The following is a 107,450-nucleotide window of genomic DNA, read 5'->3' on the forward strand; positions in this document are numbered from 1 at the left end:
CGTCGCCCTTGGCGACGATCTCGCCGACGGTCTCGGCGAAAGCGGCCAGAACGGCGTCGGCGTCCTTGCGGGTCACCTCGGCACGGTCGGCCAGCGCGGCCACCAGCTCACTGCGGTTCATGTTGTTACTCCCGTGTTCTTCTTGCTGTTGAGGCGTGCCACGCGGCGGAGCCGCATATCGGGCACAGTGAAGCCGATGCTGCCAGGGTCCTCGGTCGGCCCCCGGACCCGGGTCCGTAGCCAGACCGTCGCGCCCGAAGACGCATCCTGCCCCCACCTGCGGCGGGAAAGCCAATCCGGCACCCCTGGGAGTCACACGAACACCCTTGGGGGTCACACGAAGAGGCCCTGCGAGGCCTGAGCCTGGCCGCCACCCTAGAGGCGGCCACTGGCCCCGCGTTCCGCGACGCGCCGGGTTCCGGGCGGTCGTGGCGCCCGTCACAGACGGGAAGACGACCGCCGTGACACGGGCGCGGGGCCCTGCTCGACCCGTGCTAGACGGTCGCGTTGGCCGCGTCCGCCGCCCCCGCCGCCTTCGCCGCGTCACGCACCGCTCCGGCGACCGCGCCCGCGACCTTGTCGTTGAAGACGCTGGGGATGATGTAGTTCGGGTTGAGCTCGTCCTCGGTCACCACGCTCGCGAGGGCGGTCGCGGCGGCCAGCATCATCTCCGTGTTGACGGTACGCGACTGCGCGTCCAGGAGGCCGCGGAAGACGCCCGGGAACACCAGCACGTTGTTGATCTGGTTGGGGAAGTCGGAGCGGCCGGTGGCCACAACTGCCGCCGTCAGGCGGGCGATTGCCGGGTCGACCTCGGGGTCGGGGTTCGCGAGCGCGAACACGATGGCGTTCTCCGCCATGGCGGCCACGTCGTCGCCGTCGATCACGTTCGGGGCGGAGACGCCGATGAACACGTCGGCGTCGCGCACCGCTTCCTTCAACGTGCCCGTGAGACCTTCGGGGTTGGTGTTGTCGGCGATCCAGCGCAGCGGCGAGTCCGTGGCGGCGTCGACGAGATCGGCGCGGTCCGCGTGCACGACACCGTGGATGTCGGCGACGACGGCGTTCTTCACCCCCGCGGCGATCAGCAGCTTGAGGATGGCCGTACCGGCGGCGCCCGCACCCGACATGACGACCCTGATGTCGCCGATCGCCTTGCCGGCGACGCGCAGCGCGTTGGTCAGGGCGGCGAGAACGACGATCGCCGTGCCGTGCTGGTCGTCGTGGAAGACCGGGATGTCGAGGGCCTCGCGCAGCCGGGCCTCGATCTCGAAGCAGCGGGGTGCGGAGATGTCCTCCAGGTTGATGCCCGCGAAGCCGGGGGCGATCGCCTTCACGATCTCGACGATCGCGTCGGTGTCCTGGGTGTCCAGGCACAGCGGCCAGGCGTCGATGCCGGCGAAGCGCTTGAACAGGGCCGCCTTGCCCTCCATGACGGGCAGCGCGGCCATCGGGCCGATGTTGCCGAGGCCCAGCACGGCGGAGCCGTCCGTCACGACCGCAACGGAGTTGCGCTTGATCGTGAGGCGGCGGGCGTCCTCGGGGTTCTCGGCGATCGCCATGCACACCCGGGCCACTCCGGGGGTGTAGATCATGGAGAGGTCGTCACGGTTGCGGATCGGGTGCTTGGACTGCATCTCGATCTTGCCGCCGAGGTGCATGAGGAACGTACGGTCGGAGACCTTGCCGAGGGTGACGCCCTCGATGTGCCGCAGCTGCTCGACGATCTCCTCGGCGTGCGCGGTGGACGTCGCCGCGATGGTGACGTCGATCCGGAGCTTCTCGTGGCCGGAGGCCGTCACGTCGAGGCCGGTCACCGAGCCTCCGTGGGACTCCACGGCCGTGGTGAGCTGGGAGACCGCGGTTCCGCTCGCGGGCACCTCCAGCCGGACCGTCATCGAGTAGGAGACGCTGGGCGCCGTTGCCATGGCCGACTTCCTCTGCTTTCACCGTGTCACTGCTTTGTGCCGTCCGATCGTCGCACCTACCCCTGGGTACGTGGTAGTCGCCCCGGATTGCGAACGTTTTGTTCGCCAGGGTGCGCGGTTTCGGAAAACAGTTTCCACTCTACGAGAGTGGGCGGGACAACGAAAGAGGCCCACGTCACGGATGACGTGGGCCTCTTCAGGTCCTTCGGTGAAGGACGACGTTCAATGACACCGACCCGCCATGCTCGCCTCGCGGCAAGTGGTCGCTCGTAGCGACGAAGGTTGGGCCCGGGGGCTTGGATCGGGTCGGTGCCACGTCCAAGGTAACAAAGGATTCCCGTAAGGCAATTCCCGTCCCGAGAGTTCTTTTCGGCCGGGACGGGATGCGGGGGCGACGGGCCGCCCCGGCCCGGGGACCGGACCGGGGCGGCCCGTGGGCCGGACGGGGGAACGGGGAACGGGGACGGCGTCGGTCCGGCACGACCTCCGCCGGTCCCGCCGGAGGTCGTGCCGGTCCCGCCGGAGATCCGTCAGTCCCGCAGGAGGTCGGGGACTCCGTTCGGGTCGGGCTCGTCCCGGTCGCTGGAGACGACGGTGAGCTGCTGTGTGGCCCGGGTCAGGGCGACGTACAGGACACGCAGTCCGGCGGGCGACTCGTCCGCGATCTCCGCGGGCGACACGACCACCGTGGCGTCGTACTCCAGCCCCTTGGCCTCCAGGCTTCCCAGGGCCACCACGCGGTCCCCGAGTCCGGCGAGCCAGCGGGCGGCCTCCTCGCGCCGGTTCATGGCGACGACGACGCCCACGGTGCCGTCGACCCGGTCGAGGAGATGCGCCGCCTCGGCACGCACGGTCTGCGCGAGGGAGTCCCGTACGACCGCGAACCGGGGCTCGACGCCCGTGGACCGTACGGCGGACGGCGACTCCGAACCCGGCATGGCGAGGGCGAGGACCTTGGCGGCCAGCTCGGCGATCTCCGCCGGGTTGCGGTAGTTGACGGTGAGGGTGAAGCGGCGCCGGGGACGGGTGCCGAGCGCCTCGTCACGGGCCTCCGCCGCCTCGTCGGGGTCGGACCAGGAGGACTGGGCCGGGTCGCCCACGACCGTCCAGGTGGCGTGCCGGCCGCGGCGGCCGACCATCCGCCACTGCATGGGCGTGAGGTCCTGCGCCTCGTCGACGATGACGTGCGCGTACTCGGTCCGCTCCTGCGCGAGGCGCTCGGCGCGTTCGCGCTGCGTCTCCTCGCGCTGGGGCATGAGCTCCTCGAGACCCGTGAGGTGGGCCAGCGGGTCCACATCGCGCCGCTTCCTGGGGCGGGCGGGCGCACCGACGATCGCCTCGAGCTCGTCGAGCATCGCCACGTCGTGCACCGAGAACCCGTCCCGCTTGAGCGAGCGCGCCACCCGGCGGACCTCGCCGGGGTTGAGGATCCGGCGGGCCCAGCGCCCGAGCCGTCGCTCGTCGGCCATGGCGGCCAGCACCCCGCGCGGGGTCAGCTCCGGCCACCAGGCGTCCAGGAACGCCAGGAAGCTGTCCTCGGAGGTGACGTCCTCGTCGAACGAGGAGCGCAGCTCGGCGGCCAGCTCCGGGTCCGCGTGCCGGGTCCCGGCGCCCGACCGCGCCCACAGCGCGTCCAGCAGCAGCCTGCGGGCGCGCGGACGCAGCAGGTTGACCGGCGCGGTCCCGCTGAGCGCGTTGTGCTTGATGCGGTCCAGCTCGGCGGACTCCAGCTCGAGACGGCGCCCGAAGGCGACGACCCGCAGCCGGGTGGGGGGACCCGTGGGGGCCTCGTCCGGCTCCCCGAGGGCGAGCTGGCCGGAATTCCCCCTGGAGACGCCGGCCGGCGTCTCCAGGGCCCCGCGCGCCGCCTTCCGCAGCACCCTCAGCATCCGGTAGGAGCCCTTGGCGCGGGCCACCGCCGGGGAGTCGTACAGCGTGGCGCCCACGCCGTCGACGAGCGAACCGATCGCGCGGATCGCGACCTGCCCCTCCTCGCCGAGCGAGGGCAGCACGCCCTCGGTGTAGGCGACGAGCAGCGGGGTCGGGGAGACGATCAGGATGCCGCCCGCGTACCGGCGTCGGTCCTGGTAGAGCAGGTAGGCGGCCCGGTGCAGGGCCACCGCCGTCTTGCCGGTGCCGGGGCCGCCCTCGACATAGGTCACGGACGCGGCGGGCGCGCGGATCACCATGTCCTGCTCGGCCTGGATGGACGCCACGATGTCGCGCATGGTGTGACTGCGGGCCTGCCCGAGCGCGGCCATGAGCGCGCCGTCGCCGATGACGGGGAGCTCGTGGCCGTCGAGGGAGGCCGTCACCTCCGGGCGCATCAGGTCGTCCTCCACGCCCAGGACCCTGCGGCCCTTGGAGCGGATGACCCGGCGGCGTACGACCCGGCCGGGGTCGACCGGGGTGGAGCGGTAGAACGGGGCCGCGGCGGGCGCCCGCCAGTCGATCACCAGCGGCGCGTAGTCGGCGTCCAGGACGCCGATACGGCCGATGTGGAGCGTCTCCGCGATGTCCGCCGTGTTGTCCTCGCGGACCGCGCCGTCGGCGGGTTCGACCGCCGTGTAGGCGCCGTCGGGACCCTTCGTGCCGTCCTTCCCGCGGACCAGGTCGATCCGGCCGAAGAGAAAGTCCTCGAACTCGTTGTTGAGACGGTTGAGGTGGATTCCCGCGCGGAACACCTGGGCGTCCCGCTCGGCGAGCGCCCCCGGTGTCCCGACGTGACCGCGCTGGGCGGCGTCGTGCATCAGGAACTCGGCCTCGTGGATCTTCTCCTCGAGGCGCCGGTAGACCCGGTCCAGATGCTGCTGTTCGACGCCGATCTCACGGTCCCGTACGGAGTCGTCCTTGACGGATTCGTCCGGTACGGAAACGTGGACCGAGCCGAGCGCGGTTTCCTGCTGAGCCTGAGCGGCCACCGGGCCCCCTTCTGACGTGCTGGGCAGCCGTCAACCGTACGCGAAGGGAGGCCGGTGAGGCTACGTGCGCGCCCGGAGTCCGCTCACGCGTTCACCTCGACCAGTCGCTTCCCCTCGAAGGTCATGACCTCGAAGTGATCGATCTGGTTCGGTGTGAAGGCCGCGCCGCCGTGCACGTACAGCGGCTGCTTGGCCTCCGCGTTGTTCGTGTTGGACAGCCCGTAACCACGGTCCGGAACCGCCCAGGAGGTCACCGTCTCACGTTCGCCGTTCTTGCCGACGGCGATCAGGGAGCACTTCAGCGGGCCCTTGACGTTCTTGAGCTGGAGGACGGCGTGGGTGCCCCAGTCCTTCGGCTCGATGGCGACGACGGCGTTGACCTTGGTCTTCGGGTCCGTGGCCTCCGACTTGTCCGTCATGACGTCGAAGGCGGCCTTGGCCGGGCTGGTGGCCATCGCCTGCGGCGTGTTCGTGCCGGTGTCGCTGCCGCCGTTGACCGCCATGACGGTCAGCGGACCGCCGATGATCAGCGCGGCCGCGGCCGCCACCAGGTACATGCCGCGCCGACGCTTCTGGGCGCGCCGCGACGAGACCTCGTCGACCAGGCGCTCCGCGAGCCGTGGGCTCGGGCGGGCCGAGAGGGACTCCGCGATGGCCGGGCTGCCCTGCGAGGCGGGCAGGTCGGCGAGGGCGGCGAGCATCGGCTCCATCCCGGCGAGCTCGTCGAGCTGCTGCCCGCACCACTCGCAGGAGGCGAGATGCTCCTCGAAGGCGGTCGCCTCCGCGTCGTCGAGAATGCCGAGGGCGTAGGCGCCGACAGTCTCGTGGATGTCCCCGGACCCTTGCTGTCCTCTTGGACCTTGCATGGCTCCCGGACCACCTGTTCCGTAACCCCCGTACGTGTTCATGCCGTCACCCCCCGCTCCTCCAGCGCAAGCTTCATCGACCGCAGGGCGTAGAAAACCCGTGAGCGCACAGTGCCGCTGGGAATGCCGAGCGTTTCGGCCGCCTCATTGACGGTACGCCCTTTGAAGTATGTTTCGACCAGTACTTCCCTGTGAGCAGGGGTCAGGTCGTCCAGCGCGTCCGACAGTGTCATCAGCCACAACGCCTTGTCGATCTCGTCCTCCGCGGGGATGACCTCCAGCGGCGACGGGTCGACCTCCTGCGGCCGGGCCTGCCGACTGCGGTGGCCGTCGATGACGATGCGTCGGGCGACCGTCACCAGCCAGGGGCGTACCGAACCGGTCGCTCGATTGAGCTGGCCGGCGTTCTTCCAGGCACGGATGAGTGTTTCCTGCACAACGTCCTCGGCGCGCTGCCGGTCTCCGGCGACCAGGCGCAGCACGTAGGCCAGCAAGGGCCCCGCGTGTTCCCTGTACAGCGCACGCATCAGCTCCTCGTCGGGTTCGGTCGACGAAGACTGCTGAGACATGCGATGTCGGGCCCTTGGCCTGTGTTCATCAGCCACGGCTGAATCCTTGCGCACGCCTACCTCCGGTGTCCGGGGGTTCCCCCAGTCGGTCGCTCATCACCGGGTACGTGTGCAGGTACGCGGGTGTTCAAAGTGTTCAGGGTTTTTTCTGTTGAAGATGTGTAGACAGCGAAAAGAATGCGTATCGATCACCTCGAGTCACTGGAACATCACGTACAGGTGTGATCAGGCGCGTGCCAGAGCCGCTCGCCGCCGATGCCGGGCAACTCGCTCCCGATTGCCGCACACCTCGCTGGAACACCAGCGCCGGCGCCGCCCCCGCGAGGTGTCGAGGTAGACGATCGGGCAGTTGTCACCCTCACACTGTCTCAGACTCGCCCGCGCCCGTGGGTCGGTGAGCAGATCGAGGGCGTCCCGGGCCACCACGGAGAGCAGTTCGGCACAGTTCGGCGGGGTGCGCAGCCCGCGGCACAGCGAGCCGTCGCCGACGCGGACGGCCCAAGGGGCGGGCGGCGCGGCGAGGGCGGCGGTGTTGACGCGGGCGAGCGCGCTGTCCGCGGGCCGCCCGTCCAGTTCACCGCGCACCAACTGGGCGATATGTCCGCGCAGTTCCCGGAAGCCGGGCAGCCAGGCGTCCTCCACGACGGCCGGCGGGGTGCTCGCGGGCACCAGCCCGGAGGCGATGACCCAGGCGCGCAACCGGGTGGCCGAGTCGAGGCGTTCCTCGGGATGGGTGGTCGCCGTCAGGTCCAGGCAGATCCGCCCGGAGTCGAACCGCAGCTCGTACGAGGCTGTGGCCATGCCCGATGCCATGCGCCTGTCACCGCCTTGGGGTCACCTGCCGTCGTACCCCCTACAGTGCATGCCCCGGCGCTCCGCCGGAAGAGTCAGCACCGGCCCCGTACCGGACGCGTACCGGATGTACGCCGGACATGCGCCGGGCGGGAGTTCGGAACGGCCCCGCCGGCAGCGCGGCGGCGGCCCGTCCCGCCCGTGTCCGGTACCGGTACCGGTACCGAAGCCGGAGCCGGTACCGGAGCCGGTTCCGGTACCGACGGCCTCAGACGTCGGCGTACTTGGAGTCCGCGGCCGGGTCGAGCGCGAGCCGGTAGCCCCGCTTGACGACCGTCTGGATCAGCTTGGGCGAGCCAAGTGCCGTACGGAGCCTGGCCATCGCGGTCTCGACGGCGTGCTCGTCACGGCCGGAACCGGGCAGCGCGCGCAGCAGTTCGGCCCGCGCCACCACCCAGCCCGGCCGTCGCGCGAGGGCCCGCAGCAGCGACATACCGGCCGGCGGCACGGGCCGCAGCGCCCCGTCCACCAGCACCGCGTGGCCGCGGATCTCCACCCGGTACCCGGCGACGGGCAACGCCCGTGCGCGGCCCGGCAGTTCCTGGCAGAGAAGCTGTACGAGGGGGCCGAGCCGGAAGCGTTCGGGCTGGACGGTGTCGATGCCGTGGGCCTGCAACGGCAGCGCGGTGACCGGGCCGACGCAGGCGGGCAGGACGTCATGGTGCAGTGCGGCCAGGAGTTCGGGGCGCAGGCCCCGGGCCTCGGCCCTGGACAGCAGGGAGGCGGCGGCGGGTGCGCTGGTGAAGGTGAGCGCGTCCAGGCCGCGGGTGAGGGCCGCGTCGAGCAGCCGGTCGACCGGCCCGATGTCCTCCGGCGGCATCCACCGGTACACGGGCACGGGGACGACCTCGGCCCCGGCGGCGCGCAGCGACTCCACGAACCCGGGCAGCGGTTCACCGTGCAGTTGTACGGCGATACGGCGGCCGTCGACGCCCTCTTCGAGCAGCCGGTCGAGCACTTCGGCCATCGACTCGGAGGACGGCGACCACTCCTCGGTCAGCCCCTGGGCCCGGACGGCGCCCTTGACCTTCGGCCCGCGGGCGAGCAGTTCCACGCCCCGCAGCCGCGCGAGCAGTGCCTCGCCGAGGCCCCAGCCGTCGGCGGCCTCGACCCACCCGCGGAAACCGATGGCGGTGGTGGCCACCACCACGTCCGGCGCGGCGTCGATCAACTCCTTGGTCGCGGCGAGCAGTTCACCGTCGTCGGCGAGAGGCACGATCCGCAGGGCCGGCGCGTGCACGACGGTGGCCCCGCGCCGCTGGAGCAGCGCGCCGAGCTCGTCGGCCCTGCGCGCGGCGGTCACCCCCACGGTGAACCCGGAGAGAGGGCCGTGGTCGGGTCGCTGCTGTTCGTCGTACATGGCTCTCGTCTCGCGCTCGTCGAGTCGTCGTACGGGTCAGTGCTGTCGTACGTCCGCGGCGGATCCGAGCCTGTCAACGGACCGTGACAGGCTCGGATCAAGGTGATGTCGGACGTGTTACGTCACACCTCGGCGTAACTGAGCCGGGAGTTCGCCCCGGCGGTGACACTCGCGTGGGTCTCGGCGGCGGCCGGGCGGCGAAGGTATACGGCCCAGGTGACCCCGAAGGCGACCGCGTAGAAGGCGAGGAAGACGACGAAGGCGCCGGTGCCGGAGCCGGAGTCGAGGAACGACTGCCGGAAGGCGAGGTTGATGCCGACACCGCCGAGCGCGCCCACCGCGCCGATGAGCCCCATGGCGGCACCGGAGAGCCGGCGTCCGTGCCGGGCGGCCTCGTCCCCTTCGAGCCCGGCGTCCAGGGCCTTCTTCTGGAAGATGCCGGGGATCATCTTGTACGTCGACCCGTTGCCGAGCCCGCTGAGCACGAAGAGGACCACGAAGGCGGCGACGAACAGGGGCAGCGACTTCTCGCTGCTCGCGACGACGAGGATTCCGGTCGCGACGGCCATGGCCACGAAGTTCCACAGGGTGATCCTGGCGCCGCCGTAGCGGTCGGCGAGCCATCCTCCGACGGGCCGGATCAGCGAGCCGAGCAGCGGGCCGATGAAGGTGAGATAGGCGGCCTGGAGCGGCGTACGCCCGAACTCGACCTGCAGCACCTGCCCGAAGGCGAAGGCGTAGCCGATGAACGACCCGAAGGTGCCGATGTACAGGAACGCCATGATCCAGGTGTGCGCGTCCTTCGCGGCGTCCAGGGCGGCGCCGGTGTCGTTCTTCACGGAGGCGATGTTGTCCATGAACAGGGCGGCGAGGACGGCGGCCACGACGATGAGCGGGATGTAGATCCCGAGGAGCACCCTCGGCCCGCCGCTCGCCCCGATGATGGCGAGCGCCACCAACTGGATGACGGGGACGCCGATGTTGCCGCCGCCCGCGTTGAGGCCGAGTGCCCAGCCCTTCTTCCGCAGCGGGAAGAAGGCATTGATGTTGGTCATGCTGGAGGCGAAGTTGCCGCCGCCGATACCGGCCAGCAGACCCACCACGAGGAAGGTGGTGAACGAGGTGCCCGGCTTCATCACCACGAACGCGGCGACGGTCGGCACGAGCAGCAGACTCGCGGACAGGACGGTCCAGTTCCGGCCACCGAAGAGCGCGACGGCGAAGGTGTAGGGCACCCGCGCGACCGCGCCGACCAGCGTCACCATCGAGGTGAGCAGGAACTTGTCGGCCGGGGTGAGCCCGTACTCCGGTCCCATGAACAGGACCATCACCGACCAGAGGGTCCAGACGGAGAACCCGATGTGCTCGGACAGCACGGAGAAGAGCAGGTTCCGGCGGGCGACCTTCTCCCCCTTCTCCGCCCAGAAGGCCTCGTCCTCCGGATCCCACTCCTCGATCCAGCGACCGCCCCGCGCAGGGGCCGTACTCGTGGCTGGGGCAGTCATCTCGCGCCTCCGTTGGGTTCTGCGGGCTTAATGGGCTGCCGTTCCGGCTGCTGTTTCCCGAAGGTAGGGAGGACGCGTTTCCGCGCTGTGGCTGTGGGTGACCGGAAGGGAACGTTGCTCTCACCCGGTCCCGGACCCGGCGGTGAGGACGGGGTGGGACCGGGTGAGAGGCGTCCGGGCCGGGAGGGCGCCGGATGAGCGGCGGCCGGGCCGGGGCCGGGCGGGGCGCCCGTCAGACGGCGGTGCTCAGACGGCGGCGTTGTGGTACGAGGTGATGGCCCAGGTCCCGGCGGCGGGATCGCGGACGAGTACCCAGGTCGCACGGTGGTGCCGGTCCGCGGGCACTTCACTGTCACCGGCCAGCAGAATCCCGGCCTCGCTGACGACGACGGCGGTGTCGGGACGCGGGAAGCGGATCCTCCGGGGCTCGTCGAGCGGCCGGGAACCCTTCAGCGGTCCCTCGAACCCGGCCGCGATGTAGGCACGGATCTCCTCCCGCCCGTCGTTGAAGACGCCCGGCATCACGACCGTCGCGTCCTCGGTGTAGAGCTCGGCGAACGCGTCGGCGTCGTAGTCCGCCCAGGCGGAGTACAGACGGTCGAGGACGGCGCGGATGTCCTGGGTGTCGTCGGTGGCGTTCATGGTGATCCTTCTCCTCGGACTGGTCCGGATTGCTTCGGTGCCGGTACGTACCTCCGCGGACGCCGGAACTCATCGGAGCCGGGCCGATGAGTTCCGGCCGGCCCGGAGGTATGTACCGGTGAACGAGGCGGCCCGAAGTCCGGTCCATGGGGCCGAGCCTCCGAGGTGCGCAGGTACGCAGGTACGCAGGTGCGGGGGGTGTAGGAGTGCGGGTGCCGGGTGCGGGTGCGGGTGCCGGAGTGAGGGTGCGGGGGTCCAGAGGTGCAGGGTTCAGAGGTGCAGGGTCCAGAGGTGCAGGGTCCAGAGGTACCGACCAGCAGAGGAGCCGAGGGGCAGACCATGGAGACGCCTGATGACGACGGGGACCGTGGCGACGGGGACCGAGACGACCGGGGTCACGACGACGGGGGCGGCGGCCGGGACGGCCATGACGAACCGGGCCACGACGGCAGGGGCGGTGACGACCGGGGCCGTGACGACGGCCGCGAAGGCTTCGAGGAACGGACGGCCCCCTACCGCCGCGAGCTGCTGACCCACTGCTACCGGATGCTCGGCTCGGTGCACGAGGCCGAGGACCTGGTGCAGGAGACGATGCTGCGGGCCTGGCTCGCGTACGACCGTTACGACGCCGCCCGCGCGTCCCTGCGCACCTGGCTGTACCGCATCGCCACCAACACGTGTCTGACCGCCCTGCGCGGCCGCGCCCGCCGACCCCTGCCGTCGGGTCTGGTCGGCGCGCTGGAGGATCCGGGGGCGCCGATGACGCTCGGGGCGGAGGTGCCGTGGCTGGAACCGTTCCCGGACGGGGGCGCGACCGGGCTCTCCTTCGGCGCCGGGGCCGCGGCCGGGGATCCCGCGGGTGTGGTCGTCGCCCGGGGCAGCCTGCGCCTCGCGCTGATCGCCGCGATGCAGTTGCTGCCCCCGCGCCAGCGGGCGGTCCTCATCCTGCGTGACGTACTGGCCTGGCCGGCGATCGAGGTCGCCGAGGCCCTCGGCACGTCGACCGCCTCCGTGAACAGCGCGCTCCAACGGGCCCGCGCGCGGCTCGGTGAGGCCGGCCTGACGGAGGACGAGGTGACGGAACCGCCGGACCACGAGCAGCGCGCGGTGATCGACCGCTATCTGCGCGCCTTCGAGGACGCCGACCTCGACACCCTGCGCACCCTGCTCACCCAGGACGTCGTCCTGGAGATGCCCCCGGTCCTCAACTGGTACGTCGGCCCCGACGCCTATGTCGCCTTCATCGCCCGTGTCTTCGCGATGCGCGGTACGGACTGGCGCCTGCGTCCCACCTCGGCGAACGGACAGCCCGCGCTGGCGGCCTACGTCCGCGCCCCGGGCGACGACCGGCACCGCCTCCACACCCTGCAGGTCTTCACGGCGGAGCGCGGAGCGGTGAGCCACACGGTGGTCTTCCAACTCCCCACGGTGTTCACGGCGTTCGGACTGCCGGAGGTGTGGAAGGAGTAGACACGCGTTACTGCTGCGGGGGTTGGGGTTGGGGGTGACTCGGCTTCGGGTTGGGCTCGGGGGGTTGCGGTACGGGACCGGGCTGGGCGGCATACGGATTGCCGGGGCCGCCCGGGACGGCAGCCGCCGGGGGCCGCCGACTGTAGGGGCCGGGAACCGGGGAGCCGTAGGAACCCGGAGCCGGGGGGTGGGACGACGACTGAACGGGAGTCCACCCCGGGGCATGAGGCTGGGGCTGGTGGGGCTGGGCGTGAGCCTGGACCGGTGCTTGAACAGGGCCGACGTACGGTGGCTGAGCCTGAACCGGGGCCTGCGGAGCTTGGCCGAAGGACGGGGCCGGGGCCGGGGCCGGGGGGGCATAGGCCGGCTGGCCGGAGTACGAGGGCGGAGCCTGACCGAAGGACGGGGCCGGGGCCTGGGGGGCCTGCGGAGCCTGACCGGAGTAGGGGGCTGAGGCCTGGGGGGAGTACGCCACCTGACCCGCGTACGGGGTGTAGGGGCCGTACGGGCCGGTCGGCAGGCCGCCGTAACCCGCACCCGGCGGCAGATACCGCACCCGTCCGCCCTCCTCCGTCACGGGCGCGAACCCCGCGGCCCGCAGCAACGCAGCGAACTTGGCGTTGCGCTTGCGCGTGACGACGAGACCGACACCGAGGACGACCATCAGCACGGCCCACAGGACACCGGCCACCGTGAAGGCGCCGGAACTCCCGCCCGCCCGTACTCCGAGGACCACGCACCCGACGCTGAGACCGACCGCCGCGTACACCATCCGCTTCTCGGCGTTCTTGCCGGTGAGGTCGAAGTTGATACGGGCCTTGAGGAGTTCCATCGCGTCAGGGACGACGGGCGGCAACGACACCCCGTCGCCGGCCTGCGGATACTGCGCCCGGTTCTGCGCGGCACGCGCCTGAGCCTGCGGGCCGGGGTCGGGCACGATGAGCATCGTGAGGGCGTTGTTGCGGCCGCTGCCCTTCCGTACGTCCGCGTACTCGTAGCCGAACTGCTGGGCGATGAAGGCGAGTCGGGCCAGTTTCTTCACCGAAGCCATGGGACTCGTGAGCTGCACCGCTTGCCCCGCGGCCATCAGCCGGAACATCTTCCGGATCTGCCGTTTACCCACGCCGCCCCCAACTCCCCACGGAACACGCCCGTTCACACCAGCAACCACTCCACCCTTTCACGCACCCGTCCCCCGCAGAACACCCGAGCCATCCGATTTACCGGCACTTGACCCGACTTTGCCAGGGGCGGCGAAACGCGGGTGTGCCGCCGTCGTCGGCGTCGTCCAGGCGGTCGATCCGGGCGGGACTCAGCGGTTGATGGACTGGATCTCTTGCACGACGACGTCCTGGTCCGCGCCGAAGGCGCCGTCCGGCAGGTCCCGCGGTACTGCCACACCGGTGCCCGTCCAGTGGATCTTCCAGGTGATCGTCGCCCGCAACTTGTACGAGCCGTCACCCGAGGAACGCAGATACTTCACCCCACACGGAGGCGTCTCCTCGGCCTTGCCCTTCGCGAACGCCTCACCGATACGATCACCGGCCAACTCACAGACACCCGACGCCGGATACGTCTCCGCATCCGCCGTCCCAGGCTCGATCCTCAACGAGAACGGCTCCGCCGTCGTCGTCGCCGTCACCCCCAGCAAAGGCACCGACGCCGTCACCGACACCGGCCTGAACTGCGCCGCGTCCAGCCACGCCCACGTCGGCAGATTCACCTTCGTCGTCCCCGCCGGCGCCAGATTCACCTTCGTCGAAGGCACCCGTATCTCCGCATACGCAAGCTGCGCCAACACCTGCGGAGTGACCGCCTGCGGGATATTCGCCGGCGGAGCCGCACCCGTATCGACCCAGAAGACGTCCTTGGTGCAGTCCAGCGCACCCGGGTCGCCTTCGCGACCTTCAGCGACGTACGAATCCCACCAGTACCCGTTGCCGGCCTTGTCCTTGTTGAAATCCTTGTACGGATGTCCGTTCACATACTTGTCGCGCTGCTCCGCGTCCCACTGAGGACCCGTCGAGTCGACTCCCCAGATCGACTCCTTGTACGTCTGCAGCGCGGCGGGCGTGTACTTCGGGGCGTAATAGCAGGCAGGCGGAGTCCAATCACCCGAAGCAGGGGCCACCGAACCGACAGAGTCACCCGACCCGTTCTTCGAACGATCGAAGACCACAGCACCCGCAGTCGCGGAGACCTTCTGGTCCTTGTGGCCGCCGTCCACCTGCGTCTCGGAACCTGTGCCCTTACCGCCCGGGACAAGGTCCGCCCAAGCGTCCGAGGCGTTTCCGAGCACCAGAACGCTCGCCAACAGAGCGGTACGAACCGCATTCCTCGCTACGGCTGACACTGAGCCGCCCCCCTTGTGGAGATGATCTGCGATGTCTGCCACACACCTTCGGAGCTCTTGTCCAAGCGGGTGTTGTAAAGGACATAGCTGTTCTTGGTGACGGGCGTCTTGTTGATCTTTCCTGTCTTCTTGTCCTTGCTGTAGCCCTTGCTCTCGTCCGCGCAGAACGTGAGCAAAGCCGATGTTTTGTTCTTGAGGGTCACGGTCCGGTCGTAGTACCGCGCCTCACCGGTGAGCGTGGAGCCCGCGTCCTTGAACTGTTGGACCCAGGTCACCGCGGCTTCGAGAGCCTTGCCCGTGTTGTAGTACCCGAGCGCCTCACCCTTGGGATCAGTCCCGGTGATCGCTGCGTCAACAGCTCGCATGTTCTCGGCGCTGTCGGCGAGAACGGCGTCCTTGACGGAGTCGCCGGTCTTCGATCCCTCGAAAGTCAGAGTCAGGTCCGACGGCAACTCGATCTTCGGTCGCCCCGCGGATTGCGTAGCGCTCGGGCCAGGCGCGGCCGACGTCGGGCTCCCCGTGTCCGCGCCCGCGATCTTGTCGTTGGCCTTCGGCTTGTCGCCAGCCCCGCCGCACGCGGTCAAAAGCAGCGCGGCTGTCGCTCCGGCAGCGGCTGTGGCAAGCAGGCGGGGACGGCGGTTCACGGCGGACTCCTGTGCAGCGTGGGGGGCGAAAGGGCAGCAACACGCTATCGGGGGCCCGTGTAACGACACCAGCGCGAATGGTGCCAAGCGAGTAACAGACGATGGGCATAGAGGCCCTTAGTGTGACCAACTGACCGCCGATAGACATCGATCGAGTGAGGGTGAACGGCAAGACGGTTCACCGAGTTGGCGTCAGCAAAGATGTCAGCCGCGTCGCCGCCCCACCGGACCGACCGTCACTTCCTCGGCACTCAGGCCCTGTTGGCCTGCCCGCTTCAACCATCACGGCGCCTCGGAACGAGCCGGGACCAACGGATTGTCGAAGGTGACCAGAGCCGCGATGTGGCGGAGGATCGCACGGTACTGCTCACGGCGTCCGACAGCCGTCGTGCTCAGCGTCAACACGGCCAGCCGCTTGCAGTCCGGATGCGGCAGGTGGGCGCGGAACTGGACCAGCGGCGTCTGCGGAAGACAGTCGGCGGCTCTGGGGGTATGGACGGTTTCGCTGAACGTGGCAGGCCCACAGGGAAGTTCGACGTATTCGATGCGCGCCTGCGCGTCGAGACCGCTGACCGCCCGTGCGGCCGTCACGGCCCGCGGTGACACCGCCGTCGCCCGCCAGGAGACGGTGAAGAACGACAACAGCGGCCGGCCGATACTGCTCGCGGCCGCCTCATCGACGTCATCGCGGTGCAATCCGATCGAGCAATGAACCGTTCCGGCTTCTCTCAGCGCACCGAGCAGTTGCTGCCCCTGCGTGAACTGGGCGATGAACTGCTGTCGGGCCACCTCATCGGGAGCCGCCTGGAGAAGGGGCGCGAGGGCGGTGCGGAGATCATCCGCACCTGAAGAATCAGGTGCGGGGAGCAGGGCGTCGAGGGGTACAGCGGTGAAGCCCGCGGGTTCCGCGAACCAGACATCGGCGTCGGGGTCTTCGGCCGATTCCGCAACGGCGAAGTGGGGGGCGGCGGTCATCGTGTCCTGCCGGAGCGATTCAGTGGGCACGCGGGTGCGGGTGCACCGCGTCGGGAACATGAGCGCCGGAACGGCGGGCCCGTTCGAGGGCCGCAGGGCTCGCGTTCCAGTCGGTCGGTTCGATACCCCGGCGGCCCGTGGCCGTGCGCTGATAGAGCAGATGCAGCCTCTTGGGCGCCTCGCCCTTACGGCTGGCGGCCGCGATGACCGCGATGAAACGGGGATCACCGGCGAACCAGAGCGGTTCGATCTGCGCCTTCAGCTCCGGTTTCGTACGAGCGGTCCCGAAGCGCCGCATCCACCAGAAGGTCCGCATGCCGGAAAGAAAGAGCAGAGGGATCTGCTCCTCCGGCGCCTCAGGATTGGGCAACTCCAGCCACATCTCGTCCTCTTGCACCTGCGGATGCTTGTTCCGGCCTCGGGGAACACCGGTGAGAAGTTGCCAGGGGTACTGCCAGAGGACGCGCTGGATGTAGATGGAGGGGCGAATGTAGGCGAGCTGGAGGACGGCTCGGAAGGCTGAATAGAGAAGCACAGGAATGAATAGGTAGGCGTATCCCGGGCTCAGAAACGAGACAAGTACTCCTAGCGAGCCGATCCAGACCGTGGTCCAACCCATCAGTCGCGCAACAATCATGACCATGTGTTGCATCCAAGCCCGTCGGGTCGGTGGATGATCCCAAGCAGTCGGGTACTCGGTCGGGTGCATGCGGTGAGAGTCTCCTACTCGGGGCTAGAAGATGTGACGGACAACATCGACAAGGGCGCCGCCGTCAAGACCCAGTCGTAGTCCATCAATGCCCGCCAAAGAGCCGTCTTTAATTCCGTCATCGTCGGCATCCACGGCGGTCATGACCAAACCGAAGCCCGCCGTGGTCACACCGACCGAAGCTGACGTGACCTCGACGGCTTTGGTGATCTGGGCTGCTCGAGCACCTCGAATCGTGAAGCCGAGCAATGAGTTGTCCAGGTCGGAGATAGCTGCCGCGTGTTCCATCGTCCTGCCGCCGAACTCGGCCACGCGTTGGCCGATTGGGAGAGCCTCGCCCGCTTCGCCGGTAGCCCTCAGTGCGGCTGCCACGCCCTTGCCAGCGGCACCAAGGCCAGGCAGCGCACCCAGGACATCGCCCCCGACGGTGACGAAGTTGCTCCAGAAATCCGTGTCGAGCTCACCTTTGGTGAAGCCGTCTTTGAGCGATGCCCACACGGTTGGATCCTGGGTGATCCGGACCGACAACGACGTCGCGCTCAAGGCCGCAGCGGCAAGCAGCAGTGCCGCGGCAACCGTCCCGCCTGACACGACAAACAACGCCACCAGGCCGATCACCGCTGCCACCGTGCTCAAGATGTCCGGCAGATTCTCGGTGAGCCAATCGAGTGCTGAGTCGAACCAGCCCGGCTGGTGGGGAGCCAGTTTCCTCGTGGCGTCGCGGATCTTGCCCGCTCGATGCCGGGCCCGGTGCTCGTGTTCGTCCGCGAGTTCGCGCGCCTTGGCGCGGATCCTGCGGAGCGCGTCCTCGGCATCCTCCACCGCCGTGTTCGCCTTGGTCAGTGCCTTGCGCGCCGCGTCGTGCCCGGCGCCCTTCCCGTCCAGGTCAGGGCTGTCACCCGCCTTCGTGGCGTGGCCCTTCGCCCGGTCCACTGCGGCCTGTGCTTCCTTCGCGTCCTGTTCGAGTCGCCTCGCCCGCAGCTGGAAGTCGTCGAGTTCGCCCTCCCAGCGGCCGAGTTGTCCGGCCGCCTTACGAATGGAGTGGGCCGCGTTCTTCAGGTTCAGGGGAAGCGGGCCACCGTCCAGTTGCTCGCGGAAGGCGACGGCCGCGTCGCCCTTCCAATAGCTGCCGTCCATCAGCTTGGTGACAAGCTCATGCGTCTCTTCGAGGACCTTCGCGCATCCCGTGAGCTTCTTGCGCAGGCCTCTCACGGTCTCCGTACTGCCCGGCACCGGATTGAACCCGAGATGTGGGTGGTCGGGGTTGGGGGTGTGCGGGGCCGACTTGAGACCCTGCGGCTTGTCGCGGTCGGCGAGGGACCGTGGATCGAGCGCCGCTCCTGTGTCCTGGGGCCGGTACGTCACCTCGTACCGCCGCCCCTGCCGTTCCCGGCCTTCTTCAGGGCTTGTTCCAGGGCCTGGTCCACCTCGCGGTAGGAGTCCCTGCTCTTCCTGATGATCTTGGCCAGGTTCTCGGTCTGCTCACCGATCTGGTCGGCTCCGTACTTCCAGTGGTCCTGGAAGTCCTCGCAGGCACCGTCGAGATCGTCCGTGCCCAGACCGCTGACGCCGGCATCCTCCAACGCCCTGCGCAGGCCTTTCAACGACTCGGTCGACGCCTTGAGCATCCTCATGAAGTGCGACAGCTCATCGCCGTCGACGGCCAACCGCTCCGCCACGCCCTGTGCCTCTTCCGGATCTCGGTGAGTCCGGAAGGCCGGACTCAGCGGTTGATGGACTGGATCTCTTGCACGACGACGTCCTGGTCGGCCCCGAAGGTGCCGTCCGGCAGATCCCGCGGTACGGCCACACCGGTGCCCGTCCAGTGGATCTTCCAGGTGATCGTCGCCCGCAACTTGTACGAGCCGTCGCCCGAGGAACGCAGATACTTCACCCCGCACGGAGGCGTCTGCTTCGCCTTGCCCTTCGCGAACGCCTCACCGATGTGATGACCGGATATCTCGCACACACCCGACGCCGGATACGTCTCCGCATCCGCCGTACCCGGCTCGATCCTCAGCGACCGCGGCTCCGCCGTCGTGGTCGCCGTCACACCGAGCAACGGCACCGACGCCGTCACCGACACCGGCTTGAACTTCGCCGTGTCCAGCCACGCCCACGTCGGCAGATTCACCTTCGTCGTCCCAGCAGGAGCCAAGTCCACCTTCGTCGACGGCACACGAATCTCCGCATACGCAAGCTGCGCCAACACCTGCGGAGTGACCGCCTGCGGAATATTCGCCGGCGGGGCCGCACCCGTATCGACCCAGAAGATCGGCTCGTTGCAGTCCAACGCACCCGGGTCACCCTCACGGCCCTTGGTGACGTACGCGTCCCACCAATAGCCCTTGCCGGCCTTGGCCTTGTTGAAATCCTTGGCCACACCGCCGTTCACGTACCTGTTCCGCTGCTCCAGGTCCCACTGAGGACCCGTCGATTCCGCACTCCAGATCGGCTCCAGATAGGCCTGCAGCTTATCCGGCGTGTACTTCGGTGCGTAATAACACGCTGGCGGAGTCCAATTACCCGACGCAGCCGTCACCGCCCCGGCAGACCCACCCGACCCGTTCTTCGAAAGATCAAAAACAACAGCACCCGCCGTCGCAGACAGGTTGCCCTTGCCGTCCGAGTCACCAGACGCTTTGCCCCTGGGCTGAGTCGTCTGAGCTCCGCCGCCGATCTTGTTGTCGGCCATGGCTGGCGCGGCACCCAGGCAGATCGCACCGATCAGCGCGGAGGAGACCAGTACTCGTGAACCGGTGCTCAGGGCTGGCACTTTGCGTTCCCCCTCTGGGAAAGAAGCTTCTCAATGACCCAGACACCCTTTTCATTCTTGTGCAACTGGGTGTTGTAGAGCACGTAACTGTTCTTCGTGACGGCTGTTTTGTCGACCCTCTTCGGCTTCAGGTACATGTCGTAAGCCTTGCCCTGGTCCTCGCAGTACACGAGCGACGCACTGCCCGAGTCCTTCACGTCCACTGCCGCGTCGTAGTAGCGATAGGCACCAGTCGTACGAGCCTTAGCCTTGACGTATGCCGCGATGAACTTCTGGGTTTCCGCGGCGGCTTCGCCCTCGTAGTAGAAGAGATATGCCTTGTCGAGGGCGTCCTGGTTGACGATAGCCATATCAACAGCCTTGATGGACTGCTCGCTGTCGTTCAGCACCGCATCCTTGTCCTTGTCGCCCGTCTTGGGCCACTCAAAGGTGTACGTGAGATCCGACGGCAACTCGATCTTCGGTCGCACCGCGGATTGCGTAGCGCTCGGGCCCGGCGCAGCCGACGTCGGGCTCCCCGTGTCCGCGCCCGCGATCTTGTCGTTGGCCTTCGGCTTGTCGCCGCCTCCGCCGCACGCGGTCAAAATCAGCGCGGCTGTCGCTCCGGCAGCGGCTGTGGCAAGCAGGCGGGGACGGCGGTTCACGGCGGACTCCTGTGCGGCGTGGGGGGCGAAAGGGCAGCAACACGCTATCGGGGGCCCGTGCGACGACACCAGAAAGAATGGCGCCAAGCGGGTAACAGGAGCTGGATATAGAGGTCCATACCGTGACCAACTGGCCGCCGAGAACCTTCGATTGAGTGACGTCGAGGGACGGGCGCGCCGCCGAGTAGGCCGCGCCGCAGAACCCCGGACCCGCGAAATGCCTTCAGCCCGGAAGCGCACCGGACCGAAGAGTGCCCTCAACACGGAAGCCGCGCCGGACCGAAGAGTGCCTCAACACGGAGGCCGCCCCCGGTCCCGGGAGCGGCCTCCGTGTTCAGTGTTCGGTCAGGCCTTTCCCCGACGCCCTCGGGCCGCGCGGCCGTTGGACTTCTTGCCGGCGGCGCCGTTCGGCCAGAGGCGGGGGCTTCGCTTGGCGGCGATGTCCTCGATCCAGCCGAAGGCCAGGATGACCAGGCCGATCAGCGGCCACACCAGGACGAACATCCAGAGCATGTACGTGGTGTCGAGGGCCGACACGGCGCGGTCGCTCTGCATGAAGGGGAGGTTGTAGGCCTGGTCGAGGATCGGGACCGTGGCCATGATGAGCATGTTGTGCCAGAGGTAGATCGTGACCGCGCGGTTGTTGGACAGCGTGATCAGCTTGTCCCACTTGGCGAGGCGGCCCGGCAGTTGCTGCCAGGACGGGCTGTACTGCAGCAGGATCACCACGAAACCGAAGGACCACATCGCGTCGGCGAGCGGGATGTCGTTCAAGTCCCAGCCGTCGGGGCCCAGATGGCCCGAGGCCCACCACAGGGCGAAGGCCATCATCAGGCTCGAGCAGGAGATGGCGATGTAGCGCGGGACCTTCGCGAGCATGCCCTCGTGGTGGGCGAAACCCAGGACCCAACAGCCGCCGTAGACGGCGAAGTCGGTGATGGCGTTGCCCGTTTCGCCGGGGATGGTGACCAGCCCGGTGCCGACCACCGCCGTCAGGGCGAGGGGAGCCAGCAGGGTCGCCCACGGAACGCGGCGGAACGCCCACAGCAGGAGCGGGGACGCGACCACGAACCACAGGTAGGCGCGCAGGTACCAGAGCACGCCCGCGCCCTGCACCGCCCAGTCGCTCTCCAGCAGGCCCGACTGGGAGCCGAGGTGCCAGGGGAACGGCGGGGCGCCGATCGGGACGATGTAGTCGAGCAGTTCGATCGGGCCCCACGTGCTGCCGAGGTCCGGGTCCTTCGCGGGGTTCCAGCCGCCCACGAACATCATGGTCAGCGCCACGGCGCTGAAGGCCCAGAGCGGGGGCAGCAGACGCCTCAGGCGTCCCCGGATCACGCTCAGCGGCGGCCGGCTCAGCGAGCGCGCCATCAGGGAGCCCGCCAGCGCGAACATCACGCCCATGGAGGGGAAGAGGACCGTCAGCCACGCCCAGCCGAACAGGTGGTACACGACCACACGGACCAGGGCTATGGAGCGGAGCAGGTCCAGGTAGCGGTCACGGCCGCCGGAGCGGCGCGGAGCGGCCTGCCGCCCCGGCTCCGACGCGGGTGTCGTGTCCGGCGCCGGGGCCGGATCCTGGCGCGGCGCCGCGTCGGGACCGTTCTCCGGCTGGGGGCGCAGCCAGTCGTCCGCGGGTGCTCCCGGGTACGGACGCGGATGCGGGACCTCCGCCTTCGGGGTGCCCAGCGGCGGAGTCGCCCCCACCGGGTACTCGTGCGTGGTCATCCGACCGGCCTCCGTTCGTTCCCGCTGTCTGACATCCGCGGCTGCGGGACCGAACCCGGCGCCCCCACGACGCCCGTGCGGCGCAGCTTCTGCCAGCGCAGCCGGCCGCCGGTGAGCGCGGTGATCCAGGACTGCAGCAGGACGACGTACATCAACTGCCGGTAGAGGATCTGCTGGAGGGGGAGCGAGATCAGATGGGTCATGCGTTCCTTGTCCAGGCGGAACGCGTACGCGGCGCACACCGCCTGGATGGCGAGGACGCCGAGCCAGGCGATGACCGTCTTCTGGGTGGGGCCGAAGACGACGCCGTACAGGAGGAAGACGTCGATCAGGGGCGCGAGGAGCGGGGCCAGGACCATGAAAAGGGACACGAGAGGCAGGCCGACCCGGCCGAAGCGGCCCGACGGACCCCGTTCGAGCAGGGCCCCGCGGTGCTTCCAGATCGCCTGCATGGTGCCGTACGACCAGCGGTAGCGCTGCGACCAGAGCTGCTGGACGGACTCCGGGGCCTCTGTCCAGGCCCGCGCCCGCTCGGCGTAGACGACGCGCCAGCCGTCGCGGTGGAGGGCCATCGTGATGTCGGTGTCCTCGGCGAGCGTGTCGTCGCTCATGCCGCCGACGCGCTCCAGGGCCGAGCGGCGGAAGGCTCCCACCGCGCCCGGGATCGTCGGCATGCAGCCCAGGATGTCGTACATGCGACGGTCCAGGTTGAAGCCCATCACGTACTCGATGTGCTGCCAGGAGCCGATGAGGGAGTCGCGGTTGCCGACCTTGGCGTTGCCCGCGACCGCTCCGACGCGGCGGTCGGCGAAGGGCTGGACGAGTTCGCGGACGGTCGCGGGTTCGAAGACCGTGTCGCCGTCCATCATCACGATGATGTCGTGACTGGCGTTCGCCAGGCCCCTGTTGAGGGCGGCGGGCTTGCCGGCGTTGAGCTGGCGCACGACGCGGACGTTCGGCAGGTGCAGGTCCTCGACGATGCGCGCGGTGCCGTCGCTCGATCCGTCGTCGATGACGACGATCTCGATGGGGTGCTCGCTCGCCATGAGGGAGTTCACGGTGTTCTCGATGCACTTGGCCTCGTTGTACGCCGGGACCAGCACCGACACCGTCTCGGTGACCGGTACCGGGCCCCAGCGGAAGCCCTCGCGGCGAACCCGGCGGGCGTGCAGGACGGAGAGGAGGAGCATCATGCCGAAGCGGGTGAACACCAGCACGCCGATGACCGCGATGCAGACGATCAGGACATTGGTGATCTGCTCCGCGGCCTGGACCAGGAAGATCCAGGCCTTGCCCTTCCACAGGTCGAGGCCCTTCACCGGGGTGTGCGCGCTGGGCGCGTTGAGCGCCTCGGTGAGGTTCTCGAAGTCGTAGCCCTGCTTCTGCAGTTCGGGCACGAACTTGTCCAGCGCCTGCACGGTCTGGTGGCGGTCGCCGCCCGAGTCGTGCATGAGGACGATGGCGCCCTTGCCGCCCTTGGGCGTGGCCCGGCGGATGATCTCGTCGACGCCCGGCTTCTGCCAGTCCTCACTGTCGGTGTTGTTGACGACGGTGATGTAGCCGCGGGTGCCGACGTACTGCGTCACCGGCCAGGACTTGTTGTCCATGGCGTCGGCGAACGAGGAATACGGGGGGCGGAAGAGCGAGGTGCGGATGCCCGCGGCGCCCTCCAGTGCGAGCTGGCTCTGGGACAGCTCCCAGTCGATACGGCTCTTGGACTGGTACGACAGGTCGGGGTGGTTGAAGGTGTGCAGGCCGACCTCGTGGCCCTCCCGCACCATGCGCGCGACGAGGTCCGGGTAGCGCGAGGCCATCGTGCCGGTGACGAAGAAGACCGCGTGGGCGTGGTGCGCCTTGAGGACGTCCAGGACCTTGGGGGTCCACTCGGGGTCCGGGCCGTCGTCGAACGTGAGGACGAGACGGTGGTCCGGGACGCTCAGACTGGTCGTACGGCCGCTGCGGGTGTCGATGACCGGGCCGCCGTCGAGGATCTTCTCCGGCACCTTGTCGGTGGCCGCCTCGGGCTGGATGCGGTGGTCGGCGAGGATCTCGCTGTGCACGTAACCGCGCAGCATCAGCATCGCCATCAGGGCGAGCAGGATGGTCGTGGGCAGCAGGAAGCGCATGGGCAGGCGGCGGCGCCGGGCGTTGCGGTCCTGCCGCTGGGCGGTACTCGGGTCGCGCCCCGGCGCGCTGGGCGCAGGACCGTGACGGCTGGTGCGGGACATCAGAGGTGGTTCTCCGGGGGCGAGTGGGAGAGGGAGTACGGGGAACCGACGAGGCTCGGCTGCCTGGACTCCCCGGGGTTCTGCCCGGCGGATGTCCGCCGGAGAAGGCCGCTCATTGGGTGCCGGCCCCTACTCCGGTGGCGCCTCCGGGGCCCGTGGACTCCGTGGGAGTGGGCGCGCTCGAGGTGGTCGCCGTGGGGGAGGCCGGGGGCTGACTGACCGTCGAGGACGACGGCTTGGGGTCGGGGTCCGGGTTCTTGGTGACGACGCCGGGGTTCGGCTTCTTGGTCGCCGATGCGCTGGGCTTGGGGTCGCTGGACGCGCCCGGGGCGCTGGCCGTGGCCGAGGCTCCCGGCCTGAAGGTCGAGCCGGATGACGGCGTCGTGCCGTCGGCGGCCGTCGCCACGGCGCCGGGTGCGATGGCACCGCCCGTGCCCGACGGGTTCACCGACTGCGTGGGCAGCGGGGAGGTGTCGACCCGGCCGGCGGGCTGGTCCTCCTCCTGGCCCGGCACCGGGAGCCAGGGTGCGTTCGAGTTGCCCGACAGGAGCGTGGCGACGATCACGACGGCGTAGACCGCGCAGGCCACGGCGACGAGCATGCCGAGGCGGCGGTAGCGCCGGCTGCGGCGGCCCGACGCGTCGACGAAGACGGGGCCGTCGGAGGTCTCCGGGTTCGCCGGGGCGTCCTTGGCCTGCTGGACCAGCCAGTCCTCCAGGCGGGGGCCCGCACTGTCGAGTTGGATGGTGACCTCGTGCGGGTCGTGGCCCTTCGCCGGTCCGTCGGTGTGCTCCCACGAAGGGGGCACCGAAGGCGCGAGGTCCGGCGTGGACCCGGGGAGCAGCTCGGTCTCCGGCGCGTCGTTGAAGTAGGGCCGCGTCTCCGTCGTACGGGCGGCGGGCGCAGCCGCCTTCACCGAGCGCTCGGCACCGAACCACGCGCCGGACTCGCGCTCGGACGGCGAACTCGCCTCGGGCCAACGGCCGGAGAACGTGTCGGACCGGCGGCCGGGGAAGGCGTCGGATCCACGGGCGGGGAACGCGTCGGTCTCCGTCGCGCGACCGACGAGCAGTTCGGTCTCCGGCTCCGGGGTTCGCTCGGGACGTCCGCCGGCTGCTCGCTCGGCGCGTTCCCCACGCTCAGGACTGATGCCAACTCCCATATTCGGCCACGAAACGGTTCTGCCGGACCCTGGTCCGTCCACCGGATCCTCGGCTCCTCGCCCGGGCGACGGATCGACTCGACGCCCGTCCCGCTGATCGATATCCCGCCCAGCGGGTTGGGCGTCTTTCCGCCAGTTCTCAACGCGCACGTGCATCCCCCCACGGGACTGTTCACGGGTGCGGGACGACTCCGGGCAAGTACTGACTATGTCGTCCGGACCGAGCCCCACCCGGTCTGAGCGCCCCCCAATATCACACCGCGCCCGGACGAAGAATGTAGCGCATGGGTGGGACTCGTGTGATTACGTCTCATGTACGGTTCATGAAAATGGGGGCATCAGTGGCTGGAATCCACCCTTCCCGGGGGGTCAGGAGCCACTTTTCTTCGCTCGCGAGTTCGGCAGCGGCTCGCTTGAGCGCATCGATCCCCGGATGAACAAGTCCCTTGCGCCACACGAGTGACACCGGTGACAGGGGAACGGGGTCGACCAGGGGCCTCGACACCGTCCCGGGCATGGCCGGAAACTCCACCACGGCGAGGACGGGATTCCGCCGCTTCGCCATGATCCGCTGGAATTCCTCGGCTCCGATCGCCACCGGTGTGGGTGACGCGAGTTGGATCCCCCGTCCCTCGAAGAGGTGACGCGCCAGGTCGGTCCACTCCAGCGTCCGGGGGTTTCCTGCTCCCGCGTACACGGTCTCCCCCGCGAGCGCGGCCAGCGGCACGACGTCCAGCGCGGCGAGGTGATGGTCGTCGGGCAGGACGACGGCCATCGGCTCGTAGCGCACGATCCGCTGCTCCAACCGGGCCCGCACGGCGGGGTCGAGTCCCGCGAAGCGGCCGAACGACACGTCCAGACGACCGGCCAGCAGGTCCGCCGCCGCTCCGGTGAGCCCGCTCTCGTAGCGGGCCATCAGTTCGCTGTCGGGGGCCAGGTCGCGGGCCCGGTCGAGGATGCGGCTGGAGACCAGGCCGGGGGAGTTGACATCGACGAGCAGCGGTCGCTCCTCGCCGCCGTGCCGTACGAAGGCGTCCCGCAGCGCGTCGTGCGCCTCCAACACCCGGCGCGCGTACGGCAGCAGCCGCTCGGCGTCCGGCGTCGGTGTCACCTGCCGGGTCGTCCGTACGAACAGGTCCGTCCCGAGCTCCCGCTCCAGCCGGCGGATGTCCCGGCTCAGGGACTGCTGGGCGACATACATCCGGGCGGCGGCACGGGTGAAGTGCAACTCCTCGGCGACGGCGAGGAACGCGCGCAGCAGTCGGAGATCCAGATGACCGGGAAGGGGGCGTTGACCAGGCATCACGCGAACCTACAACCCAGGTGCGTCAATCGCGACGGAGCAGGTGTTGGACCGCATCCGGGGTGCCGGGCGACGGTTCACCCATGTCACCGCTCACCCCGTACCGCCGCCTCTTCGCGCTGCCCGGCACCCGCGCCTTCACCCTCGGCAACCTCGTCGCACGGCTGCCCATGGGCATGTTCAGCGTCAGCGCGGTCATCATGATCGCGGGTTCGCGGGGCTCGTACGCGCTCGCCGGCGCCGTCACGGCCACGGGTCTCGCGGCGACGGCGGTGGTCGCCCCCTGGACCGCGCGGCTCGTCGACCGGCACGGGCAGGCCCGGGTGGCCGTGCCCGCCACGGCCTTCGCGCTGCTCGGCGGGATCGGGCTGGTGGTGTGCGTGCGCTTCGGCGCCCCCGACTGGACCCTCTTCGCCGCGTACGCCGCCACCGCCACGACCCCCAACACGGGCGGGATGTCCCGCGCGCGGTGGGCGCACCTGCTCAAGGGTGACGCGGCGTCGCTGCACACCGCGAACTCCTTCGAGCAGGCCGTGGACGAGCTGTGCTTCATGCTGGGCCCGGTGCTCGCGGCCCTTCTGTGCGGGACGGTCTCCCCGGAGGCGGGCACGCTCGTGGGGTGCGCGCTGCTGATGACGGGCGTACTGCTCTTCACCGCACAGCGTTCGACGCAGCCGCCGCCCCGGCCGGCGGTGACGTCGGCGTCGCCCGTGCTGGCGCCCGGGATGCCTCCGGTGCTCCTCTCCTTCCTCGCCACCGGAGCGGTGTTCGGCGCGATGGAGGTGGTGACGATCGCGTTCGCGGACCAGCAGGGACACCGGTCCGCCGCGGGCGCGGTACTCGCCCTGCAGGCGGCGGGATCGTGCGTGACGGGGCTGCTCTACGGAGCCGTCACGGGGAGCACCCCCTCCTCCGGCTCCGCGCTTCCCGTGCGGCGGTATGTGCTGTGCGTCGGAGCCATGGCGGTGCTGCTGACGCTGCCCCTCCTCGCCGTCCGGCTCACCGGTTCGCTCCCGGTTCTGGCGGGTGCGCTGCTCGTGGCCGGCATGGCGACGGCTCCGACCATGGTCACCGGTATGACGCTGGTCCAGCGGCGCACGCCCGAGGGCCGGCTGAACGAGGGCATGACTCTCGCGGTGACCGGACTGCTGGGCGGGATCGCCGGCGGCTCGGCGGCCGGCGGATGGGTGGTGGAGCACGTCTCCCCGGCCGCGGGGTACACGGTGCCGGTCGCGGCGGCGACGGTCGCGTTCGGCATAGCCGCGCTGGGCGCGAGAACGAGGACGAGGACGGTCCGGCGCCGGGGGCGACACCTTGGGATCCACCCGGCGAACACCCCGTAGTCCGACCGGGCGGACACCCCACCGGGGACCCGCCGAGCCCCCGCCGTCCGACCCGTCGAACCCCTGCCCCAATTCCGGCGCACCCCATTGACGGGTCCACGGCCCCCACATACCTTCCCCCGTCGAAGCGCTTCGACAGCAGGCGTCGAATCGGTTCGACGAAGGATGCGTGACGGCCCGATACCCATCCAACTCCTCTGGAGGCAGTGGATGTTGACGACACGAACGCGCGGGGCGGCGGCGGTGGCGGTCGCCTTGGCGGGCGCCCTGCTGGCGACGTCCTGCGGTGGCTCGGACAGCGGTTCCTCCGACGGCAAGACACTGAAGCTGTGGCACTACGAAGGGCCGGACAGCGCGATGGGGGTGGCCTGGAAGGAGGCCATCAAGGAGTTCGAAGCGCAACACCCGGGCGTCAAGGTGAAGTTCGAGGAGAAGGGCTTCGAGCAGATCCAGAAGACGGCGCCCATGGTCCTCAACTCGAACGATGCCCCCGACATCATGGAGTACAACAAGGGCAACGCGACCGCCGGACTCCTGTCCAAGCAGGGGCTCCTCACCGACCTCACCGCCGAGGCGGCCAAGCACGGCTGGGGCAAGAAGATCAGCGGCGGGGTGCGGACCATCAGCCAGTACGACACCAACGGGGTCATGGGCTCCGGCAAGTGGTACGGCGTACCCGACTACGCCGAGTACACGATGGTGTTCTACAACAAGGACCTCTTCAAGAAGTACGGCATCGCCCAGCCCACCACCCTGGCCGAACTCACCTCCGCGATGGACAAGTTCGTCGCGAAGGGCATCACCCCGCTGGCCAACGCGGGCGCCGAGTACATGGCCCAGCAGTACCTCTACCAACTCGCCCTGTCCAAGGCCGACCGCTCCTGGGTCGACACGTACGAGCTCTACAAGGGCAAGGCCGACTTCCACGACGCCGCCTGGACGTACGCCGCGACCACGTTCGCCGACTGGGTGAAGAAGGGCTACATCGGCAAGAAGTCCAGCGGTCTCAAGGCCGAGGACGCGGGTGTCTCCTTCATCCAGGGCAAGAGCCCGATCCTGTTCTCCGGCAGCTGGTGGTACGGCCGCTTCAAGACGGAGAACAAATTCGACTGGGGCACCTTCCTGTGGCCCGAGAGCAATCTGACCCTCGGCTCGGGCGGCAACATCTGGGTCGTCCCCAAGGGCGCGAAGAACAAGGAGCTCGCCTACGACTTCATCGACATCACCCTGTCGAAGAAGATCCAGAACCTGCTGGGCAACAAGGGCGGCGTCCCGGTGGCCGCCGACCCCGCGGCCATCACCGATCCCCAGGCCAAGTCACTGATCGGCGACTTCAACACCCTCTCCGGGAAGGACGGGCTCGCCTTCTATCCCGACTGGCCCGTCGCCGGCTTCTACGACGTCCTCGTCTCGGAGACCCAGAAGCTGATCACCGGCAGCGAGAACACGGACGCCTACCTGTCCGCGCTGCAGAAGGCGTACGACCAGGGCGTACCGAAGACATGACGGTCGCCGTCGAGCGGGGCGGCCGGGTCGCCCGCGGCCACCACGGCGCCACGCGGCGCCCGCGCCGTCCCCGCACCTCCTACGCCCTGTTCCTGCTGCCCGGGTTCGCCGCCTTCCTCGTGGTCGTCGTCGTCCCGTTCCTGATGAACACCGGTGTGAGCTTCACCGACTGGCAGGGGGTCGGCAGTCCCACCTGGTCGGGGCTCGCCAACTACCGCGCGCTGATGGACGATTCCGAGTTCTGGGCGTCCTTCCGGCACAGCCTGTTCATGGTCGTCGCGATGGCCGTCGTACCGACCGCTCTCGGACTCGTCCTCGCCGCCGCCCTGTTCGACTTCGTCGCCAAGCACTTCGGGACGCGGACCGCGGCCGTGCTCCGCGCCTGCTTCTACCTCCCTCAGGTCCTGCCGATCGCCGTCGCCGGCATCGTGTGGAGCTGGATCCTCGCGCCCGACAACGGCTCGCTCAACGAACTGCTGAAGGCCGTCGGTCTCGGTTCCTGGCAGCAGGACTGGCTGGGTGACCCCGACCTCGCGCTCTACAGCGTCATGGGCGTGATGGTGTGGGTGCAGATCGGCTTCCCGCTGGTCGTCTTCATGGCGGGGCTGCAACGGGTGGACCCGCAGCTGTACGAAGCCGCCGAGCTGGACGGAGCGGGCTGGTGGCGGCGCTTCTGGCACATCACGCTGCCGCAGATCCGCCCGGAGATCTCGGTCGTCCTCCTGTGGTGCACGATCGCCGCGCTGAAGGTGTTCGGGGCGGTCTACGTCCTGACGAAGGGCGGTCCGGGCGGCGCGACCGACGTGCCGTCGTACTTCTCCTTCACGACCTTCTTCGAGAAGACCCAGGTCGGCTACGGCGCCGCGATCTCCACCGTCCTGACCGTGATCATCCTGGCGTTGGCGGTGATCGGGCTGAGGTTCCAGACACGGGCCGAGGACGCCGAGGAAGGGGGCCTCGGATGACAGCCCTGCGTCGCTACCCGGTTCTCGTGGCCCTCGTCATCGGCGCGCTGTTCATGGTGCTGCCCTTCGCCGTCGTCGCCGTCAACGCGGTCAAGTCGCCCGCCGAGTACTCCGCGCACGGGCCGCTCAGCCTTCCGCACGGCCTCTACCTCGACGGCATCGAGGACTTCTGGCAGCGCGTCGACTTCGGGCAAAAGCTCCTCAACTCGGTGCTGATCTCCGGCTCGGTCGCCGTCGGGGCCGCCGTCCTGTCGGTCCTGAACGCCTACGCGATCGGCATCGGCCGGATCAGGGGCCGCACCTGGGTGCTCGCCTTCTTCGTCCTCGCGAACACACTGCCGCAGGAGGCGCTGGTCTACCCGGTCTACTACCTGAGCAAGCAGGCCGGCCTCTACGACACCAGGCTCAGCGTGATCATCGTGTTCACGGTGATCCAGGCGGCGTTCGGCACCTATCTCCTCTCCGCCGTCCTCGGGCGGTTCCCGCGCGAGATCATCGACGCGGCACGGATCGACGGCGCGAACCAGTGGCAGGTGCTGTGGCGGATCGTCGTCCCGGTGAGCCGCCCCACGATCGGCGTGCTCCTCGTCTTCTTCTTCATCTGGACGTGGAACGAGTTCCTGCTGCCGCTGGTCATGCTGATCTCCAACGACAACCAGACGGTGTCGGTGGCCCTCGGCGTCCTCCAGGGCCAGCGTCTGATGGACGCCACGATGACGAACGCGGCCGCCCTGCTGGGTGTACTGCCCGCCATCGTCTTCTTCCTCGTCTTCCAGCGGACCCTGACCCGCGGCATCGCCGTGGGCGCAGTCAAGTAGGGGGTACGGCAGTGAAGTTCACGGACGGCTACTGGCTGCTGCGCGAGGGTGTCACCGCGGCCCATCCGGTCGAGGTCCTCGATGTGACCTCGGGTCCCGACGGCCTGGAGATCCACGCGCCGACACAGCCCATCCGGCACCGCGGCGACCTGCTGAAGGGACCGGTCGTGACGATCAGCGCCCACGCGCCGATGCCCGACGTCATCGGTGTCACGTTCACCCACTTCCAGGGCGAGGAGCCGCGGGGGCCCCGGTTCGAGCTGCGCGGAACCGGGTTCACACCGCTCGCGGAGTACGACGACAGCCACGCGACCCTCACCTCGGGCGCCCTGTCGGTCCGGGTCTCCCGCACCGCCCCCTGGCACATCGACTTCCTCGCGCACGGCCGCGTCCTCACCAGCAGCGGCCCCAAGGGCATGGGCATCATGCGCGACGCGGACGGCGCCCACTATCTGCGCGAGCAACTGAACCTCGGCGTCGGCACGCAGGTCTTCGGTCTCGGCGAGCGGTTCGGGCCGCTCGTCAAGAACGGCCAGGTCGTGGACATGTGGAACGCGGACGGCGGGACGGCCACCGAACAGGCCTACAAGAACGTGCCGTTCTATCTGACGGACGCGGGCTACGGCGTCTTCGTCGACCACCCGGGCCGGGTCTCCTTCGAGGTCGGTTCGGAGGCGGTCTCCCGGGTCCAGTTCAGTGCCGAGACGCAGCAGTTGACGTACTACGTCATCCACGGCCCGAGCCCGAAGGACATCCTGCGCACGTACACGGCACTGACCGGGCGTCCGGCCCTGCCGCCCGCGTGGTCCTTCGGCCTGTGGCTGTCGACGTCCTTCACCACCTCCTACGACGAGGACACCGTCACCTCCTTCATCGACGGCATGCGGGAGCGCGAACTCCCGCTGTCCGTCTTCCACTTCGACTGCTTCTGGATGCGCGAGTTCAACTGGTGCGACTTCCGGTGGGATCCACGGGTCTTCCCCGATCCGGAGGGCATGCTGGCGCGGCTGAAGGACAAGGGGCTGCGGATCTGCGTCTGGATCAACCCGTACATCGCGCAGCGCTCACCGCTGTTCGACGAGGGGCGGGCCCTCGGACATCTGCTCAGACGGCCCGACGGAAGTGTCTGGCAGTGGGACCTGTGGCAGCCGGGCATGGCGCTGGTCGACTTCACCAGCCCGGCCGCCCGGGACTGGTACGCGGCGAAGCTGGAAGCGCTGCTCGAACAGGGCGTCGACTGCTTCAAGACCGACTTCGGCGAGCGGGTCCCGGTGGACGTGGCGTACGCGGACGGCGCCGACCCGGAGCGGATGCACAACTACTACACGTACCTCTACAACCAGACCGTGTTCGATGTGCTCCGCAAACACCGAGGGGAGCACGAGGCCGTGGTGTTCGCCCGCTCGGCGACCACGGGCAGCCAGCAGTTCCCGGTGCACTGGGGCGGCGACTGCGAGGCGACGTACGCGTCGATGGCCGAGTCGCTGCGCGGCGGGCTCAGCCTCGGCATGTCGGGGTTCGGGTTCTGGAGCCATGACATCGGCGGCTTCGAGGGGACACCGACGCCGGCGCTGTTCAAGCGGTGGATCGCCTTCGGGCTGCTGTCCTCGCACAGCAGGCTGCACGGCTCGTCCTCGTACCGCGTGCCCTGGCTGTTCGACGAGGAGGCCGTGGACGTCCTGCGGCTGTTCACCCGGCTGAAGCTCGGCCTCATGCCGTATCTGTACGAGGCCGCCCGCACCGCCCACGCGGAGGGGGTGCCGATGATGCGGGCGATGGTCCTGGAGTTCCCGGACGATCCGGGGTGCGCGCATCTGGAGCGGCAGTACATGCTCGGCCCGGATCTGCTGGTCGCGCCCGTGTTCAGCGACGAGGGGGACGTCTCGTACTACGTGCCCGAGGGCACGTGGACCCCCTACCTCGGCGGGCCGCCGGTGACGGGACCGCGCTGGGTGCGCGAGCGGCACGGCTTCGGAAGCGTGCCACTGCTCGTGCGGCCGGGCGCGGTGATCCCGGTGGGGGCGGTGGACGACCGCCCCGACTACGACCACGCCGACGGGGTCACCCTGCGCGTGTACGGCCTGAAGCGGGGCGCCCGGGTGACGGTGCCGGTCGGCGGCGTGACCTTCACCGTCGTACGCGAGGGGGACACCGTGCGCGCGTCCTGCGGCGATCCGTCCGCGCCCTGGGGGCTGGCCGCGGACGGTCGCGAGGTACGGGCCCGTACCGGGACCGGCTTCCTCTCCCTTGAGCTGGAGTCCGATGAGCTGAGGTCCGATGAGCTGAGGTCCGATGAGCTGAGGTCCGATGAGCTGAGGTCCGATGAGCTGGAGTCCGAGTGATGGTCAAGATCACCGATGTGGCACGGCACGCCGGGGTCTCCCCCAGCACCGTCTCGTACGCGCTGAGCGGCAAGCGGCCGATCTCCGAGGCGACCCGGCAGCGGGTCGCGGAGAGCATCCGCCGGCTCGGCTACCGCCCGCACGCCGGGGCCAGGGCGCTCGCGAGCAGCCGGTCGAACGTCCTCGCGCTGGTCGTCCCGCTGCGGGCGGGCATCCATGTGCCGGTGGTGATGCAGTTCGCGGTGTCGGTGGTGACGGCGGCACGGCGGCACGACCATGACGTCCTGCTGCTCACCCAGGAGGAGGGCGAGGACGGGCTGCGCCGGGTCGCGGACACCGCGCTGGTGGACGCGCTGATCGTGATGGACGTCCAGCTCCACGATCCCCGGCTGCCGTTGCTGCGCGCGCTGGACCGGCCGTCGGTGCTCATCGGCTTCCCGGCCGCCGCCGACGGGCTCACCTGCATCGACCTGGACTTCAAAGCGGCCGGTGAGCTGTGCGTGGAGCGGCTCGCGGGGCTCGGGCACCGGGTCGTCGCGCTGGTCGGTTCGCCGCCGGAGGTGTATGTCCGGGGCACGGCGTTCGCGCAGCGGGTGGTGCAGGGGTTCACGGCCGCCGCCGACCGGAACCGGCTCGCCTCGTCCGTCCACCCCTGCGAGGCCTCGCCCGCCGCCGCCCGCCGGATCGCCGAGCAACTGCTGCGCGAACAGCCCGCGTTGACCGGGGTCGTGGTCCACAACGAACCCGTCCTGGAGCCGCTGATCGACGCCTTCGAACAGCTCGGCCTGCGGGTCCCGGCGGACCTGTCCGTCACCGCCATCTGCCCGGACGAACTCGCCGAGAACCTGCGCGTCCCGGTCACCTCCATCGCCATCCCGTCGGCGGAAGTGGGGGCGCGGGCGGTGGAGTTGCTGATGAACAAACTGAACGGCACACCCGCCACCGAGGCGACCCTGCTCACGCCCCGGATGACGGAGCGCGCGAGTACGGCGCCGCGCACGCTGAACGCTTGAGGAGCCATGGCCCTCCGGGCATGACACAGGCCCCGCCGCTCGAAAGCGACGGGGCCTGTGCCCACATGGGATGAGTGGAGATGGCGGGAATCGAACCCGCGTCCAACGGTGCAAAATCAGGGCTTCTCCGTGTGCAGTTCGCTGTGATTTTCTCAGCCCCGGCAATCACGCGAACAAGTCGCCGACGGGCTCAGTCACTGTTTGATTTCCCAGCGAACCCCGTGACCGGGCTCGATGGTTTAGTCCCCTAGATTATGCCAGGATCCGGGTCGGGAACACTCCCGGGCTGACACCCATTAAGGGTCCTTCACTCACTGCTTATTAGGCAGCGAGGGCGAAGGACTGGGAATCGCTCTTGGAATTGGCGATTATTTTTTGCGACATATGGTTAACGAGATCATTGCCGCTTCCTCGACACGCTTCCCCTGCTTCAACAGCCGCTGTCGAAACCGATCATCCCCATGTTGATTTTTCAAAGCTCGGCCCCTCCGGGGAGGAACCCCGCACCCGCTGTGAGGTGCAGTGCCATCGTACGTGACCAACGCACGACGGTGCCAGCCTATTCCAGTGAGCCCGCTCCGCCCGCCACGCCGCCCGGCCGGGCGGCCGACCGCTCGGCGCGCTGCGCGCCACGTTACTCGCCGCGCTGCTTCCGCTTGGCCGTCGCGATCGCGCGGTCCGACTCGCGCCGGTCCTGCTTCTCGCGCAGGGTCTGCCGCTTGTCGTACTCCTTCTTGCCGCGGGCGAGCGCGATCTCCGCCTTCGCCCGGCCGTCCTTGAAGTACAGGGCGAGCGGCACGATCGTGTGACCCGTCTCCTGGGTCTTCGCCTCCAGCTTGTCGATCTCCTCGCGGTGCAGGAGGAGCTTGCGCTTGCGGCGCACCGTGTGGTTGGTCCAGGTGCCCTGGCTGTACTCCGGGATGTGGGCGTTGTGCAGCCACGCCTCGTTCCCGTCGATCTGGACGAAGCCGTCGGTCAGCGAGGCGCGCCCCTGGCGGAGCGACTTCACCTCGGTGCCGGTCAGGACGAGCCCGGCCTCGTAGGTGTCGACGATCGCGTAGTCGTGCCGCGCCTTCTTGTTCTGCGCGACGATCTTGCGCTTGCCGTCCTTGGCCTTGCCGGAGCCCTGGCCGCCCTGCTTGGGCTGGGACTCCTTCGGTACGTACATTCCCTTGCTCATAGTGCTGGCCATTTTCGCACTACAGGGGGGCTCGGGGGAAAGCCGATTACCGTGCCCGCGGTCCAGGGGTCACGACGGAGGTCACGAAGGGTCTCCCAAGCCGCTCAGCACGGTCTCGGCCCGCGCCAGCGACTCCTTGTCCGCCTCCAGGTCGGGGGTGATGCCCCGGCCGTCGACGGAGCGCCCCGAGGGGGTGCGGTAGTGCCCGACGGTCAGCTCGGCGACGGAGCCGTCGGGCAGCCGGCTCGGCATCTGGACCGATCCCTTGCCGAAGGTCCTGGACCCCACGACGACCGCGCGCCCGCGGTCCTGGAGGGCACCGGTGAGCAGCTCGGCCGCGCTCATCGTGCCGCCGTCGACGAGCGCGACCAGGGGTCTGGTGGTGTCGCCGCCCGAGTCCGCGTGCAGGGCGCGCTGCGCGCCGTTCACGTCGTACGTGGCGACGAGACCGCCGTCGAGGAAGACGGAGGCGGTGGTGACGGCCTCGGTGACCAGACCGCCCGAGTTGCCGCGCAGGTCGAGGACGATCCCGGCCCGGCTCGGGGCCCGGCCGACCGCTGCCCGTACGGCGTCGCCCACGCCCTTGGTGAAGGCGTCGACCTTGATCAGGGTGACACCGCCGGGAAGCCCGCTGACGGTCACGGAGTCCGTGGAGAGCCTGGCGCGGCGCAGGGTCCGGCTCCACGACTGCGTGCCGCGCTCCAGGCCGAGGGAGACCTTCGTGCCGGCGGTCGCGTCGTCCGCGTCGCCGCGCAGTAACGAGACCACCTCGGTGACCGGCCGGCCGTCCACCTTCGCGCCGTCGACGGTGCGCAACCGGTCGCCCTTGCGGATGCCCGCGGCGGCGGCGGGCGAGCCGGCGCTGACGCGGGTGACCTCGATGCGTCCGTCGCGCTCGCGGCGGGCCCACAGGCCGACGCCGGTGTACTGGCCGTCCAGGGCTTCCTCGAACTCCTGGTACTCGCCCTGGGAGTAGACGGCGCCCCAGCGGTCTCCGCTGCGGCTGACGGCGCGTTCGGCGGCCTCCATGGGGGACTTGCCGTCGGCCATCGCCTCGGCCGCTGCCTCGGCGACCGCGTCGTGGTGGCGTGCCGCCGCCGAACCGGGCGTGCGGGACGGCGTCTTCCGGGCGGGGTCGGAGAACGATCCGGTCGCCGCACCGGCGACGAGGACACTCGCGAACACCAATGTCAGGGCCGCCCCGCGGCGGATGCGGCGGGGCTCGCAGAACAGGTCACGGCCTGACATGCCGGTGAGTCTAGGACAACACGAAGGGCCGCACCGCCGGTTGACGGTACGGCCCTCTTGGGATGCGTCACACCTTCAGGTACTTGCGCAACGCGAAGAACGCGGCCACTGCGGGCATCAGAAGGCTCGTCGCGAGGATGAGCGGGAGCTTGGTCAACACGGCGTCCCAGCCGATGAAGTTGATCAGGTTGAGCTTGTGGGACAGGTCCAGACCGTGGTCGATGATGAAGTACCGGGCGATCAGCAGGAAGCCGCAGGCGACACCGCCGCCGATGAGTCCGGCGACCGAGGCCTCCGCGATGAACGGCGCCTGGATGTAGAACCCGGAGGCGCCGACGAGCCGCATGATGCCCGTCTCGCGCCGCCGGCTGAACGCCGAGACGCGGACGGTGTTGACGATCAGCATCAGCGCGACGACGAGCATCATCGCCATCACCGCGCGCGCGGCCCAGTTCATGCCGTTGAGGAGCCCGAACAGGTTGTCCAGGATGCCCTTCTGGTCCTGCACGGACTGCACACCGTCACGGCCGTCGAAGGCGGTCGCGATGACCTGGTACTTCTCCGGGTCCTTCAGCTTGATCCGGTACGACTCCTGCATCTGGTCCGGCGTGAGGGAGCTGGCCAGCGGGGAGTCGCCGAACTGCTCCTTGTAGTGCTTGTACGCCTGGTCCGAGGACTCGTAGGTGACCTTCTGGACGACCGTGGACATCTTGTCCAGGTCGGCGACGATCTGCTTCTTCTGGTCACTGGTCACCGCGCCCTTGGCGCAGTGCGGGTCGGACTCGGCGTCGCTCTTGTTGCAGAGGAAGATCGAGACGTTGACCTTGTCGTACCAGTAGCCCTTCATGGTGTTCACCTGGTCGCTCATCAGGAGCGAGCCGCCGAACAGGGCGAGCGAGAGGGCGACCGAGACGACGACCGCGAAGGTCATGGTCAGGTTGCGGCGGAGACCGACACCGATCTCCGACAGAACGAACTGCGCGCGCATGGCGTCTTCCTCAGACCTTTCCGTGGACGATGATCAGTGCTGGTAGCCGTAGACGCCGCGTGCCTGGTCGCGGACGAGACGGCCCTGCTCCAGCTCGATGACGCGCTTGCGCATCTGGTCCACGATGTTCTGGTCGTGCGTCGCCATCAGGACCGTGGTGCCCGTCCGGTTGATCCGGTCGAGCAGTTTCATGATGCCCACGGAGGTCTGTGGGTCGAGGTTTCCGGTCGGCTCGTCGGCGATGAGGAGCTTGGGCCGGTTCACGAAGGCTCTCGCGATGGCCACACGCTGCTGCTCACCACCGGACAGCTCGCCGGGCATCCGGTCCTCCTTGCCGCCCAGACCGACGAGGTCGAGCACCTGGGGCACGGACTTGCGGATCTCGCCGCGGGACTTGCCGATGACCTCCTGGGCGAAGGCCACGTTCTCGGCGACCGTCTTGTTGGGCAGCAGACGGAAGTCCTGGAACACGGTCCCCAGCTGGCGGCGCATCTGCGGCACCTTCCAGTTGGAGAGCCGCGCGAGGTCCTTGCCCAGGACGTGCACCTGGCCTTGGCTGGTCCGCTCCTCGCGGAGGATCAGCCGCAGGAAGGTGGACTTCCCGGAGCCGGAGGACCCCACGAGGAACACGAATTCTCCGCGCTCGACCTCCAGGGAGACATCCCTGAGAGCGGGGCGGGTCTGCTTGGGGTAGACCTTGGAGACATTGTCGAATCGGATCACGGGTGCACCACGGGTCGCCGGGGGTAGGTGTGCGTGACCATACGCGAACCGGGTGTACGAGCGCAGTCGGCGTACGGGGTTGCGCGCGGCTTGCACGATTTGTCACGGATCTGAGGCGCGATTCACACCGGATCCGAGCGGCTGACGGCTCTCCGCGCGGGGCAGGATAAGGCGAGCCGCGCCGAAATCCGCGGAACCTGGCACAGTGGTAGGGGAACGGTTGCGTTCGCCGAAGCGTTAAGAGAGCGATGTGTACGCGAGAACGGCGAGAACGCCGCGTACGCGGAGACGTCGCAAGGAGGGCCGGCGCATGACGTACGACCGACTGGTATGCGCTAACTGCGCGGCACCCGTCAGCGAGGGCCGCTGCCCCGTCTGCCGCGCGAACCGGGAGCGACTCCAGCAGGAGAGCCCCTTCGCGGGACTCAACCCCATGGCACTGATCGCCCTGCTCGCGGTACTGATCGCGGCGCTGGCCCTGGTGGCCCACCAGACGGTGTGAGAGCCGCGCGGACGGCCCGCACGGCCGGCCGGCACCCAGAAGACCACGACAAGGGCCCGGAGCGCGCTGCTCCGGGCCCTTCGTCACGTGTGCGCCTGTCAGGCGGCGGCACCGCCGCGGCCGCCGGCGAGGCGCGGCAGCAGCCGGAAGCCGATACCACCGGCGATCATCGTGGCGGCCCCGATGAGCAGGAACGCGGTCTGGCCGGCCCCCGTCTCGGCCAGCGCGCCGTCCTTGCCCTGGGCCTTGGTGTCCGAGCCCGTGTCGGTGAGGGCCGAGGAGCCCTCCTCCTGGGTGGTGGAACCACCGTTGGGGTCGGTGTTGTTGCCGCCGGAACCGGAGTTGCCGCCCGCGGGCGCGGAGGACGAGCCGGAGGTCGGCTCCTCCGTCGGCTCGGTCGGGTTCCCGGTGGGCGTGGTGGCCGTCGGGGCCGGCGAGGTCGGGGGCACCTCGGTGGGAGCCTGCGACGTCGGGGGCACCTCGGTGGGAGGCTCCGACGTCGGGGGCTCCGACGTCGGAGGCGCCGGCGACTCAGGGATACCCGTGACGGTCGGGGTCGGGGTCGGGTCGCCGGTGCCGGTCGCCGAGGCGACTCCCGCCACTGTCAGTGAAGCACCGGCGGCGATCACCGCGCCGGCCGCTATTCGTGCCGCGAGAATCCGCGTCTTCTTGGTCATCTGCCTGCTACCCCCAGTAGCTGATCGTCAATGGAGCAGCGTCCGGAGCCACGGCGTCACAGGAGGTTTTCGGTCCGCCCCCCGGTTCACATGCGCCCCGGTGATACGCATGCCACACGTCACCCTTCCCAGTTTCCAGAGCATCGTCAAGGTCGTTGCGTACGCGATGTCCGGAACACCATCGTTTGCCTGGCGTGCGGACATCTGACTGTGACGTAAAACCCAGACAGCCCCCGACGAAAAAGGCAACTGCCGTCCGGTGGACGGCAGTTGCCTTGTCGATAAAGAGGTTTCACCGAGGGCGGGAAGACGCCCGCCCGGACCGCGCTTCGCGCGCGCCTACTTCTCCTGCTGCTTGCGCCAGCGAATTCCGGCCTCCAGGAAGCCGTCGATCTCGCCGCCGAACACGGCCTCGGGGTTGCCGACTTCGAACTCGGTGCGCAGGTCCTTGACCATCTGGTACGGGTGCAGGACGTACGAACGCATCTGGTTTCCCCAGGAGTTGCCGCCGTCGCCCTTGAGGGCGTCCATCGCGGCCTGCTCCTCCTGCCGGCGCCGCTCCAGGAGCTTGGCCTGCAGAACGTTCATGGCCGAGGCCTTGTTCTGGATCTGCGACCGCTCGTTCTGGCACGAGACGACGATGCCGGTGGCCAGGTGGGTCAGGCGCACGGCGGAGTCGGTGGTGTTGACGCCCTGGCCGCCGGGGCCGGACGAGCGGTACACGTCGATCCGCAGCTCGGACTCGTCGATCTCGATGTGGTCGGTCTGCTCGACGACCGGCAGGATCTCGACACCGGCGAAGGACGTCTGGCGGCGGCCCTGGTTGTCGAACGGCGAGATGCGCACCAGCCGGTGCGTGCCCTGCTCCACGGAGAGCGTGCCGTACGCGTACGGCACTTTGACGGCGAAGGTGGTGGACTTGATGCCCGCCTCTTCCGCGTACGAGGTCTCGTAGAGCTCCGTCTTGTAGCCGTGGCGCTCGGCCCAGCGCAGGTACATGCGCTGGAGCTTCTCGGCGAAGTCGGAGGCGTCGACGCCGCCGGCCTCGGCACGGATGGTGACGACGGCCTCACGGGAGTCGTACTCGCCGGACAGGAGCGTGCGGACCTCCATCTCGTCCAGCGCCTTCTTGACGGCGACGAGCTCGGTATCGGCCTCGGCACGGGTGTCCGGGTCGTCCTCCTCCTCGGCCATCTCGAAGAGCACGCTCAGATCGTCGATACGCCCGCGGAGCGCCTCGGCCTTCCTGACCTCCGCCTGGAGGTGGCTCAGCTTGCTGGTGATCTTCTGCGCCTCGTCCGGGTCGTCCCACAGGGACGGCGCGGCCGCCTGCTCCTCGAGCACGGCGACATCTGCCCTCAGCTTGTCGAGGTCCAGGACGGCCTCGATCGACTCCATGGTCGAGGAGAGGGACTTGAGCTCTTCGGATACATCGACGACTGCCACGCCTCCAGCGTAACGGTTACGACAACCGGGCCTCGCCCTTCGCCCCCGGGGGCCCGCCTCGCCCCCGCCCGGGAGGTCAGCCCGGGAGGTCAGCCCGGGAGGTCAGCCCTGGAGGTCAGGGTGAGGCCGGGGCCGAGTTCTTCGTGTCCTGGGGGGTCCCGTCGGCGCCGTCGCCCGAGGCGGCGAGCCAGGTGCCGACGCCCACCGCGGCGACCAGGACGACCGCCGCCGCCCCCAGGGTGATGCGCCGCCGGCGGGCGGAGGCGCGGTGCCGGGCGGACCCGGGCCGGGGCGCGCCCGCGGCGCGGGGCGCCCGAGCCGTTCCCCGGGCCCCGCCGGCCAGCTCGTCGGGTGCCGGCACCCGCATCGAGGTGTGCGTGTCCCGGCTCGAGTCGGGCGCGGCCCCCGGCACGAGGGGGACGGCCCCGCGCCGCTCGCGGGCCGCCGCGGGCACGGACGGCTCCGCGGTCTCCTCGTACTCCTCGTCCGCGTCCTCGGACTCCGCGTCCGGCGAGTCCACGTCGAGCGGCGGCATCCCGGCCAGCAGCGGCAGCTGCTCCCGCAGCCGTGCCCCCAGCTCGGAGGCCCGCAGCCGGGACGCGGGCGCCTTGGCCAGGCACTGCACGATGAGCTGCCACAGCTCGTCGGGGATGCCCGGGAGCGGGACCACGGTCTCCGTGACATGGCGGCGCAGGACCGCGCCGGGGTGTCCGCCCCCGAAGGGCGTGAACCCGGCGAGCAGCTCGTAGAGCACGGTCGCGAGCGCGTAGATGTCGACGGCGGCGCGCGGCGGCAGGCCCTCGATGATCTCGGGCGCCAGGTAGTCCGGCGTACCGATGATCTTCGTGACCCGGGTCCGGCGCGGCGAGTCGATGAGTTTGGCCACACCGAAGTCGGTCAGGAGGGCCGGGTGGGAGCCGCCGGGGCCGAGCGGGCCCTGCATGTCGAGCAGGACGTTCTCGGGCTTCACGTCGCGGTGGACGACCCCGGCGGCGTGCGCGGCGGCGAGTCCGTCCGCGACGTCGGCGACGATCGCGACCGCGGCCTCGGGGGCGAGCCGCCGCTCCCGGTCGAGCCGGGTGCGCAGGTCGGTGCCCCGTACGAGGTCCATGACGAGGGCGAGGTCGTTGCCGTCCACCACCAGGTCGCGCACCGCCACCACGTGGGGGTGGTCGAGACCGAGCAGTGCGGTGCGCTCCTGCACGAAGCGTCCGACCAGTTCCTGGTCGGACGCGAGGTCCTCGCGCAGCAGCTTGATGGCGACGGGTCCCTCGGGTCCCTCGCCCAGCCACACCGTGCCGGCGCTCCCCCGCCCCAGGATCTGGTGCGCGGTGTACCTGCTGCCGATCTTGCGTGCCAAGACTGCTCCTACAGACGCGTGTTGCCGCTTAAAGTACGCGCCCGCGGAGCCAACCTTCACTCCCGAGACCGAAATCACCCGTCAGATATCGACAAATCCCCAGAGTCAGTTGCCCGAGGAGGAGTTCGAGCCGAGATCGCCCATCCAACTGCTGACCTGGTCGTACCTGTGGGTGAGCTCGCCCCAGAAACTCCTGGTGGAGTGGATCCAGTGCTGGAGGGGACTGAACTCCCAGACCAGCCAGCCGGCGACGAACAGGATGATGATCGTGAACAGGCACCCCTTGAGGCAGCCGAGCCCCGGGATCTTCATGGGGTTGGCGCCGCGCTGCCGGGGCTCGCGCGACTGGCGCGGCGCGGGCTGCTGGGGCCGCTGCGGCTCGGGCGCGTACCGCTGCGGCTGGGGCTGCCGCTGCGGCTCGGGGGCGTAGCGCTGCGGCTGCTGCTGGTGCTGCGGCGCGTACTGCTGCTGTTGCTGCTGCCCCTGCGGGTATCCGTAGCCGGGCGGCGGCTGCTGGCCGCGCTGCGGACGCTGCTGCTGGGGCTGCTGCTGGGGGCGGGCGACCTGCCGCTGGGGGCGGCGGCGCAGCGGGTCCTCGTTCGGGTCGAGGTACTGGACCTGCGTCTGTTCGTTGCGGTCGCGGGCCGCGCGGAGCTGGTTCTGCCAGGGGTGCGGGTCCTCGCCCTGGCCGGGCTGTCCGCCCGGCTGGTGCTGCGGCACGGGCGGCAGCACGGCGGTCGGGTCGGCCGCGCCGGAGGTGTGCGGCAGCACGCTGGTCGCGCCGTACGGGTCGTACGAGCCCGCGCCCTGCGGCAGCACCTGTGTGGGGTCGGCGGCGCCGGCCATGTCCGGGACCTGCGCCGGGGTCGGGTCCGGGGCGAGCAGGGCGGCCACGCCGTCGGCGGCGGCGATCTGCGCCGGGGTCGCGTGCACCCCGACACCCGCGGCGACGGCACGCAGTCCGCGCGCGAGGTTCTCGGCGCTGGGCCGTTCGTCCGGGTTCTTGCGCAGGCAGCGCTCTATGACCGTCCACAGCGGGTCCGGGACGGTCGAGGGGCGGCGCGGTTCGGCGCTCAGGTGCTGGTGGAGCACTTCGAGGGCGGACCCGCCGCCGAACGGCGGGCGCCCGGTGACCAGCTCGTACATCAGGATGCCGGCGCCGTAGATGTCGACGGCGGAGGTCTGCGGGCGTCCCTCGGCGGACTCCGGCGCGACATACGCGGGCGTGCCGACGAATTCGTGGGTGCGCGTGAGGCCGGGGGAATCGGCGAGCCGCGCGATGCCGAAGTCGGTCAGCATCGGGTGCATCCCGCCGCCGTCCTGCTTGAGCAGGACGTTCGCGGGCTTCAGGTCGCGGTGCACGACGCCGTCGGCGTGGCTGGCGGCGAGGGCGTCGGCGACCTGGGCGGTCAGCAGGGCGGCGGCGACGGGCGAGAACGGCCCGTTCTCGCGCAGGTAGCGGTGCAGGTCGGGGCCGTCGACCAGGTCCATGACGAGGGCGAGGAGATCGCCCTCGACGACGAGGTCGCGTACGCGCACGATGTTCGGGTGGGTCAGGCGCAGCAGCACCGACCGCTCCCGGAGGAACCGCATCACGATGTCCGCGTCGCTCGCGAGCTCTTCCTTCAGGACCTTGATCGCCACGGTCTCGCCGGGCTGGCCGGCGACGGCCGCCTCGGCGCCCGCGGTCTCCCGCTGGCGGGCTCGCCAGACCGTGCCTGTGGCGCCGCGCCCCAGCGGCTCCTCAAGGAGGTACTTGCTCCCTACCGGCCGCACGTCATGCGCTCCCTGTTGCTTGCTCTGCCTGGTCCGTCCACCGTGATCACCGTGGTACAGGAGTTTCCGACCCACTGTAGTGCCGCCCCGCCCGGCACAGCGCTGTCCTCCCCGTGTGCTTTCCCATAGGTCCCCTGCGCACCTGTGGTCCGCATAAGCGCTTACGTACGCGCTCCCGTCCTTGTTCGACGGTCCGCTTCGATGGTCGACATTCGATGGCCTACGGAAAGCCGCTCGACCGTGTTCGACGGAAAGACGCTCACTCCGGTCGGTTGGTTGCCGCGGCCGGGCGTGACCGATCTCAAGCGGACATCTGGCGCGCACTGGGCAGGAACTTTTACGGGCAGAGCCGACCAATCAAGATCACTTACGGGTGGGGGGCGGGCGTGTTGTCAGTGGCAGGTGCGAGGATGCCTCCAGTACTGGCCGACGTGCCCGTGTGCGGTGGGGGAATCTGCGGTGGGGGGGACCGCGGCGCAGCCTCGTCCTCGTCGCGGACACCTGCGCGGAAGGGACCCCTGACGGCGATGCAGATCCGGCTGACCGTCGTAGACCCGCTGGGCCCGCCCTCGGAGCCGCGGGGGCGAGCCACGGCCTGCGATGTGCTGGTCACCGCGCCCGCCGGGACGGCGCTGGCCGCGGTCGCGTCGGGGCTGGCCGCGGCGGTCGGGGGAAGTGGTGGGGGTGCCTCCCAGAGCGAGCGCGGCCGTGAGTCGGGCGGGGGCCAGATCGTGCTCTACGCGGGCGCGGAGCGGCTCGACGCCCAGCGCTGCACACTCGGCGAGCCGCCGCTGACGGACGGCGCCGTGCTCTGTCTGGGCACGCCCGCCGAGCCCGGTCCCGACCTGGACGACGTCTCGGCTCAGCTCCATGTGGTCGCGGGACCCGACGCCGGCGGCGTGCACCTGCTGCACGGCGGCCAGATCCGCATCGGCCGCTCCGCGGACGCCGACGTGCCCCTGGACGACCCGGACGTGTCCCGCCTGCACTGCGCGATCACCGTCACCCCCGAGGGCCGCGTCTCGGTCGCCGACATCGGCTCCACGAACGGCACGACGCTCGACGGCTCCCGCGTCGGCGGCCGGGCGGTCCCCCTCACCCAGGGCGCGCTGCTGCGCGTCGGCGAGTCCGCCCTGCGGCTCGCCCCGCCGGGAGGTCCGGGCGTCCTGGAGACGGCGCCGGACGGCGAAGGCCATGTGCGGGTGCGGGCCGGATCGGCCCGGGACGGTCTCTCAGGGGCCGACGGATTCGACGAGCAGGGCGGGCACGGCGGCCGGGCGGGCGCCGGGACCGCAGCCCGGCTGGACACGGCCTCCGCGGCTCCGGGCGGCTCCCCCGTGGAGGTCTCACGGGGCGGCTCCGCCACCGGGCCGGACACACCCTCCTCAACGCCGCCCGCTTCCCCGCAGACCGCGCAGCCCCCGCGCGGCGCCGTGCCCCACGCGCGCGGGGAGAGCGCCTCCCTCGCACAGGGCGGGGCGCTGCCGCCCATGGGCGAGACGCATCACGCTTATGGGACCGCGGAGTGGGGGGCCTCCGGTGGCGGCGTCCCCGGAGCGCTGGAGCACGGACGGGCGGTGCCCCCCGCCGTCCCGGAGCAGGGCGGAGCACCCCGGATCGAGAGCAGGCCGCGGGGCGCGACGGCGGAGGGCCGCGGTTTTGGCCCCGGTGCGTCCACGCGCGGGACGGGTCGCGCCGACGGGCCCGCGAAGACTTCCGGTGCGGAGGCTTCCGGTGGACGGGACGGGACGGAGGCCGCGAACGCTGGGAACTCCGGGCCCCTGACCGCCGACGCGTCCGGCACGTTCGGAGCGGGCATCCCGGGTGCGCGCAAAGGCACGCCGACGCGGGGCACGGACATCCCGCCGGGGGTGCGCAGGCGCGGCGGCATCGGCGCCTGGGCCCGGCGGCTGGCCGGCGGCCGCGGCGGACCGGCCGGGACCGAACGCGAGACGTACGACGACGGAGCCGTGGCGGTGGACGACCTCCTTCCGGCCGTACGGCGCTCCCCCGAGAGCTGGCCGGACCCGGCGACCCTGCTGCTCACCGCGCTCGGCCCCGGTCCCCGGCTGTGGGAGCGGGGTCCCGGACACCCCGAGGCACTGACGGTGCGTCTGGGCACCGCCGACCGGGCGGCGCCGGACGGCTCGGGCCTGCTCCCCGCGGTGCCGGTGACCGCCGGGCTGCGGGAGGCCGGCTCACTGGGCCTGGCCGGACCCCGGGCGCGTCTCGCGGGGCTGGCCCGCGCGGTCGTCGCGCAGCTCGCCGCGCTGCACTCCCCCGACACCCTGGAAATCGTCCTGATCAGCACCGACCGGGCCCGCACGGTGGAGGAGCGCAGCGCCGAGTGGTCCTGGCTCGGCTGGCTCCCCCATCTGCGCCCCGCCCACGGCCAGGACTGCCGTCTCCTTCTGGCGTACGACCGCGAGCAGGCGGCGGCGCGCACCGACGAACTCCTGCGCCGCCTGGAGGACCACCTCGCGGAGGCGGAGGGTGCGCCGGGCGGCCCCGGTCCGCTGCCCACCGGCGCGGGCGCGACCGTTCCGGCCGCCCGGTCCGGGACGCACGACGACGGCGGGCGCGTCGCCCCGGTCGGCGGCGACGGCCCGCGGGGCGCGGTACGGCGGCCCTCCTGGGCACGCGCCGACGACACGGACGACGGCTATGACGGCCCGTTCACGGTGGTCGTCGTGGACGGGGACCCCGGAAGCGCCGACGTCCGGGAGGCCGTGATACGTCTCGCGCACGAGGGCGCGCGGGCCGGAATCCATCTGGTGTGCCTGGCCGAGACATCACCGGCGTCCCCCGCGTCGCCGGTGAGGGACACGTACGAGGCGGCCTGCGCTGCCTCGCCGGCCTTCCGCGAGTGCGGGGCGGTGGCGCTGCTCAGCGGGGACGTGGCGACGGCGCTGCGGCTGATGCGGGTGGCACCGGGCGGTACCGGCGGGCGCTCCCCGGAGGACGCGCCGCACGCCGGACCCCTGCGCGCGGGACCCCTCCACACCGGCTCCCGGCACGGCGGACCCGACAGTGCGGGACCCGACCGGACCGGACGGGGCCCCGCCGGGTCCGCGCACACCGGATCGCCGCGCTCCGGCCCCGCGCACAGCGCGCCGTCGTACTCCGGGCCCCGGCACGACGGATCCACCCACACGGGCATCCCGCACCCGGCAGCCGCGGGGCGAACGGGTCCCGGAGGCGGTGCGGGACCCGCCGACACCGGCGGTCCGCGCACAGGCCGTACGTCCTCCGGAGCGGGCGGAAAGCTGCCGCGCGGCCCCGTGGGCCATGGCACCGTCGCCGCCGTGGACGCCGTGTCCCTGGCCTGGGCCGAGCGGTTCGCCCGGTCCCTGGCCCCGCTGCGGACGGACGGTGCGCTCGGGGACCGGCACGCGCGCGTGTCCGCGCCCTTGCCCCAGACGGCCCGCCTGCTCGACGAGTTGGGGCTGGCGCGGGCCACCCCCGCCTCCCTGATGGCGCGTTGGGCGGACGCCGCGGACGACACCGAGGCGTTCGGCGGACGGGCGCGGGCCGTGCTCGGCGCCGGACCGCGCGGACCCGTCGCCGTCGACCTGCCCGTCGAGGGCCCGCACCTGCTGATCGAGGGCCCGCCGGGCAGCGGCCGTACGGAACTGCTGCGCTCGGTCACCGCGTCCCTCGCCGCCGCCGAACGCCCCGACCGGCTCGGGATCGTCCTGATGGACGGACGGGACGGCACCGGTGGTCATGGCGTGGCGACCGGCGGAGAAGGACTTCAGGTCTGCACGGATCTGCCGCATGTCACCACGCATCTGACGGCCAACGACCCTGTGCGGATGCGGGAGTTCGCCCAGTCGCTGAGCGCCGAGCTGAAGCGGCGGTCCGAGCTGCTGGGCCGGCTCGGTTTCGCGGAGTGGCACGCACGTCGGACGGTGCCCGGCCCGATCGTGGCGCAGCGCTCGGGCGGGTCCTCGTCGGGCGGGACCTCGTCCCTGGGCGCCTCGGACCTCGACTCACCGCCCAGCTCGACGCTGCGGCTGCGGCCCGCCGCCGCGCGCCGGCAGGCCGAGCCGGGGCCTCCGCTGGCCCGCCTGGTCGTGGTCGTCGACGACCTGGACGCCCTGCTGTCACCGGCGCTCGGTTCCCCGGGGCGGCCTGCGGCCGGTTCGGTCGTACGGGCGCTGGAGGCCGTCGCCCGGGAAGGGGACCGGCTCGGGGTGCACCTCGTGGCGGCGTCGGGAGTCGGCGGCCGTACGGCGGCGTCGGAGCTGGCGCGGTCCGCCGCGCTGCGCGTCACCCTCGAAGCACCGTTGCCCGGACCCGAGGAACCCGCCCCCGGGCGGGGCCGGCTGCTGCGTCCGGACGGCCGGGAGACGCCCTTCCAGGGCGGCCGGGTGACGGGGCGCATTCCCCGTACGGCCACGCTCCGCCCCACGGTCGTCCCCCTGGAGTGGCACCGCATGGGCGATCCGCCGGCCCGCCGGCCGGTCCGCGAGCTGGGCAACGGGCCCACGGACCTGGCCCTGCTCGCCAGCGCCCTGGAGAGGGCCGCGCGCTCCGTCTCCGCCGTCGAGGTGCCCTCGCTGCTGTAACCCGCACGCCGCACGCCAGGGACCGCCCGCGCTCCAGCCGCAGGTCACGGGACCGTCCGCGCCTCCAACCACAGGTCACGGCACCGGCACCGCTCCAACCCGGCGCTGCTGCGGCACGCATGCCACCGGGGGTGCGCGTCCCTGCGGCCCGCATCCCACCGGGGGTGCGCGTCGCTGCGGCCCGCGTGCCACGGGGGCACGCGCCGCTCCAGCCCTGCGCGTCACCCGTCACAGGTCACGCGGTGCCGCGGCGCACACGTCCCGCCGGGCAGGCAGCGCCGAGCACCCGCGTGCCACGGCGCTTCTTCGGGCCCCGCGCGTCACCCCGCGGGGCCCCGCGCCGGTGAACGCACCGGGGTCACCGGGCGGACCGGCATCCCTCTTTCGCGCGCTTGCGCATCCGTGACCCCACGTCACGACCCAATCACGATCGCCCACTTGACAGTACCGGCGGTCTTGCCGCCCCCGAGCGACCTGGCGTAGACCGGAGCGCACGGGGCAGCCGCTTTGACGTTCGACGAAGAACGAAGAACGGGGCAGTGATGCGCAGCATTCCTCAGATACGCAGGTCGCCCGATCACTCCACGCGCCGCTCGCGCAGAGCCGCGCAGGCCGCCGCGGCCGCCTTCGTCGCCGGCGCTCTCACGCTCACGGCGTGCGGTGGCGGCAGCGGCGACAAGGCCAAGGGAAACGACAAGGGCACGGGTACGGAGAGCGGCGGCACCGGCGCGGACTCCGTCACCCTCCCCAAGCTCGACGGCGCCACCCTGGAAGTCGCCGCCGTGTGGACCGGGGCGGAACAGGCCAACTTCAAGAAGGTGCTGGCGGAGTTCGAGAAGCGCACGGGCGCGAAGGTCACCTTCGTACCGGCGCAGGACCCGATCATCAACTTCCTCGGTTCGAAGATCGCGGGCGGAGCGCCCCCGGACGTGGCGCTGCTTCCCCAGGTCGGCGCGGTCAAGCAGGCCGTCGACAACAAGTGGGCCAAGCCCGTCGGCCCGGACGCGCAGGCGCAGTTGACGAAGAACTACTCGCAGGGCTGGCAGGACCTCGGCAAGGTCGGCGGCAAGCAGTACGCCGTGTACTTCAAGGCCGCCAACAAGTCGCTGGTCTGGTACAACACCAAGGTCTTCGAGAACGCGGGGGCCAAGGAGCCCAAGACCTGGAAGGAGTTCCTGACCGCCGCGCGGACGATCTACGACTCCGGGGTCACCCCCGTCTCGGTCGGCGGTGCCGACGGCTGGACGCTCACCGACTGGTTCGAGAACATCTATCTCTCCCAGGCGGGCCCCGAGAAGTACGACCAGCTCGCCCAGCACAAGATCAAGTGGACGGATCCGTCCGTGAAGGACGCGCTGACCACGCTCGCCGAACTGTGGGGGAACAAGAACTTCATCGCGGGCGGCCCGGACGGCGCGCTCCAGACGGAGTTCCCGGCCTCGGTGACCCAGACGTTCACCGGCGGCGACCAGCCGAAGGCGGGCATGGTCTTCGAGGGCGACTTCGTGGGCGTCAACATCGCGGAGACCAAGGCGAAGATCGGGACGGACGCGAAGGTGTTCCCGTTCCCGGCCGTGGGGGACAAGGCGCCCGTGGTGAGCGGCGGTGACGCGGCCGTGCTGCTGAAGGAGTCCAAGGCGGGCCAGGCGCTGCTGACGTTCCTCGCCTCGCCCGACGCGGCGACGATCTGGGCGAAGCTCGGCGGCTATCTCTCCCCCGACAAGAACGTGGCCGAGTCCGCCTATCCGAACGCCGTCCAGCAGTCCATGGCCAAGGCGCTGATCGCGGCCGGCGACAACTTCCGCTTCGACATGTCCGACCAGGCCCCGCAGGCCTTCGGCGGAACACCCGGCAAGGGCGAGTGGAAGGACCTGCAGGACTTCCTGAAGAACCCCAAGAACGTGGCGGGGACGCAGGCGAAGCTCGAATCGGACGCCGCAGCGGCCTACAAGGGCTGATCCGGCCATGACGTCGGCGACGGCCGGAGGCACCGCACCGGTGCCCCCGGCCCGTACACGCAAGAGCGTGACCGGGACCCGCAGGACGGTGGTGGCGCTGTTCCTGCTGCCCGCCCTCGTCCTGCTCGGCGCGCTCGTGGTCTACCCGATCGGGTACTCGGTCGTCCGCAGCTTCTACGACCAGCAGGGCGACGGCTTCGCCGGGTTCGACAACTACAAGGCGCTGTTCACCGACGACGGCATCCGCACCGCGCTCAAGAACAACGTCATCTGGGTGGTGTTCGCCCCGACGGTCGCGACCGCGCTGGGGCTGGTCTTCGCGGTGCTCACCGAACGGGTGCGCTGGGGAACGGCGTTCAAGCTGGTCGTCTTCATGCCGATGGCGATCTCGATGCTCGCGGCGGGCATCATCTTCCGGCTGGTGTACGACCAGGATCCGGCCAAGGGCGTCGCGAACGCGGTGTGGGTGGGGGTGCACGACACCTTCGCCCCGTCGTCGGCGTTTCCCAAGGCCCACCCGGGCCGGCAGTCGCCGCTGGAGGCGGAGAAGGGCGGCTTCATCACCCGGGGGGCCGTGCACACCGGGCAGTCCGTCGCCCTCCCGCTCGTCGGGGTCGCACCGGACCAGATGCCGGGCGGCGCCAAGAAAGCCGTCCGGGCCGCGTCCGAGCCCGGCAGGATCACCGGGACGGCCTGGCAGGACTTCACCCGCGGCAAGGGCGTCGGCCGGCTGGGCCAGGTGGACGCGGGCGAAGTCGGCTACTCCGGGATGAGGATCGAGGCGGTCAAGGACGGCAGGGTCGTCGACACGGCGAAGGCCGGTGCCGACGGCACGTTCTCGCTCTCGGGCAAGGCGGACGGAGCCCGGCTGCGGCTCCCGGCGGGCAACTTCAAGGAGCCGTACAACGGCGTCGACTGGCTCGGCCCGTCCCTGGTCACCCCGGCCATCATCGGCAGTTACGTCTGGATGTGGGCGGGCTTCGCGATGGTGCTGATCGCGGCGGGGCTCGCGGGGGTGCCGCGTGAACTCCTGGAGGCGGCCCGGGTCGACGGGGCGAACGAGTGGCAGGTGTTCCGCAGGGTCACCGTGCCGCTGCTGGCGCCGGTGCTCGCGGTGGTCGCCGTGACCTTGATGATCAATGTGCTGAAGGTCTTCGACCTGGTCTTCATCATCGCGCCGGGCTCCTCCCAGGACGACGCGAACGTGCTGGCCCTGGAGCTGTACCGCAAGGGCTTCTCGGAGGGCCGCCCGGGCGTCGCGAGCGCCATCGCGGTGTTCCTGCTGCTGCTGGTGATCCCGGTGATGCTGTTCAACGTCCGCAGGCTCAGGCGGGAGGTGCGGCGATGAGCCCGATCCTCATTTCCGGCCGGAGGTCCGGGGGTTGTCCCCCGGGAAGACACAGCAATGTGCGGCGGCTGAGGCGGGAGGTGCGGCGATGACCACGCAGGCCGGACGGCTGGCGGAGACCGTACCCGCCACGGCCGTGAACAGGGCCCGGACCTCCCTCGGTTCACGGATCGCGAGCCGGGTGAGCGGCGGCGTCCTCCGCGTCTTCCTGCTGCTCGTCGGCCTGTTCTGGCTGGTGCCGACGATCGGGCTGCTGCTGTCCTCGCTGCGCAGGCCCGAGGACATGAGCGCGAGCGGCTGGTGGAAGGTGTTCACCGCGCCCTCGCAGCTCACCTTGGACAGCTACCAGAAGCTCCTGGAGAACAGCGACATCACCAACTCGCTGCTCAACACGGTGCTGATCACGGTCCCGGCGACCGTCCTGGTCGTCGTCATCGGCTCGCTCGCGGGCTACGCCTTCGCCTGGATGGAATTCCCGGGCCGCGACTGGTGGTTCCTCGCCGTGGTCGGCCTGCTGGTCGTTCCGGTCCAGGTGGCGCTGATCCCGATCGCCGAACTCTTCGGGAAGATAGGCATCTTCGGGTCGATCACCGGCGTGGTCCTCTTCCACGTCGGATACGGCCTGCCCTTCGCGGTGTTCCTGCTGCGGAACTTCTTCGCGGAGATCCCGCGGGAGCTCCTGGAGGCGGCCCGGCTGGACGGCGCGGGTGAACTGCGCCTGTTCGTACGGGTAGTGATGCCGCTCGGCGGTCCCGCCATCGCCTCGCTGGGGATCTTCCAGTTCCTGTGGGTGTGGAACGACATGCTGGTCGCGCTGGTGTTCTCCGACTCGGGGAGCCAGCCCATCACGGTCGCGCTCCAGACGCAGGTACGCCAGTTCGGCAACAACATCGACGTGCTGGCGCCGGGCGCCTTCATCTCGATGGTGATCCCGCTGGCCGTGTTCTTCGCGTTCCAGCGGCAGTTCGTCTCCGGAGTGATGGCGGGAGCGGTCAAGTAGGCCGCTTCCAGCAGCGTTTGAGGGGCGGGCCGGACACCGGCCCGCCCCTCGCCGTTCACCCGTCATCCCCCGGATGCCACATCTGGCGTAACCAAGCCGCCCCTTCGGCCGTTTCCGGGCAGGTATGCCCGCGCCGACCCATGGATGTCCGTTGCCCAGGTTCAGTGTCATCGTCCCCGCGTACAAGGTCCAGGCGTACCTGCACGAGTGCCTTGAATCCGTGCTCGAACAGTCCTACCTGGATCTCGAAGTCATCGCGGTCGACGACTGTTCGCCCGACGCCTGCGGAGCGATCATCGACGAGTTCGCAGCCCGCGACGCCCGCGTCCTCGCCGTGCATCTTCCGGAGAACGTGGGGCTCGGACGTGCCCGCAACGCCGGTATCGAACACGCCACCGGCGACTACCTGGTGTTCCTGGACAGCGACGACAGCCTCACTCCGGACGCGCTGCGGGCCATCGCCGACCGGCTGAAGGAGACCGGCGACCCGGACGTCCTCGTCTACGACTACGCGCGGACGTTGTGGTCGGGCGAGGTCGTACGGAACCAGGTCTCGGCGCAGCTCTCCGAGGAGGGCCCGGCGCCGTTCCGGCTGGACGAGCGGCCCGGGCTGCTCCGGCTGCTGATGGTGGTGTGGAACAAGGCGTACCGCCGGGAGTTCGTCGAGCGCGCGGGCCTCACCTTCCCGCCCGGCTACTACGAGGACACGCCCTGGACGTATCCGGCGCTGATGTCCGCCGGGACGATCGCCACCCTCGACCGGGTCTGTGTGCTCTACCGTCAGCGGCGGCACGGATCCATCCTCGGCACCACCAGCCGCAAGCACTTCGACGTCTTCGAGCAGTACGACCGTGTCTTCGCGCATGTCGACGCGCATCCGGAGCTGGACCGGTGGCGCCCGGTGCTGTTCCGGCGCATGGTCGACCACTTCGCCACCGTGTTCGTGAAGCGGGGCCGGCTGCCGCGCGCCGCCCGGGCCGAGTTCCTGCGCAAGGCCCGGTCGCACTACCGCCGTTACCGCGTCCCGGGCGCACCGGTCGGCCCCCGCACCCGGCTGCGGCACGCGCTGGTCGCGCTCGGCACGCATCGCACGTACCGGCTGCTCTCCTTCCTGTCGCGGGTCCGGAAGAGAGCCGTGCGGCTGAGCACGGGGCTGCTGCGCGCGGTGCGCGGCGCCGCGCTCCAGTTCCACTACCGCGTGCAGCTCCGTCTTCCGCTGCGCGCCGACCGTGCCGTCTTCTCCAGCTACTGGGGCCGGGGCCACGGCTGCAATCCGGGGGCCCTGGAGTCCGCGTTCCGCGGTTTCGCACCGCACATCCGCACGGCGTGGATCGCGCACCTCGAACACCAGCACACGATCCCGGCCGCGACGGGCCGGCTGCGTCCCGGCACCGCGGGGTACTGGACGGCGCTCGCCCGCTCCAAGTACCTGGTGAACAACGTCAACTTCGACCGTCGGCTGGTCAAGCGGCCCGGCCAGATCATGATCCAGACGCAGCACGGGACGCCGCTCAAGCGGATGGGGCTCGACCTCCAGGACCGCCCGGCCGCAGCGCACGGCACCGACTTCGCCGAACTGCTGCGCAGCGCGGACAAATGGGACTACTGCCTGTCCGCCAACCGCCACTCCACGCTGGTCTGGGAACGCGTCTTCCCCTCCACGTACACGACGCTGGAGTACGGGCTGCCGCGCAACGACGTGTTCCAGCACGCGACGCCGGCCGACGTGGACCGGCTGCGCGAGTCGCTCGGCATCCCCGCGGACGCGGTCGCGGTGCTGTACGCGCCGACCCACCGCGACTACCGGCGCGCCCAGCGCCGTGCCCTGGACCTGGAGCGCGTGCTGCGCCGGCTGGGCCCGCGCTTCGTGGTGCTGACCCGCGCCCATTACACATACGGGGCGCCGCTCACGGACACCGCGGGCGGCCGGATCGTCGACGTGTCCGGCCATCCGAGCGTCGAGTCGCTGTGCCTCGCCTCGGACGTGCTGGTCACCGACTACTCGTCCCTGATGTTCGACTACGCGGTCCTCGACCGGCCGATCGTCGTCCTCGCGGACGACTGGGAGGCGTACGAGGCGGCCCGCGGCACCTACTTCGACCTGCGCGCCTTCCCGCCGGGCGCGGTCGCGCGCAGCGAGGACGAGCTGATCGACATCTTCGCGACCGGGCACTGGCGCGGCTCGCGCTCGTCGCAGCTGCGGGCCGCGTTCCGCGAGCGGTTCTGCCCGTACGACGACGGGCGCGCCGCCGAGCGGGTCGTACGGCATGTGGTGCTCGGCGAGACGGCCACGCTGCCGCCGTTCGTCCCGTTCGCCGAGCGCCGGCCGGTGCCCTCGGCCGCGGCGGCCTTCCCCCGCGTTCCGGGCCCCGGCCTGCCGGCGGGCACCCCCGCGGCCGCACCGCTCGGGCGAGTTCCGGCTCCGGGTGCCGGCGTTCCCCTGACCGAGACCCTCTGAACCGGAGTCCGTGTGCCTTCCAGTCCGTCGCGGCCCACGCCCACCCGGCCCTCCACCTGGCGGCCGACCGGGCGCCCCGGGCGATGAATCCCCCGTCCGGCGCCCCTTGAGAGAAAGAGCAGAATGCCCCGCTTCAGCGTCATCGTCCCCACCTTCGGAGTCGCCGGGCGACTGGCCCGCGCCCTGGACTCGGTCCTGGCCCAGTCCTTCGGCGACTTCGAGCTGATCCCGGTCTGCGACCAGCCGGACTCCCCCGCCGCGGCGGTCGCCGGCGCGTACGCGGCACGGGACTCCCGGGTGAGCCCGGTCCATTCGCCGCCGTCGGGCGGGCTGAGCGCGGCGCGCAACGCCGGGATCGCCGCGGCGAAGGGCGCGTACCTGCTCTTCCTCGACGGCGACGACGATCTGGTGCCGGGCGCGCTGGGCGCCCTGGACGCGGGGCTCCCGGCCGATGTGGACGTCCTCTGGTTCGGGCATCAGCGGGTGCACTGGTGGGAGGGCGAGCCGAGCACGCCCCCGCTCGACAAGGCGCCTGAGGTGCTGGGCGTGCATGTCCCGGCGTGGAGCGCCGCGTACCGCCGCGGCTTCCTCGCCGAGCAGGAACTCGCCTTCCCCGAAGGGCATTTCACGGACGCGGGCTGGGGCGGCCTGGTGACGGTGGCGGCGGAGCGGTCGGCCCTGCTGCGCACGGTCTGCGTACGGCACCATCTGCGCCGCCAAGGCAGCCGGCTCAACGCGCCCGGCGAGCACCACTTCGAACTCCTCGACCAGGTCGAACGGGTCCTCGTCCGGGCCGCGCGGCGGACGCTGCCCTCGGCCCGGTCGAAGGCACTGTTCGGGCAGCTCTTCTCCCTGGTCCTGAAGACGGCGGCACACCCGGCCCGGGTGCCCGCGGGCCGCCGCCGGGCCTTCTTCCGCCGGGCGGCCAAGCTCTACCGGCGGCACCGCCCGGCCGGATTCCGGGTGCCTGCGGGCAGTCTCGGTGTACAGCACCGGCTGCTCGCGGCGGGCGCGTACAGCGCGTTCCGCGCGCTGCGCGGCACGAACCGGGCCGCCTCCGGAGTGGTCCGACGGGTGCCCCGCGCGAGCACGCTGCGCACCCGCGCGCTCTACGCGGCCCGGCTGCGCCGCCCGCTCGACGAGAACCTCGCGGTGTACTGCGCGTACTGGGGCCGGGGTTACGCCTGCAACCCGGCGGCGATCCACGCCAAGGCCCGCGAACTCGCCCCGCACATCCGCTCGGTGTTCCTGGTCGAGCCGGAGGCGGTGGACGCGCTGCCGAAGGACATCGAGCACGCGGTGATCGGGAGCCCGCGCGCCTGGGAGGTGCTGGCCCGCGCCAAGTACCTCGTCAACAACGCCAACTTCGCGGACGGGGTGGTCAAACGCCCCGGCAGCGTGCACGTCCAGACGCAGCACGGCACACCGCTGAAGAAGATGGGCGTCGACCAGTCGACGTATCCGGTGGTGGCCGCCGCGACCGGCAGCTTCACCAAACTGCTGTCCAGGGTGGACCGCTGGGACTACAACCTCTCCTCCAACCGGCACTCCACCCAGATGTGGGAGCGGGCCTTCCCGGGCGGCTACGAGACCCTGGAGTACGGCTATCCGCGCAACGACGTGTACTGCACGGCGACCGCCGAGGACGTGGCCGGGATCCGCGAACGGCTCGGGGTGCCCGAGGGGAAGACGGCGCTGCTGTACGCGCCCACGCACCGCGACTACAGCACCGGCTTCGAGTCCCGGCTCGACCTGGAGGCCCTCTGCGAGGAGATCGGCGAGGAGTTCGTCGTCCTGCTGCGCGCCCACTACTTCTACGACGAGGGGCGCGGGCGCGGCTCCGGGCGGATCATCGACGTGACCGGCCACCGGTCCTCCGAGGACGTCTGTCTGGCCGCCGACGCGCTGATCACGGACTACTCGTCGATCATGTTCGACTACGCCAACCTCGACCGCCCGATCGTCGTGTACGCGGACGACTGGGAGGTGTACCGGGAGACGCGGGGCGTCTACTTCGACGTGATGGAGGAGCCGCCGGGCCGGGTGGCGAGCACCCCGGGTGAACTCGCCGCGCTCTTCGCCGACGGCTCCTACGCGGATCCGGCCGCCGCCGCGCTGCGGGCCCGGTTCCGTGAGCGGTTCTGCCAGTTCGACGACGGCAGGGCCGCCGAGCGGGTGGTGCGCAGAGTGCTGCTGGGCGAACCCCCCGAGGCGATCCCGCCCGTCCTGCCGCTCGCCGAACGCGTCCCGGCTCCCGCCGCGTCCACCCTCGTGAGGAGCTGACGTGCCCCGCTTCAGCATCATCGTCCCCGTCTTCAAGGTGCAGGGCTTTCTGCGCGAGTGTCTCGACTCGGTCCTGGAGCAGTCGTACACGGACATCGAGGTCATCGCGGTCGACGACTGTTCCCCGGACGGCTGCGGCGCGATCCTCGACGCGTACGCGTCCCGCGATCCGCGCCTGCGGGTGCTGCACCTGCCGGAGAACGTGGGGCTCGGCCGCGCCCGCAACGCCGGAATGCCGCTCGCCGGAGGGGACTACCTCCTCTTCCTCGACAGCGACGACACCCTCACGCCGGGCGCGCTGCGCGCCGTCGCCGACCGCCTGGACGAGACCGCCGACCCGGATGTGCTGGTCTTCGACTACGCGCGCACCTACTGGTGGGGCGGCACTCGCAGGAACGTGCTCGCGCGGGTCCTCACCGAGGCCGGCGCCGGGACCTTCTCGGCGGCCGAACACCCGGAGATCCTCGACCTGTTGATGGTGGTGTGGAACAAGGTCTACCGGCGCGCGTTCGTCGAACGGGAGGGCTTCGCCTTCCCTCCCGGGTACTACGAGGACACGCCCTGGACGTTCCCGGTGATGCTCAGCGCGGAACGGATCGCGACCCTCGACCGGATCTGTCTGGCCTACCGCCAGCGCCGCCAGGGCAACATCCTGTCCACCACCAGCCGCAAGCACTTCGACATCCACGACCAGTACGAGCGGGTCTTCGCGTTCGTCGGCTCCCGTCCCGAACTGTCGGGCTGGCGCCCGTATCTGCACCACAAGATGGGCGAGCACTGCCTCGACATCCTGTCCAAGGAGGACCGGCTCCCGGACGAGGACAAGGCCGAGTTCTTCCGGCTGACGGCCGCGCTCTTCCGCAAGCACAGGAGCGGTCCCGTGCCGCCCGAACTACGGCTCCTGGAGGGCGGTTTCACGCGCTACCGGGTGCGGCGGCAGGCAGGCCGCGCGGGCCGGGAGCTCGGTCTGCGCGGGCAGCAGGCACGCCGGATCGTCGCCGCGCGGGCCAAACGCGTCTGGTCCGCGGCGCACGAACACCGGCCGCTGGACCCGCACTTGGCGGTGTACTCGGCGTTCTCGCACCGGGGGGTCCTCGGTGATCCGGGGGCGGTGTACGCCGCGGCGCGGGAGCTCGCCCCGCAGCTGCGCGGGGTATGGGTGGTGCGCGACGAGGAGCAGGCGGCGCTGCTGCCGTCGGGGACCGAGCACGTCCTCCTCGACTCGCCGCGCTATCACCGGACCACCGCGCGGGCCACGTACTTCGTGAACAACGTCAACTGGCCCGGCTCCCTGGTCAAGCGCCCCGGCAGCGTCCACATCCACACCCATCAGGGCACCCCGCTGAAGTACATGGCCGCGGACCTGCTGCACAAGCCGGGCGCCCGGCACGGCCTCGACGTGCCGCAGATGCTGCGCCGCGCCGACCGCTGGGACTACAGCCTGGTCGCCAACCGGCACTCGGAGCTGGTCTGGGACCGCGCCTACCCCTGCCACTTCACCTCGCTGCGCACCGGCAGCCCGCGCAACGACGTCCTCGTGCGGGCCCGCGCCGAGGACGGGGCCGGGGCGGCGGTCCGCGCCCGGCTCGGGATCCCGGCCGGCGACCGGGTGGTGCTGTACGCGCCGACACGCCGCGACTATCTCCGCGGCGGCCATGTCGACCGTCTCGACCTGGCCCGGTTCGCGGACGATCTCGGCGCGGACCACACCCTCGTCGTACGGCTGCATCCCTCGCTCGCGGACGGTCCGGCACGCGGGATGGGGCTGGCCGAACTGCACCGGCGCGGTGTCGTGGTCGACGCGACCGGCGAACCGTGCGTGGAGGATCTGATGCTCGCCTCGGACGCCCTGGTGACCGACTACTCGGCCCTCATGTTCGACTACGCCAACCTGGACCGGCCGATCGCGCTCCTCGCCGACGACTGGGGCGCGTACGCGGCGAGCCGGGGAGCCTACTTCGACATCACGGCCGACGCGCCGGGCCATGTGGCGCGTTCCCAGCGGGAGTTGACGTGGCTGTTCACGTCGGGGGCCTGGCGGGACGGTGAGTCGGCACGGCTGCGGGCCGGATTCCGGTCACGGTTCTGCGAGTTCGACGACGGGCGGGCCGCCGGACGGGTGGTGCGGACGCTGATGCTCGGCGAGCGGGCCGAGGAGCCGGCCGCGGTCGTCCCGGTGCCCGCGCAGGCGGGCCACGACGTCCTGACGTCGTCATGAGCGGCCCCGTGAACGACCCCAGGAACGACCCCATGAACGGTCAGGTGAACGGCCCTATGAACGGCCAGGTGAGCGACAAGGTGAGCGGCCCCACGAACGGCACCACGGACGGCGCCACGGACGGCGCCACGGACGGCGCCACGGACGGCGCTACGGACGGCGCTACGGACGGCTCCGTGAGCGCCCCCGTGACCGGACGTCCCCTCCGGGCCCTGGCGCGGGTCCTGCGCGCACCGCGTTCGGCCCGCGCCGGGGTGATCCTGATCGCCGCGGTCTTCGCGGTCCTCCAGCTCGCCAACCTCACCGGCCGGGACACCCCCGACACCAAGAACTACCTCTCGTACGCGCTGACCCTGCGCGGTGAGAGCAAGCAGGAGGCCGCCGCGCGGACGATCGACTACGTCTGTGCGAGCAAGGCCTCCGTCGCACGGCGCGGCCAGGCCGTCGACGTGGTGCGCTTCCACCGCGCGAGTCCGACCCGGCGGGTCGTCGCGGAGTGCCGGCGCGAGCAGTGGCGGGGCATGTCCGCGCGGCTCGCGGCCAGGGAGACAGCCGGACACACCGTGCCGTTCATGCCGGCCCGCTTCATGCGGATCTTCGAGGCACGGCCGGGGTATCCGGTGCTGCTGGTGCCGTTCGTCACGGTGCTGGGGGTGACCTGGGGCCTGTGGGCGGCGGGCGTCGCCGTGACGGTGGCCGGGGGCGTGCTCGTCTTCCTCGTGCTGCGCACCCTGCGCAGCTCCACCGGCGCGGCCCTGACCGGGCAGGCGCTCTTCTACGTCCTGCCGTGCGGTACGACGGCGATGCGCCCGATGACCGAGGGCCTGATGATGGCCGTGACCCTCGCGGCCCTGTGGGGCTGCGCCCTGGTGCTGGAGGGCCGCGCGCGGGCCGGTACCTGGCTGGCCGGCGGCTCCCTGGCCGTCCTCTTCACGGTGAAGCACTCGCAGGCGCTGTTCCTCGGGCTGTGCCTGTCCGCCGCCTGCGCGGTGCTCCTGGCGCGCCGCCGCCGGTGGGACGGGCCGCTATGGACGCTCGGGGCGGTGGCGGCCGGCGGGGTGCTGGCCACCCTGCTGCTCGCGAAGGCGCTGCACTACCCGTCCGAGTCGGAGAGCGTGCAGGACCTGCTCACGGGGCACTACGCCCGCCCGGACCGCGCCCATCCGTGGCCGGAGTTCCTCCATCTGGAGGTCGCCTTCTGGGTGGAGTGGGCGCGCCGCCAGTTCTGGGAGCCGCTGTTCCTGACGGCCGTGGTGGCGGCCGCGTGGGGGGCCCTGCGCCGGCATCCCGCCTTCGCCGGTTTCCTGCTGGCGGCGGCGGGCACCGGGGTGCTCAACCAGGCCGCGCACCCCGACATCAACGTCTGGGGCGAGCGGCTGATCGTGCTGCTGTGGCTGCTGCCCGCGGTGGGGCTTCCACTGCTCCTCGACGCGGTCGTCCGGCCGGGTGTCCGGGCGCTCGGCGGCAGGGTTCCGGGGCCGGCGCGCCGGGACACCCAGGTCGCCCGATGAGGTGATCCCGGCTAGGCGGCCGGGCGGGGCGGGCATATACGGCAGATGCCAGAAACCGCCGGTCCCCTCTCCCCCACCGCCCGATGAGCGCCGATGTCGTCGTCCGGCGGGGTGCTGTCCGCGGTGCGACCGCGGTGCGCGGCACAGGCACCTGGCGCCCGACGCCCTTCCAGGTCTTCGGCGGCCTGTTCTGGCTGGTGATGACGCTCGCCTACTGGCGGATCCCGCTGTGCTGCGACGCGGGACAGCACGCGGCCGTCGTCGAACGCCTGCGGGCGGATCTGCTCCACCCCCGGCACCCGATGGCGGACCTGCCGGGTGCGGGCAGCCCGTACTACTCGCCGTACGCGGTGGCGCAGGGCGCCTTCGCCCGGCTGACCGGTCTCGGCGGCTGGGCGGTGGTGCGGCTGTCGGGACCCGTCAACCTGCTGGTGCTGCTGACCGGCATCGGCCGCTTCACCCGGGTGCTGACACCCCGCCGCTGGGCGCCGGTCCTCTGCCTGTTCGCGATGGTGCTGCTGTGGGGCACCGAGCGGGCCTGGTGGAGCGGCTACCTCGGGCTGATGTCGATGACCGGCAACCTCGGCTATCCCTCGACGTTCGCCATCGGACTGGCCTTCTGGGCCTGGGCGTTCACGGGCACGCGCGCGACGGGCACCGGCGGCCCCGTCCGGTACGTCGGCCCGAGCGGCCTCAGGAGCTGGTGGGGGTACGCGGCCCTCGGCGCCCTGTACGGACTGATCCTGCTCGTGCATCCGATCACGTCGATCGCGGCGGTGCTCGGCGCGGTGGCGTTCGTGGCGGGCGAGCAGCGCGGCCGGCGGCCGGCCGTGGCGGGCCGGTGGCTGCTGACGGGTGCGGTGGCGCTCCTCGTCGCGTACGGCTGGCCGTACTTCGACGTCTTCGCGCTGACCGGGGACCGCAGCGTGGACGCCATGCACGAGCGGCTGTACGACGGGATGCCCGGACACTTCTGGCTGGCGCTGGCCGGGGTGCCCGCTCTGTGGCTGCGGGCCCGGCGCGCCCGGCGGAGCGAGGGGCACGGGTGGCGCGATCCCCTGGTGCTGATGTTCGCGCTGGAGTGCGCGGCGGTGGCGTACGGCTGGGTGAGCGGGCACTACACGTACGGCAGGATCCTCGGGCTCACGCTGGTGCCGCCGCAGTTCGCGCTCGGGGTGGAGCTGGCGGCGCCGCGTCCGTGGGGTCCGGGGCGGCGGCTGCTGGGCGGGACCGCCGCCGCCTGCGCGCTGACCGGCTTCCTGACCGTGCAGGCCGGCGCGGTGGTGCCGCGTTCGCTCGACCCGGTCGGCTTCGACCAGCCGCCGCGCTGGCCGACGTACGACTGGGCGGCGCGGCACATCCGGCCCGGCGAGGCGGTCATCGCGGACGGGTACTACTCCGTCCACCTGCTCGCGGGCTACGGCCCGGATCTCGCCGCGCCCGCCTGGCCCGACCCCGCCCTCGCCGAGGGCGAGCGGCTGCGCCGGCTCGCGGCGGTCCGCGCCTACCTCGACCCGTCCTCGACCCGGGCCGAACGCACCGCCGTCGTCCGCCGGTACCACGTCCGCTGGCTGCTGCTGACGCGCTGGCGGCGGGTGCCCGAGGAGGCGACGGTGGTGGCGTGGAGCCGGGAGACCGGGGAGGTGCTGGCCCGGATCGGCACGGGGCCCGGCACCCGCACCGGTGCGGCGGCCGGTGCAGGAGCCGACGCGAAGGGTGGTGCGGGTGCCGGGGCGAAGGCCGGTGCGGTGGTCCGTGCCGCTCGATGACGAACCGTCCCGCACCTGCCTGCTCGATGCCGGCTACTCGATGACGAGCTCGACCGGGATGTTGCCGCGGGTGGCGTTGGAGTAGGGGCAGACCTGGTGGGCCTGCTCGACCAGCTTGCGGCCGGTCGCCTCGTCCACGGTGTCGGGCAGCTCGACGCGGAGCGTGACGGCCAGGCCGAAGCCCTCGCCCTGCTTGCCGATGCTCACCTCGCCGGTCACGGCGGCCTGGGTGACATCGACCTTCGCGGCGCGGCCGACCAGGCCGAGGGCGCTCGCGAAACAGGCGGCGTATCCGGCGGCGAAGAGCTGCTCGGGGTTGGTCCCCTGGCCGCCGCCGCCCATCTCCACCGGGATGCCCAGCTGGAGGTCGAGCGTGCCGTCGGAGCTGACGGCGCGGCCCTCGCGGCCGTGGGTGGCGGTGGCGACAGCGGTGTAGAGCGCGTCCATGGGGACCATCCCTCTCAAGTCGAAATCCTGGCGGTGGCTGCCGGTGCGGCGGCCCCACGACCAGAATTAGAGCACGCAATTCAGTTGTGCACAACTAAATTGCTCCCTAGAGCTATCCTGGGGGCATGACCGCGACGCCCGCCCCGAGCCCCCAGGCCCCCGCGGCGGGGGACTTCCTCCGCCTCGACGAGCAGATCTGCTTCTCGCTGAACGCCGCCTCGCGCGCCTTCGGCGGTGTCTACCGCGTACTTCTGAAGGACCTCGGGCTCACCTACCCGCAGTACCTGGTGATGCTGGTGCTCTGGGAGCACGGCGAGCTGCCCGTGAAGAAGGTCGGCGAGCATCTGCGGCTCGACTCGGGAACCCTGTCGCCGCTGCTGAAGCGGCTGGAGGCCGCGGGGTTCGTACGGCGGGAGCGCAACACGCGGGACGAACGCTCCGTGCAGGTGGGGCTCACGGAGGAGGGGTCCGCGCTCCGGGAGCGCGCGCTGTCCGTGCCGCGCCGGATCGCGGCCGCTACCGGGGCGGACCTGGAGGAGATCCGAGAGCTCCGGGCCCGGCTCGACCGGCTGACGGCGGCACTGGACGAGGCCGCCCTGTCGGAGGCACCGGGATGTACGTAGGCCTGCGCACATAGAGGCGCAGGGTCACCCCGCTGCGGACGACCTGCTCCCGGGGCACGAACTCCTCGTCGACCACGGCGAGTTTGGCCCGCTCGGTCGGACTTCCCGGGGACCAGGCCCGCCGTGTCGCGAAGGGCGCGGCGACCAGCCAGACACGGTCGAGCCGGTCCAGCCTGCGGCGCAGTTCACCGGGGTCCGCCTCCAGGCCGTACAGCGTGCCGGAGGCGGGCGCGGGGACGCTCAGCGCGATGTCGCGGATCCCGCTGAAGCCCTTGGGGTACGCGAGTGCCGCGCGCCGCGCGAGCGACGGCAGGAACAGCACCGGGTCGCCGGGACGCAGTTCGCGGTGGGCGACGGCGGAGACGGCGGCGAGGTTGTCGGGGCGGCGGTCGGGGCGGCGGTCCCGGCGCAGCAGCGGGAGCTGGACGGCGAAGACGAGGGTCACGGCGAGGACGCCGGTGAGGACCGCGTGGGGCAGCGGCCGGGGCAGCCGCGTCGCGAGGCGGTCGGCTCCGGCGGCCGCGAGGAGCGGGGCACCGGCGAGGGCGTAGAGGACGTACCGCTCGTCGTAGAGCGGCCGCCAGTGCGACACCGTCAGCAGCAGCGCCGGGGGCACCGTGACCAGGGGCAGGGCGACGGCCGGGAGCGAGAGCGTGCCGCGCGGGGTCCGGGACGGCCGGAGCGCGAGGGCGACGAGCACCAGGTACGGCAGGATCACGAGCCAGGCCGGGCCGGTGAAAAGCCCGAGGAGGCGCTCCGCGCTCCCGAGGCCGGTCCTGGAGAGCCAGGCGACCTGCGCGGACTGCTCCCACGAGACCAGGACCAGGGGCGCCAGCACCAGGACCACGGCCCCCGCGGCGAGGGCCCAGGCCCGCCACACCCGCGCCGGTACGCGGGCGAGCGCCAGGGTCGCGGCATGGGCGAGGAGCAGGAGCAGGGCCATTTCGTGCAGCAGACAGGTGGCGGCGACCGTGGCTCCGTAGGCGCACCAGGGTCCGGGCCGGGCGGACCGGACGGCCCGCACCAGCAGCAGGGTCGCGCCGGCCGCGCCGGCCGCGACGAGCGCGTAGGAACGGCCCTCCTGGGCGAAGTGGCCGGTCATGGGCGTGACCGCGTACAGCAGGCCCGCCCACAGGCCGACGCGCGGGCGGCACAGGCGCACACCGAGGGCGGCCACGAGCCCGGTGGCCGCGGCGGCTCCGCAGACGGAGGGCAGGCGCAGGGCGATCTCGCCGGGATGCGGGGCGAGGACGGCGTGCATCAGGAGGTAGTACAGGCCGTGCACGGCGTCCACCGTGTGCAGCAGATGCCAGATCTGCGGCACCGAGCGCCGCGCGACCTGGAAGGTCACCGCCTCGTCGCGCCACATGCCGCCCCGGTCGAGCCCCCAGAGCCCGATGCCGAGCATGACCAGAACGGGCGGGAGGACGGCCACCGCCTCCGGACGCCGAGCCGCCGACCGCCGCACCCACGCATGCACCATGGGAACGATTTTTTGCTATTAAACAACCTTTGATCGGTATTGACGGCGTATCGCACCGTAGGACCCATCCATGCGGCTTACGATCCGGGCTTGATGAGCGTCTTCCGGAACCACCGCCCGCTTGCCCTCGCCGCCGTCTGGCTCGCCACCCGTGCCCTGATGCTGTGGCTCCTCGCCCACGACCAGCTCGCCCCGCTCGGCAGGGGCGGGGTCTCCACCGAGGTGGGTCATCTGTACTTCCGCTGGTACGGCGTCCTGTCGCGGGGCGCGTTCCCGGTGGGCGACCGGCTGTGGCAGTACCCGCCGGGCGCCGGCCCCGTCCTGCTGGCGCCCGCGCTGCTGCCGTGGCTGACGTACTTCACGGCGTTCGTGACGCTCACGCTCGCCGCCGACGCGGTGATCACCGTCGTCCTCACGCGCGCGGGGCTGCGGCCCGGCCGCAGCCTGCGCGGCGCGCGGCTGTGGGTGCTGGGGCTGCCGCTGCTGCTGCACATCCCGCTCGCCCGGTACGACGTGCAGGTCACCGCCTTCGCCGTGGTCTCCCTGCTGACGCTCTCGCGCCGCCCGCGCCTGTCCGGCGCCTTCGCCGCGCTGGGGGCCCTGGTGAAGGTCTGGCCCGCGCTGGCACTCATCGGAACGCCCAGGGGCCGCACCACCCGGGAGGTGTGGACATCGGCGGCCGTCACCGCCGCCGCGCTGCTCGCCCTTCTCGCGGCCGCCTTCAGCGGCCCGTTCGACTTCCTGCGCCAGCAGAGCGGCCGGGGCGTGCAGATCGAGTCCCTCGGCGGCACGGTGCTGGGCTTCGCGCGCCGCGCCGGCTGGCCGGGCACGGTCCGCTACCGGTACGGCGCGATGGAGTTCGTCGGGCCGTACGTCGGCGCGGTCGCGGCCTGCTCGCTCGCCCTGACGGTCGCCGCGTTCGGGCTCGTCCTCCTGTGGCGGACGCGGGCACGGCGCTGGACGACGGCCACCCCGTACGACGCGGCGCTCACCGCCGTCCTGCTGTTCACCGTGACGAGCCGGGTGATCAGCCCCCAGTACATGGTGTGGCTGCTGGGGCTGGCCGCCGTCTGCCTGACCTCGCGGCACACCACGCAACGCCCGGCCGCCGCGCTGATCGTGGCGGCGACGGCGGTCAGCTCGGCGGTGTACCCGGTGCTGTACGGCGAAGTGGTGCGCAGTACCTGGACGGGCTGCCTGCTGATGCTCGTACGCAACGGGCTGCTGGCGACGGCGGCCGGCGTGTCACTCGTACGGCTGTGGCGGTCGGGCCCGCCCACGACCGCCAGGAACCGCACCGCGCCGACCGGGCAGGCGCGGAGTCCACACCGGATTCCCGCCGGGCTCCGAACAAGACAGTGACTGCCTCTTAACGGAGAATTACCCGCAATACTTACGATTCCGGCTCGTGGATCACATGAACCCTCACCCAGCGCAGGTCAGCGTCGTCGTCATCGGGTACGACGACGCCGCCCATGTCGCGGACGCCGTGCACTCGGCGCTCGCCCAGGGGCCGGCCGTCCGCGAGGTGATCGCCGTGGACGACTGCTCGACGGACGGCAGCGCGGCCCTCCTCGACGCCCTCGCCGACGGGGAGCCGCGTCTGACGGTGATCCACCGCCCGGCCAACAGCGGCGGCTGCGGCAGCCCGCGCAACGACGGCATCGACGCGGCCACGGCTGCGTACGTGATGTTCCTGGACAGCGACGACGTCCTGCCGCCCGGCGCGGTGGACGCGCTCCTCGCCTCCGCCGAGGAACACGACGTCCAGGTCGCGGCCGGACTCTGCGTGCGCCGCGAACTCCCCTCGGGCCGCGAGGTCCCCTGGGAGCGCAAGCTCTACACGCGGCCCGCCCTGATATCGCGCCCCTCGCGCCGCCTGCGTCTCGCCCACGACACCCTGTGCGTCAACAAGCTGTACCGCACCGACTTCCTGCGCGAGCACGGCATCCGCTTCCCCGAAGGCCGCTACCCCTACGAGGACTTCGTGTTCACCGCGCGGGTGCTGGCCGCCGCGCCGCGCATGGCGCTGATCCCCGACACGGTGTACATCTGGCACGTCCGGCGCTCCGCCGACCGCCTGTCCATCTCGCTCGACCGCGCCGACATCAGCAACTGGCGGGCACGGACCGAGGCGAACCAGGCGGCGTACGAGATCCTCCTGAGCGCCGGGGAGAAGCAGCTCGCGCGGGCCGTGCACGCCAAGTTCCTCGACCACGAGCTGCGGATGTACGCGCGCGAACTGGAACTGCGCACTCCCGAGTACCGCGGCGCCTGGTGGGACCTCACGCGTGCGTACCTGTCGACGTTCGACGCGGCCGACTTCACCGTCAATCCGGCCGCCCCCGGACGGCTCGTCGCCCGCGTGCTCCTCGCCTCGCCCGCCCCGCGCGACCTGCCCCGCCTCAAGGAGCTGGCCGCCCGGCCGGCCCGGCTGCTCCCGCCCTACACCCGCACGTCCGACGGCACCCCCGTCTGGTCCTCCGACCTCCCCCAGGTCACTCTGGAGCACTTCCTGGACCGGCCGGCCCATCTGCTGCCCGCCGCCGTCGACGCGGAGCTGCGGCCCCGCGCGCGCGGCACCCGGCTGCGGCTGCGCCTGCACGAGCTGTACGGGCGGATGGCGGAGGCGGGTCCCGCCTCGGTGGACGTGGAGTTCGTCCACCGGGAGGAGGGCCGGGTGGGCCTGGACGGCACGGCACCCCTGGTCGCCGACCGTTACGGCGACACCTGGTCGGCGGAGATACCGGTGGACCTGTCGGCGCTGGGCGCGGGCACCTGGGATCTGCGCCTGGTCGTGCGTTTCCGCGACGGGTCGAGCCGGGAGGTGTCGGCGCACGCGCGCGGCGGCCCCGGTCTGCTGGGCCGCCGGGCGGTTCCGGACGTTCGCCAGGGCGTTCTCCTCGTCCAGCCGTACCGGACGCACGCGGGGGCGCTGGGACTGCGCACGGCGTCCGGTTGGCGAGGAATGACCGAAGTGGTGTCGCGAAGGCTCCGCCGCCTGCTTCACTGATACGCGGCCGCGGACGCGACGCGCGAACGCGGACACCGTACGCGCGCCCCGCGCCGCTCCTCCCCGACGGCACCGCAGGCCACGGCACGGCACGGCACACAGAGCAACACCACCACCACGGACTCACCCACGAAGGGAACGGACGCACATGACCTGGCTGATCACCGGCGGCGCCGGCTACATCGGAGCGCACGTCGTCCGCGCGCTGCGCGAGGCGGGCGAGCAGGCCGTGGTCTACGACGACCTGTCCACGGGGATCGCGGAGCGGGTGCCGTCGGACGTTCCCCTGGTGGCCGGCTCGACCCTGGACGGCGAGCTGCTGGCCCGGACGCTCACGGAGCACTCCGTCACCGGTGTCGTCCATCTGGCCGCGAAGAAGCAGGTCGGCGAGTCCGTGGAGCTGCCCCTCCACTACTACCGGGAGAACGTCGAGGGCCTGCGCGTCCTGCTGGAAGCCGTGACCGCGGCATCGGTGTCCGCGTTCGTCTTCTCGTCCTCGGCCGCCGTGTACGGGATGCCGGACGTGGAGCTGGTGACGGAGGAGACGCCGTGCCGGCCGATGAGTCCGTACGGCGAGACGAAGCTGGCGGGTGAGTGGCTGGTGCGGGCGACCGGCCGCGCCACGGGTCTGTCCACGGCCTCCCTGCGCTATTTCAACGTGGCCGGGGCGGCGACCCCCGAACTGGCCGACGTGGGTGTCTTCAACCTCGTCCCCATGGTCTTCGAGAAGCTGACGGAGAACGCCCCGCCGCGCATCTTCGGCGACGACTACCCGACGCCCGACGGCACCTGTGTGCGCGACTACATCCACGTGGTCGACCTGGCCGAGGCGCATGTGGCCGCGGCCCGCGCCCTCCAGTCCTCCCCCGGCCTGGACCTGACCCTCAACATCGGCCGCGGCGAGGGTGTTTCGGTCCGCGAGATGATCGACCGCATCAACGCCGTCACCGGCTACGACCGGCCCCCGGTCACCACCCCGCGCCGCCCCGGCGACCCGGCCCGCGTCGTCGCCTCCGCCGACCGCATCTCCGTCGAACTGGGCTGGAAGGCCCGCTACGACGTCGAGGACATGATCACCTCGGCCTGGTCCGGCTGGCTCCGCCACCACCCGGGCGCCAGCCGAACCTGACCGACGAAGGACCCACCCCCTGAACTCCGTTCCCCAGCAGCCTTCTTGACGGTCATCCGCCTCCGGCTCGCCCCGACCGGGCGACGGAGTTCAACGGTGCCGTGTGGCCCTGTCTCGGCTCGGCCGTGTGGGCTCCGCGGATCACGGACTCCTACGAGGAGGCGGTGCGCGCGGCGATCGACCTCGGGGGCGACACGGACACCGTCGCGGCGGTGACGGGCGCACTCGCGGGAGCCGTGCACGGAGACGCCGCCCTGCCCGCCCACTGGACCGAACCACTGCACGTACCTCTGCCGGGTTCGGCCGGACGGGTACTGCGCGCCCCCGAACTCACGGACCTCGCAGTCCGGTTGGCCGACCACGCACAACGGCCGGCCGGGGAGACGTCCGCCCCGGGGCACCGGCCCTGAGCGAAGCGCGCTCGGCTCAGAGCGCCTTCAGCGCCGCCGCCGTCGCGCGGGCCAGGCTGGCCAGATAGCCCTTCGGGACCTTGGGGCCGCGGACCACCACCGCGCGCCAGTACAACGGGCCGGACATCAGGTCCAGCGCGAGTTCGACGTCGGCTCCCTCGCGGATCTCGCCCCGCGCGGTGGCCGAGGCGACGATCCCGCTCGACACCGACTGCTGGCCCTCCCGCAACGCCTGCTGCATGGCGTCCGCGATCTCGGGGTTGCGGGCCGCCTCGGCCTGCAGGTCGGGGATGATCTGACCGGCGACCGGATGCCGCAGGGCGCGCGAGGTGACCTCGTACAGCAGCCGCAGGTCGCCCTCCAGGGAGCCGGTGTCCGGAGCGGGAAGCCCCTGGACCGCGACCGTCGAGACCAGGTCGAGCACGAGGTGGAGCTTGGAGCGCCAGCGCCGGTACACCGCGGTCTTGCCGACCCCCGCACGACGGGCGATGCCCTCGATGGACATCCGGGCATAGCCGACGGACGCCAGCTCCTCGAAGACGGCGGCGCGGATCGCCTCCGTGACATCCTCCCGCAGGAGGGCCGCACCGGCGGGAGCCCGGCGACGCGGGGCCTTCCCGGCGGCAGGCGCGGGCGTGGCGGCACTCGCGGCTGTATCGGCGTTCGTCGTCATACGGACCAGCATAGGGCGTTACGACGAAACGGTTGCGTTCCGACGTCGACTGGGCCTACTCTCGCGTTACGACGATACGGTCCCGTTCCGACGCATGAAAACGGCAGGAAGCGCTGTTGGAAGCATCGGGACGGACCGCGCGCCCCCCACCCCCCGAGCGAAAGCAACGGATGTGAGCCAGGTTCTCAACACACCGCCCCCGACAGCGACGCCGGCCTCCCCCGCCGACGACGCCGCGGCCCTCGCCGCCCGGTACGGCCTCACCGTCAGCGGCGCGCGCCCGAGCCTGCCCGCGTACGTCCGCGAACTGTGGGCACGGCGCCACTTCATCACCGCGTTCGCGACCGCCAAGCTCACCTCGCAGTACAGCGAGGCCAAGCTCGGCCAGGTGTGGCAGGTGGCGACCCCGCTGCTGAACGCGGCCGTCTACTACTTCATCTTCGGTGTCCTGCTCGGCACCAAGCACGGCGTACCGGACTACATCCCCTTCCTGGTCACCGGCGTCTTCATCTGGACCTTCACCCAGAGCTCGATCATGGCGGGCACCCGGGCGATCTCCGGCAGCCTCGGCCTGGTCCGCGCCCTGCACTTCCCGCGCGCCGCGCTGCCGGTGTCGTACGCCATCCAGCAGCTCCAGCAGCTCCTGTTCTCGATGGCCGCGCTGGTCGTCATCCTGCTGTGCTTCGGCGTCCCGGTGTCCGCCTCGTGGCTGCTCGCCGTGCCCGTGCTGGTGCTCCAGTTCATGTTCAACGCGGGCGTCGCGATGATCATGGCGCGCATGGGCGCCAAGACCCCGGACATCGCGCAGCTCATGCCGTTCATCCTGCGCACCTGGATGTACGTCTCGGGCGTCATGTGGAGCATCGACAAGGTGCTCAAGCACAGCAACCTGCCGCACTGGGCGATGGTCGCGCTGGAGAGCAACCCGGCGGCCGTCTACATCGACCTGATGCGCTACTCGCTGATCGACAGTTTCCACGCGCACCAGCTGCCGCACCACGTCTGGGCGCTCGCGCTGGGCTGGGCGATCGTCGTCGGCGTCGGCGGCTTCATCTACTTCTGGAAGGCAGAGGAGACCTACGGCCGTGGCTGACATCATCGCGCAGGACATCCAGCCGCAGAGCGCCGAGAGCACGGCCGGGGCCACCCCCGTGGCCGACGCCGAGCTCGTCCCCACCGTCGTCGCGGACCACGTCGACATCGTGTACCGCGTCAACGGCACCGGCGCCGGCCGGGGCAGTGCCACCGCCGCCCTCAACCGCATCATGCGCCGCGAGAGGACCGAGAAGGCGTCGGGCGTCCGCAAGGTCCACGCGGTCAAGTGCGTCTCCTTCGTCGCCTACCGCGGCGAGGCCATCGGTCTGATCGGCACCAACGGCTCCGGCAAGTCCACGCTGCTCAAGGCGGTCGCGGGCCTGCTCCCGGTGGAGAACGGCAAGATCTACACCGACGGCCAGCCCTCGCTGCTCGGCGTCAACGCGGCCCTGATGAACGACCTCACCGGCGAGCGGAACGTCTACCTCGGCGGCCTCGCGATGGGCATGTCCCGCGAGCAGGTCAGGGAGCGCTACCAGGAGATCGTCGACTTCTCGGGCATCAACGAGAAGGGCGACTTCATCACCCTGCCCATGCGGACCTACTCCTCCGGCATGGCGGCCCGGCTGCGCTTCTCCATCGCGGCGGCCAAGGACCACGACGTCCTGATGATCGACGAGGCCCTCGCGACCGGTGACCGCTCCTTCCAGAAGCGGTCCGAGGCGCGCATCCGCGAGCTGCGCAAGACCGCGGGCACGGTGTTCCTGGTCAGCCACAACAACAATTCCATCCGCGACACCTGCGACCGCGTGCTGTGGCTGGAACGCGGCGAGCTGCGCATGGACGGGCCGACCGAGGACGTCCTCAAGGAATACGAGAAGTTCACGGGCAAGTAGGCACGTGAGCACCTGAGCCCGCGGGCCGGGGAGAAGTGACCGAGGCGGAGCCGGACACCGGCTCCGCCTCGGGTCGTTCCGCGCACCGGCGGCCGCTCAGCGCTCCAGGAACGCGAACAGCTCCTCCCACCTGCCGACGACCTCGTCCGTCGTGAAGCGCTGGATGTTCACGCGCGCCGCCTCGCCCATGGAGTCCCGCAGGGCCTTGTCGGACATCAGCGTGTCCAGCCGGCGGGCCAGCTCACCCGTGTTGCCGAGGGTGGCCAGCAGGCCGTCCTCGCCGTCCCTGATGATCTCGTGGACGCCGGGAGCGCAGTCGAAGGCGGCACACGGCAGACCGGTGGCCATGGCCTCCATGAGGGCGAGCGGGAAGCCCTCGCCCCGCGAGGAGAGCACGAAGACCGAACCGCCGCGCAGCACGCCCGGCACATCGCTCGTGCGGCCCATCCAGTCGACGGAGTCGTCGAGCCCGAGGGCCGTGCACTGCTTCCTCAGGATCTCCTCGTCCTCGCCGGAGCCGTAGATCCGCAGCCGCCAGTCGGGGTGGCGGGGGGCGGTCTCGCCCCAGGCGTCGAGGAGCATGTCGATGCCCTTCTGGTCGCTCAGCCGCCCGACGCTGACCACGACGTTCTCGGTGCGCGGCGAGGGCACCTCGGGCACGAACGGCAAGGGATTCGGCATGAAGGACGCGTTGTTCATGCCCTGCCCGATCCACAGGTCGGCGTCCTCGCGGGTGAGCGCCAGCATCCGGTCGACGTCCGCGTAGTGCTTCAGGACCCGCCTGAAGCGCGAGGTCGTCCGGGAGTACTCGAAGGACTCGTGGCTCATCCCGATGACGGTCAGGCCGTTGGTGTCGGCGAGTTCCACCCACTCCATGGCCCAGACCTGGGTGACGATCACGACGGCGCCGGGCCGCGCGGCCCGGAACAGCGCGGTCAGCTCGGCGGCCCGCTCCCGCATGCCCGCCGCCCGCTCGGCCCGCAGCCTCCGCTCGGCGACATCGAGCCGTCCCCTGAGTCCGCGCGCCGGTCCGACCCGCGGCGGATGGACGTCGTACAACGTCGTGGTGGGATAGGGGAGTTCGCCCAGTTCCTGGGGAACGGCGGGCTCGGTGATCCCCACGACGTGCACGCGGTGACCGCGCTCGGTGAACAGCCGGGCCATCTGGTGCGACCAGCTCGTCACCCCGCCCAGTTCGTCGACGCTGTTGGAGACGAAGAAGATGTCCCGCTGCGCATGGCCGGTCATCCACGCCTCCACTTTCCGAAGAACTGGTCGACGACACCGCGGGCCGCCGTCCCCTTGTCGTACTCACCGAACTCGGCGGTGAACTGCTCGCGTCTGACCGCGTACTTGATGGTCTGTTCCTCCAGCGAACCGAGCGCCGCGTGCAGTTCGTCCTCGGTCCGCACCACCGGTCCCGGCGCCCGCTCCAGCAGGTCGAAGTAGGTGCCGCGGTCCTCGTGCACATACGCGTCGTAGTCGTACACGAAGAAGAACAGGGGGCGGTCGAGGAGGGCGTAGTCGAACATCACGGACGAGTAGTCGGTGATCAGTCCGTCGGCCAGCGCCAGCAGCGGGGTCATGTCGTGCTGCGCGGTGACGTCGATGACCCGGCCGCGCACGGACGGCGGGAGCACGACGTGGTTCAGGTAGTGCGAGCGGACCAGGAGGACATAGCGGTCGCCGAAGGTGTCGGCGAAGCGCTCGATGTCGAAGGGCAGCTCGAAGCGCCGCTTTCCGCCGTCGCGGTTCCGGAAGGTCGGGGCGTACAGGAGGATCTGCTTGTCCTCGGGAATGCCCAACTCGGCGGCAAGAGGACCGCGTTCACGCCGTCCCTCGGTCTCCTCCCGCTGCCTCGCCTGCACGAGCGCGTCGTTGCGCGGGTAGCCGACCCTCAGCAGGGTCCGCTCCTGGAGCCGGAACGCCCGCGCGAGGGTGCGCACATCGTGCTCGGAGCGGATCAGGAACCGGTCGAAGCGGTCCAGCGTGCTCTGCTGTTCGGCCTGCTCCTCACGGGACTTGAGCTTCCACTCGGCCTCGTCGAAGCCCATCCGCTTGAGCGCGGAGCCGTGCCACGTCTGGATGTACGTCGTGTCCGGCCGCTTGGCGAGCTTCAGCGGGTAGCTCTGGTTGTCGACCCAGAACTCGGCCTGCGCGAGCGCCCTGAGATAGGGCAGCGACCAGCGGCGTACGAGGGTGGCGTCCTCCGGGAAACCGGCCGGACTGCCCGCGTACGCCCAGACGGCCTGGAACTCCAGGCCCTGGCGGCGCATCTCCTCGTAGATCGCCCGGGGGCTGTCGCTGTACTGGCGGCCCAGATGGCTCTCGAAGACGACGAGCCCCTTCCGGACGGGCAGCCGGCTGAACACCTCGTGGTAGAGGCGGATCTTGGTATCACCGGAGGTGAGTTCCTTGCGCAGCGAACGGGCCTTGCGGTAGCCCGTCTTGGCGAGCGTGCCGGCCCGGCCGTGCACACCGCGCTGCACGAGGACGTTCGCCTTCTTGTCGGGGACCAGCCGGAAGGACAGGTGCCCGCGCGAGGAGACGACCGGTTCGATCCGGTCCGCGACCAGTCGGGTGAGCCGGGGCCGGACGGGCAACTGCCCTGCGGCCAGGTCGGGTTCGGCGGCGCTGAGCCGGGTGGTGGTGCGGACGCCGTCGACGTCGAGGTGAAGCCGTACGTCCCACACCGCGTCCACGATGCCCAGCGGCCGCACCGCCGAGAGGTCCGCCGATGTCTCCCAGGCGACCGACTCGCCCGCGTGCCACACGTTCGCCACCGGGAAGCGGAAGGTCTGGAAGCGCACCCCGGGACGGCGGGCGTAGAACTCCAGTTCTCCGGTCAGCCGGGCGCCGGCCGGGATCACACCGAGCGGGTTGGTGATGCGCCCGGCGAGCCGGACGGTGCCGCCGCCGCTCTCGTACGAGGTCAGCACGTTGCGCAGGAACATCTTGTCGACCGGCTTGACGTGGTGGCCGAGCTCCGTGACGTCCAGGACGTGCCGGCCGAAGGGGTCGTCGAGATGCTCGGCGCACCAGAACACACGCCCGTCGCGCTCGACGAGCGGCGAGGAGATCTTGTCGCGGTTGGCGAGCGTGTCCACGGCGGGCAGCAGGTTGTCCCAGTCGCTCACCTGGAGGAGATAGGCGCAGATGGCGTGGATGGGTTCGGCCTCGTCGAAGGCGGCGCGGTCGATCGACTCCAGGTACTGCCGGGCGATCGCCGCGAACTCCTCGCGGAAGGAGGCGTCGCGGAAGGGCAGTTCGCGCAGATGAAGGACCAGGTCGTGCTTGAGGAACTTGACGTCCTTGGCGAACTTCAGCTCCAGGAGCCCCTTGTCCGCGAGGAGTCGGTCGACCCGGCGGTGGATCTCCATGCGGTGCGTGAAGTTGGCGATCTCGTCACGCCGGTTGCTGATGGACTTCGCCGCGGCCTTGTCGGCGACCCTCCAGTCGTACACCCGGTTGGGGATGAGGGTGATGCGGCGGGCGGTGGCGTACGCCTGGGCGGAGAAGAGCAGGTCCTCGTAGTGGATGCCGACCGGGAAGCGCAGCCCCTCGTCGAGCAGGAACCGCCGGCGGTAGCACTTGTTGGTCGACAGCGTGTCGAAGACCAGCAGGTCGGGCAGCTCGGAGATCGACTCCAGGGTGCGGGTGCGCTCGTACAGCCAGGGGTACCACTTGACCTCCTTGCCGGTGCGCGAGTCGACGTGCACGCGCACGCACAGGCCGGAGACCAGGTCCGCGCCGGTGGCCTCGGCGGCCTCCAGCATGTTGCGGCAGGCGTTGCGCTCCAGGACGTCGTCGCTGTCCAGGAAGAGGAGGTAGGTGCCGCGCGCCTCGGTGATACCGCGGTTGCGGGGGGCACCGCAGCCGCCGCTGTTCTCGGGGAGCTGGTAGGCGCGGACCCGGTCGGGGTGGGCGGCGGCCAGTCCGCGCGCCACCTCGTACGAGCCGTCGGTGCTGCGGTCGTCGACGACGACGACCTCGACGTCGTGCAGCGTCTGGTCCAGGACGGAGCGGACGGCCGTGGGCAGCCGGGCGGCGTCGTTGTAGACGATGACGACCACGGAGACGGCCGGCCGGTCCGGCCCGGCCCCTGCGGTCCCGGCCGGGGAGGCGGCGGGCTCGGTCCCGTACCCGGACGGCCCTGCCGCGAGCCCTGGCCCTGGGGGCTCCGTCCGGTGCCCGGACGGCCCGGTCCCCTGCCGGGAGGGTTCTGCCCCGGAAGCGGCGGGCACGGTCCCGTGCTCGTCGAACGCACGACGTTGATCCACATTCATCCTATTAATCGTAGACATCGCAACCCGCTTTGGGTTGCTATCGGCCGTTCTTCGCGTGTTGGAAGACCCACGTCCGGTACACCACGAAGCGGAAGGCCGAGGCCAGCACGATCGACAGCGCCTTGGCGATGTTCGAGCCGAGCGGACCGTTCATCCCCAGGCCGTGATAGCCGAGATAGAACAGCACGCTCTCCATGACGACGCCGAGTCCGCTGAACGCGAAGAAGAGGGCGATCTGGCGGCGGGTGCGCGAGGCCCGGTCCCGGTAGGCGAAGAAGCGGAAGCCGAGGTAGTTCGTCCCCATGGCGACACAGCTGGCGACGACCGTGGCGGCCATCGGGGGCCACTTCAGGCCGTGCAGCGCCAGATTGAAGAAGAGGATGTTGACGGCGACCCCGCTGCCGCCGACGACCGAGAAACGGGCCACTTCCAGGGCGAGACGGCTGACCTTCCGGACCTTCGGAGCTTTGGGGGCTCTCCGTGGGCCGATGACGGGCGGAGTCGCCACGGAGGCCCGCCTTTCGGTGAGGTGCACTGTCACGGGTCCGGATCCTCCACGCGTCTGTCGGTGCATAAAGCCGCCGGTCGGGCCGCCTGCCGAGCCAACCTTAAGCTAAATGTCCTATTTACCAGGTATAGGTAAATTCCGAGCCGGAGTTTCGCCAGAGACCGGCAAGAAAGCACGACAACGGCCCCACACGCACCAGAGGCGCCCCGGGTCGTGATGACCCGGAGCGCCTCCGATCTCTTACCTCCCAGGTCCGACGCCCGGGAGCCACCGCCTAGGAATGCGTGCGCAACAGCGTCCGCATCGTCCGCATCGCCACCGACAGGTTGGCGAGGTCGAACGAGTCCGAGCCCTGGATCTCGTCCAGGGTCGTGCGGGCCCGCCCGAGGATCGCCGTGTTCTTCTCCTGCCAGGCCTCGAAGCGCTGCTCGGGAGTGGAGGTCCCGTCGCCCACCGCGAGAACGTCGGCGGTGAGCGCCGCGTGGGCCGCGTACAGGTCCTCGCGGATCGACGCGCGGGCCATGGACTGCCAGCGGTCGGCACGCGGCAGCTCGATGATGCGGTCCATGAGCCGGGTGATGCCGAGACGGTCGGCGAGGTCGTAGTAGACCTCGGCGACGGCCATCGGGTCCTTGCCCGTGCGGTCGGCCACCGAGACGATGTCCAGCGCCGGGAAGGCGGAGGAGAACCCGGCCACGCGGGTGGCGAGTTCGTCCGGCACACCGGCGTCCGACAGCTCGTCGTAGATCTGCTGGTACCACTCCAGGTCCGTGCCGCGGAGCAGCTTCGGCAGCTCCGACCACACCTGCTCGACGCCGTCGGTGAAGAAGCCGATCGTCTCGGCGAGCTGGAGCGGCTGCGGCCGGTTGTTGAGCAGCCAGCGCGTGCCGCGCTCGACGAGACGGCGCGAGTGCAGCCGGATCCGGGTCTGGACGTCGGCGGCGACGACATTGTCGAGCGCCTCCACCGCGTCCCACACCGCGGCGGAGTTGAAGATCGCGCGGGCCGCTGTCTGCGCCCGGACGATCTCCTCCAGCGAGGCACCCGTCTCCTCGCGGAGACGGTGCAGGAAGCTCGTACCGCCCGTGTTGACCGTGTCGTTGACCAGGACGGTCGTCACGATCTCGCGGCTCAGCGCGTGCCCCTCGATCTGCTCGCGGAACTTGTCGCGCAGCGCCGTCGGGAAGTACGCGTGCAGCAGGCTCTGCAGATACGGGTCGTCGGGCAGCGAGGTGGCGAGCAGCTCCACCGAGACCGTGATCTTCGTGTACGCGAGGAGGACCGCCGTCTCCGGACCGGTCAGACCCTGACCGGCGTTGAGCCGCTCGCGGATCTGCCGCTCGGTGGGCAGGAACTCCAGCGCCCGGTCGAGGTGCCCCTCACGGACCAGATGGCGCAGGAACCGCTGCTGGGCGTGGAGCATGCTCGGGGACTGGGCCAGGGCGTTGGCGATCGCCGTGTTCTGCGCGTAGTTGTTGCGCAGCACCAGGGCGCCGACCTCGTCGGTCATCTCGGCGAGCAGCTTGTTGCGCTGCTTGACGGTCAGATCGCCGTTGGTCACCACCGCGTTGAGCAGGATCTTGATGTTCACCTCGTGGTCGGAGGTGTCCACGCCCGCGCTGTTGTCGATGGCATCGGTGTTGATCTTGCCGCCGTGCTGGGAGAACTCGATCCGGCCGAGCTGGGTCAGGCCCAGGTTGCCGCCCTCGCCGACGACCTTGACGCGCAGGTCGCCGCCGTCGACGCGGATCGCGTCGTTGGCCTTGTCGCCGACGTCCGCGTGCGACTCGGCGGACGACTTCACGTAGGTGCCGATGCCGCCGTTCCACAGCAGGTCGACTGGCGCCTGGAGGATCGCCTTCATCAGATCGGCGGGCGTCATCTTCGCGGCGCCGGAGTCGAGGCCGAGGGCCTCACGGACGTGCGCGTTGACCGGGATGGCCTTGGCACTGCGCGGGAAGACGCCGCCGCCGGCCGAGATCAGCTCGGTGTTGTAGTCCGCCCACGAGGAACGCGGCAGCTCGAAGAGGCGGCGGCGCTCGGCGTACGAGGTCTCCGCGTCCGGGTTCGGGTCGATGAAGATGTGCCGGTGGTCGAACGCGGCGACCAGGCGGATGTGCTCGGAGAGCAGCATGCCGTTGCCGAACACGTCGCCGGACATGTCCCCGACACCGACCACGGTGAAGTCCTGCGTCTGGGTGTTGACGCCCAGCTCCCGGAAGTGCCGCTTCACGGACTCCCAGGCGCCGCGGGCGGTGATGCCCATCTTCTTGTGGTCGTATCCGGCGGAGCCGCCGGAGGCGAAGGCGTCGCCGAGCCAGAAGTCGTACGCCTGGGCGACCTCGTTGGCGATGTCCGAGAAGGTCGCGGTGCCCTTGTCGGCGGCGACCACGAGGTAGGTGTCGTCCTCGTCGTGCCGGACGACGTCGGTGGGCGGGACGATCTCGCCGGCCACCATGTTGTCGGTGATGTCGAGCAGCGCGGAGATGAAGGTCCGGTAGCTGCGGATGCCCTCGGCCAGCCACGCGTCACGGTCCACGGACGGGTCGGGAAGCTGCTTGGCGACGAAGCCGCCCTTGGCGCCGACCGGCACGATGACGGTGTTCTTCACCATCTGCGCCTTGACCAGGCCGAGGATCTCCGTGCGGAAGTCCTCACGCCGGTCGGACCAGCGCAGACCACCGCGCGCGACCTTGCCGAAGCGCAGGTGCACGCCCTCGACCCGCGGCGAGTACACCCAGATCTCGAACGCCGGGCGCGGCGCCGGGAGGTCCGGGATCGCCGTCGGGTCGAACTTCATCGAGACGTACTCGTGGGGCGTGCCGGCCACGGTCTTCTGGAAGAAGTTCGTGCGCAGGGTCGCCTTGATCAGGTGGAGGAAGGACCGCAGGATCCGGTCCTCGTCCAGCGAGGCGACCTGGTCCAGGGCCGCGTCCAGCTCCTCCAGCAGCGCGTCGGTCAGCTCGACGCCGGCGCGCTGGCGCTCCGGCGACATCCGCGCCTCGAACAGCGAGACGAGCAGCCGGGTGGTGTGGACGTTGTTGCGGAGGGTGTCCTCCATGTAGTCCTGGCTGAAGGTGGAACCGGCCTGGCGCAGGTACTTAGCGTAGGCGCGCAGCACCATCGACTGCCGCCAGGTCAGTCCGGCGCTCAGCACGAGGGCGTTGAAGCCGTCGTTCTCGGCCTGTCCGGTCCAGGTGGCGGCGAAGGCCTCCTGGAACCGCTCGCGGCCGTCGTCGCCGAGGTAGTCGCCGTTGCCGTTGAGGGACTTGGGCAGACGCAGTCCGAAGTCGTAGATCCACGCGGTCGTACGGTCCGAGCAGCGCAGTTCGTACGGCCGCTCGTCGGTGACCTCGACGCCCATGCGGTTCAGGGCGGGCAGGACCGCCGAGAGCGAGACCTGCTCGCCGGTGCGGTAGATCTTGAAACGGCGCTCGCCGGGTGCCGCGCCCACCGGCTCGTACAGGCTGAGCGCGAAGTCCTTGCGGGGTTCCTGCCCGAGGGCCTGGAGGTGGACCAGGTCGGCGACGGCGGAGCGCGGGGAGTGGTCGGCCTTGTAGCCCTCGGGGAAGGCGTTCCCGTACCGGCGCAGCAGCTCGGCGGCGCGTTCCTCGCCGCACTCGGCGGTCAGCGCCTCCCCGAAGCCGTCGGCCCAGGAGCGGGCGGCCTCGACGAGTCGCGCCTCGATGCGGTCCTTGTCGGAGTCGGAGAGCTGCGGGAGCTCGGTGCCCGGCTCGACGCGGACCACGAAGTGCAGCCGGGACAGGATCGACTCGGTGTTCCAGGCCGTGAAGTCGACGCTGGTGCCGTTGAGCTCTTCCTTGAGGATGTCGATGATCCGCAGGCGCACACCGGTGGTGTAGCGGTCGCGCGGAAGGTAGACGAGGGCCGAGTAGTAGCGCCCGTACTCGTCCTGGCGCAGGTAGAGCCGCAGCCGGCGCCGCTCCTGCAGGTACAGGACGGAGGTCACGATCGCCCGGAGCTCGTCCGCGGGGGTCTGGAAGAGCTCGTCGCGGGGGTACGTCTCCAGGATCTGGAGGAGGTCGCGCCCGTCGTGGCTGTTGGGCGAGAACCCGGCGCCGCGCAGGACTTCCTCGACCTTGCGGCGGACGACGGGCACCCGGCGCACGGACTCGGTGTACGCGGCGGAGGAGAACAGGCCCAGGAAGCGGCGCTCCCCGACGACGTCACCGTTCTCGTCGAACTTCTTGACGCCGACGTAGTCCAGGTAGGAGGGCCGGTGCACGGTGGCACGGCTGTTCGCCTTGGTCAGGATCAGCAGCTTGTGCTCGCGGGCCTTGGCGCGGGCGTCCGCGGGCAGCCGCTCGAAGGACGGGCTGACCGGGTGGCTGTCGTCGCCGCCGTGCGGCGGGTCCGAGCGCAGGATGCCGAGCCCGGTGCCGGGGACGGCGGCCAGCGAGTCGTCCTCGCGGAGCTGGTACTCGCGGTACCCGAGGAAGGTGAAGTGGTCGCCGGAGAGCCAGCGCAGCAGCTCCCGGGCCTCCTCGACCTCCTGGTCGCGCAGATCGTCGGCGGTCGGCTCCTTGGGGAGCTCCTCCGCGATCCGCAGCGCCGCGTCGCGCATCTTCTCCCAGTCCTCGACGGACTCACGGACGTCGGACAGGACGCGCAGCAGATCGGCGGTGATCTGCTTCAGGTCCGCGCGGTCGGTCTCCCGGTCGATCTCGACGTGGATCCACGACTCGACGTGCGCGTCGTGCGGCAGTTCCTCGGCGGAGGGCCGCGTGGGCAGCACCTCGATGAGCTCGCCGGTGAGATTGCGCCGCAGGACGAACTGCGGGTGGATGACGACGTGGATGCCGCGTCCCTGGCGGGACAGCTCGTTGGTCACCGAGTCCACGAGGAAGGGCATGTCGTCCGTGACCACCTCGACGACGGAGTGGCTGCAGGTCCAGCCGTTCTCCTCGACGGTGGGCGTGTGCACGCGCACGTTGGCCGTGCCCTGCGGGCGGTTCTCGGCCAGTCTGTAGTGGGAGAAGGCCGCTCCGAAGACGTCGACCGGGTCGCGGTCGGTGAGGTCCTCCGGGGCCGTGTGCAGGTAGTAGCGCTGGAGGAACGCGAGCACGGTGTCCCGGTCGGGGGTGCCCTCGTCCGTCGTCCCAGTCGGTAGGTGCCCCCCGACCGGGCTGTTCTCAGCTACCCGGGCGGCCCGTTCGAGCAGCTCGGCCTTGGCTTCGTCCAGCTTGGTCTGCATTGTCCTCTGGCTCCTGTCGCGCGCCGTTGCGTGACGTTGAAGGAAGTACGGTCTCGTCGCTTCCGACGCAACGCCGCGACGCGGGGTGTCCGGTCTGCTTCGACGCTATGCCGCAAGGTGAGATGGGCGGAGGGGTATCGGCCATTCTCGACGGCCCCGGAGACTGTGACGCTGCTCTCGGCGACGTCCGTGCCCGGGGTGCCGTCGACGTACGGAGTGCGTTGCCGTGGGCGCTCGCCGCGTTTCCGCTCGCGCACACGGCCGTCGCCATGATCCCGTCCCGCCCGTGAAGATCAGCGATTACCGCCCGGTCACGGATGTCGTCCGTGCGCTCCGGGCGCGGGGCAGGGGCGACGATGCCCCCGCGAGATATCGCGCTGATCACGCCACCAGGCTATCGCCCCCGACCCGGGGGTCGTCATGAGCCGTATGTGTACAAAACCGGGGGTGGAACTTTGACACTATGCACAGGGACGAATGGGGCGATGGCATGCAGTGCGGGCCGACTGCGGGCTACCGTCGTCCTACGGGCAGTGTTCTGCCCCTTGGCAAGTACCTCCCCCGGAGGCAGGTTGACCGGGACGGCGAACGGAACGCGCAAGGACGGCCGACGGGAGCGCAGCACCATGGCAGCGAAGATCCTCATTGTCACCGGCGACGCCGCGGAGTCGCTGGAAGTCCTCTACCCCTACCAGCGCCTGCTCGAGGAGGGGTACGAGGTCCACATCGCGGCCCCCACCCGCAAGAAGCTGCAGTTCGTGATCCACGACTTCGAGCCCGGCTTCGACACCTACACCGAGAAGCTCGGCTACACCTGGCCCGCGGACCTCTCGTTCGCGGAGGTCGACCCCGGCGCGTACGTCGCCCTGGTCATCCCCGGCGGCCGGGCGCCGGAGTACCTCCGCAACGACCTCGAACTCCGCAAGATCCTGAAGGCCTTCTTCGACGCGGACAAGCCGGTGGCCCAGATCTGCCACGGCCCTCTGCTGACCGCGGCCGTCGACAGCCTGAGCGGCCGCCGTGTCACGGCGTACCCCGCGCTGGAACTCGACATGCAGGCGGCGGGCGCGACCTTCCAGGACGCGGAGGCCGTCGTCGACGGCACCCTGGTCTCCGCCCGCGCCTGGCCGGACCACTCGGCCTGGATGCGCGAGTTCCTCAAGGTCCTGCGCTCGAAGGCCCCGGTGAACTGACGGGTGCGAGGGCGCGGGGCGGCCGGCCGGTCACGGCACCCGGGCGACCGTCCCCGGGCCGGGCACGCCGACCGACCGCGGGGCACGCGCCATCGCGTCCGTGCCGAGGCCGGGCACCCAGGCCAGGGCACGGGCCCGAAGGCAGCGGCCGAAGGCAGGTCCGGGAGGCCGCGGCGGGCCGGGACGGACAGGTCGGTGAGGTCTGGGCCAGGCGCCTCGGCGGGCTCCTGGCCCACTCCCCTCAGGCAGCCAGCCGCCCGGCCTCCTCGACCGCCTCCTCCAGGCTGTCCACCACGGGAACACCGGCCTCCTCCAGGCTGGCGCGACTGTGGGAACCCCCGGTGTACAGCACCGCCCCGGCCCCGACATGGCGGGCGGCCAACGCGTCGTCCACGGCGTCGCCGATCACCACCACGCGGGCCGGCTCGACGCCCGTGATGGCACCGAGGTGGCGCACCATATGCTCGGCCTTGCTGCCGCCGGAGGGCCCGGTCCGCCCGTCGACCCGTACGAAGTGCGGCTCGATCCCGAAGCCCCGCACCAGCGGGACCAGATCCTCGTGCCCGTACATGCTCAGGAGGGACTGGCTGCGACCCGCCGCTCCCCACCCGGCGAGCAGCGCGGGCACCCCGGCGGTGAGCTCGCACGCTGTGCGGTGCTCCGCGTAGTACCGGTGGAAGGTCTCGTCCATGATCAGCCACTCGGCGTCCGTGGGCAGCCGCCCCATCAGACGCTCGTAGAACCTCGGCACGGGCACGCAGTACAGCGACCGATACCGCTCCAGCGTGATCGGCTCGAGCCCCAGCTCGGCGAACGCCGCGTTCGTCGCCCCGATGATCGCGTCATTGTCGTGGAACAGCGTGCCGTTCCAGTCCCACACAATGTGCGCGTTTCCTTGCTTCCCCATACAAGAAAAGTACCCGCCACCACTGACAGCACCTCATCGCGGCCGGAAGTCGGGCGGGCGGAAACCGGGCGGCTACTCCCCGAGCCCGACCAGGTTGGGGATCTCCTGCGTGGCGAACCACAGCAGGACGTGGTCCTCGGCCCCGTCGACCACGAACTGGGCGTCGTCGTCCCCGACGTCCGCCGCGCCCAGCGCGTCCGCCGCCGCGGTCACGTCCGCCTCGGCGTCCGCCGAGTCGACGTGCACGGCGGCGGCCTTGGAGAGCGGCACGTCCTGGGAGACCCGCACCTCGCCGAGCGCCGCGGGATCGAGCCCCCGGTCGGGGTCGGCGGCCGCGGCCCGGTCCGGTACGTCGACGGCGACGACGACCCGGCGCCGTACGGCCCCCGGATCGACCGCCAGGAGCCGCAGCGAGGCCAGCGCGGCACGGCTCAGCGCCGCGTACTCCAGTTCCTCGATGTCGTCGGAGAGGTACCACTCGCGCAGGGCGGGCGTGACGGCGTACGCGGTGAACGGTCCCGCCTCCAGCTCTCCCGTCTTGTACGCCTCGGCGAGACCGGAGAGGGTCAGGGGGACGTAGACGCGCATGGCTGGCCGCTTTCGTAGTCGGGGCTCCGAGGGTCACGCAGTCCGGGCACTCCGGGGAGGGCGGTCCGCGCCTCCGGGGAGGGCCTTCAGGATACGTGCGGGCGTCCCCTTTCGAGGTCCCGGCGGCTCCCTCCGTGGCGTCCACCCCGCGCCCGCGATTCACCCGGTACTCCCCTTCGCCACCAAGGGGTCCGCCGCTCCCGGCCACCCTGATAGGTGAATTCTCCGGCCGCCGCGACACGCGCCCACCGTCCTTGCGCGGGCCCGCTCCCGCCTCGTACAAGATCCCCGACACGAAAGTTACCGACCGGTATCCATCGGCCCAACGACGATCGGGGACGACGCATGAACAAGGTGATGACCAGGGCAGGGCGCCACCCGGGCACCCGTCCGCCCGGCCGTCAGGACACCCGCCGCCCGGGCGGCGCCCCGCCCCGCACCCCGGGCGCAGGCACCCCCGGCAGGCCCCCGGGCGGCAGCCCGCCCCAGGACACGGGCTCGACCCGCACCGGCACCACGAACACCCCATCGCCCTCACGGCCTCCGTCCCACCCGTCCCCGGCCACCGGCGCTCCGGCGGCGGCACGAAGCACGGGCCATCCGTCCACGGGACCGGGCGGCAGCCGCTCTCCGGCGACGGCACGAGGCGGGGCCCGGCCGCTCGCGACGACGTCCGCCGAAGCGCCTCGGCGCCCCGCTCCCCAGCCCCGCCCCACCGATGTCTTCGCCGAGCGCCTGCTGGCCGTACTGAGCGGTGAGCGCCCCGTCCATTGCATGCTGCGCCACACCGCGGGCCGCGCCTACGACGAACTGGCCTGGCTCGCCGAACGCGGCTCTCTTCGCACCCGCGGCGCCCGCCCCGTCGTGCGGGACATCGGCTACTACGTCGCGCGCCCCGGCGCCGTCGAGGCCTTCGCCCGCATCGGCGCCGGCGACCAGCTCCGCGCCATGGCCTTCCGGCTGGAGCAGGGCCCCGACCTCCGCTGGCGCTGCACGGCCATCGAACTCGGCGGCCCCCGCATGCCCCGCCCGAAGGACTGAACGGCTCCGGTCCGGACCGAACGGCTCCGGTCCGCGCCCTCGGCGAACGCGAAGGGCCGGACACCAGGTGCCCGGCCCTTCCCGCGTCACCGGTCGCGCGCGGCGGCAGTCGCCCGCCGCCCGCGACCCTCACTCACTTCTTGCGGCGACGCGCGGCACCCTTCTGCGCCTTGCGGCGCTCCGCGCGCGTGAGGCCGTCCGCCTCGGAACGCACGGGCTCGTCGTCGCTGGCGAAGTCGCCCTCGATGACGCCACCCTCGCCGTCCACGGTCGGCGCGGAGAAGTGCAGCCGGTCCGGCCGCTGCGGGGCGTCGAGCCCCTTGGCGCGGATCTCGGGTCGCATCCCGCCCGCGGGGACCGCTTCCTTCTTGGCGAGGGACGGCGCGGAGTCCTCGACCAGGACCTCCTCGACCTGCTGCTCGACCTGGACCTCCAGGTTGAACAGGTAGCCGACGGACTCCTCCTTGATGCCGTCCATCATGGCGCCGAACATGTCGAAGCCCTCGCGCTGGTACTCGACCAGCGGGTCCTTCTGGGCCATCGCACGCAGGCCGATGCCCTCCTGGAGATAGTCCATCTCGTAGAGGTGCTCGCGCCACTTGCGGTCCAGGACCGACAGCACGACCCGGCGCTCCAGCTCACGCATGATCTCGGAGCCGAGCTGCTCCTCGCGGGCCGCGTACTGGTCGTGGATGTCGTCCTTGATGGACTCGGAGATGAACTCGGCGGTCAGACCGGCACGGTCGCCGACCGTCTCCTCCATCTCGTCGACGGTGACCTTCACCGGGTAGAGCTGCTTGAAGGCGCCCCACAGCCGGTCGAGGTCCCACTCCTCGGCGAAGCCCTCGGCGGTCTCGGCCCCGATGTAGGCGTCGATGGTGTCGTCCATGAAGTGCTGGATCTGCTCCTCGAGGTCCTCGCCCTCCAGGACACGACGGCGCTCGCCGTAGATGACCTCGCGCTGCCGGTTGAGCACCTCGTCGTACTTCAGGACGTTCTTGCGGGTCTCGAAGTTCTGCTGCTCGACCTGCGACTGGGCGGAGGCGATGGCACGCGTGACCATCTTGTTCTCGATCGGCACGTCGTCCGGCACGTTCGCCATCGACATGACGCGCTCGACCATCTGCGCCTTGAACAGGCGCATCAGGTCGTCGCCCAGGGAGAGGTAGAAGCGGGACTCGCCCGGGTCGCCCTGACGGCCGGAACGACCGCGCAGCTGGTTGTCGATACGCCGAGACTCGTGGCGCTCGGTGCCGAGGACGTAGAGACCGCCGAGGTCCTTGACCTCTTCGAACTCCGCCTTCACCGCCTTCTCGGCACGCTCCATGGCTGCGGGCAGGGCGTGCGCCCACTCCTCGATGTGCTCCTCGGGGTCGAGGCCGCGCTGGCGCAGCTCCGCCTCGGCGAGGTCGTCGGGGTTGCCGCCGAGCTTGATGTCGGTACCACGGCCGGCCATGTTGGTGGCGACGGTCACGGCGCCCTTGCGGCCGGCCTGGGCGATGATCGGCGCCTCACGGTCGTGCTGCTTGGCGTTCAGCACCTCGTGCTGGATGCCGCGCTTGGAGAGCTGCTGCGAGAGGTACTCGGACTTCTCGACCGAGGTGGTGCCGACCAGGATCGGCTGGCCCTTCTCGTGCTTCTCGGCGATGTCGTCGACGACCGCCTCGAACTTGGCGACCTCGGTGCGGTAGATCAGGTCGGACTGGTCCTTGCGGACCATCGGCCTGTTGGTCGGGATCGGGACGACGCCGAGCTTGTAGATCTGGTGGAACTCGGCGGCCTCGGTCATCGCCGTACCGGTCATGCCGGAGAGACCGGGCATTTCCTTGCCGTCGTGGTCGTGGCGCTTGTAGAGGCGGAAGAAGTTCTGGAGGGTGATCGTGGCGAGCGTCTGGTTCTCGTCCTTGATGTCCACCCCTTCCTTCGCCTCGATCGCCTGGTGCATGCCCTCGTTGTAGCGGCGGCCGGCGAGGATACGGCCGGTGTGCTCGTCGACGATCATGACCTCGCCGTCGATGACGACGTAGTCCTTGTCCTTCTTGAACAGTTCCTTCGCCTTGATGGCGTTGTTCAGGTAACCGACGAGCGGGGTGTTCACCGACTCGTAGAGGTTGTCGATGCCCAGCCAGTCCTCGACCTTGGCGACGCCGGGCTCGTGGATGGCGACGGTGCGCTTCTTCTCGTCGACCTCGTAGTCGCCGGTCTCCTCGATGCCCTTCAGGGAGTTGCCGGCCTCACCCTTCTTCAGGCGGGTGACCAGCTTGGCGAAGTCGCCGTACCACTTGGTGGCCTGGTCCGCCGGGCCGGAGATGATCAGCGGCGTACGGGCCTCGTCGACGAGGATGGAGTCGACCTCGTCGACGATCGCGAAGTTGTGGCCGCGCTGGACGAGCTCGTCCTGGGCCCACGCCATGTTGTCGCGCAGGTAGTCGAAGCCGAACTCGTTGTTCGTGCCGTAGGTGATGTCGCACGCGTACTGCTCGCGGCGCTGGGCCGGAGTCATGTTGGCGAGGATGCAGCCGACCTCGAGGCCGAGGAACTTGTGGACGCGGCCCATCATTTCGGAGTCGCGCTCGGCCAGGTAGTCGTTGACCGTGATGAGGTGGACGCCGGCTCCGGAGAGAGCGTTCAGATACGCGGGCAGGGTGCCGACGAGCGTCTTGCCCTCACCGGTCTTCATCTCCGCGACATAGCCGAGGTGGAGCGCGGCGCCACCCATCATCTGCACGTCGTAGTGACGCTGGCCAAGGGCGCGCTTGGCCGCCTCACGGACGGTGGCGAATGCCTCGGGCAGCAGGTCGTCGAGGCTTTCGCCGTCGGTGTACCGCTGCTTGTACTCATCGGTGAGGGCCCTCAGCTCGGCGTCGGAGAGGTTGACGAAATCCTCTTCGATGGAGTTGACCTGGTCCGCGATGCGGTGCAGTTTGCGCAGGATCTTGCCTTCGCCTGCACGCATGATCTTCGAGAGGACGGACACGGGGGTTTGTCTCCTTGCCGGTCGGGCCTGGGGGACGGTCGGTTTCAATGACAGTTTCAATTCACAGCTTGAGCAACGGCCATCGTAAGCGAGGACCACACCGCGCCGGGAGGTCTGCCAGGGACAGCCACCAGGACAACGGGCAGGGGTAACGGAAGGTGCCGCGTTCACACAGCGAAAAGTAGCGAACCGCTCACTCAGGGCAAAGGAATGGCGTCCTTCGGGATGCCCGAGCAGAATCGGCCGATGGACCCCGTCACGCTGACCACCGACCGTCTCCTCCTGCGCGCGGTGGGAGTGGACGACACCGACGCCGTCTTCGAAGCCGCCCAGGATCCCGACATCCAGCGCTGGACCACGATCCCGTCGCCCTATCTGCGCGAGCACGCGACCGGCTTCACGGACCAGATAGTGCCCGAGGGCTGGGCGGACGGCTCCGCCTTCGCCTTCGGTGTCTTCCTCCCCTCCGGGGAGTTGGCGGGCATGGTCGCCGTCACCATGCGGTCCCTGGGCGTCGGCGAGGTCGGCTACTGGGCGACGAAGGAGCACCGCGGCAACGGCTACACCGCCGAGGCCGTCGTCGCCGCGTCCCGCTGGGCCTTCACGGACCTGTCCGTCGACCGTGTCGAATGGCGCGCCGAGGTCGGCAACGCCGGTTCCCGAGCGGTCGCCGAACGCGCCGGGTTCGTCATCGAGGGGACACTCCGCTCCGCCATCAACAACAAGGGCGTGCGCAGGGACTGCTGGGTGGGCTCGCTGCTCCCCTCGGACCTGGGCCTCCCCTCGACGGCGCCGTACCTGCCGGCCAGGTGAGGGCCGTACCGGCTCCCGGCGGCGGGACCCGACGCTCCCGTCCGAGCCGGCTCCCGGCGCCGGTTCCGGCACCCGCGCCGACGCGGTCGCACCGCCCGGGCCCCGCTGTCAGGGACACCACCGCCGGTGGCACCACTGTCAGTGGCACCGCCTAACGTGTGGGCATGACGAGTCTCCCGCGTCCCACCACCGAACTCTCCGCGGACGAAGCCCGCCGCCTGGCGCTGCGGGCGCAGGGTTTCATGGGTGCCCCCGATCGCAGGGCGGGCGTGCGCGGAGTCCTGCGGCACCTCGGCGCGGTCCAGCTCGACACCATCTCCGTCCTCGCCCGCTCCCACGAACTGATTCCGTACGCCCGCCTCGGCGCCGTCGGCCGCAAGACCGTCGAGCAGGCCTACTGGACGTCGGCACCGCACGGCGACACACCCCCGGCGCCGCACGCGTTCGAGTACTGGTCCCACGCGGCCTGCATCCTGCCCGTGGAGGAGTGGCCCCACTTCGCGTTCCGCCGCCGCGCCTACCGTGCCCGCCCGCACTGGAACCACGCCCTGCCCAACGGCGCCTACGACCAGGTCGTCAAGCAGCTGCGCGCCGAAGGCCCCCTCACGGCCACGGACTTGGGCGGGGCGAAGAAGACCAGCGAGTGGTGGGACTGGTCGGGCACCAAGGTCGCCGTCGAGCGCGCGCTGATGTACGGCGAGGTGGTGTGCGTGGAACGGCGCGGCTGGAAGCGGGTCTACGACCTAGCGGAGCGCGCCGTCCCGAAACAGCTGCTCCATGACGAGCTGGACGACACGGAGTGCCTGCGCCGTCTCGTCCGCCTCGCCGGACAGTCCCTCGGCGTCGGCACGCGCGCGGACATCGCCGACTACCACCGCCTCAAGCTGGAGCAGGTCGACGCGGTGATCGCGGACTCGGGCCTGGTCCCGGTGACGGTGGAGGGCTGGGGCAGGCCGACCGCAGGAAAGGGCGGCGCCAAGAACCCCGGCGCGCGACCGGCGGGAGACGCCTGGGCGGACCCGGTGGCGCTGGAGACGGTCCCGCGCGGCCGCCACCGTACGACGCTCCTGTCGCCGTTCGACTCCCTTGTCTGGGAGCGGGCACGCACGGAGCGGATCTTCGATTTCACGCACCGCCTGGAGGCGTACACACCCAAGCCGAAGCGCGTCCACGGCTACTTCGCGATGCCGGTGCTGGCCGGCGGCCGGCTCGTCGGCCGGGTGGACCCGGCACGGGAGGGCCGCACGCTGGTCGCCAGGCAGGTCACCCTGGACGGCGCCAAGGCGGTCCCGGCGGTGGCCCAGGCCCTGGCGGAGGCCGCGAGCTGGGTGGACTGCACGGACGTGCGGGTCGAGCGGGTGGACGCCCCGGGCCTGCGCGAGCCGCTCGTCGCGGAACTCGCCGCCCTTCTGGGGTGACGCCAGGCCCCGTCCTCGGCTGATGTCGCGCGGGGTCCTCGCCCGGCATCCGGCGGGGTCCTCGGGTGCCGCCTAGCGGATCTCGAGGATCTTCTCCCGCATCGCGTAGACCACGGCCTCCATCCTGGAGTGCAGCTGCAGCTTCTCCAGGATGTTGCGTACATGGTTCTTCACGGTGTTCTCGGAGATGAACAGCTCCTTGGCGATGTCGCGGTTGTTCATCCCCGTGGCCACGAGCTTGAGGACCTCCAGCTCGCGATCGGTGAGCCGCGGCGCGGGCACCAGCCGACGCTCGTCCGTCCGCTGGATCATCGACTTGAACTCGGTGAGGAGTTTCGACGCCATCGAGGGGCTGATCTGCGACTGCCCGTCGGCCACCGCGCGAATGGCCGTGGCCACCTCGTCCGTGGAGATCTCCTTGAGGAGATACCCGGTCGCGCCGGCCTTGATCGCGTCGTAGAGGTCGGCCTCCTCGTCGCTGATCGTCAGCATGATGATCTTCGCGCTGGGGGCCACCTCCTTGATGGAGGTGCACGCCTCGATACCGCCGCGCTTGGGCATCCGTACGTCCATCAGCACGATGTCGGGCAGCAGGTCGGCAGCCTTGTCGACCGCCTCCGCCCCGTCGCCCGCCTCACCGACGACCTGGATGTCCTCCTCGGCCGCGAGCACGATCTCCAGACCGCGGCGGAAGAGGGCGTGGTCGTCCACGACAAGGACCCTGATGGGCTCCTTGCGTGACGAGCCCACGTCCAGGCCGGTGGTGACGACTCCGCCGTCGGCATCACCGGCACGCATCGGTCCGAAGCTGTCCGCCATCGTTCCTCCCCCTGAAGGCCGTGGCCTGTGTTTCCATGCCATCGCCAACCCAAGGCAACGGCCCGCCGGTTGGGCCGGTCCGGCCATGATTCCATGTCCGGACGTCGGCGGGGTGACGGAGCGGGACGTGAAGTGGTCGCACACCGGTGCCCCTGGGGGCGCACTCGCGCTCCAGGGGCACCGGCTCAGCCGTCGACGGGGGCCGGTCGGTCAGCCGCCGAGCGCGCCGCCCGGCGCGTCCGCTCCGCCCTGGGTGACCATCGGGTCCGTGCTGAGGTGGATGACGCCGTAGTCGTACGCGTGCCGCCGGTAGACGACGCTGGGCTCCTTTGTCTCGGAGTCGACGAAGAGGTAGAAGTCGTGCCCGACCAGCTCCATCTCGTAGAGCGCCTGGTCGAGCGTCATCGGTGCGGCCACGTGGGTCTTCTCGCGGACGACACAGGGGCCTTCGCCCATGATCTCGAGAGAACCGATCTTCTTTGTGGGCACGGCGTCCGGCTCCTCGTCGTGGACGACGCTGCCGTTGCCGTTCAGGGTCGCGGCACCCGGGACGACGTCGGCGACCTCGGCCGCCGAGATCCTGCCGTTGCCACGGCGGGTGTAGCGCTTGTCGTGCTGCTTGCGCAGCCGGGCCTCCAGCTTGTCCGCGGCCAGGTCGAGTGCTGCATACGCGTCGCTTGCCGCTGCCTCCGCCCGGATCACCGGTCCGCGTGAGTGGAGCGTGATCTCCACCCGGTCACTGCGGTCGGCCTGTCGGGGGTTGGGCTCCTTGGACACCTCGACGTCGAGGCTGATCACCTTGCCATCGAGCTTCTGGATCTTCTCCAGCTTCAGCTTCTCGGCCACGTGCTTGCGGAACCGCTCGGGCACCTCGGTCTTGCGGCCCTTGACGACGATGTCCACGCAGAACTCCGTTCCCGGATAGCCCCGCTCCACTGGCGGAGCATCTCCCTTTTGCACCAGGCTCCGGTGAGCCCCGGAACCTCGGACTCGGTGACTTTCACCTCCTCCTCCCCCAAGGACAAGATCTCCACCCCACCGATGCGGGTGATTGCTGAAAACCCACGGTTCGGCACTCGGATGCGTGAGGTACGGCCTGCGCCATTGCCTCACAACCGAACATATCTCGCCCGGACGGATGACGTCACCCTCTACTGATACGTACCTCCGTTCAGGTGAATTGACCCACTCATTACCTGCAACGATGCGACTTCCCGGTCAGTTCCGGTTTATTTCGAAGGCGTCCGGCGGTGCAGCGACCACGGCCGAGCAGACCGTGTCACCGTTCGTTCCTCCGGCCTGCTCCCTACCCGCGATTCGCCCGTACACCACCGCCCGTCCCCTCCTCTCACCCGTCCATCGCAGCGCCCACGCACCCGACTGCGCTGCCCGTACGGCACGCGCCGCCTCCGCCAACGACGCCCCTGTCGTCATCAGGTCGTCCACCAGCACGACCCGGCCTCCTTCGGCCAGCAGTCGCTCACCCCCGGCCACTACCTCCAGGGCGCCCGCCAGATTCTCCAGCCGCTGCCGGGAGTTCAGCCCCGACTGGTCGGCCACGGCACGCCGCTGCCGCAGCACGGCGAGCACCCGGGCGGGCGTTCCCGCGCGTCGCAGCTCGCCCGCCGCCGCGAGCGCGATCCGTCGCGCCGGATCATGACCCCGCGCCCGAACCGCCCGCCGCGCGGACGGCAGGGGTACAAGAAGCACGGGCCCGCATCCCGTCCCCGTCTCCGTCGTCACCGCACCACCGGTGTCCAGCCTGTCCCGCTCTCCCCACGCTTCCCCCTTCCCGAGCCTCAGCCGCCCCTCCGGAGACTTCGGCCGCCCGGCCGGACCAGGACGTCGTACCGGCCCCAGCCCCGCCCGTACGGCCCCGGCGAGGGCCGCTCCCAAGGGTGCGGCCAGTGCGAGCGCACCCCGTTCCTTGTGGGCGAGGAGTGTGGCCCGCACCTCGTCCTCATAGGGGGCCGCCGCGTGCACCACGGGCAGCCCCGCCGGCTCGGGCACCGGTCGCACCCGGCACGGTGCGACCCCGCTCAGGGCGGCACGGCACTCCGGGCAGAGCACCGTGCGAGGCCTCCCACAGCCTCCGCACTCGGCCGGCAGCACCAGATCCGTGAGGTCCTGCCACCACCCCCGCATGGCCACCACTGTGCCAAGGCCCGGCCCACTCGGCCACCCCTGTGGAAAACCAGGAAGACCACCTGTGGACAACTCGCGGAGCGCCGTGCGCGGCCGTACGACAAGACGGAGGACGGAGGAACGACAGGGCGGACAAAGGGAGGGCCGCAGGAACGGCGAGGCGCAGAACCCGGGCAGGAAGACCACACGGCCGCAGGACGGCGCGGCGGAGGCACGGCCCCGAGGGCCCCACGGCTGCGGCTGCGGCTGCGGCTCACTCAGGAAACAGCGGTGGGCCCGCCCGGAAACCGGACGGGCCCACCGCACGAGGTGAGGAACACAGGGCTACCCCGGGTAGACCGGAGCCGTCCCGTCCTGGACCACCTTCTGCCACTGCTCCCCCGCCGACAGCCGCACGATCCCGTCCGTCTCCGAGTGCGCCACCAGCGGCAGCTGCTCGTCCTCGGAGGCCGCGATCTCCTTGACGTTGGCCAGCGCGGAGGGCGAGGTGCCCAACGGGGTGGAACCGTCGACCTGGACGTACTGCATCTGCTGCACGCCGCCCTTCTGGCTGCCGACCACCACGAGGCGGCTGTCCCCGGCCCAGGACATGGCGGTGACCTCCTCCAGCTGGGGCGCGACGGAGCGCAGTTCGACGACGGACGCGCCGTTCGGCTCGCGGGGCTCGGACCGCTCGATGCGTCCGATCTGCAGCGAGCTCTTGCCGTCCTTCTCGACGATCAGCGCGATCCGCACGCCGTCGGCGGCCACCCGCACCGCCTTGACGCGTCCGTCGATCTGCGACGCCTCGACGACGATGGGCCGGCCCGCACCCTCCTGCAGCACGAGCAGTCGGGGGTTCGCGGGGTCCCGGTCGGCCACCCACAGGTCCCCGCGCGCGTCCCAGCTGGGCGTCGTCAGCCGGTCGTCGGCCGTCTTGCCCTGGCTGCGCAGCACCGGCTCGGCGAGCGAACCGCCCGAAACCAGCGACCCGACGTACAGGTTCCGGCCGTCGGCCGACACCCCGGCCGCGCTGCTCTCGTCCCGCGACACCGCGGCCGCACGCAGCTTCTTGTCACCCTCGCCCAGCGCACCGGGCACCTGCTCGGGCTTCTTGTCCCGGTTGCCGCCGGGCATCCGTACGAGCCGCTGGTCGTGGTCGATGAAGTACTGGTACTCCGGGTGCTCGCCCGTAGCCTGCGCGGCGACGCTCTCGGCCCCGGCCTTGTTCAGCACGCACAGCTGCGAGCCGTTGGACCTCTGGAGCTCCACCTCGTCGACGCCGGTGGGGGTCAGATCCCGCAGCGTGAGGAGGAGCTGGGCCGCCATCTGCCTGCACCGGGAGCTTCCGACCCGGTCGGCCTTCGCGTTCAGCGGCACCGTGACGCTGTTGCGGTCGTCGGGCGACAACGACACATCGCTGTTCTTCAGTTCCGTGCCCGAGGGGAAGCTCGACCTGACCACCGGGTCCAGCCAGCTCGTGGGCCCCTTGAGGAGCGCGCGCACGATCTGCGTCATCGGGTCCACCTGCGCGCGCACGTAGACCGGGTCGGCGACGGTCCCCAAGGGACGGCCGGTCCCGGAGGTCCCGTTCGACGCGTAGAAGTACTTGTTCACGGACACGTAGTTCCGCTGGAAGTCGGACGTGCCCATCACGACGCCCTGCGGCAGCCCGTCGATGCGCCACTGCTTGTCGCTCTTCAGCTTGGTCAGGTGCACCGATCCGCTGTAGGCGCCGGAGTCGGGCCCGTACGCGTGCCGGCCGTCGACCGTGGCGACCTTGCTGCCGTTCAGCCGGAACAGGGCGTCACCGCTGCCGTCCTTGGTGCCCGAGGGCATTCCCACGGGCTCCGGCGCGTCCGCGAGGACCGTCGTCGAGCGGTACGGATCCCACGTCTTGCGCGCACTGTCGGTGAGGTACTTGCCGGCCGTCTCGTACTTGGCGTCGTCGCTGGTCAGTGCCTCCAGGAAGCCCTGCACGATCTGTGCCGCCGAGGCGCCGGGATGCGGCGGCATGGCGTAGACGCGGACCTGCGAGTCCTGACGCGGCGTGGACTCCACCCCGCTCAGACCCCCGCTGTCCGGCATCGAGGCGCACCCTGCCATCAGCAGGGCTCCACAGCCCACGATCACCACGACGCGCACCGGACGGCGTCCGCGGACGCCGCTCCCCCCGCGGTCAGCGCCCACGAAATGCCTCCCCATGTCCGAGCTCCTCCGGCGTCTCGCCGTCCCGCCCCCGCTGCTGCGCGGTCCGTTCCCGGCCGGTGCCGGATGTCTCCTCCTGGCGGCGCAGTGCCCCGGCGGGCCGGGGCACCACACGAGCGCCGTTACCCGGCAGCGCCGTCGGATCGGCCGTGGGCGCGACCCCGGCCAGCCGCGGTGCCATGGCCCCGCGCGGCGGTATCGGAGCCGTCGCGGCCCCGGGCTGCTGCACGGGAACCGTGGCGAGCTTCGCGGCGCCGCCGTGCGGCAGACCGGCGTCGTCGAGTCCCCGGTTGCGCCGGGAATCCTTGGGCTCCAGGGGTATCGGCGATCCCCTGAGCGGCTCGTCGGCCGTGCGGGGGAGGGTGAGCCGGAACTGCGAACCACCGCCCGGCTCGCCCCAGGCCTGCAGCCAGCCGCCGTGCAGCCGTGCGTCCTCCAGGGCGATGGACAGTCCGAGCCCCGTGCCGCCGGTGGTACGCGCGCGTGCCGGGTCGGCCCGCCAGAAGCGGCTGAACACCCGGGTCGCCTCGCCGGGCTTCAGCCCGACGCCGTAGTCGCGGACCGCGATCGCGACCGCTCCGCCCGCCGCGGCGAGCTTGACGACGACGTCCTTGCCCTCGCCGTGCTCCACGGCGTTGACGACGAGGTTGCGCAGCACCCGCTCGACCCGCCGGGCGTCCGCCTCGGCGATCAGCGGCTGCTGGTCGCCCTTGATGCGTATGCACGTGCCCTTGCGCTCGGCGAGCGGCTCGGCTCCGCCGACCACCCGTCGTACGACTTCTCTGAGGTCGATCGCGTCGGCCTCCAGTGCCGCGGCGCCCGCGTCGAACCGGCTGATCTCCAGCAGGTCGGCGAGGAGCGTCTCGAAGCGGTCCAGCTGGTCGGCGAGGAGTTCGGCCGACCGCGCGGTCACCGGGTCGAAGTCCACGCGCGCGTCGTGGATGACGTCGGCGGCCATCCGCACGGTGGTCAGCGGTGTGCGCAGCTCGTGCGACACGTCGGACACGAACCGCCGCTGCATCCGCGAGAGGTCCTCCAACTGCTGGATCTTGAGCTGGAGGTTCTGCGCCATCTTGTTGAAGGCCTCGCCGAGGCGCGCGATGTCGTCCTCACCGGTGACCTTCATACGTTCCTGGAGGCGTCCGGCGGAGAGCCGCTCGGCGATCCCGGCCGCCATCCGCACCGGTGTGACGACCTGGCGCACCACGAGCCAGGCGATGGCCCCGAGGAGCACCACGACGAACAGTCCGGCCGTCGCGAGCGTCCCCTTGACCAGGCTCAGCGACTTCTCCTCCTGAGTCAGCGGGAAGAGGTAGTACAGCTGGTAGGCGTCACCGTTGGGGTCGTTGACCTGCTTGCCGATGACCAGCGCGGGCTGGGATTCCCGGCCGTCCTTGTAGACGACACGGGTGTAGCTCTGCGCCGGCGCCGTGCTCTGGTCGACCCGGGCGCGCAGGTTCTCGGGCACGCTCACGATCGGGTCGACTTCCGAGTACCTCGGCGCGAGGCCCCCACTGCCGTCGCCCGACGCCTTGGAGTTGAGCGTCACCACGTCGAACGCGCCCTGCCCACCACTGGACAGGGACACGACGAGGTCGGTCATCCACTGGCTGACGTTCTTCGAGGGGCGGCCGTCGGCGCTCGTACCGTCGTCGCCGTTCGCCGTCGCCGCCGAGTCCGCCTTCTGCTTGGCGACCGAGAAACCACCGGTGGCCTGGCTCTGCGAGGCCTTCACCTTGGCGTCCAGCAGGCCGTTGCGCACCTGCCCGATCACGACGAAGCCGAGCAGCAGCACGACGCCCAGCGACATCAGCAGGGTCGTCGCGACGATCTTGAGCTGGATGTTGCGCCGCCACAGCCGCATCACGGGCAGCAGCGGACGACGCACCCAGCGTATGAGCAGCCGTAGGACGGGGCTGCCCTGGACTCCGCCCTGGAGCAGCCCGCCCTCGAAGAATCGTTCCCAGCGGGAGCCCGTCATTTTCCGGCCGACAGGCCGCCCCGAACGGTCCCCCTGCTCAGCGGGCGCCGAAGCGGCACTGTCCCGTGACATGTCAGCTCGGCCCTGCCTTGTATCCGACTCCTCGGACGGTCACTACGATCTCCGGGCGCTCGGGGTCCTTCTCGACCTTGGAGCGCAGTCGTTGTACGTGCACGTTGACCAGACGGGTGTCCGCCGCGTGCCGGTAGCCCCACACCTGCTCCAGGAGGACCTCACGCGTGAACACCTGCCACGGCTTGCGCGCCAGAGCGACCAGCAGGTCGAACTCCAGCGGCGTCAGCGCGATCGACATGCCTTCCCGCTTCACAGAGTGACCGGCGACGTCGATGACGAGATCGCCGATCGACAGCTGTTCGGGTGCCGGCTCCTCCGAACGACGCAGCCGCGCCCTGATCCGCGCCACCAGCTCTTTTGGCTTGAACGGCTTCACGATGTAGTCGTCGGCGCCCGATTCGAGGCCGACCACGACATCGACGGTGTCGCTCTTCGCCGTGAGCATCACGATCGGCACCCCGGACTCCGCCCTGATCAGGCGGCACACCTCGATACCGTCCCGTCCGGGCAGCATCAGGTCCAGGAGCACCAGGTCGGGCTTGGCGTCGCGGAAAGCGGCCAGCGCCTTGTCGCCGTCGGCTACGAAAGACGGCTCAAAACCTTCACCACGCAACACAATGCCGAGCATCTCGGCCAGTGCGGTGTCGTCATCGACGACAAGGACTCGTCCCTTCATAAACGACATCATCCCATTAACTAAATCGTTACCTGGCGTGACAAGTCACACAGCTCGGCGAGAGCCTCAGCCGTCACGGGCGAAACAACGCCCTCTTCGGTGACAATCGCCGTGATCAACTCCGGCGGCGTCACATCGAACGCCGGGTTGTACGCCTGGGTCCCCAGGGGTGCCACAGGTATACCTCCTCCCGGCTCCACCCCCGCCACCGGGACCTGGGGAGCTGTGATCTCCGTCACTTCATGACCGGCGCGCTGTTCAACCTCGATGGACGCTCCGTCGGGCGTGTCCTGATCGATCGTCGTCACCGGCGCCACCACGATGAACGGCACATGGTGGTACCTGGCCAGCACCGCGAGCGGATAGCTCCCCACCTTGTTCGCCACCGAACCGTCGGCCGCGATGCGGTCGGCCCCGATCAGCACCGCGTCCACCTCCCCGGCCGCGAACAGCGAGCCCGCAGCGCTGTCCGTGAGCAAGGTGTACGCCATGCCGCTGCGAGCGGCCTCGTAGGCCGTCAGACGGGCACCCTGCAGCAACGGCCGCGTCTCGTCCACCCAGAGCCGCCGAAGCTGCCCCGCCCGGTGCGCCGCGAGCGCCACGGCGAACGCCGTGCCCTCCCCGCCGGACACCAGCGCCCCGGTGTTGCAGTGCGTGAGCACCCGGTGCCCGCCGCCCGGCAGCAGCTCGCCGAGCAGCGCCAGCCCGCGCTCGGCCATGCGTGAGCTGGCCTCGGCGTCCTCCCGGTGCAGCGCCCGCGCCGCGGCGAGCGCCGCCGCGGCGGCCGCCTCCTCGTCACCGCCCGCGGCGAGCGCCGCCCGATGGGCCGCCTGTGCCCTGCGCACTCCGGCCCCGAGGTTCACGGCCGTCGGCCGGGCACCGGCCAGCGCACCGGCCGCCTCTTCCACGTCGAAGCCGCGTACGGCGGCGAGCGCGACGCCGTACGCCCCGGCGATCCCCAGCAGCGGCGCTCCCCGCACGGCGAGCGTGCGGATCGCCTCCACCAGCGCGGGCGCGTCCGTGCACACCAGCTCGACCTCCTCTGCGGGAAGCCGCGTCTGGTCGAGAAGGACCACCACAGGGCCTTCAGGCGGCTCCTGCCAGCTGATCGCGGGTATCTCCGTCTGCCCGCTGTCCTCGCGGGATTGCGCGTAGTGATCGGCCATCCGTCCAGTCTGCCCCGTACCCGGCGGACAATTGAAGGTGTGCAGCCCATACGGGGGCCGGTCCCCTGCCGGGCACGCCGTGACACGATGGCTGCCAACCTGCCGCCGCGACCGCGGAACGGGCACCGTGAAGGAGCGACGATGAACGACACTCCGGGCTGGGCGTCGCCCGGATCTGCACCCGCCGGCGAAGAGGTGCCGGACGCGTCCGGCACCTCGCAGCCCGCGGACGAGGGCGGAGCGAACCAGCCCGAGCAGCCCTCGAAGTGGTCCAAGGAGCAGCCCCCGCCCGGCCAGTGGTCCGCCCCCGGCGCACAGGCTCCCGGCCAGGTCCCGCCGCCCGCTCCGCCCGCTCCGGGCTGGGGCGGTCAGCACCCCGGCGGCCAGGGCGGTGGATTCGGCGGCTGGGGAGGCCCCGGACACGGCGGCCCCGGTGGACCCGCCGGCTGGGGCGGCAACTGGGGCGGACAGCCGTCCGCCGCCAAGCCCGGCGTGATCCCGCTGCGTCCGCTCGGCGTCGGCGAGATCCTCGACGGCGCCGTCTCCACCATGCGCACCTACTGGCGCACGGTCCTCGGCATCTCGCTGACCGTCGCGGTCGTCACGCAGATCGCCGTCATCCTGCTCCAGGGCTTCGTCCTGAACAACAGCACCGACACGGCCGCCCTGAACGACCCGAGCGCCACGGTCGGCGAACTGAGCCGGGCGCTGGGCGACAGCTTGCTGAACTCCGGTCTCGTCCTGCTCATCGCGCTGCTCGGCACCATCGTCGCGACGGCCCTGCTCACCTCGGTGACCAGCCGCGCCGTGCTCGGCAAGCCGGTGACCAGCGGCGAGGCCTGGCGGGACGCCCGTCCCCAGCTGCCCAAGCTGTTCGGCCTGACCTTTCTGCTGCCGCTCATCGCGATCGCGATCCTGGCCGTGGGCGCACTGCCCGGTCTGCTCGTGGTGGCGGGCGGCTCGCGCGACTCCGGTGCCGCGCTCGCCGTCCTCGGCGCCCTGGCCGCGGGCGTCGTCGCCCTCTGGCTGATGATCCGCTTCTCGCTCGCCTCTCCCGCCCTGATGCTGGAGAAACAGGGCATCCTGAAGTCGATGAGCCGCTCCACGAAACTCGTCCGCGGCTCCTGGTGGCGGGTGTTCGGCATCCAGCTGCTCGCCACGATCATCGCCAACATCCTGGCGTCGATCATCGTGATCCCGTTCGCCCTCATCGCCGCCGCGCTGAGCGGCAACGGCTTCACCGGCTTCCTCAACAGCGCCGGCGGCGAACTCGGCTGGACCTTCCTCATCGTCAGCGGCATCGGCTCCGTGATCGGATCCATGGTCACCTTCCCGATCACCGCGGGCGTCACCGTGCTCCTGTACATCGACCAGCGCATCCGCCGCGAGGCCCTCGACCTCGACCTGGCCCGGGCCGCCGGCGTGCAGGGCTACGGCACCGAGTCGTCCGGCACCACACCAGGGAGTTGATGCGGTGAACGGGGCGGGGGGAGTTCTCACAGCCGTACTCGCGGGACCGCACACCGGTGCGACAGCCGTCCTCGCGCTGTCGCGCGGCGACACACCACCGGTGACGACGCCGCGCGATGCCGCGCGGGAGGCGGCCCGACGCGAGCTGTCCAAGCGGATGTACCACGAGAACGATCCCGGCCTCGTCCAGCGCGCCCTGAACGCGTTCTGGGACTGGGTCGACAAACTGTTCGGCGCAGCCTCCGCCGCGACGCCCGGCGGAATGCTCGGACTCGTCGTCATCGTCCTCGCGGTCGTGGTGGTCGTGGCCGCCCTGTGGTGGCGCCTGGGCACACCGCACCGCACCCCCGCCTCGTCCGCCACCCTCTTCGACGACCGCCCCAAGAGCGCTGCCGAGCACCGCGCCGCCGCCGAGGCCCATGCCGCCCAGGGCCATTGGAACCAGGCCGTCCAGGAGCGGATGCGCGCCATCGTGCGCTCCTTGGAGGAACGCGCCCTGCTCGATCCACGCCCCGGCCGCACAGCCGACGAGGCGGTCGCGGAGGCGAGCCGCACGCTGCCCTCCCACACGGACCGACTCCGCGCCGCGGCACGGGACTTCGACGACATCACGTACGGCGGCCGGGCCGGCGACCCGCGCGCGTACCAGCGCCTCACCGAGCTCGACCGGGACCTGGAGCGCACCAAGCCCCTGCTCACGGACAGCGCCCACAGCGCGGATCCGAACGCGAACACGAACCGCAACAGCCGCCAGGGGGCCGCCTCGTGACCGAGGCCACCCTCACCGCCACCTCCTCGTCGCCCACCGCCCGCCAGTTGTGGACCCGCGCGCGCGGACTCGTCCTCGCGCTCGTCCTGCTGCTGGTGGCCGCCATCGTCATAGCCGCGGTCCGCTCGGAGGCCCGGCACGGCCGCCTCGACCCGCGCTCCGCCGACCCCTCCGGCAGCCGAGCCGTCGCCCGGCTCCTCGCCGACCAGGGGGTCACCACGCGCGTGGTCACCACGCTCGCCGAGGCCCGCGCCGCGGCCGGCCCCGACACGACCCTGCTGGTCGCGGTCCCCGACCTGCTGACCGAGCGACAGCAGACCATCCTGCGCACGGCGACGCAACGCTCCGACGGCCGTACGGTCCTGATCGCCCCCGGACCGCCCTCCGTCGACACCCTCGCCCCAGGAGTCAGCGCCGACCCCGCGGTCAGCTTCGACTCGACGCTCTCCCCCGACTGCGGCCTGCCCGCCGCACGGCGAGCGGGCAGCGCCGACACCGGCGGCATCCGCTACACCACCGATGACCCGGGCGCCGACGCGTGCTACCCGAGCGACGGGCTGCCCACGCTGCTGCGCGTACCGGCGGCTTCCGGAAGCGGCGACACGGTCGTCCTCGGCGCCCCCGACATCCTCTACAACGACCGCCTCGACGAGCAGGGCAACGCCTCGCTCGCTCTCCAACTCCTCGGCTCCCGCACCCATCTGGTCTGGTACCTCCCCTCGCTCTCCGACGACTCGGCCACCGACGCGGGTGGCCAGAGCTTCCTCGACCTGCTCCCCTCGGGCTGGCTCTGGGGCACACTGCAGCTCTTCATCGCGGCGGTCGCGGCCGCGCTGTGGCGGGGACGCCGGATGGGCCCCCTCGTCCCCGAACGGCTTCCTGTCGCGATCCGCGCCTCCGAGACCGCCGAAGGACGCGCCCGCCTCTACCGCAAGGCCAACGCCCGCGACCGCGCGGCCGCCGCTCTGCGCTCCGCCACCCGCATCCGCCTCGCCCCCCTCGTCGGCGTGTCCCCGGCTCAGGCGCACGCGCCCGAAGCCCTGCTCCCCGCACTGTCCGCCCGTCTCGACGGCGACGGACAGGCCCTGCTCCCGCTCCTGTTCGGGCCGCCGCCCCGCGACGACGCGGCCCTCGTCTCCCTCGCCGACCAACTCGACGCCCTCGAAAGAGAGGTACGCATTTCATGATGGACCCGACCACTGACAACGCCGGGTACGCCGGGTACTCCGGGGATGCGGACACCGCCCGCTCCTCCCTGGAAGCCCTGCGCACCGAGATCGCCAAAGCCGTGGTCGGCCAGGACCCCGCTGTGACCGGCCTCGTCGTCGCCCTCCTCTGCCGCGGACACGTTCTCCTCGAAGGAGTCCCCGGAGTGGCCAAAACGTTGCTCGTCCGCGCGCTCGCGTCCGCGTTGGAACTCGACACCAAGCGGGTCCAGTTCACCCCCGACCTCATGCCGAGCGATGTCACCGGCTCGCTCGTCTACGACGCCCGCACCGCCGAGTTCTCCTTCCAGCCCGGCCCGGTCTTCACCAACCTCCTGCTCGCCGACGAGATCAACCGCACGCCTCCCAAGACGCAGGCGTCCCTGCTGGAGGCGATGGAGGAACGCCAGGTCACGGTCGACGGCACCCCCCGGCCGCTCCCCGAGCCCTTCCTGGTCGCCGCGACGCAGAACCCGGTCGAGTACGAGGGGACGTATCCGCTCCCCGAGGCCCAACTGGACCGCTTCCTCCTCAAACTGACGATCCCCCTGCCGTCCCGCCAGGACGAGATCGACGTCCTCACCCGCCACGCCGAGGGCTTCAACCCGCGCGACCTGCGCGCCGCCGGCCTGCGCCCCGTGGCCGGCCCCGCCGACCTCGAAGCCGCCCGCACCGCGGTCGCCAAGACGGCGGTCTCCCCCGAGATCACCGGCTACGTCGTCGACCTCTGCCGCGCCACCCGCGAATCACCGTCGCTCACCCTCGGCGTCTCCCCGCGCGGCGCGACCGCCCTCCTCGCCACAGCCCGCGCCTGGGCCTGGCTCACCGGCCGCGACTACGTCATCCCCGACGACGTCAAAGCCCTGGCCCTGCCGACCCTCCGGCACCGCATCCAACTCCGCCCGGAAGCCGAGATGGAGGGCGTGACCGCCGACTCCGTCATCAACGCGATCCTGGCCCACGTCCCCGTCCCCCGCTGATGGCACTCACCGGACGCGCCGCTCTGCTGGCGGCCCTGGGCGCCATCCCCGTCGGCATCTGGGAGCCCAGCTGGACGGGCATCCTCGCCGTGAACGCCCCGCTGGCCCTGGCCTGCGCCTGCGACGCCGCCCTCGCGGCTCCCGTACGACGCCTCGGGCTGACCCGTTCCGGCGACACCTCGGTGCGCCTCGGCGAACCCGCGGACGTCACCCTCACTGTCACCAATCCCTCGGACCGCCCCCTGCGCGCACACCTCCGCGACGCCTGGCCGCCGAGCAGTTGGGAACCCGGCACCGAGGTCGAGGCCTCCCGTCACCACCTGGCGGTCCCCGCCGGTGAACGCCGCCGGCTGACGACCCGTCTGCGCCCCACGCGCCGTGGTGACCGCCGGGCCGACCGCGTCACGATCCGCTCCTTCGGTCCCCTCGGCCTGTTCTCCCGTCACGGCAGCCACGAAGTCCCCTGGGCCGTACGCGTCCTGCCCCCGTTCACCAGCCGGAAGCACCTCCCTTCCAAACTGGCCCGGCTCCGCGAACTCGACGGCCGCACCAGCGTGCTGACACGCGGTGAGGGCACGGAATTCGACAGCCTGCGCGAGTACGTTCCCGGTGACGACACCCGTTCCATCGACTGGCGTGCCACAGCCCGCCGGACGACGGTCGCCGTACGCACCTGGCGTCCCGAACGCGACCGCCACATCCTTCTGGTCCTCGACACCGGCCGCACCTCCGCGGGCCGGGTCGGCGACGCACCCCGCCTCGACGCCTCGATGGACGCGGCCCTGCTCCTCGCCGCGCTGGCCTCCCGCGCCGGCGACCGCGTGGATCTCCTCGCCTACGACCGCCGGGTACGGGCCCTCGTCCAGGGCCGCTCGGCAGGCGACGTCCTTCCGTCCCTGGTCAACGCGATGGCCGGCCTGGAACCGGAACTCGTCGAAACAGACGCCCGTGGCCTGGCCGCCACCGCCCTGCGTACGGCCCCACGCCGCTCCTTGATCGTGCTCCTGACGAGCCTCGACGCGGCTCCGGTCGAGGAGGGCCTGCTCCCCGTGCTCTCCGGCCTCACTCAACGCCATACGGTCCTGCTCGCATCGGTCGCGGACCCTCACATCGCGAACATGGCGAAGGCACGGGGAAACATCGACGCGGTGTACGAGGCAGCGGCGGCGGCTCAGGCAGAGGCCGGACGCCAACGCACTGCCGAACAGCTGCGACGCCGAGGGGTCACCGTCGTCGACGCGACTCCGGACGAGTTGGCGCCGGCGCTCGCGGATGCCTATCTGGCCTTGAAAGCCGCAGGCCGCCTCTAAGGGAAAAAGGATCGGCCTCTACGGAGGCCCAGAAAAGGCCCGGAACGCAGAAAACCCCCGTGACCGGTTTCCCGGTACGGGGGTTTCTGTAATATTTGTTCGGCGGCGTCCTACTCTCCCACAGGGTCCCCCCTGCAGTACCATCGGCGCTGTGAGGCTTAGCTTCCGGGTTCGGAATGTAACCGGGCGTTTCCCTCACGCTATGACCACCGAAACACTATGAAACTGTCAACCGGAGCCGTGGCATAGCTACGACGGTTGTTCGTGGTTTCAGAACCAACACAGTGGACGCGAGCAACTGAGGACAAGCCCTCGGCCTATTAGTACCAGTCACCTCCAGCGGTTACCCGCCTTCCAGATCTGGCCTATCAACC

Annotated in this window: 79 protein-coding genes, 1 rRNA gene, 1 other RNA gene and 1 pseudogene (1 of these 82 running past the window's edge); 33 read left to right on the forward strand and 49 right to left on the reverse strand. The window is 70.8% G+C overall.

The annotated features are described in order from the left end of the window. The 9 genes from ACIQRL_RS06590 to ACIQRL_RS06630 all read right to left on the reverse strand — a co-directional run. On the reverse strand, positions 1–121 hold the 5' end (the start) of the coding sequence (locus ACIQRL_RS06590; RefSeq protein WP_007382399.1) for an HU family DNA-binding protein. 161 nt of this gene lie to the left of the window's left edge; 121 of the gene's 282 nt are visible here — the first part of the coding sequence; the start codon lies at positions 119–121; the stop codon falls past the left edge of the window. A gap of 373 nt (positions 122–494) precedes the next feature. After that, positions 495–1,928: an NAD-dependent malic enzyme gene (locus ACIQRL_RS06595; protein ID WP_401327771.1), complete on the reverse strand. Its 1,434-nt coding sequence runs from the start codon at positions 1,926–1,928 to the stop codon at positions 495–497. Positions 1,929–2,458: 530 nt separating this feature from the next. Beyond that, positions 2,459–4,849, reverse strand: coding sequence for a HelD family protein (locus tag ACIQRL_RS06600; RefSeq protein WP_401327773.1), 2,391 nt, complete (start codon positions 4,847–4,849; stop codon positions 2,459–2,461). An 83-nt stretch (positions 4,850–4,932) separates the two neighbouring features. Beyond that, a complete protein-coding gene (locus ACIQRL_RS06605; protein ID WP_401327776.1) occupies positions 4,933–5,715 on the reverse strand; it encodes an anti-sigma factor family protein in 783 nt (260 codons plus the stop codon). 38 nt (positions 5,716–5,753) lie between these two features. Next, positions 5,754–6,284, reverse strand: coding sequence for a sigma-70 family RNA polymerase sigma factor (locus ACIQRL_RS06610; RefSeq protein WP_037619265.1), 531 nt, complete (start codon positions 6,282–6,284; stop codon positions 5,754–5,756). 225 nt (positions 6,285–6,509) lie between these two features. Continuing rightward, positions 6,510–7,097, reverse strand: coding sequence for a CGNR zinc finger domain-containing protein (locus ACIQRL_RS06615; protein WP_401327779.1), 588 nt, complete (start codon positions 7,095–7,097; stop codon positions 6,510–6,512). 247 nt (positions 7,098–7,344) lie between these two features. Next, positions 7,345–8,496: a uroporphyrinogen-III synthase gene (locus ACIQRL_RS06620; protein ID WP_401327781.1), complete on the reverse strand. Its 1,152-nt coding sequence runs from the start codon at positions 8,494–8,496 to the stop codon at positions 7,345–7,347. Between the two features lie 122 nt (positions 8,497–8,618). Continuing rightward, positions 8,619–10,001: a nitrate/nitrite transporter gene (locus tag ACIQRL_RS06625; protein ID WP_401327783.1), complete on the reverse strand. Its 1,383-nt coding sequence runs from the start codon at positions 9,999–10,001 to the stop codon at positions 8,619–8,621. A gap of 246 nt (positions 10,002–10,247) precedes the next feature. Then, complete coding sequence (locus ACIQRL_RS06630) at positions 10,248–10,643, reverse strand: SgcJ/EcaC family oxidoreductase (protein WP_401327786.1); 396 nt, start codon at positions 10,641–10,643, stop codon at positions 10,248–10,250. A 339-nt stretch (positions 10,644–10,982) separates the two neighbouring features. Between ACIQRL_RS06630 and ACIQRL_RS06635 the strand changes: the two genes are divergently transcribed. Then, a complete protein-coding gene (locus tag ACIQRL_RS06635; protein WP_401327789.1) occupies positions 10,983–12,113 on the forward strand; it encodes a sigma-70 family RNA polymerase sigma factor in 1,131 nt (376 codons plus the stop codon). A gap of 7 nt (positions 12,114–12,120) precedes the next feature. Here ACIQRL_RS06635 and ACIQRL_RS06640 read toward each other — a convergent pair whose 3' ends face one another. The 13 genes from ACIQRL_RS06640 to ACIQRL_RS06700 all read right to left on the reverse strand — a co-directional run bounded on the left by ACIQRL_RS06640 (position 12,121) and on the right by ACIQRL_RS06700 (position 26,635). After that, positions 12,121–13,236, reverse strand: a complete 1,116-nt coding sequence (locus ACIQRL_RS06640; RefSeq protein WP_401327791.1) for a hypothetical protein — start codon at positions 13,234–13,236, stop codon at positions 12,121–12,123. A 189-nt stretch (positions 13,237–13,425) separates the two neighbouring features. Continuing rightward, on the reverse strand, positions 13,426–14,427 hold the full coding sequence (locus ACIQRL_RS06645; protein ID WP_401328152.1) for a hypothetical protein: 1,002 nt from the start codon (positions 14,425–14,427) through the stop codon (positions 13,426–13,428). A 26-nt stretch (positions 14,428–14,453) separates the two neighbouring features. Then, the gene (locus ACIQRL_RS06650; protein WP_401327794.1) at positions 14,454–15,110 is read right to left on the reverse strand and encodes a hypothetical protein; all 657 of its coding nucleotides are present in this window, start codon (positions 15,108–15,110) and stop codon (positions 14,454–14,456) included. Between the two features lie 282 nt (positions 15,111–15,392). Next, positions 15,393–16,085 carry a hypothetical protein gene (locus ACIQRL_RS06655; RefSeq protein WP_401327797.1) on the reverse strand — a complete coding sequence of 231 codons (693 nt, stop codon included), beginning with the start codon at positions 16,083–16,085 and terminating at the stop codon, positions 15,393–15,395. Between the two features lie 19 nt (positions 16,086–16,104). Further along, complete coding sequence (locus tag ACIQRL_RS06660) at positions 16,105–16,620, reverse strand: hypothetical protein (RefSeq protein WP_401327800.1); 516 nt, start codon at positions 16,618–16,620, stop codon at positions 16,105–16,107. Positions 16,621–16,818: 198 nt separating this feature from the next. Next, positions 16,819–18,159, reverse strand: a complete 1,341-nt coding sequence (locus ACIQRL_RS06665; protein ID WP_401327802.1) for a hypothetical protein — start codon at positions 18,157–18,159, stop codon at positions 16,819–16,821. After that, positions 18,156–18,473, reverse strand: coding sequence for a hypothetical protein (locus ACIQRL_RS06670; RefSeq protein ID WP_401327805.1), 318 nt, complete (start codon positions 18,471–18,473; stop codon positions 18,156–18,158). Before ACIQRL_RS06670 ends, ACIQRL_RS06665 begins: the two co-directional genes overlap by 4 nt. 44 nt (positions 18,474–18,517) lie before the next feature. After that, on the reverse strand, positions 18,518–19,489 hold the full coding sequence (locus ACIQRL_RS06675; protein WP_401327808.1) for a hypothetical protein: 972 nt from the start codon (positions 19,487–19,489) through the stop codon (positions 18,518–18,520). 68 nt (positions 19,490–19,557) lie between these two features. Continuing rightward, the gene (locus ACIQRL_RS06680; RefSeq protein WP_401327811.1) at positions 19,558–20,214 is read right to left on the reverse strand and encodes a hypothetical protein; all 657 of its coding nucleotides are present in this window, start codon (positions 20,212–20,214) and stop codon (positions 19,558–19,560) included. Between the two features lie 345 nt (positions 20,215–20,559). After that, entirely contained in the window at positions 20,560–21,942 is a 1,383-nt protein-coding gene (locus ACIQRL_RS06685; RefSeq protein ID WP_401327812.1) for an acyltransferase family protein, read from the reverse strand. Continuing rightward, positions 21,939–24,173: a glycosyltransferase gene (locus tag ACIQRL_RS06690; protein ID WP_401328155.1), complete on the reverse strand. Its 2,235-nt coding sequence runs from the start codon at positions 24,171–24,173 to the stop codon at positions 21,939–21,941. The genes ACIQRL_RS06685 and ACIQRL_RS06690 overlap by 4 nt, the downstream gene beginning before the upstream one ends. A gap of 109 nt (positions 24,174–24,282) precedes the next feature. Next, positions 24,283–25,332 carry a hypothetical protein gene (locus ACIQRL_RS06695; RefSeq protein ID WP_401327815.1) on the reverse strand — a complete coding sequence of 350 codons (1,050 nt, stop codon included), beginning with the start codon at positions 25,330–25,332 and terminating at the stop codon, positions 24,283–24,285. A gap of 310 nt (positions 25,333–25,642) precedes the next feature. Beyond that, complete coding sequence (locus tag ACIQRL_RS06700) at positions 25,643–26,635, reverse strand: LysR family transcriptional regulator (protein WP_401327818.1); 993 nt, start codon at positions 26,633–26,635, stop codon at positions 25,643–25,645. 83 nt (positions 26,636–26,718) lie between these two features. On the opposite strand from ACIQRL_RS06700, the gene ACIQRL_RS06705 reads away from it, so the two are divergent. From ACIQRL_RS06705 to ACIQRL_RS06730, 6 genes are all read left to right on the forward strand, one after another. Next, a complete protein-coding gene (locus ACIQRL_RS06705; protein WP_401327821.1) occupies positions 26,719–27,978 on the forward strand; it encodes an MFS transporter in 1,260 nt (419 codons plus the stop codon). Positions 27,979–28,188: 210 nt separating this feature from the next. Next, positions 28,189–29,484, forward strand: coding sequence for an ABC transporter substrate-binding protein (locus ACIQRL_RS06710; RefSeq protein ID WP_401327823.1), 1,296 nt, complete (start codon positions 28,189–28,191; stop codon positions 29,482–29,484). After that, the gene (locus ACIQRL_RS06715; RefSeq protein WP_401327826.1) at positions 29,481–30,449 is read left to right on the forward strand and encodes a carbohydrate ABC transporter permease; all 969 of its coding nucleotides are present in this window, start codon (positions 29,481–29,483) and stop codon (positions 30,447–30,449) included. Before ACIQRL_RS06710 ends, ACIQRL_RS06715 begins: the two co-directional genes overlap by 4 nt. Continuing rightward, positions 30,446–31,267, forward strand: a complete 822-nt coding sequence (locus ACIQRL_RS06720; RefSeq protein WP_401327829.1) for a carbohydrate ABC transporter permease — start codon at positions 30,446–30,448, stop codon at positions 31,265–31,267. Before ACIQRL_RS06715 ends, ACIQRL_RS06720 begins: the two co-directional genes overlap by 4 nt. Before the next feature lie 11 nt (positions 31,268–31,278). Continuing rightward, positions 31,279–33,609 (forward strand): alpha-xylosidase, encoded by a 2,331-nt coding sequence (gene yicI, locus ACIQRL_RS06725; protein ID WP_401327832.1) that lies wholly within the window; start codon positions 31,279–31,281, stop codon positions 33,607–33,609. Then, entirely contained in the window at positions 33,609–34,622 is a 1,014-nt protein-coding gene (locus ACIQRL_RS06730) for a LacI family DNA-binding transcriptional regulator (RefSeq protein ID WP_401327835.1), read from the forward strand. Before yicI ends, ACIQRL_RS06730 begins: the two co-directional genes overlap by 1 nt. 72 nt (positions 34,623–34,694) lie before the next feature. Here ACIQRL_RS06730 and ssrA read toward each other — a convergent pair. The 5 genes from ssrA to ftsE all read right to left on the reverse strand — a co-directional run bounded on the left by ssrA (position 34,695) and on the right by ftsE (position 38,761). Next, positions 34,695–35,083: a transfer-messenger RNA gene (ssrA, locus tag ACIQRL_RS06735) on the reverse strand. Positions 35,084–35,256: 173 nt separating this feature from the next. Beyond that, complete coding sequence (gene smpB, locus ACIQRL_RS06740) at positions 35,257–35,802, reverse strand: SsrA-binding protein SmpB (protein ID WP_401327838.1); 546 nt, start codon at positions 35,800–35,802, stop codon at positions 35,257–35,259. Positions 35,803–35,883: 81 nt separating this feature from the next. Beyond that, positions 35,884–37,050: a S41 family peptidase gene (locus ACIQRL_RS06745; RefSeq protein ID WP_401327841.1), complete on the reverse strand. Its 1,167-nt coding sequence runs from the start codon at positions 37,048–37,050 to the stop codon at positions 35,884–35,886. A gap of 67 nt (positions 37,051–37,117) precedes the next feature. Beyond that, positions 37,118–38,038: a permease-like cell division protein FtsX gene (gene ftsX / locus ACIQRL_RS06750; RefSeq protein ID WP_355848705.1), complete on the reverse strand. Its 921-nt coding sequence runs from the start codon at positions 38,036–38,038 to the stop codon at positions 37,118–37,120. 33 nt (positions 38,039–38,071) lie between these two features. Beyond that, positions 38,072–38,761 carry a cell division ATP-binding protein FtsE gene (gene ftsE, locus ACIQRL_RS06755; RefSeq protein ID WP_328555238.1) on the reverse strand — a complete coding sequence of 230 codons (690 nt, stop codon included), beginning with the start codon at positions 38,759–38,761 and terminating at the stop codon, positions 38,072–38,074. Between the two features lie 310 nt (positions 38,762–39,071). Between ftsE and ACIQRL_RS06760 the strand changes: the two genes are divergently transcribed. Beyond that, the gene (locus tag ACIQRL_RS06760) at positions 39,072–39,263 is read left to right on the forward strand and encodes a hypothetical protein (protein WP_028805018.1); all 192 of its coding nucleotides are present in this window, start codon (positions 39,072–39,074) and stop codon (positions 39,261–39,263) included. A 98-nt stretch (positions 39,264–39,361) separates the two neighbouring features. Here ACIQRL_RS06760 and ACIQRL_RS06765 read toward each other — a convergent pair whose 3' ends face one another. The 4 genes from ACIQRL_RS06765 to ACIQRL_RS06780 all read right to left on the reverse strand — a co-directional run bounded on the left by ACIQRL_RS06765 (position 39,362) and on the right by ACIQRL_RS06780 (position 44,522). Then, positions 39,362–39,940, reverse strand: a complete 579-nt coding sequence (locus ACIQRL_RS06765) for a hypothetical protein (RefSeq protein ID WP_401327846.1) — start codon at positions 39,938–39,940, stop codon at positions 39,362–39,364. 339 nt (positions 39,941–40,279) lie between these two features. Beyond that, a complete protein-coding gene (prfB, locus tag ACIQRL_RS06770) occupies positions 40,280–41,386 on the reverse strand; it encodes a peptide chain release factor 2 (protein WP_401327849.1) in 1,107 nt (368 codons plus the stop codon). Positions 41,387–41,501: 115 nt separating this feature from the next. Further along, positions 41,502–42,746, reverse strand: a complete 1,245-nt coding sequence (locus ACIQRL_RS06775) for a serine/threonine-protein kinase (RefSeq protein ID WP_401327852.1) — start codon at positions 42,744–42,746, stop codon at positions 41,502–41,504. 105 nt (positions 42,747–42,851) lie between these two features. After that, the gene (locus ACIQRL_RS06780) at positions 42,852–44,522 is read right to left on the reverse strand and encodes a serine/threonine-protein kinase (protein ID WP_401327855.1); all 1,671 of its coding nucleotides are present in this window, start codon (positions 44,520–44,522) and stop codon (positions 42,852–42,854) included. A gap of 527 nt (positions 44,523–45,049) precedes the next feature. Between ACIQRL_RS06780 and ACIQRL_RS06785 the strand changes: the two genes are divergently transcribed. The 9 genes from ACIQRL_RS06785 (at position 45,050) to ACIQRL_RS06825 (ending at position 63,638) form a co-directional block, all read left to right on the forward strand. Beyond that, positions 45,050–49,093 (forward strand): FHA domain-containing protein, encoded by a 4,044-nt coding sequence (locus tag ACIQRL_RS06785; RefSeq protein WP_401327858.1) that lies wholly within the window; start codon positions 45,050–45,052, stop codon positions 49,091–49,093. Positions 49,094–49,635: 542 nt separating this feature from the next. Further along, positions 49,636–51,051, forward strand: coding sequence for an ABC transporter substrate-binding protein (locus tag ACIQRL_RS06790; protein ID WP_401327861.1), 1,416 nt, complete (start codon positions 49,636–49,638; stop codon positions 51,049–51,051). A gap of 7 nt (positions 51,052–51,058) precedes the next feature. Next, entirely contained in the window at positions 51,059–52,399 is a 1,341-nt protein-coding gene (locus ACIQRL_RS06795) for a carbohydrate ABC transporter permease (RefSeq protein WP_401327864.1), read from the forward strand. Positions 52,400–52,487: 88 nt separating this feature from the next. Beyond that, entirely contained in the window at positions 52,488–53,399 is a 912-nt protein-coding gene (locus tag ACIQRL_RS06800; protein ID WP_401327867.1) for a carbohydrate ABC transporter permease, read from the forward strand. A gap of 151 nt (positions 53,400–53,550) precedes the next feature. Then, entirely contained in the window at positions 53,551–55,857 is a 2,307-nt protein-coding gene (locus ACIQRL_RS06805; RefSeq protein WP_401327870.1) for a CDP-glycerol glycerophosphotransferase family protein, read from the forward strand. Between the two features lie 123 nt (positions 55,858–55,980). Beyond that, positions 55,981–58,140 (forward strand): CDP-glycerol glycerophosphotransferase family protein, encoded by a 2,160-nt coding sequence (locus ACIQRL_RS06810; RefSeq protein WP_401327873.1) that lies wholly within the window; start codon positions 55,981–55,983, stop codon positions 58,138–58,140. Position 58,141: 1 nt separating this feature from the next. After that, a complete protein-coding gene (locus ACIQRL_RS06815) occupies positions 58,142–60,358 on the forward strand; it encodes a CDP-glycerol glycerophosphotransferase family protein (protein ID WP_401327876.1) in 2,217 nt (738 codons plus the stop codon). Between the two features lie 254 nt (positions 60,359–60,612). Beyond that, complete coding sequence (locus ACIQRL_RS06820) at positions 60,613–61,869, forward strand: hypothetical protein (RefSeq protein ID WP_401328158.1); 1,257 nt, start codon at positions 60,613–60,615, stop codon at positions 61,867–61,869. A gap of 83 nt (positions 61,870–61,952) precedes the next feature. After that, complete coding sequence (locus tag ACIQRL_RS06825; protein WP_401327879.1) at positions 61,953–63,638, forward strand: hypothetical protein; 1,686 nt, start codon at positions 61,953–61,955, stop codon at positions 63,636–63,638. Between the two features lie 33 nt (positions 63,639–63,671). Here ACIQRL_RS06825 and ACIQRL_RS06830 read toward each other — a convergent pair whose 3' ends face one another. Further along, positions 63,672–64,085, reverse strand: a complete 414-nt coding sequence (locus ACIQRL_RS06830) for an organic hydroperoxide resistance protein (RefSeq protein ID WP_401328160.1) — start codon at positions 64,083–64,085, stop codon at positions 63,672–63,674. A gap of 125 nt (positions 64,086–64,210) precedes the next feature. Here ACIQRL_RS06830 and ACIQRL_RS06835 point away from each other — a divergent pair, with 125 nt between their 5' ends. Beyond that, positions 64,211–64,708, forward strand: a complete 498-nt coding sequence (locus ACIQRL_RS06835; protein WP_401327881.1) for a MarR family winged helix-turn-helix transcriptional regulator — start codon at positions 64,211–64,213, stop codon at positions 64,706–64,708. Here the strand turns inward: ACIQRL_RS06835 and ACIQRL_RS06840 are convergent. Continuing rightward, the gene (locus tag ACIQRL_RS06840; RefSeq protein ID WP_401327884.1) at positions 64,602–66,191 is read right to left on the reverse strand and encodes a hypothetical protein; all 1,590 of its coding nucleotides are present in this window, start codon (positions 66,189–66,191) and stop codon (positions 64,602–64,604) included. The genes ACIQRL_RS06835 and ACIQRL_RS06840 overlap by 107 nt on opposite strands. Before the next feature lie 93 nt (positions 66,192–66,284). Here ACIQRL_RS06840 and ACIQRL_RS06845 point away from each other — a divergent pair, with 93 nt between their 5' ends. The 4 genes and pseudogenes from ACIQRL_RS06845 to ACIQRL_RS06860 form a co-directional block, all read left to right on the forward strand. After that, the gene (locus ACIQRL_RS06845; protein WP_401327887.1) at positions 66,285–67,553 is read left to right on the forward strand and encodes a glycosyltransferase 87 family protein; all 1,269 of its coding nucleotides are present in this window, start codon (positions 66,285–66,287) and stop codon (positions 67,551–67,553) included. A 55-nt stretch (positions 67,554–67,608) separates the two neighbouring features. Beyond that, positions 67,609–69,204 (forward strand): glycosyltransferase, encoded by a 1,596-nt coding sequence (locus ACIQRL_RS06850; RefSeq protein WP_401327890.1) that lies wholly within the window; start codon positions 67,609–67,611, stop codon positions 69,202–69,204. A gap of 148 nt (positions 69,205–69,352) precedes the next feature. Continuing rightward, positions 69,353–70,333 carry a UDP-glucose 4-epimerase GalE gene (gene galE / locus ACIQRL_RS06855; protein WP_401327893.1) on the forward strand — a complete coding sequence of 327 codons (981 nt, stop codon included), beginning with the start codon at positions 69,353–69,355 and terminating at the stop codon, positions 70,331–70,333. A 59-nt stretch (positions 70,334–70,392) separates the two neighbouring features. Then, a pseudogene (locus tag ACIQRL_RS06860) lies at positions 70,393–70,743 on the forward strand (ADP-ribosylglycohydrolase family protein); the annotation flags it as partial. Positions 70,744–70,759: 16 nt separating this feature from the next. Here the strand turns inward: ACIQRL_RS06860 and ACIQRL_RS06865 are convergent. Continuing rightward, on the reverse strand, positions 70,760–71,416 hold the full coding sequence (locus ACIQRL_RS06865) for a TetR/AcrR family transcriptional regulator (RefSeq protein WP_401327896.1): 657 nt from the start codon (positions 71,414–71,416) through the stop codon (positions 70,760–70,762). A gap of 172 nt (positions 71,417–71,588) precedes the next feature. Between ACIQRL_RS06865 and ACIQRL_RS06870 the strand changes: the two genes are divergently transcribed. Continuing rightward, complete coding sequence (locus ACIQRL_RS06870; protein WP_401327899.1) at positions 71,589–72,509, forward strand: ABC transporter permease; 921 nt, start codon at positions 71,589–71,591, stop codon at positions 72,507–72,509. Between the two features lie 16 nt (positions 72,510–72,525). Then, positions 72,526–73,347, forward strand: a complete 822-nt coding sequence (locus ACIQRL_RS06875) for an ABC transporter ATP-binding protein (RefSeq protein WP_401328162.1) — start codon at positions 72,526–72,528, stop codon at positions 73,345–73,347. Positions 73,348–73,443: 96 nt separating this feature from the next. On the opposite strand, the gene ACIQRL_RS06880 is transcribed toward ACIQRL_RS06875, so the two are convergent. From ACIQRL_RS06880 to ACIQRL_RS06895, 4 genes are all read right to left on the reverse strand, one after another. Then, a complete protein-coding gene (locus ACIQRL_RS06880; RefSeq protein ID WP_401327902.1) occupies positions 73,444–74,595 on the reverse strand; it encodes a glycosyltransferase in 1,152 nt (383 codons plus the stop codon). Next, positions 74,592–77,633 carry a CDP-glycerol glycerophosphotransferase family protein gene (locus ACIQRL_RS06885; RefSeq protein WP_401327905.1) on the reverse strand — a complete coding sequence of 1,014 codons (3,042 nt, stop codon included), beginning with the start codon at positions 77,631–77,633 and terminating at the stop codon, positions 74,592–74,594. Before ACIQRL_RS06885 ends, ACIQRL_RS06880 begins: the two co-directional genes overlap by 4 nt. Positions 77,634–77,670: 37 nt before the next feature. After that, the gene (locus tag ACIQRL_RS06890) at positions 77,671–78,141 is read right to left on the reverse strand and encodes a GtrA family protein (RefSeq protein WP_401327908.1); all 471 of its coding nucleotides are present in this window, start codon (positions 78,139–78,141) and stop codon (positions 77,671–77,673) included. A 274-nt stretch (positions 78,142–78,415) separates the two neighbouring features. Then, on the reverse strand, positions 78,416–83,356 hold the full coding sequence (locus ACIQRL_RS06895) for an NAD-glutamate dehydrogenase (protein ID WP_401327911.1): 4,941 nt from the start codon (positions 83,354–83,356) through the stop codon (positions 78,416–78,418). A gap of 626 nt (positions 83,357–83,982) precedes the next feature. Between ACIQRL_RS06895 and ACIQRL_RS06900 the strand changes: the two genes are divergently transcribed. Continuing rightward, positions 83,983–84,549, forward strand: coding sequence for a DJ-1/PfpI family protein (locus tag ACIQRL_RS06900; protein ID WP_401327913.1), 567 nt, complete (start codon positions 83,983–83,985; stop codon positions 84,547–84,549). Positions 84,550–84,790: 241 nt separating this feature from the next. Here the strand turns inward: ACIQRL_RS06900 and ACIQRL_RS06905 are convergent, their stop codons facing one another. Both ACIQRL_RS06905 and ACIQRL_RS06910 read right to left on the reverse strand, forming a co-directional pair. Next, positions 84,791–85,456: an HAD family hydrolase gene (locus ACIQRL_RS06905; protein ID WP_401327915.1), complete on the reverse strand. Its 666-nt coding sequence runs from the start codon at positions 85,454–85,456 to the stop codon at positions 84,791–84,793. 72 nt (positions 85,457–85,528) lie between these two features. Beyond that, entirely contained in the window at positions 85,529–86,044 is a 516-nt protein-coding gene (locus tag ACIQRL_RS06910) for a DUF6912 family protein (protein ID WP_401327917.1), read from the reverse strand. A 345-nt stretch (positions 86,045–86,389) separates the two neighbouring features. Between ACIQRL_RS06910 and ACIQRL_RS06915 the strand changes: the two genes are divergently transcribed. Then, positions 86,390–87,085: an Rv3235 family protein gene (locus tag ACIQRL_RS06915; RefSeq protein ID WP_401327919.1), complete on the forward strand. Its 696-nt coding sequence runs from the start codon at positions 86,390–86,392 to the stop codon at positions 87,083–87,085. Between the two features lie 133 nt (positions 87,086–87,218). On the opposite strand, the gene secA is transcribed toward ACIQRL_RS06915, so the two are convergent. After that, positions 87,219–90,062, reverse strand: a complete 2,844-nt coding sequence (secA, locus tag ACIQRL_RS06920; RefSeq protein WP_401327921.1) for a preprotein translocase subunit SecA — start codon at positions 90,060–90,062, stop codon at positions 87,219–87,221. A 246-nt stretch (positions 90,063–90,308) separates the two neighbouring features. Between secA and ACIQRL_RS06925 the strand changes: the two genes are divergently transcribed. Both ACIQRL_RS06925 and ACIQRL_RS06930 read left to right on the forward strand, forming a co-directional pair. Next, positions 90,309–90,875, forward strand: coding sequence for a GNAT family N-acetyltransferase (locus ACIQRL_RS06925; RefSeq protein WP_401327924.1), 567 nt, complete (start codon positions 90,309–90,311; stop codon positions 90,873–90,875). A 164-nt stretch (positions 90,876–91,039) separates the two neighbouring features. Then, a complete protein-coding gene (locus tag ACIQRL_RS06930) occupies positions 91,040–92,293 on the forward strand; it encodes a winged helix-turn-helix domain-containing protein (RefSeq protein WP_401327927.1) in 1,254 nt (417 codons plus the stop codon). A 72-nt stretch (positions 92,294–92,365) separates the two neighbouring features. On the opposite strand, the gene ACIQRL_RS06935 is transcribed toward ACIQRL_RS06930, so the two are convergent. The 7 genes from ACIQRL_RS06935 to mtnA all read right to left on the reverse strand — a co-directional run bounded on the left by ACIQRL_RS06935 (position 92,366) and on the right by mtnA (position 101,342). After that, the gene (locus tag ACIQRL_RS06935; protein ID WP_401327929.1) at positions 92,366–93,112 is read right to left on the reverse strand and encodes a response regulator; all 747 of its coding nucleotides are present in this window, start codon (positions 93,110–93,112) and stop codon (positions 92,366–92,368) included. Between the two features lie 210 nt (positions 93,113–93,322). Then, positions 93,323–94,015, reverse strand: a complete 693-nt coding sequence (hpf, locus tag ACIQRL_RS06940) for a ribosome hibernation-promoting factor, HPF/YfiA family (RefSeq protein ID WP_389286169.1) — start codon at positions 94,013–94,015, stop codon at positions 93,323–93,325. A 315-nt stretch (positions 94,016–94,330) separates the two neighbouring features. Beyond that, a complete protein-coding gene (locus ACIQRL_RS06945; protein WP_401327931.1) occupies positions 94,331–95,257 on the reverse strand; it encodes a ComF family protein in 927 nt (308 codons plus the stop codon). Positions 95,258–95,581: 324 nt separating this feature from the next. Next, positions 95,582–97,426, reverse strand: a complete 1,845-nt coding sequence (locus tag ACIQRL_RS06950; RefSeq protein WP_401328163.1) for an LpqB family beta-propeller domain-containing protein — start codon at positions 97,424–97,426, stop codon at positions 95,582–95,584. Continuing rightward, positions 97,416–99,497, reverse strand: coding sequence for an MtrAB system histidine kinase MtrB (gene mtrB / locus ACIQRL_RS06955; RefSeq protein WP_401327934.1), 2,082 nt, complete (start codon positions 99,495–99,497; stop codon positions 97,416–97,418). Before mtrB ends, ACIQRL_RS06950 begins: the two co-directional genes overlap by 11 nt. Before the next feature lies 1 nt (position 99,498). Next, the gene (gene mtrA / locus ACIQRL_RS06960) at positions 99,499–100,188 is read right to left on the reverse strand and encodes a two-component system response regulator MtrA (protein WP_192582811.1); all 690 of its coding nucleotides are present in this window, start codon (positions 100,186–100,188) and stop codon (positions 99,499–99,501) included. An 8-nt stretch (positions 100,189–100,196) separates the two neighbouring features. Further along, positions 100,197–101,342: an S-methyl-5-thioribose-1-phosphate isomerase gene (gene mtnA, locus ACIQRL_RS06965; RefSeq protein WP_401327938.1), complete on the reverse strand. Its 1,146-nt coding sequence runs from the start codon at positions 101,340–101,342 to the stop codon at positions 100,197–100,199. 141 nt (positions 101,343–101,483) lie between these two features. Here mtnA and ACIQRL_RS06970 point away from each other — a divergent pair, with 141 nt between their 5' ends. Genes ACIQRL_RS06970 through ACIQRL_RS06990 form a run of 5 tightly spaced genes read left to right on the forward strand, consistent with a single transcriptional unit; the run spans position 101,484 to position 107,076 of the window. Beyond that, on the forward strand, positions 101,484–102,812 hold the full coding sequence (locus tag ACIQRL_RS06970) for a hypothetical protein (protein WP_401327941.1): 1,329 nt from the start codon (positions 101,484–101,486) through the stop codon (positions 102,810–102,812). A gap of 4 nt (positions 102,813–102,816) precedes the next feature. Continuing rightward, positions 102,817–103,581, forward strand: coding sequence for a DUF4129 domain-containing protein (locus tag ACIQRL_RS06975; RefSeq protein ID WP_401327944.1), 765 nt, complete (start codon positions 102,817–102,819; stop codon positions 103,579–103,581). Beyond that, positions 103,578–104,768 carry a DUF4350 domain-containing protein gene (locus tag ACIQRL_RS06980; protein ID WP_401327946.1) on the forward strand — a complete coding sequence of 397 codons (1,191 nt, stop codon included), beginning with the start codon at positions 103,578–103,580 and terminating at the stop codon, positions 104,766–104,768. The genes ACIQRL_RS06975 and ACIQRL_RS06980 overlap by 4 nt, the downstream gene beginning before the upstream one ends. Next, positions 104,768–105,766, forward strand: a complete 999-nt coding sequence (locus tag ACIQRL_RS06985; RefSeq protein WP_401327949.1) for an AAA family ATPase — start codon at positions 104,768–104,770, stop codon at positions 105,764–105,766. The genes ACIQRL_RS06980 and ACIQRL_RS06985 overlap by 1 nt, the downstream gene beginning before the upstream one ends. Continuing rightward, a complete protein-coding gene (locus ACIQRL_RS06990) occupies positions 105,766–107,076 on the forward strand; it encodes a DUF58 domain-containing protein (protein WP_401327952.1) in 1,311 nt (436 codons plus the stop codon). Before ACIQRL_RS06985 ends, ACIQRL_RS06990 begins: the two co-directional genes overlap by 1 nt. A 97-nt stretch (positions 107,077–107,173) precedes the next feature. Here ACIQRL_RS06990 and rrf read toward each other — a convergent pair. Continuing rightward, positions 107,174–107,290 (reverse strand): 5S ribosomal RNA (rrf, locus tag ACIQRL_RS06995). Positions 107,291–107,450: the final 160 nt, after the last annotated feature.

It is taken from the genome of Streptomyces sp. NPDC091209 (assembly GCF_044757755.1).
Lineage (GTDB): Bacteria > Actinomycetota > Actinomycetes > Streptomycetales > Streptomycetaceae > Streptomyces.

What these genes read in the sequence shown, in the direction of transcription:
- ACIQRL_RS06595 (WP_401327771.1), bottom strand. Translation starts at nt 1,928, where the DNA reads ATGGCAACGGCGCCCAGCGTCTCCTACTCGATGACGGTCCGGCTGGAG.
- ACIQRL_RS06605 (WP_401327776.1), bottom strand. Translation starts at nt 5,715, where the DNA reads ATGCAAGGTCCAAGAGGACAGCAAGGGTCCGGGGACATCCACGAGACT.
- ACIQRL_RS06610 (WP_037619265.1), bottom strand. Translation starts at nt 6,284, where the DNA reads ATGTCTCAGCAGTCTTCGTCGACCGAACCCGACGAGGAGCTGATGCGT.
- ACIQRL_RS06615 (WP_401327779.1), bottom strand. Translation starts at nt 7,097, where the DNA reads ATGGCATCGGGCATGGCCACAGCCTCGTACGAGCTGCGGTTCGACTCC.
- ACIQRL_RS06620 (WP_401327781.1), bottom strand. Translation starts at nt 8,496, where the DNA reads ATGTACGACGAACAGCAGCGACCCGACCACGGCCCTCTCTCCGGGTTC.
- ACIQRL_RS06625 (WP_401327783.1), bottom strand. Translation starts at nt 10,001, where the DNA reads ATGACTGCCCCAGCCACGAGTACGGCCCCTGCGCGGGGCGGTCGCTGG.
- ACIQRL_RS06630 (WP_401327786.1), bottom strand. Translation starts at nt 10,643, where the DNA reads ATGAACGCCACCGACGACACCCAGGACATCCGCGCCGTCCTCGACCGT.
- ACIQRL_RS06635 (WP_401327789.1), top strand. Translation starts at nt 10,983, where the DNA reads ATGGAGACGCCTGATGACGACGGGGACCGTGGCGACGGGGACCGAGAC.
- ACIQRL_RS06655 (WP_401327797.1), bottom strand. Translation starts at nt 16,085, where the DNA reads ATGACCGCCGCCCCCCACTTCGCCGTTGCGGAATCGGCCGAAGACCCC.
- ACIQRL_RS06675 (WP_401327808.1), bottom strand. Translation starts at nt 19,489, where the DNA reads ATGGCCGACAACAAGATCGGCGGCGGAGCTCAGACGACTCAGCCCAGG.
- ACIQRL_RS06685 (WP_401327812.1), bottom strand. Translation starts at nt 21,942, where the DNA reads ATGACCACGCACGAGTACCCGGTGGGGGCGACTCCGCCGCTGGGCACC.
- ACIQRL_RS06695 (WP_401327815.1), bottom strand. Translation starts at nt 25,332, where the DNA reads ATGGGAGTTGGCATCAGTCCTGAGCGTGGGGAACGCGCCGAGCGAGCA.
- ACIQRL_RS06700 (WP_401327818.1), bottom strand. Translation starts at nt 26,635, where the DNA reads ATGCCTGGTCAACGCCCCCTTCCCGGTCATCTGGATCTCCGACTGCTG.
- ACIQRL_RS06705 (WP_401327821.1), top strand. Translation starts at nt 26,719, where the DNA reads ATGTCACCGCTCACCCCGTACCGCCGCCTCTTCGCGCTGCCCGGCACC.
- ACIQRL_RS06710 (WP_401327823.1), top strand. Translation starts at nt 28,189, where the DNA reads ATGTTGACGACACGAACGCGCGGGGCGGCGGCGGTGGCGGTCGCCTTG.
- ACIQRL_RS06715 (WP_401327826.1), top strand. Translation starts at nt 29,481, where the DNA reads ATGACGGTCGCCGTCGAGCGGGGCGGCCGGGTCGCCCGCGGCCACCAC.
- ACIQRL_RS06720 (WP_401327829.1), top strand. Translation starts at nt 30,446, where the DNA reads ATGACAGCCCTGCGTCGCTACCCGGTTCTCGTGGCCCTCGTCATCGGC.
- ACIQRL_RS06730 (WP_401327835.1), top strand. Translation starts at nt 33,609, where the DNA reads ATGGTCAAGATCACCGATGTGGCACGGCACGCCGGGGTCTCCCCCAGC.
- smpB (WP_401327838.1), bottom strand. Translation starts at nt 35,802, where the DNA reads ATGAGCAAGGGAATGTACGTACCGAAGGAGTCCCAGCCCAAGCAGGGC.
- ACIQRL_RS06745 (WP_401327841.1), bottom strand. Translation starts at nt 37,050, where the DNA reads ATGTCAGGCCGTGACCTGTTCTGCGAGCCCCGCCGCATCCGCCGCGGG.
- ftsX (WP_355848705.1), bottom strand. Translation starts at nt 38,038, where the DNA reads ATGCGCGCGCAGTTCGTTCTGTCGGAGATCGGTGTCGGTCTCCGCCGC.
- ACIQRL_RS06760 (WP_028805018.1), top strand. Translation starts at nt 39,072, where the DNA reads ATGACGTACGACCGACTGGTATGCGCTAACTGCGCGGCACCCGTCAGC.
- ACIQRL_RS06765 (WP_401327846.1), bottom strand. Translation starts at nt 39,940, where the DNA reads ATGACCAAGAAGACGCGGATTCTCGCGGCACGAATAGCGGCCGGCGCG.
- ACIQRL_RS06785 (WP_401327858.1), top strand. Translation starts at nt 45,050, where the DNA reads ATGCAGATCCGGCTGACCGTCGTAGACCCGCTGGGCCCGCCCTCGGAG.
- ACIQRL_RS06790 (WP_401327861.1), top strand. Translation starts at nt 49,636, where the DNA reads ATGCGCAGCATTCCTCAGATACGCAGGTCGCCCGATCACTCCACGCGC.
- ACIQRL_RS06795 (WP_401327864.1), top strand. Translation starts at nt 51,059, where the DNA reads ATGACGTCGGCGACGGCCGGAGGCACCGCACCGGTGCCCCCGGCCCGT.
- ACIQRL_RS06800 (WP_401327867.1), top strand. Translation starts at nt 52,488, where the DNA reads ATGACCACGCAGGCCGGACGGCTGGCGGAGACCGTACCCGCCACGGCC.
- ACIQRL_RS06810 (WP_401327873.1), top strand. Translation starts at nt 55,981, where the DNA reads ATGCCCCGCTTCAGCGTCATCGTCCCCACCTTCGGAGTCGCCGGGCGA.
- ACIQRL_RS06825 (WP_401327879.1), top strand. Translation starts at nt 61,953, where the DNA reads ATGAGCGCCGATGTCGTCGTCCGGCGGGGTGCTGTCCGCGGTGCGACC.
- ACIQRL_RS06830 (WP_401328160.1), bottom strand. Translation starts at nt 64,085, where the DNA reads ATGGACGCGCTCTACACCGCTGTCGCCACCGCCACCCACGGCCGCGAG.
- ACIQRL_RS06835 (WP_401327881.1), top strand. Translation starts at nt 64,211, where the DNA reads ATGACCGCGACGCCCGCCCCGAGCCCCCAGGCCCCCGCGGCGGGGGAC.
- ACIQRL_RS06840 (WP_401327884.1), bottom strand. Translation starts at nt 66,191, where the DNA reads ATGGTGCATGCGTGGGTGCGGCGGTCGGCGGCTCGGCGTCCGGAGGCG.
- ACIQRL_RS06845 (WP_401327887.1), top strand. Translation starts at nt 66,285, where the DNA reads ATGAGCGTCTTCCGGAACCACCGCCCGCTTGCCCTCGCCGCCGTCTGG.
- ACIQRL_RS06850 (WP_401327890.1), top strand. Translation starts at nt 67,609, where the DNA reads ATGAACCCTCACCCAGCGCAGGTCAGCGTCGTCGTCATCGGGTACGAC.
- galE (WP_401327893.1), top strand. Translation starts at nt 69,353, where the DNA reads ATGACCTGGCTGATCACCGGCGGCGCCGGCTACATCGGAGCGCACGTC.
- ACIQRL_RS06865 (WP_401327896.1), bottom strand. Translation starts at nt 71,416, where the DNA reads ATGACGACGAACGCCGATACAGCCGCGAGTGCCGCCACGCCCGCGCCT.
- ACIQRL_RS06880 (WP_401327902.1), bottom strand. Translation starts at nt 74,595, where the DNA reads ATGACCGGCCATGCGCAGCGGGACATCTTCTTCGTCTCCAACAGCGTC.
- ACIQRL_RS06885 (WP_401327905.1), bottom strand. Translation starts at nt 77,633, where the DNA reads ATGAATGTGGATCAACGTCGTGCGTTCGACGAGCACGGGACCGTGCCC.
- ACIQRL_RS06895 (WP_401327911.1), bottom strand. Translation starts at nt 83,356, where the DNA reads ATGCAGACCAAGCTGGACGAAGCCAAGGCCGAGCTGCTCGAACGGGCC.
- ACIQRL_RS06900 (WP_401327913.1), top strand. Translation starts at nt 83,983, where the DNA reads ATGGCAGCGAAGATCCTCATTGTCACCGGCGACGCCGCGGAGTCGCTG.
- ACIQRL_RS06905 (WP_401327915.1), bottom strand. Translation starts at nt 85,456, where the DNA reads ATGGGGAAGCAAGGAAACGCGCACATTGTGTGGGACTGGAACGGCACG.
- ACIQRL_RS06910 (WP_401327917.1), bottom strand. Translation starts at nt 86,044, where the DNA reads ATGCGCGTCTACGTCCCCCTGACCCTCTCCGGTCTCGCCGAGGCGTAC.
- ACIQRL_RS06915 (WP_401327919.1), top strand. Translation starts at nt 86,390, where the DNA reads ATGAACAAGGTGATGACCAGGGCAGGGCGCCACCCGGGCACCCGTCCG.
- ACIQRL_RS06925 (WP_401327924.1), top strand. Translation starts at nt 90,309, where the DNA reads ATGGACCCCGTCACGCTGACCACCGACCGTCTCCTCCTGCGCGCGGTG.
- ACIQRL_RS06930 (WP_401327927.1), top strand. Translation starts at nt 91,040, where the DNA reads ATGACGAGTCTCCCGCGTCCCACCACCGAACTCTCCGCGGACGAAGCC.
- ACIQRL_RS06935 (WP_401327929.1), bottom strand. Translation starts at nt 93,112, where the DNA reads ATGGCGGACAGCTTCGGACCGATGCGTGCCGGTGATGCCGACGGCGGA.
- ACIQRL_RS06945 (WP_401327931.1), bottom strand. Translation starts at nt 95,257, where the DNA reads ATGCGGGGGTGGTGGCAGGACCTCACGGATCTGGTGCTGCCGGCCGAG.
- mtrB (WP_401327934.1), bottom strand. Translation starts at nt 99,497, where the DNA reads ATGTCACGGGACAGTGCCGCTTCGGCGCCCGCTGAGCAGGGGGACCGT.
- mtrA (WP_192582811.1), bottom strand. Translation starts at nt 100,188, where the DNA reads ATGATGTCGTTTATGAAGGGACGAGTCCTTGTCGTCGATGACGACACC.
- mtnA (WP_401327938.1), bottom strand. Translation starts at nt 101,342, where the DNA reads ATGGCCGATCACTACGCGCAATCCCGCGAGGACAGCGGGCAGACGGAG.
- ACIQRL_RS06970 (WP_401327941.1), top strand. Translation starts at nt 101,484, where the DNA reads ATGAACGACACTCCGGGCTGGGCGTCGCCCGGATCTGCACCCGCCGGC.
- ACIQRL_RS06985 (WP_401327949.1), top strand. Translation starts at nt 104,768, where the DNA reads ATGGACCCGACCACTGACAACGCCGGGTACGCCGGGTACTCCGGGGAT.
- ACIQRL_RS06990 (WP_401327952.1), top strand. Translation starts at nt 105,766, where the DNA reads ATGGCACTCACCGGACGCGCCGCTCTGCTGGCGGCCCTGGGCGCCATC.